The sequence below is a fragment of the Streptomyces sp. NPDC031445 genome (assembly GCF_055581365.1).
In genome coordinates this window covers 566,243-681,585 of the sequence record NZ_JBVIJO010000002.1, presented here as the reverse complement: position 1 = coordinate 681,585, position 115,343 = coordinate 566,243, and the positions used below count along the sequence as shown (strand labels likewise).

Here is a 115,343-nt window from a genome sequence, read left to right as displayed (position 1 = left end):
TGCGGATCTCGAAGTCCTTGTCCTGCTCGTCCTGGTGGAAGCCGAGGGTGTACGCGCCGTCCTGGTACGTCGCCGTGCGCAGCGTGGAGTTGGTGAGCAGCCGGGTGGGGACCGGGCGGTCGCCGCTCTCGACGTTCTTCTGGTACAGCAGGTCGAAGATCGCGTCGACGAGGTCCGAGTTGATGCCCTTGAACAGGCCCTTCTGCTGCTTCTCCAGCCGGTAGCGGGTCTCCTCGGGCAGCGCCCGGAAGTAGTCGACGTAGTCCGGGGAGGTCATCTCCAGGGTCAGCTTCGTGTACTCCAACGGGAAGAACCGCGGGGAGCGGGTGACCCAGTTGAGCCGGTAGCCGTGGACGTCGATCCCGGCGAGCAGCTCGTGGTAGATCTCCGCCGCGCTCTGGCCGCTGCCGACGATGGTGATGGACTCCTTCTCCAGCAGCTCCGCCTTGCGGTGCATGTACTGGGAGGTGTGCAGGAAGTCGCCGCCCAGCCCCTGGCACGCCTGCGGCACGAAGGGGACCGTGCCGGTGCCGAGGACCAGGTGGCGGGCCCGGTAGGTGTCCCCGGCGCCGGTGCGCACGACGTACCGCTCGTCCTCGTACGTCACCTCGGTGACCGTGGTGCCGAAGCGGACGCTGCTCAGCTTGTTCGCGGCCCAGCGGCAGTAGTCGTCGTACTCGACCCGCAGCGGGTAGAAGTTCTCGCGGATGTAGAACGAGTACAGTCTGCCCTTCTCCTTCAGGTAGTTCAGGAAGGAGTACGGCGAGGTCGGGTCGGCCAGGGTGACCAGGTCCGACATGAACGGGGTCTGGAGGTGGGCGCCGTCCAGGAACATGCCGGCGTGCCACTCGAAGCCGGGCTTGGACTCCAGGAAGACGCCGTCCAGTTCGGCGATCGGCTCGGTGAGGCAGGCGAGTCCGAGGTTGAAGGGGCCGAGCCCGATCCCCACGAAGTCGTAGGTCTTGCCGTGGGCTTCAGGACGCGCGGTCAAGGGACTCTCCCAGGTACTGCTCGGCGTGGCCGGCGATCAGATCGAGGACGGCGGCGATGTCGGCCGCCCGTGTCTCAGGGTTGAGCAGGGTGAACTTCAGGTAGTGGCGGCCGTCCACCTTGGTGCCCGCGACCACGGCGTCACCGGAGGCGAACAGGGCCTTGCGGGCGTGGAGGTTGGCGCGGTCGGCCTCGGCGGGGTCGGTGACGGCGGCCGGGACGTAGCGGAAGACGAGGGTGGACAGGCTGGGCTCGACGACGACGTCGTAGCGGGGGTCGGCCGCGAGCAGTTCCCAGCCCTCCCGGGCCAGGTCGCAGACCTCGTCGAAGAGCTGCCCGACGCCGTCGGCGCCCATCGTGCGCAGCGTCATCCACAGTTTGAGGGCGTCGAAGCGGCGGGTGGTCTGGAGGGACTTGTCGACCTGGTTGGGAATGCGTTCCTCCGCCATGCGGCGCGGGTTGAGGTACTCCGCGTGGTAGGTGGCGTGCCGCAGGGTGGCCGCGTCCCGGACCAGCACGGCGGACGAACTGACCGGCTGGAAGAACGACTTGTGGTAGTCGACGGTGACCGAGTCGGCGCGCTCGATGCCGTCGATCCGGTCCCGGTACTTCAGGGAGGCGAGCAGCCCGCAGCCGTAGGCCGCGTCGACGTGCATCCAGACGCCGTACTGGGCGCACAGCCCGGCGATCTCCGGGAGCGGGTCGATGGAGCCGAAGTCGGTGGTGCCGGCGGTGGCGACGACGGCCATGGGGACCAGGCCGTCCCGTGCGCAGCGCTCCAGCTCGCGGGCGAGGGCGACCGTCCGCATGCGCTTGTCGTGGTCGACGGGGACGGTGACGACGGCGTCCGGCCCGAGTCCGAGCAGTTTCGCGGACTTCCTGACGCTGAAGTGGCTCGCCTCGGAGGCGAAGACGCGCAGCCGGCCGAGCGAGTGGCTCTTCGCCTCCTCCCGGGCCAGCAGCAGCGCCTGGAGGTTGGACTGGGTGCCGCCGGAGGTGAAGACGCCGTCGGCGGCCGGCCCGAGGCCGATGCGGGCGGCCGTCCAGTCGATGAGCTTGCGCTCGATGAGGGTGCCGCCGGCCGACTGGTCCCAGGTGTCCAGCGAGGAGTTGACCGCGCAGAGCACGGCTTCGCCGAGCACCGCCGGGATGACGACCGGGCAGTTGAGGTGCGCGAGGTAGCGGGGGTGGTGGAAGTAGACCGCGTCCCGGAGGTAGACGTCCTCCAGTTCGTCCAGGACGGCGGCGGTGTCGCCCAGCGGACGGTCGAGGTCGATCGCGTCGACGGTGGGGGAGAGGGCGTCCACGGTGACGCCGGTGAACGGACGGTCGGTGGTGGCGAGTTTGGCCGCCACCCGCTCGACTCCTTCGGTCACGGAGCGGCGGTAGTGCTCCGCGGTGAGGCCATTGAGCAGGTGCGAGCGCATGTGGGGGTCCTCCGAGGGGACGGTCCGTGCGAGATCAACTTAGGTTAGCCTAACCTAACTTTTGAGTTCCGTGACATGCCGCGGCCCGTGACCGATGCCACGGCACGTCAGGTTTATTCCGCGGCCCGGAGCTGTTCCTCCGTCATCCCCTGCCGCCAGTAGCCGACGAACGTGACACGCCGCCGGTCCACCCCGCGCTCGGCGACGAAGTGCCGCCGCAGCGCCTTCACCTGGCCGGACTCGCCGGCGATCCACACGTACGCCCGCCCGGCGTCCGGCAGGGGAGCGGCTCGTACGGCGTCGACGGCCATGGGGGACCCGTCGCGCCGTACGAGCCACGTGATCTCCGCGTCCGCCCGCGTGCGCACGTCCTGGATGTCACCGGCGTGCGGCACCTCCAGCCAGGCCCGGACCCGGGTGTCGGCGGGCAGGGCTTCCAGGATCGCCGTCGCGGCGGGTACGGCGGTCTCGTCGCCGCACAGCACGACGGGACCGGTGTCACCGGGCGGGCGGAACCGGATCGCCCGGTTGTCCGCGACGGCCGGGCCGAGCAGCAGCACGCGGTCACCGGCGGCGGCGCGGGCGGCCCAGCGGGAGGCGGGACCGGCGGGCGTGGCCGCGCCCGGCTCCACGCCGTGCAGGGCGAAGTCGATGTCGATCTCGTCGGGGTCGCGGCGCAGGGCCCGGAGCGTGTACGAGCGCATCACCGCCCGTACGTCGTCCGGGAGTTCCCGCCACCCCTGCCACCAGCCCTCGCCCAGCTCCAGCGGGACGACGGGTTCGCTCTGCCCGGGATGCGGCAGGAAGAGCGACAGGGACTGGTCCCGCCCGTCGGAGTGGAAGGCGTGCAGATCGGCTCCGCCGAAGGTGACCCGGACCAGGGACGGACCGAGCCGCCTCGTCCGTACGACCTGGAGGGAGAAGAAACGGAACGGGGCGGCTACGGCCGTCGTCATGTGTGGCTCCTGAGAGTGGGGTCAGGGCTTTGTCAGGGGTGCTTACGGGTCAGCTGACCTTCTTGGCCTTCTCCAGGGCCTCCGCCAGGTTCGTCAGCAGCGGCACGCACTTGTCGTAGGAGAGGATCGGCTCGGGGGAGCGGGCGATGACCTGACCCGCCTTCACCGCGGGCAGCTTCTTCCAGGTGGCCTTGGTGATGTCGGCGGGCTGGATGGCCGAGGTGCGGTCGTCCATCATGATGATGTCGGCCTGGTACTTGTCGACGTTCTCCCAGCTCAGCGACTCGTACCAGCCACCGCCCTGCTTCTTGGCGCTCTCCGGCGGCTCCACGAAGTTCACCCCGAGGGCCTTGAAGTACTCCAGGTCGACGGAGAGGTTGGTGCCGGAGACGTAGAACAACTGGTCGCTGGCGCTGCCGGCCATCACCTTGATGCCGGGCTTGGCCTTGGCGGCGGCGCGCAGCCGGGCGGCGGCGTCCTCGAACCGCCTCTTGGCGTCGGTGACCTCGGCGGCCTTCATGTCCGCGCCGAGCGACGCGGCGAGGTCCCACATGCGCTGGAGCGGCTCGGTGAGCTGGCGGTCGTAGACGGAGATGCCGACGCTCGGGGCCAGCTGGGCGATCTTCTTCTTCGACTCCTCGGGGACGTACCAGAGGGTGCCGGCGCCGTCGAACAGCGTGGAGACGAGCACGTCCGGGGCGAGGGAGGCGTACTTCTCGACGCTGAACTGGCCCCAGGTGTTGCCGAGGACCGTCACCTTGCTGATGTCCATGTCGCCGGCCTGGACGTCGGGCTTGCCGGCGGCGGTCTTCGTCGGGCCGAAGACGCCCTTCACCTGGATGCCGTAGTCGTACAGCGCGGCGCCCACGCCGGTGAACGCGACGATGTTCGCGGGGACCTTGTCCAGCTTCACGGTCGTGCCGCGGTCGTCCTTGAAGGACCAGGGCCCGGACGTGCCGGCCTTCGCCTCCGTGCCGGAGCCGCCGTCTTTGCCCTTGTCGTCCCCGCAGGCGGCGAGCGCGGCACCGAGTCCGAGGGCGCCGCCGGCGGCGAGCAGGCCGCGGCGAGTGAGGTGGGTGGCACGGGCATGGGGCATGGGTATGACTGCTTTCGAACGGGGCGAAGCGCCCGCCGGACAAGTTCGAAGGTAGGTTAGCCTAACCTCATGTGATGTCCAGGGGGCGGGTACCTGCCCGTTCGGCCGGTGCGCGTCTGGCGGACAACCGCCGACGGGCCCGGAGTTGGCGGTACGGCGGACAGGCCGGGGTCCGCGCGGCTACGGTCGGCACCCCACGGCCGGCACAGCCGGCTGCGACGGGAACGGGTCCGACGTCCCCGGCTCGGCCACCCTCCGGCTCAGGCGGAACCCGAGCGTGGATCTGCGGATCACCCTGGCGATTCTCGGCGCGGCGGGCGTCGTGTCCGCGGCTCTGTCCGCCCTGAAGCGGCTGTTGGACCAGGTGCCCGAAGTGATCAGGTCCTGGCGGCGTGTCGTGGACGAAGCCCGGCGTTCGCGCACGGACGACGGCGGGGACAGCGCCCGATGACACGGGACCGGCAGCCGGTGCCGCCGGTCCCGTGCGGATGGGCCGGGCTCCGGGTCAGCTCACCAGGCCCAGCTCGCGGGCGATCAGCATGCGCTGCACCTCGCTCGTGCCCTCGCCGATCTCCAGGATCTTGGAGTCGCGCCACATGCGGGCCACCGGGTACTCGTTCATGAAGCCGTAGCCGCCGTGGATCTGGGTCGCCTCGCGGGCGTTGTCGACGGCGACCGTGGAGGAGTAGAGCTTGGCCAGGGCCGCCTCCTTCTTGAAGGGCTCGCCCGCCACCAGCCGGCTCGCGGCGTCGCGCCAGGCGAGCCGGGCGGTGTGGGCCTTCATCTCCATGTCGGCGATCTTGAACTGGATCGCCTGGTTGGCGCCGATGGGCTTGCCGAAGGCACGGCGTTCCCTGGCGTACTTCACCGACTCGTCCACGCAGCCCTGGGCCAGCCCCGTCGCCAGGGCCGCGATCGCGATGCGGCCCTCGTCCAGGATGCGCAGGAACTGGGCGTAGCCACGGCCCTGTTCGCCCAGGAGGTTGGCGGCGGGGACGCGGACGTCGGCGAACGACAGCTCACGGGTGTCCGACGCGTTCCAGCCGACCTTCGAGTAGGGCGCCGCCACCGTGAAGCCCGGCGTGCCCGACGGGACGATGATCGCCGAGATCTCCGGCCGGCCGTCCGGCTTGCGCCCGGTGACGGCGGTGACGGTCACCAGTTCCGTGATGTCCGTGCCCGAGTTCGTGATGAAGCACTTCGTGCCGTTGATCACCCACTCGTCCGTGTCCGGGTCGAGGCGGGCCGTCGTACGGGTCGCCCCCGCGTCGCTGCCGCCGTCCGGCTCGGTCAGGCCGAACGCGCCCAGGACCTCACCCGAGCACAGCCGGGGCAGCCACCGGCGCTTCTGCTCCTCCGTGCCGAACAGGTGCAGCGGCATCGCGCCCAGCGAGACCCCCGCCTCCAGGGTGATGGCCACCGAGGAGTCGACCCGGGCCAGCTCCTCCAGCGCGATGCCGAGCGCCAGGTAGTCGCCGCCCATACCGCCGTACTCCTCCGGGAACGGCAGCCCGAACAGGCCCATGCGGCCCATCTCCCGGACGATCTCGTACGGGAACTCGTGCCGCTCGTAGAAGTCGCCGATCTTCGGCGCCACGACATCGTGCGCGAACTCCTCCACCGTACGGCGGAGGTCCTCCAGCTCGGGGCTGAGACGGTGGTCCATGCTGATCACTGGTCCTTGTGGGAGAGAGCGCGGACGGTACGGGACGGGCTGGGCCGGCCCAGCTGTTCGGCCATCCACACGCTCGTGGCGGTCAGACGGCCGAGGTCGACCCCCGTCGCGATGCCGAGCCCGTGCAGCATCCAGACGAGGTCTTCGGTGGCGAGGTTGCCGGTGGCGGACTTGGCGTAGGGGCAGCCGCCGAGGCCGCCCGCGGAGGCGTCGACCGTGGTGACGCCGTGCTGGAGCGCCGCCAGCGTGTTGGCGAGCGCCTGGCCGTAGGTGTCGTGGAAGTGCACGCCGATCGCTTCCGTCGGCACGCCCCGGTCGTTGAGCAGCGCGAGCAGCTCGCGCACCTGACCGGCCGTGGCCACACCGATCGTGTCGCCGAGGCTCAGCTCGTCGCAGCCCATGTCCCGCAGGGCCGTGCACACCCGGGCCACCTGCCGCGCCGGCACCGCGCCCTCCCACGGGTCGCCGAAGCACATGGACACATAGCCGCGCACGTGCACGCCTCGGTCCTTGGCGTGCCGCACCACCGGCTCGAACACCGCCAGCGACTCGTCCAGCGTGCGGTTGAGGTTGGCCTTCGCGAAGGACTCGGTGGCGCTGGCGAACACGGCGACGCGCCCGGCGCCGAGTGCCAGCGCCCGGTCCAGGCCGCGCCGGTTCGGGACCAGCACCGGCAGGGCCACCCCGGGCAGGTCGCTCACCTGCGGGAACAGCTCCTCGGCGTCGGCCAGTTGGGGCACCCACTTGGGGTGCACGAAGCTCGTCGCCTCGATCGTGGTCAGGCCCGCGCCGGCCAGCCGCCGGATGAACTCCGCCTTCACCGCGGTCGGCACGGCCGTCTTCTCGTTCTGCAACCCGTCCCGCGCGCCGACCTCGTGGATCCGCACCCGCGCGGGCAGGCCCGGGGCCGGTACGACCATGGGCAGACCGTCGACGCTCATTCCGCCGCCTCCTTCGGGGCGATGACGGCCAGCACCTGGTCCATGGCGACCGTCGTACCCGGTGTCACGTCCAGCTCGGCGACCGTGCCGGCGTGCGGGGCGGAGATGACGTGCTCCATCTTCATCGCCTCCACCACCAGCAGGCTCTGCCCGGCGGTCACTTCGTCGCCGACGGCCACCTTGACCACCGTCACCGTGCCGGGCATGGGCGCGGTGAGCGAGTCGGCGCCCGCGTGGGCCGCGCGGTTCAGGGACGCGGCCACCGGGTCGTGGTCGCGCACCTGCCAGGCGTCCCCGTCCCGGCCGATCCAGTCACCGGCCCGGTGGAAGGTGTGCCGGACGCCGTCGAGGGTGACGGTCACGCGGTCACCGGTGACGGTGTGGGTGCCCCGGGGGGTGTACGTCACCGGCTCCTGCGCCCGCAGGTGGAAGGCCGGCGGCTTCGGGGTGCCGCCGAGCCGCCAGCCGCTCGGCACGGAGAAGGGGTCGGTCCAGCCCTCCGCGCGCGGCGTGAGCCGCTCCAGGCGTACGGCCGCCGCCGCCTCGTAGACCTCCTCGGGGACGTCCGTTTGGACCAGGTCGTCCACGACCCGCTCGACCAGGCCCGTGTCCAGCTCGCCCGAGACGACCGCCGGGTGCGCGAGCAGCCGGCGCAGGAACCCGGCGTTGGTCTGCACACCCAGCGTGACCGTCTCCGCGAGCGCCGATCGCAGCTTCCTGAGCGCCGTCGCGCGGTCCGGGCCGTACGCGATCACCTTGGACAGCATCGGGTCGTACAGGCTGCCCACCTCGGTGCCCTCGGTGAGCCCGGAGTCGGTGCGCACGCCGTCGCCCTGCGGTTCGCCCAGCAGCAGGACCGTGCCACCGGAGGGCAGGAACCCGCGCGCGGGGTCCTCCGCGCAGATCCGGGCCTCCACCGCGTGGCCGGTCAGCCGCAGGTCCTCCTGCGCGAAGCCCAGCGGCTCCCCGGCGGCCACCCGCAGCTGCCACTCCACCAGGTCCAGCCCGGTGACGAGTTCGGTGACCGGGTGCTCCACCTGGAGGCGGGTGTTCATCTCCATGAAGTAGTACTGCGAGGGATCGCCGCCCGGGACGATGAACTCCACCGTGCCCGCGCCCCGGTACCCGCACGAGCGCGCCGCCTGCACGGCCGCCTCGCCCATCGCGGCCCGGGTCCGCTCGTCGAGGAGCACGCTCGGCGCCTCCTCGATGATCTTCTGGTGGCGCCGCTGGAGGGAGCACTCGCGCTCGCCCAGGTGGACCACGTTGCCGTGGCCGTCGGCCAGCACCTGGATCTCGATGTGCCGGGGCCGGTCGACCCACCGCTCCACCAGCAGGGTGTCGTCGCCGAAGGAGGCGCGGGCCTCGCGGCGGGCGGCGGCGATCTCCTCCTCCAGCACGGTCATGTCCCGCACCAGCCGCATGCCCTTGCCGCCGCCGCCGGCGGACGGCTTGAGCAGCACGGGCGCGCCCAGCGCGCGGGCCGCCTCGGCCAGCTCCGGGTCCCGGCCGCCCGGCACCACCGGCACCCCGGCCGCCTGCACCGTCTCCTTGGCGCGGATCTTGTCGCCCATGAGCGCGATCGCGTCCGCCGGCGGGCCGATGAAGACCAGACCCGCCTCCTCGCAGGCGCGGGCGAAGCCCGCGTTCTCCGCGAGGAAGCCGTAGCCGGGGTGGACGGCCTGGGCGCCGGTGCGGGCGGCGGCCTGAAGCAGCCGCTCCACCGACAGATAGCTCTCGGCGGCCGGCGCCGGGCCGATCCGTACCGCCGTGTCGGCCTCCCGGACGTGCCGCGCGTCGGCGTCGGCGTCGGAGAAGACCGCCACCGAGCGCACGCCCAGCGAGCGGAGCGTACGGATGACGCGTACGGCGATCTCGCCCCGGTTGGCCACCAGCACTGTGTCGAACACGGTTCCCCTCCTCACATCCGGAAGACGCCGAACTGGGGGTCTCCCAGGGGCGCGTTGGCGCAGGCCGTCAGGGCGAGGCCCAGCACCTGACGGGTCTCCAGCGGGTCGATGACGCCGTCGTCCCAGAGCCGGGCGGTGGCGTAGTAGGCGTTGCCCTGGCGTTCGTACTGGGCGCGCACGGGCGCCTTGAACGCCTCCTCGTCCTCGGCGGGCCACTGCTCGCCGCGCGCCTCCAGCTGGTCCCGCTTGACGGTCGCCAGCACGGACGCGGCCTGCTCGCCGCCCATGACGGAGATCTTGGCGTTGGGCCACATCCACAGGAAGCGGGGGGAGTAGGCCCGGCCGCACATCGAGTAGTTGCCCGCGCCGTACGAGCCGCCGACGACGACCGTCAGCTTCGGCACGCGGGTGCAGGCGACCGCGGTCACCATCTTGGCGCCGTGCTTGGCGATGCCGCCCGCCTCGTAGTCCTTGCCGACCATGAAGCCGGAGATGTTCTGGAGGAACACCAGCGGGATGCCGCGCTGGTCGCACAGCTCGATGAAGTGGGCGCCCTTCTGGGCGGACTCGGAGAACAGGATGCCGTTGTTGGCGACGATCCCGACCGGGTGGCCGTGGATGCGCGCGAAGCCGGTGACCAGGGTCTGCCCGAACTCGCTCTTGAACTCGGCGAACCGGGAGCCGTCGACCACGCGCGCGATGATCTCGCGGACGTCGTAGGGGGTGCGGGAGTCGACGGGGACCGCGCCGTAGAGCCCGTAGGGATCGACCTTGGGCTCGGCGACGGGCACGACCTCCCAGGGCGGGGACTGCCGGGCCGGGAGCGTGGCGACGATGTTCCGGACGGTCCTCAGGGCGTGCGCGTCGTCCTCGGCGAGGTGGTCGGTGACCCCGGAGACGCGCGCGTGGACCTCGCCGCCGCCCAGCTCCTCCGCCGTGACGACCTCGCCGGTGGCCGCCTTCACCAGCGGCGGGCCGCCCAGGAAGATCGTGCCCTGGCCGCGGACGATCACGGCCTCGTCGCTCATCGCCGGGACGTACGCACCGCCGGCCGTGCAGGAGCCGAGCACGGCCGCGATCTGCGGGATGCCCGCGCCGGACATCCGGGCCTGGTTGTAGAAGATCCGCCCGAAGTGGTCCCGGTCCGGGAAGACCTCGTCCTGCATCGGCAGGAAGGCCCCGCCGGAGTCGACCAGGTAGACGCACGGCAGCCGGTTGTCCAGCGCCACCTCCTGCGCGCGCAGGTGCTTCTTCACCGTCATCGGGTAGTACGTGCCGCCCTTGACGGTGGCGTCGTTCGCGACGATCACGCACTCGCGCCCGCTGACCCGGCCGATCCCGGCGATCACCCCGGCGGCCGGGGCCTGCCCCTCGTACATCCCGTCGGCCGCGAGCGGGGCCAGCTCCAGGAAGGGCGAGCCCGGGTCGAGCAGCGTGTCCACCCTGTCCCTCGGCAGCAGCTTGCCGCGCGCGGTGTGCCGGGCGCGGGCCTTCTCGCCGCCGCCGAGGGCCGCCGCGGCCAGCTTGGCGCGCAGCTCCTCCACGAGGGCCAGATGCGCCTGTTCGTTGGCCCGCCAGGCCTCCGACGCGGGATCTGCCGCGCTGTGAAGCTCCGGTGCCTCCTGCATCCTGCGGTTCCCCTCACCGGTGATCGAACCTGTTAATGAGCGTTAACCATCACCATCAGGTTAACGACCGCTAACCTCGCTGTCTAGAATTGTCTGCATGGCCACCAGAACCGACGCCCCGACCCGCCGCGAGCAGATCCTGAAGGAGGCCGCCCGGCTGTTCGCCGAGCGCGGGTTCCACGGCGTCGGTGTCGACGAGATAGGCGCCGCGGTCGGCATCAGCGGCCCCGGCCTCTACCGGCATTTCCCGGGCAAGGACGCGATGCTCGCCGAGCTGCTGGTCGGCATCAGCGGGCAGCTGCTCACCGGTGCCAAGCGCCGGCTGGCCGAGGCCGACGGGATCCCCGCGACCCGCGTCCTCGACTCCCTGATCGAGGGCCACATCGACTTCGCCCTGGACGACCGCCCGCTGATCACCCTGCACGACCGCGAGCTGGACCGCCTGCGGGACAGCGACCGCAAGCTGGTGCGGCAGCTCCAGCGGCAGTACGTGGAGCTGTGGGTGGAGGTGGTCCGCGCGGTGTACCCGGGCCTGACCGAACCGGCCGCCCGCTCGGCCGTCCACTCGGTCTTCGGCCTGCTCAACTCCACCCCCCACCTGGGCCGCGCGGGGACCCTGCCGGGGCGCGGGGTGACGGCGGCGCTGCTGCACCGCATGGCGCGGGGCGCGTTCGAGGCGGCCGGCGAGGAGTAGCGGACCGGGCTGTTCCCGCAGGTCAGCGACGTGATCTGACGCTCCCCTGCACCGAGTGGAGGGGGAAGCCGTGGGAATCGGCACGGCTCGTGGGAAGAGGCGTACGAGAGCGCTGCGCGCGGTCGCCGCGCTCGTCGTCGCGGGGGCGCTGACGGCCGCGGCCGGGGGCGACCGGGCGCGGGACTACGCGCAGGGGCACGGCCTGGCCGGGACCGGGAACGCCATCGGCTTCCCGCATGCCCGGATCGGCACCGCGTACTGGATGAGCGTGCCCGTCCAGGAGAACGTCACCGGCCGGCCGCTCACGCTGCTGCGCACCGAGTGGCTGCACGTGCCGGCGGGCCTGCGGGTGCTGCGCTACGGCGTCGTCACGGTCGAGGAGACGGGCGGCCAGGGGCTGTTCGCCTCGGACGACGAGGACTTCGCGCAGGCCGTGCCCGGGGCGCGGGTGCACGCCGCCCGGCCGATCCGGGTGCCGCCGCACGGCCGGGCGGACGCCTACGTGCTCGCCCGGGTGGAGGTGACCGGCCCCGTCCACGAGAACCTGTCCGGCTATCGCGTCCGGTACCGCCAGGGCGCCGTGGAGTACCGGCAGGACCAGGACTGGCAGGTGGGCCTGCGGCTGCGGCCCGAGGGCGACCGGGCGTGACGAGCGTTACGGCGGGACCCCCCTGGACGGGGTTCCGTACTCGCCGGTACGGTTGGGTGAGCAAGCGCTTAGACATGCCGATGTCAGGTACGTGGAGGTGGACGGCGTGCGCCGTACGGTGTTCAACGAGGATCACGAGGCGTTCCGGGAGACCCTTCGCGCCTTCATCGAGGCCGAGGTCGTGCCGGTGTACGACGAGTGGTTCGCCGCCGGCCAGGCGCCGCGCGACTTCTACTACAAGCTCGGCGAGCTGGGCGTCTTCGGCATCAGCGTGCCCGAGGAGTTCGGCGGCGCGGGCCTGGACACCCACAAGTTCGAGGCCGTCCTCTACGAGGAGACCGCCCGCGCCGGCGTCCAGTTCGGCGGCTCCGGCGTGCACGTGCTGCTCGCCCTGCCCTACATCAAGATGCTCGCCACCGACGAGCAGAAGAAGCGCTACCTGCCGAAGTTCGTCACCGGCGAGGAGATGTGGGCCATCGCGATGACCGAGCCGGGCACCGGCTCCGACCTCGCGGGCATGAAGACCACCGCCAAGCTCTCCGAGGACGGCACGCACTACGTCCTCAACGGCGCCAAGACCTTCATCACCGGCGGTGTGCACGCCGACAAGGTGATCGTCTGCGCCCGCACCGCCGCGCCCACCGCCGAGGACCGCCGCCACGGCATCTCCCTGTTCGCCGTGGACACCAAGTCCGAGGGCTACTCCATCGGCCGCAAGCTGGACAAGCTGGGCCTGCGCACCTCCGACACCGCGGAGCTGGCCTTCGTCGACGTCAAGGTCCCGGTCGAGGACCTGCTCGGCGAGGAGAACAAGGGCTTCTCCTACCTCGGCCACAACCTGGCCTCCGAGCGCTGGGGCATCGCCTTCGGCGCCTACGCCCAGGCCAAGGCCGCCGTCCGGTTCGCCAAGAGTTACGTGCAGGAGCGCACCGTCTTCGGCAAGCCGGTCGCCCACTTCCAGAACACCAAGTTCGAGCTGGCCGCCTGCCAGGCCGAGGTGGACGCCGCCGAGGCGGTCGCCGACCGCGCCCTGGAGGCCCTGGACGCCGGTGAGCTGACCCCCGCCGAGGCCGCCTCCGCGAAGCTGTTCTGCACCGAGGTCGCGCACCGCGTCATCGACCGCTGCCTCCAGCTGCACGGCGGCTACGGCTACATGAACGAGTACCCGATCGCCCGCCTGTACGCGGACAACCGTGTCAACCGCATCTACGGCGGCACCAGCGAGATCATGAAGACGATCATCGCCAAGGACATGGGACTGTAAGGCCCCGGACACCGACACGCGATCACTGGCCGGTACACCAGGACACCATGAGCCAGGCACTCCAGGACCTCCTCGAACTGCTCGACCTGGAGCAGATCGAGGAGGACATCTTCCGCGGCCGCTCCCGCCCCGCCGTCGTCCCGCGCGTCTTCGGCGGGCAGGTGGCGGCGCAGGCGCTGGTCGCCGCCGGGCGGACGGTCCCCGCGGACCGGCCCGCCCACTCCCTGCACGCGTACTTCCTGCGCCCCGGCGACCCGGGCGCGCCCATCGTCTACACCGTGGACCGCATCCGCGACGGCCGGTCCTTCACCACCCGCCGGGTGGTCGCCGTCCAGCACGGCAAGCCGATCTTCCACCTGTCGGCGTCCTTCCAGGCGTACGAGGACGGGCTGGAGCACCAGGCGCCCATGCCCCCCGCGCCCGACCCGGTGACCCTGCCGACCTCCCAGGAGCGGCTGCGCGGCTACGGCCACCTCGCCCCCGACGTCGTGGAGCGGTTCCTCCAGGCGCGCGAGGCGATCGACCTCAGGTACGTGGACGAGCCGCCGTACGGGCGGTACGGCGAGCCGCGCGAGCCGCACTCCCAGGTGTGGTTCCGCACCAACGGCAAGCTCGGCGGCCCCGTCGACGAACCCCTGCTGCACGTCGTCCTCGCCACCTACGTCTCCGACATGACCCTGCTCGACTCGGTGCTGCTCGCGCACGGGCGCGGCGGCTGGGCCGTCGGGGACGTCGTCGGCGCGTCCCTGGACCACGCGATGTGGTTCCACCGCCCCTTCCGGGCCGACGAATGGCTGCTGTACGACCAGGAGTCACCGTCCGCGCACGGCGGCCGGGGCCTCGGCCAGGCCCGTATCTACACCCAGGACGGGCGGCTCGCCATCTCGGTCATCCAGGAGGGTGTCGTCCGAGTGCCGAGACGGCCGTGACCGGCGTGCTCTCCGAGATGACGCGTGACCCATGTGGGACTAGGCTCTCTGAGTGAAGGCCGCAGTGAACGGCATGCCCGGCAGACCCGAGTGTGAGGTGCCCGGCACCGTATCGGTTCCAACTGTCTGCGGTGACATCTGAAGACCGCGCCGCACTCTTCCCCTTTCGCAGCGGCGACGGCCATCCACCTCGCGCCTCCCCCAGGGAGCCGTGAGAGACGATGGAGATGGAAGGTATTCCTATGCGATCACAGCGCGTGAGGCGTCTTGTCGCGATTTCCGCCAGCGGCCTGCTGCTGGCCGGCGGAGCCGCGATCGGCACCGCCGGAACCGCCTCAGCCTCGACCCACAGCGACCGCGGTTCCTACAGCTGGAACTGGGGCGATGAAGACAACGGCTACGGCGGCTACGGCGGCTACGGCGGCGACCACGGCGGCGGCTATGGCGGCGACCACGGTGGCGGCTACGGCGGCGGTGACCACGGCGGTGGCGGCTACGGCGGTGGCGGCTACGGCGGTGGCGGTCACGGCGGTGGCGGCTACGGCGGTGGCGGTCACGGCGGTGGCGGCTACGGCGGTGGCGGTCACGGCGGTGGCGGCGGCGGTCACGGCGGCGGTGGCGGCGGTCACGGCGGCGGTGGCGGTGGCCACGGCGGCGGCGGTGGCGGCGGTCACGGCGGCGGAGGTGGCGGCGGCCGCTGAGCCGGCCACTGACTGACGACGTGCGGCCCCGTTCGCGGGGCCGCACCTCTTCTTTCCGCACCGGAGTGCGGGACCCCCGTCGCGACGCGGTGTCAGACCAGACCGGCCGCGGCGAGCAGGTACGCGGTCATCGGATCGTAGTGACGCGGGCTCACTACGTGGTCGTCCAGCGGGACGACGACCTGCACGGTGCCCTCGGACTCGGCCAGGAACAGCGCCGGGTCGTTGCAGTCGGCGTACCCGACGGAGTCGACACCGTGCTGCCCCGCGTACCCGGCCCAGCCGTGGTCGGCGACCACCAGGTCCGGCAGCGGACGCCCCTCCCGCTCAAGTCCCGTCAGAATGGCCCGCATCGGCTCACCGGAGTGCGTGTGCCACAGCGTCGCCCCGTGCTCCAGCACGGCCACGTCCGCGAACTGCATCACGTACCCCTCGTCCGTCTGGAGCCCGTCCGGGATGACGACGATCTCGCAGCCGGCGGCGCGCAGCGCGGCGGCCGTGGCCCGGTGGACGTCCAGGAGACCGCCCGGGTGCCCGGTCGCGAACAGCACCCGCTGCCGGTCCTCGGCCGCCTTGCGCAGCCGCGCCGCCATGCGGTCGAGGGCGTCCACCGTCAGCTCGGGGTCGATGGTGTCCTGCCCGTACCGGTACTCCGGGTCGTCGTTGACGCCCACCCGCTCGGCCATGACCGCGAGCACGTCCTGCTCGTCCGTCCAGCGGTCGCCCAGTTCCAGGCCGAGCCAGTAGTTGCGGACACCGTTGGCGAGCTGACGGTAGTGGGAGAGGTTGTTCTCGCGGGGCGTGGCGACGTCCCCCGCGATACGCGTGCGCACCAGGTGGTCGACGAGCTGGGCGCGGCTGGGTGTCCCGGATATCGGCATGCCTCCCATTGTGGGGCAGTGCCCGGCGCGCGTCCTCGGCGTACCGTCCGCTGGGACGGGGGTCACCCACGGTCGCCGTCAGTCCCGGCGCAGCGCGAACCACAGCTCCATGCGCACGTCCGGATCGTCCAGGTCGGCGGCCAACAGGGCGGCGCAGCGGGCGATCCGCTGCCGCACGGTGTTGCGGTGCACGCCGAGCGCCACCGCCGTACGGTCCCAACTGCCGTGCAGGGACAGCCAGGTGCGCAGGGTGTCGGCGAGCGCGGCCTGCCCCGCGAGGGGGCCGAGCAGCGCACGGGCGTGCGTCTCGGCGTCCGCCCGCGGCACCAGGTCCGCCAGCGCGGGGCGGGCCGCGTGCCGGACCAGCGGGGTGCGGGTGGCGCGGGCCCGGGCCAGGGCACGGGCGGCCTGGGTGTCGGCGGCCGGCCACTCCCGGGGCCCGGCCGCGGCACTCACCCCGAGCGTCCAGCCGGGCTGTGGCCCCGGTTCCCGGTCCGCCGGCACCAGTACCCGTACGACGTCGCGGGCGAGGTCGACCAGCGGCGAGCCCAGGGCGGCGCCCAGCGCGGAGGCGGCGACCGCGTCCGGGGCCTGGACCTCCGGCCGCGCGTGCACCACGAGCCACTGCCCGGTGCCGAGCAGGGGCGCCACCTCCTCGGGCGGGGCGCCGAGCAGCAGCCGGACGAGCGCGGAGGACCGGGCCGCCCCGGCACCGCTGTGGTGCTCCCCGGTCAGCAGGGCCAGCAGGACGGCGGCGACGGAGGCGATGGTGTGGTCACCCGGGTCACGCCGGGGCGCGGCCACCCCGAGCACGAACCCCTCCCCGGCGCCGAGGGCGTAGACGGCGAGGTGGGTGGCGCCGTGGGTGTCGGTGGCGGAGGCGGGGTGCGGGCGGGGGACCGGCGTGCCGGGTGTGCTCCGTGCGTGCCCTGTTCCGGCTGTGCCCGGGGTGCTCGGTGTGCCCGGCTTGCCCGGTGCGGAAGGGGCCGGGTGCGGCCGGCCGCGGGGCACGGCCGGTGGGGGAGCGGCCGGGTGCCTGACCACGCCCGCCAGCTCCGCCAGCGCCGTCCGCGCGCCCTCCGGTGCCCCCCTGCCCGCGCCCGCGATCTCCGTGCCGTCGGGCCCGTAGAGCACCGCCCGGCCGCCCACGCGCTGGGCCAGCTGGCGCAGCACCGAGGGGACCGGGTCCGGCCGGGAGGCGGCGGCCGCGAGACTCTGCTGCGCCTCGGTGACCCGGCGCAGCTCGGCCAGCCGGGCCTGCGCCATCAGCTGCCAGACCGCGCGGGCCACCCCGGAGAACGTGGTCTGCGGCGGCACCTCCAGCAGCGGCAGCCCGTACCGGTCGCAGGCGGCGACCAGGGCGCGCGGGACCGTGTCGTGCACGGGGGCCACCCCGAAGCCGAGGGCCGCGCCGCCCGCGGCCACGATCCGGGAGACGTAGTCGTCGAAGTAGGTGCCCGAGCCGGCCGCCTCGGGGATGTGCACCCCGGCCGTGAGCAGCAGCTCGCCGCCCAGCAGATAGGGGTAGGGGTCGGCCATCTCCGAGGTGTGCGCCCAGTGGATCACGATCCCCGGGTCCGCGGGCCCGGCGATCTGCCGCAGCGCGAGGTCGTCCCGGGCCAGCAGCGCCTGGAGTGTGACCGGCGGGGTCGGCGGGACCGCCGGGGCGATCGTCTCGGGCATGGTGTGCGTTCCCTCCATCCCGCCCCGTGCATATGGATGAAACGTACACTTCGCAGTCGCTTTCCGGCCACCTAGCCTCAAGGGGCACGGCAGCCGCGGGTACGGGCGGATGTCCCCGCGAGCCGCTGCCGGCGCATCTGCGAAGAACCTGCACGACACGCCACCGGACAGTGCGCGAAGGAGGGCCCCATGGCCGTCGACTACACAGTGATCGTCGTCTATCTCGCCGGCATGCTCGCCATGGGCTGGTGGGGCATGCGCCGCGCCAAGTCCAAGAGCGAGTTCCTGGTGGCCGGCCGCCGCCTCGGGCCCGCCATGTACTCCGGCACCATGGCGGCGATCGTCCTCGGCGGCGCCTCCACCATCGGCGGCGTGGGCCTCGGCTACCAGTACGGCCTCTCCGGCGCGTGGATGGTCTTCACCATCGGCCTCGGCCTGCTCGCCCTCTCCGTCTTCTTCTCGGCCCGCATCGCCCGTCTGAAGGTGTACACGGTCTCCGAGATGCTCGACCTGCGCTACGGCGGCCGGGCCGGCGTGATCTCGGGCGTGGTCATGTGGGCGTACACCCTCATGCTCGCGGTGACCTCCACCATCGCCTACGCCACGATCTTCGACGTGCTCTTCGACATCAACCGCACGGTCGCGATCATCCTCGGCGGCGCCATCGTCGTCGCCTACTCGACCCTCGGCGGCATGTGGTCCATCACCCTCACCGACATGGTCCAGTTCGTCGTCAAGACCATCGGCGTGCTGCTCCTGCTCCTGCCGATCGCGGTCGTCAAGGCCGGCGGCTTCGCCGAGATGAAGGCCAAGCTGCCGACCGGTTACTTCGACCCGCTGGGCATCGGCGGCGAGACGATCTTCACCTACGTCCTGATCTACACGTTCGGCATGCTGATCGGCCAGGACATCTGGCAGCGCGTCTTCACCGCCCGCAGCGACAGGACCGCCCGGTGGGGCGGCACCGTGGCCGGAACCTACTGCCTGGCCTACGCCCTGGCCGGCGCGGTGATCGGCACGGCCGCCAAGGTGATGTACCCCAAGCTGGGCAGCCCCGACGACGCCTTCGCCACCATCGTCAAGGACGAACTCCCCGTCGGCGTGCGCGGGCTGGTCCTGGCCGCGGCCCTCGCCGCCGTGATGTCGACGTCCTCCGGCGCCCTGATCGCCTGCGCCACGGTCGCCAACAACGACATCTGGTCCCGTCTGCGCGGGGTCGTGCGGCGGGACGGCGACGACCACGACGAGGTCACGGGCAACCGCGTGTTCATCCTGGTCATGGGCCTGGCCGTGATCGGCACGGCGATCGCCCTGAACAACGTGGTCGAGGCGCTCACCGTGGCGTACAACCTCCTCGTCGGCGGCCTGCTCGTGCCCATCCTGGGCGGCCTGCTGTGGAAGCGCGGCACGGTCCAGGGCGCGCTGGCCTCCGTGATCGTCGGCGGCCTCGCGGTCATCGGCCTGATGGCCGGCTACGGCATCCTCGCCAACGAGCCCGTCTACTACGGCCTGCTGGCCTCCCTCGCCGCCTACGTCGCCGTCTCCCTGGCCACGAGGCCCACCGACGAGACCGTCCTCGCCACCTGGCGCGAGCGCCTCGCCGGACGCACCCCCGAACTCCCGTCCGAACCGGTCCCGGCTCACCAGTAGAGTCGCAGAGAAAGCAGTACGTGCGCGAAGAAGCGCAAGGAAGAAGGCATTTCACCATGAGCAGCAACGAGACGCCCCGCGGCCCCGTCGACTCCTCCCGCGTCCCGCGGTACGCCGGTCCCGCGACCTTCGCCCGGCTGCCCCGCCTGGACGAGGTCGGCACCGCCGACGTCGCCGTCGTGGGCGTGCCGTTCGACTCCGGCGTCTCGTACCGGCCGGGCGCCCGCTTCGGCGGCAACGCCATCCGTGAGGCGTCCCGGCTCCTGCGCCCCTACAACCCGGCGCAGGACGCCTCCCCGTTCGCCCTCGCCCAGGTCGCGGACGGCGGCGACATCGCCGTGAACCCGTTCAACATCAACGAGGCCGTCGAGACCATCGAGGCCGCCGCCGACGACCTGCTCGGCACCGGCGCCCGGCTGATGACCCTCGGCGGCGACCACACCATCGCGCTGCCGCTGCTGCGCTCGGTGGCGAAGAAGCACGGCCCGGTCGCCCTGCTCCACTTCGACGCGCACCTGGACACCTGGGACACCTACTTCGGCGCCGAGTACACGCACGGCACCCCGTTCCGCCGCGCGGTCGAGGAGGGCATCCTCGACACCTCCGCCCTGTCCCACGTCGGCACCCGCGGCCCGCTGTACGGCAAGCAGGACCTGACGGACGACGAGAAGATGGGCTTCGGCATCGTCACCTCCGCCGACGTCTACCGCCGGGGCGCCGACGAGGTGGCCGACCAGCTGCGCCAGCGCATCGGCGACCGCCCGCTGTACATCTCCATCGACATCGACTGCCTCGACCCGGCGCACGCGCCCGGCACCGGCACCCCCGAGGCGGGCGGCATGACCTCCCGCGAGCTGCTGGAGATCCTGCGCGGCCTGGCGGGCTGCAACCTGGTGTCCGCGGACGTCGTCGAGGTCGCCCCGGCCTACGACCACGCCGAGATCACCTCCGTCGCCGCCTCCCACACGGCGTACGAACTGACCACGATCATGAGCCGCCAGATCGCGGCGGCCCGGAAGGACGCGGAAGCGAAGTGACCCACGACCACGACCTGGTACTCCGCCCGACGCCGGCGCAGATCACCGCCGCCCTGAACCCTCCCCCGGGGCGCACCGGCGGAGACTTGGTCGTGGAGACGCTGGCCGGGCTGGGCGCGACGACCGTCTTCGGTCTCCCCGGCCAGCACGCCCTCGGCATGTTCGACGCGCTCCGCCGCTCCTCGCTGCGGTACGTGGGCCTGCGGGTGGAGAACAACGCGGGCTTCGCGGCGGACGCGTACGGCAGGATCACCGGCGAGGCGGCGCCGCTGCTGCTCTCGACGGGGCCGGGCGCGCTGACGTCCCTGGCCGCGCTCCAGGAGGCGGCGGCGGCCAGCGCGCCGGTGCTCGCCATCAGCAGCCAGATCCCGACGGCGGGCCTGGGCGGCGGCCGGCACGGCTACCTCCACGAACTCCCGGACCAGGCGGCCTCGTTCCGGGGCGTGGTGAAGTCGGTGCACCCGGTCCGCACCCCCTCCCAGATCCCCTCCGCGATCGCGGCGGCCTGGAAGTCGGCCCTGACGGCCCCGCACGGCCCGGTGTGGGTGGAGATCCCGCAGGACGTGCTGCTGGCCGAGACCTCGCTGCCCGTGGTGACGGCGATGGACGCGACCCCCGAGGACCTGGTCCCGCGCCCCGAACTGACGGCGGTGGCGGCCGGCCTGCTGTCCCGCGCCGCCCGTCCGGCGATCATCGCGGGCGGCGGGGTCGTCCGCGCGGACGCGTCGGGCAAGCTGCTCCGGCTGGCCGAGAAGCTCCAGGCGCCGGTCGTGACGACCTTCGGCGGCAAGGGCGCGTTCCCGTGGCACCACCCGCTGTCGTTGCAGTCCTGGCTGGAGGACCGGCACACGACGGACTTCCTGGAGGACGCGGACGTCCTGCTGGTGGTCGGCTCCGGCCTCGGCGAACTGTCCTCCAACTACCACACGTTCCAGCCCCGGGGACGGGTCATCCAGATCGAGGCGGACCTCGGCAAGCTGGAGTCCAACCACCCGGCCCTCGGTATCCACGCGGACGCCCGCCCGGCCCTCCAGGCGCTGCTGGAGACGGTGGAGGAGCGCACGGACGACTCCGCTCCCGAGCGGGTGCGGGACCTCCTGGCCCGCGTGTCCGAGCGCATCGCCGCCCAGGAACTGACCCTGGAGCAGGACGTGCTGGCCTCGGTCCGCCGCGCCCTGCCCGCCGGCTCCCCGTCCTTCTGGGACATGACGATCCTGGCCTACTGGGCCTGGTCCGCGTTCGACGCGCAGGGCCCGAACACCATGCACTCGGCCCAGGGCGCGGGCGGCCTCGGCTACGGCTTCCCGGCGGCGCTGGGCGCGGCGGCGGCCGACCCGACGCGCCCGGTGCTGGCGGTGTCCGGCGACGGCGGCGCCCTGTACTCCATCGCCGAACTGGCCACGGCCCGCCAGTACGACCTGAACGTCACCTGGCTGATCGTCGACGACGGAGGCTACGGCATCCTGCGCGAGTACATGACGGACGCCTTCGGCCAGGCGACGGCGACGGAACTGACCCGCCCGCACTACGTGGCCCTCGCGGAGTCCTTCGGCGTACCGGGCGTGCGCACCACCCCGCGGACGCTGGAACAGGACCTGGCGAAGGCGCTCGGCACCCCGGGCCCGTCGGTGGTCGTGCTCCCGGCCGTGCTCAGGATGTTCGCGCCGACGCACCTGGGCGGCTGACGCGCCCCACCGGTTCCGGCGGGGTCAGCAGCCGCCCGGTCCCAACCCGTCCATCCGGCCGCCGAAGTCGCCGAGGTAGCGGGAGCGCCAGTCGCCGTTGAACACGTCCCGCTTCTCCACCGGGCCCCAGTTGACGAAGCAGGCGCGGGTCGAGGCGACGAAGGAGCCCACGTGGTCGTGCAGGCTCGGCGGCAGGTCGCGGTAGCCGCTGCGGGCCGTCCACTCCCAGTACGAGCCGCCGAAGCCCTCACCGCTCCAGAGACAGACGGAGCCGTCGGGGCAGGAGGGCTGGGCGGCGCGGGCCGTGGCGGTCCCGGCGGGCACGAGTACGGCGGTGACGGCGAGGGCGGCGGCCAGCGTCCAGGCGCGGAGCTGCTGCTTCATGTGGCTCTCCAGGAAGGGGAGTCGGGACGCCCGGCAGTGCGCCGGGCATCGCCAGGGTGGGGGCCGGCCGGCGGGACACGCCCGGCGGCGAGACCGCCTTCGCCGGTGTGAGGGAAGAAGTGGGACTAGTAGGACCGGGGGGACCCGCACTTCCCTGCGTGGCATGGCCCTGCCAATAGTGAGCAACTCCTCATCTCCGAACGCGCGTACAACTATCGACCACCCCGGCGAGTCCAGTGATGCAGCGCATGGGTGCGCTCAACGGCGTTCAGGGGGACGCCCGTACGACGTTCAAGGGGGAACTCTTCCATGACTCACCGGATATCCGGCCGGGCCGGCGTGCTCGCGGCCGCCGTCAGCGCCGCGCTGCTCGTGCCGGCGGTCACCGCCGCCGCCCCGGCCGCCGCGGCCACGCCCACCGTGACCTGTACGTCCGCCAAGGCGGGCCTGGCCGCCAAGCTGAAGAAGGACATCACGGCCGCCCTCACCAACCGCAAGGGCACGGTCGCCATCGGCCTGTACGACCGCAGCACCAAGACCACCTGCACCCTGCGGGCCACCAGCGCCTACGACTCGGCCAGCACGGTCAAGGTCACCGTCCTCGCCACGCTGCTGTGGGACGCGAAGAAGCACAACCGGTATCTGACCAGCACCGAGCAGTCGCTCGCCAAGGCCATGATCACCCAGTCCGACAACAACGCGACCAGCAAGCTCTGGAAGCAGCTCGGCCTGACGAAGATCAAGGGCTTCCTGGCCGCCGCCGGGATGACCAAGACCGTGCCGGGCGCGAACGGCTACTGGGGCCTGACCCAGGAGAACGTCAACGACGAGCAGAAGCTCCTCGGCCTCGTCACCGCCAAGAACAGCGTGCTGAGCGACAACTCCCGCGCCTACATCCTGAAGCTGATGGGCCAGGTCGTCTCCTCGCAGCGCTGGGGCACCCCGGCCGGCGCGCCGTCCTCCGTCTCCGTGCACGTGAAGAACGGCTGGCTGCAACGCTCCACGCACGGCTGGCGGGTGCACAGCCTGGGCACCTTCAACGGCGCCGGCCGCGACTACACGATCACCGTGCTGACGCAGGACAACAGCACCATGAGCTACGGCGTCACCACGATCCAGAACGTCGCCAAGGCGATCCACAAGGACCTGGTGCCGACCACCAGCGGCGTCACCCGGTACACCCCGACCAGCCGCCCGCGCGAGGCGTTCGTCGCCGTGCCGCCGCGGGGCTGACCCTCCACGAGGCGGTCTCGCGCACGTCACCGGCGGGTCCTACGGTGTGAGGCATGCGCCTGAGAACCTTACTCGCCACCCTCACCGCCGGCCTGGCGACGGCCACCTGTCCGGCCGCCGCCGGGCCCGCCGCCGCCGCGCCCGGCGCCCCAGCGCGCCACGCCTGCTCGGCCACCGTGTCGATCGACCGCTTCTCCGACGCGCTCGACAAGACCACGTACGAGGGCACCTTCGTCGGCAACCTCTCCGCCCTCGCCGTCGACCGGGACGGCTCGCTCGCGGCCCTGGCCGACCGCTCCTCGCTGTTCCGCCTGGACGCCCGTACGCTCCAGCCGCGGGCGGTCGTCCGCCTCGCCGACGAGAAGGGCGCCGACCTCGACTCCGAGGGCCTCGTCATCGACCGGGACGGCACCCGGCTGATCTCCTCCGAGACCGAGCCGTCCGTCCGCCGCTACTCCCGCGACGGCACGCTCCTCGAGCGCCTCCCGGTCCCGCCCGCCCTCCAGGTCGCCCCGGCCGGCCGCGCCACCGCCAACCAGACCTTCGAGGGCCTGACCCTGCTGCCCGGCGGCCACACCCTGCTGGCGTCCATGGAGTACGCGCTCGCGGGCGACTCGGCCGGCGTCGTCCGCTTCCAGACGTGGACCCGCCACCACGGCCGCTTCACGCCCGGCGCCCAGTACGCCTACCGCACCGACACCGGCCTCGGCGTCCCCGAGGTCCAGGCGACCCCCGACGGCCGCCTCCTGGTCCTGGAGCGCGGCTTCACCGCCGGCGTCGGCAACACGGTCCGCCTCTACCTGGCCGACCCCCGCCACGCCACGGACACGAGCGGCATCGAGAACCTCACCGGTCAGCCGGGGGTCCGCCTGGCCAGGAAGACGCTCCTGGCCGACATCGCCGCCTGCCCCTCCCTCGGCGCCACGGCGAAGCAGCCCCAGCCCAACCCGCTCCTGGACAACATCGAGGGGATGACGATCACGGGCCGCGACCGCACCGGCCGCCTGAAGGTGCTCCTCGTGAGCGACGACAACCAGAACGCGGCCCAGACGACCAGGTTCTATTACCTGCGGGTACGCGTCTGACCGCGGCCCGCGGTTTGTTGCGGAGGGATGAAATCCGCATCGTCCGGCGTTGACGCCTTCCGGTAGAGCATGGCCGCAACCAGGAGGCACCGGCGTGGCAGCGCAACGGGGATGGACACGACGTCTGGCCGGGTACGCCTGGCGGTATCCGAAGGACGTCGTCCTCGCCCTCGCCTCCTCGCTCGCCGGCATGGCCGTCCTGGCCGTCGTCCCGCTGATCACCAAGGTGATCATCGACGACGTGATCGGCGCCCACACCCGTGCCATGGCCCCCTGGGCCGGCGCGCTCGTGGGCGCCGCCGTCCTCGTCTACGCCCTCACCTACATCCGCCGCTTCTACGGCGGCCGGCTCGCCCTCGACGTCCAGTACGACCTGCGGACCGAGATGTACGGCACGATCACCCGGCTGGACGGCCGCCGCCAGGACGAGCTGTCCACCGGGCAGGTCGTCGGCCGTGCCACCAGCGACCTCCAGCTGATCCAGGGCCTGCTCTTCATGCTCCCGATGACCATCGGGAACGTCGTGCTCTTCCTGCTCTCCCTGGTGATCATGGCGTGGCTGTCGCTGCCGCTGACCCTGGTCGCCCTGGCCGTCGCGCCCGCCCTCGGCTGGATCGCCAGACGCAGCCGCAGCAGGCTGCACCCGGCCACCTGGTACGCGCAGGCCCAGGCCGCCGCCGTGGCCGGCGTGGTGGACGGCGCGGTGAGCGGCGTCCGCGTGGTCAAGGGGTTCGGGCAGGAGGACCAGGAGACGGGCAAGCTGCGCGAGGTCGGCCGCCGGCTGTTCGCGGGCCGCCTGCGCACGATCCGCCTGAACAGCAGGTACACCCCGGCCCTCCAGGCCGTGCCCGCGCTCGGCCAGGTCGCCATGCTGGCCCTCGGCGGCTGGCTCGCCGTACACGGCCACATCACGCTCGGCACCTTCGTGGCCTTCTCCACCTACCTGGCCCAGCTGGTCGGCCCGGTCCGCATGCTCGCGATGTTCCTCACCGTCGCCCAGCAGGCCCGCGCCGGCACCGAGCGCGTCCTGGAGCTGATCGACACCGAGCCGGCCCTCAGGGACGGCACCAAGACCCTCCCGCCCGACGCGCCCGCGACCGTCGAGTTCGACGACGTGTCCTTCGGCTACGACCCCGAGCGTCCCGTGCTGGAAGGGCTGAGCTTCGCAATCCGCCCCGGCGAGACCCTCGCCGTCGTCGGCTCCTCAGGCTCCGGCAAGTCCACCCTCTCCCTGCTCCTGCCGCGCTTCTACGACGTCACCCACGGCGCCGTCCTGATCGGCGGCCACGACGTCCGCGAGCTGACCCTGGACTCGCTGCGGGCCGCGATCGGACTGGTCCCGGAGGACTCGTTCCTCTTCTCCGACACCGTCCGCGACAACATCGCCTACGGCCGCCCGGACGCGACCCAGGAGGAGATCGAGGCCGCCGCACGCGCCGCGCAGGCGGACCGTTTCATCAGGGAGCTGCCCGACGGCTACGCCACCAAGGTCGGCGAGCAGGGCCTCACCCTCTCCGGCGGCCAGCGCCAGCGCGTCGCCCTCGCCCGCGCCCTGCTCACCGACCCGCGCCTGCTCGTCCTGGACGACGCCACCTCGGCCGTGGACGCCCGCGTCGAGCACGAGATCCACGAGGCGCTCAAGCACGTGATGGAGGGCCGCACGACCCTGCTCATCGCCCACCGCCGCTCCACCCTCAACCTCGCCGACCGCATCGCCGTGCTCGACGGCGGCCGGCTCGCCGACGTCGGCACCCACGAGGAACTCCAGGAGCGCTCCGGCCTGTACCGCCGTCTGCTCACCGACCCGGACGAGCTCGGCGGGGTCTCCCCGGGCCGCGCCCTGCCCGCCGAGCGCCGGGAGGACACCTCCGTCCGCGACGAGCTGGAGGCCGAGTTCGACGCCGAGCGCGGCGTCACCCCGCGGCTGTGGACGGGCGACCGTGAGCCCAAGAACGCCGAGGACACGGCGCTGGCCGGCACCCCGGCCACCCCCGAACTGCTCACCCAGGTCGAGGCGCTGCCCCCGGCCACCGACACCCCGGACATCGACGAGGCCCGCGCCGTCCTGCCCGAGGACTCCTACGGCCTGCGCCACCTGCTGCGCGGCTTCCGCCTGCCCCTGCTCGCCAGCCTGCTGCTGGTCGCCGTCGACGCCGGCGCCGGCCTGCTGCTGCCGGTGCTGATCCGGCACGGCATCGACTCGGGCGTCACCAGGATGGCGATCGGCGCGGTCTGGTCGGCGGCGCTGCTCGGTCTGCTGACCGTGCTCGTCCAGTGGGTCGCGCAGACCGGCGAGACCCGGTTGACCGGCCGTACCGGCGAACGCGTGCTGTACACGCTGCGGCTGAAGATCTTCGCCCAGCTCCAGCGGCTCGGACTGGACTACTACGAGCGCGAGCTGACCGGCCGGATCATGACCCGGATGACCACGGACGTCGACGCGCTCTCCAGCTTCCTGCAGACCGGACTGGTCACCGCGTTCGTCTCGGTCGTCACCTTCTTCGGGATCATGGTCGCGCTGCTGGTGCTCGACCTCCGGCTCGCGCTCGTCGTCTTCGCCACCCTGCCCCCGCTGTTCGTGGCCACCTTCTTCTTCCGCCGGGCGAGCGTGAAGGCGTACGAACTCGCCCGCGAGCGGGTGTCGACGGTGAACGCCGACCTCCAGGAGACCGTGGCCGGGCTGCGCATCGTGCAGGCCTTCCGGCGGGAACGGGACGGCGGCCGGCGGTTCGCCGAGCGCAGCGACGCCTACCGCAGCGCCCGCGTCCGCGGCCAGCGGCTGATCTCCGTGTACTTCCCGTTCGTGCAGCTGCTGTCCTCGGTGGCCGCGGCGGCCGTGCTGATCGCGGGCGCGGGCCGGGTGGAGGCGGCCACGCTGACCACCGGCGCCCTGGTGGCGTACCTGCTCTACATCGACCTGTTCTTCGCGCCCGTCCAGCAGCTCTCCCAGGTCTTCGACGGTTACCAGCAGGCCACGGTGTCGCTCGGCCGCATCCAGGAGCTGCTGCGCGAGCCGACGTCCACGCGGACCGCCGACGAACCCCTCGACGTGCCGTCCCTGCGCGGAGACATCGCCTTCGAGGGCGTGCGCTTCGCGTACGGCGACGAGGAGGAGGCGCTGTCCGGCATCGACCTGACGATCCCGGCCGGGCAGACGGTCGCGTTCGTCGGCGAGACGGGCGCGGGCAAGTCGACGCTGGTGAAGCTGGTGGCCCGGTTCTACGACCCGACACAGGGCCGGGTGACGGTCGACGGCACGGACCTGCGGGCCCTGGACCTCACGGCGTACCGCCACCGGCTCGGGGTCGTCCCGCAGGAGGCGTACCTCTTCCCGGGCACCGTCCGCGACGCCATCGCCTACGGCCGTCCCGACGCCACCGACGCCGAGGTGGAGGCCGCGGCCCGCGCGGTCGGCGCGCACGAGATGATCGCCACGCTGGAGGGCGGCTACCTGCACGAGGTCGCCGAACGCGGCAGGAACCTCTCGGCGGGCCAGCGCCAGCTGATCGCCCTGGCCCGCGCGGAACTGGTCGACCCGGACATCCTGCTCCTGGACGAGGCCACGGCGGCCCTGGACCTGGCCACCGAGGCGCAGGTCAACCAGGCCACCGACCGGCTGGCGGGCCGTCGTACGACCCTGGTGGTCGCCCACCGGCTGACCACCGCCGCCCGCGCGGACCGGGTGGTGGTGATGGACCACGGCCGGGTCGCGGAGGACGGCACCCACGACGAACTGCTGGCCCGCGGCGGCCTGTACGCCGAGCTGTGGCGGACCTTCGTCGGCGAGCCCGAGCCGGAGGAGCCGGTCGGCGCCTCCCGCTGAGGGCCCGGCCGGGCCGCCGCCCCGGGCCCTGCCGCGAGGGCGTCGCGCTGACGGTCGTGCAACCATCCGGCACACCCGTGCGTCCGTACATCAGTACGGACACGCGGTGTGTGACCGGGACGGGGAGGACGACAGTGGACAGTGGTGCGATACGCCGGCGGCTGGCGCTCGCTGCGGCCCTGCTGGCCGCGTCCGGCGTGCTCGGGCTGACGGCGACGGGGACCGCGCGGGCCGAGTCGGCGAGCGGCTGCGCCGGGCGCGAGGTGCGGACGCTCCCGTTCGCGACCGGGATCACCCACGTCTACAAGCGCGACGGCTACGTCTGCGCCGTCACCGTCGCCAGACAGCCCGGCCCCAGCCGGACCATGTCGGTCAGCGTGCAGGCCCGCGGCAACCGGCCGGTCGTCGACAAGGGCCGCTACCGCCACCACGCCGGCCCGGTGACCGTGCACGCCGGCCACCGCTGCGTGTGGATCAGGGGCTCGGTGGGCAAGTACTCCGTCAGCTCGGGCTGGATCCTGTGCTGACCGCGGCCCCCGTCCCGGCCGGCACTGACACGCGCGCGGCCGGGAGGGAGCCGTAGGGAGCGGACGCCGGACGGGTGCCGCTAGTAGGTCAGCCCGTGGCCGATCGGGTACAGCACCCGCGTGGGGTCGTCCGCCCGCTGCACCGGCACCGGCAGCTTCCCGCGCGGTCTCACCCGGCCCGCGATCACCCGGGCGGCGGCGCGCAGTTCGACGTCCGTCCAGCAGTACGTGGCCAGGCAGGCGCGGACGGACGGGAGCTGTGCGACGTCGTACGGGTTGCGGACGGCCAGCGCGACCACCGGCGTGCCCGTGGCCAGCAGGCGGTCGACCAGCGTGCGCTGGCTGCTGGACGCCGTCACGTTGTACGTGGCCACGATCACCGCGTCCGCGTCCCGCGCGGCGGTGACCGCCTGGTCGATGACCGCGGCGGAGGGCGCGGTGCCGGTGGACAGGGCCGTGGCGGTGAAGCCGAGTTCGGTGAGGGCGGCGGCCAGGACACCGGTGGGCGGGCCCGTGGTGCCGGACGGGGAGGCGGGGTCGGCGCCGACGACCAGGAGCCTGCGCCGCGTGCGGCGGTCCAGGGGCAGGGTGGCGTCCTCGTTGACCAGCAGGGTGGTGGTGCGTTCGGCGATGCGGTCGGCCGTGGCCAGGTGGGCCTTGGCGCCCACCGTGCGGTCGACGTCCGCCCGGTCGGCCCAGGGCCGGTCGAAGAGTCCGCGCCGGGCCTTCAGGCGCAGGATGCGCAGGATCGATTCGTCCAGGCGGGCCTCGGTCAGCTCGCCCTCCCGCACGGCCTTCAGCACCGCGTTCCAGGCCACGTCCAGCGACGGCGGGTTGAGCAGCTGGTCCACGCCGGCCTTGAGCGCGAGCACCGGCACCCGGTCGTCGCCGTACTTGGTGCGCACGCCCTGCATGCCGAGCGAGTCGGTGATCACGACACCGTCGTAGCCGAGTTCCCCGCGCAGGATGCCGGTCAGGATCGGGTGGGAGAGGGTCGCCGGGTCGCCGGAGTCGTCCAGCGCCGGGAACTGGATGTGCGCGGTCATGATCGAGTCGATGCCCGCCCGGATCGCGGCCCGGAACGGCACCGCGTCCAGCTCCTCCCACAGTGCGCGGCTGTGGGTGATGACCGGGAAGCCGTAGTGGCTGTCGACGGCGGTGTCCCCGTGGCCCGGGAAGTGCTTGGCGGTCGCGGCGACCCCCGCGGCCTGGTAGCCCTTCACCTCGGCGGCCACCAGGGCGGCCACGGCCTCGGGGTCGGCGCCGAAGGAGCGGACGCCGATGACCGGGTTGGCCGGGTTGACGTTCACGTCGGCGTCGGGGGAGTAGTCCTGGTTGACGCCCATCGCGCGCAGCTCGGCACCGGAGATCCGGCCGAGGGCACGGGCGTCGGAGCGGGAGCCGCCCGCGCCGATCGCCATGGCGCCGGGGAAGAGGGTGGCGGGCTTGCCGATCCGGCACACCGCGCCGTGCTCCTGGTCGGTGGCGATGAGCACCGGCAGCCCGCGCGGCTGGTCCAGGGAGGCGCGCTGGATGCCGTTGGAGAGGTCGGCGATCTGGTGCGGGTCCCGGGTGTTGTGCGCCCAGGCGAAGTAGATGATGCCGCCGACCCGGTACTTGGCGATCAGCTCGGCGGCGGTGCGGACGCCGATCTCCTGGAGGTTGGCGTCGACGTCCGCCTGGTCGGGGGCGGTGGCGGAGTGGCCGTAGACCCGCATCACGAAGAGCTGGCCGACCTTCTCCTCCAGCGTCATGCGGGAGATCAGGGCGCGCAGCCGGCGGTCGTCGGGGGTGGCGGCGTGGGCGGTCGCCGGTACGGTCAGCGCGGCGGTGAGGCCTGCGGTCGCGGCGAGGACGGCGCGTCTGGACGGCCGTGCGGTGCGTCCGCCGGCACGCGCGGAGTCCTCCGCGCCGCTTTCCGTGCCGGTGCCGCTTCCCGTGCTGGTGTGGTGCACGTGCGCTCCTTCCCGAGGAGAACCGCTGAAGGAAACTTCCGAGGAGTCACCAATATCCGGGAAGTTTCTTTCCGTCAAGGGAATGCACAGTAACCACCGAGGGCCGGCCGGCCGCGCACCCGCGGCGCGCGTCCGGGCGTTCCGCCGGCTCCCGGGGGGCTCGCTGGACCGGTGGACACCCGCCGTGGAGGATCACCGGCATGACCACACGCGCGTACCTGATCCTGCACGGCTGGCAGAACCACCGCCCGCCGGAGCACTGGCAGCACTGGCTCGCCGACCGGCTCACCGCCCTCGGCCACCGGGTCGGCTACCCGCAGCTGCCCGACGCCGACGACCCCGACCTGGACGTCTGGCTCGGCGAACTCGCCCGCCACCTGGAGGAGCTGAACGGACCTCAGGAGCGGGTCGTGGTGGCCCACAGCCTGTCCGCCGTGCTCTGGCTGCACGCCGCCGCCCGGGGCATGAAGCAGCAGCGGTACGCGGACCGGGTGCTGCTCGTCTCCCCGCCGTCCGGTCCCGTCCTCGCCCGGTACCCGGAGGTGGCCGCCTTCGCCCCGCCCGCGCCCGGCTTCACCCTGCCCGGGCCGACCCGGCTGGTCGCGGGCGACGACGACCCCTACTGCCCCGGGGGCGCGGACACGGTCTTCGCCGAGCCGCTCGGCATCCCCGCCGACATCCTGCCCGGCGCCGCCCACCTCGACCTGGACGCCGGGTACGGCCCCTGGCCCGCGGTCCTGGACTGGTGCGCCGACGGCACCGTGCCGCTCACGGCACGTCCGGCACCGCGCTAGCCCCGTCCCGCAGTTCGGGTGTCGTCGTCGCGACCGCCGCCACCGCCAGCACGCACAGCAGGCCGCCGCTGATCAGGGCGGTCGTGCCCGACGTCCAGCCGGCGAGCAGACCGCCGCGCGCGTTGCCGAGGCTGGGGCCCGCCTGCCCGACGATCTGCTCGGCCGCCGTGACCCTGCCGAGCAGCGCGTCCGGGGTACGGGTCTGCACGATCGTGGAACGCGAGACCACGGCCGTGGCGTCCGCCGCGCCGGCCAGCGCGAGCAGGACCAGGCCCAGCCAGGGGTCGCCGGCCAGGCCGAACAGCACCAGGGCCGCGCCCCAGGTGGCGGACGCGCACAGCATCACCGGGCCCGGCCGGGCGAGCCGGGTCAGCGGACCGGACAGCGCGGTCGCGGCGACCCCGCCCACCGCCAGCGCCGACAGGAACAGGCCGAGGGTGCGCGGGTCGTCCCCGAACCGCTCGGCGTTCACCAGCGGGAACAGGCTCACCGGGAACGACAGCACGGTCGCGGCGAGGTCGGTGACCAGCGCGCCCCGCACCACCCGGTGCCCGGCCAGGAACCGCAGCCCGTCCAGCACCCCGTGCAGCCCGGCCCGCGACGGCTCGCCCTGCGGCGGCAGCGCGGGCAGCCCGCGGGCGCCGTAGAAGGCGAGGCCGAAGCTGAGGGCGTCCAGCAGATAGCAGACGCCGATGCCGAACCAGCCCAGCAGCAGCCCGGCCAGGGCGGGGCCGATCAGCATCATCGACTGACCGCTCACCTGCTGGAGCGCCAGCCCGGCGGCCACCTGCTCCTTGGGCAGCAGCCGTGGTACGAACACCCCGGCGGCCGGGGCGCCCAGCGCGCCGAAGCCCGACTGCACGGCGACGAGCAGCAGGACGGCCGCCGGCGGCACGTGCCCGGTGAAGCCCTGCACGGCGAGGAGCAGCGAGCAGACCGCCTGGCCGACGGTCGCCGCGAGGAAGACGCGGCGCCGGTCGGCCCGGTCCACCCACGCCCCGGCGAACAGCCCGAACACCACCAGCGGCAGCGCCTGGGCCAGCCCGACGGCTCCGGTCCACGCGGTGCTGCCGGTCTGGTCCCAGACCTGGTACATGACCGTCACCATGGTCATGAACCCGCCGAGCACGGACACGGTCCGGCCGATCAGCAGCCGCCGGAAGACGGGTGAGGTGCGCAGGGGGCGTACGTCGACGAGCGAGCGGGTGAGGCTCATGAGCGGAGGCGGGCGCACGGCCCCGGTGGCTGGATCACCGGGGGAGGGTAACCGTACGCCGACGCCCCGGCCAGCGAATTCGGCGCGGGAAGCGGCTGTCCGCGGAGGGGGCGGCGGAGTCTAGGCGGCTTCGCCCAGCAACCTCAGCAGGTGCTCGCGACCGGCGTCGAGCAGATCCGCGAGCGGCGCGGCCTCCTCGTACCAGCGCTTCTCGTACTCCCAGCACAGCCAGCCGTCCCAGTGGTGCCGGGACAGCACGTCCACGCACTCGCTGAGCGGCAGCACCCCGGCGCCGAGCGGCAGCGGGGCGGTGTCCTCGGCCGAGGCGATGTCCTTGACCTGGACGTAGCCCAGGTGCGGGGCGAGGGCCGCGTAGGTGTCCGAAGGCTGCTCACCGCCCAGCCAGGTGTGCATCACGTCCCACAGCGCCCCCACCTGCCGGTGCCCGACCGGGCCGAGGACCCGGATCGCGTCGGCGCCGGTGCGGTGGGAGTCGTGGGTCTCCAGCAGGATCCGGACGCCCAGGGCGGCGGCGTCCTCGGCGGCGGTGCCGAGCCGCCGGGCGGCGATCGCGTCCGACTCCTCGCGGGGCCGGTCCGGGTCGGCGCCGGGGAGGACCCGGACGAACGGCGCGCCGAGGTCGTGGGCCAGCCGCAGGAGGTCCCGGACCTCTTCCAGCACGGGCGCGTCGTCGCCCGGGGCCGCGACGCGCGCGTACCCGGCGAGGCCCAGCACCTCGACCCCGGAATCCCGGAACAGGGCCGCGGTCTCGGCTCGCCGGGCGGGACTCAGGCCGGGGTGCACCGGTTCCTCGGGGTGGGCGCGCAGTTCGACACCGTGGTAGCCGTGCGCGGTCGCGAGCGCGAGGACCTCCGGGAGGGGCAGGCCGGGGACACCGAGAGTGGAGAACGCCAGCTTCATGGGCAGGGACCCTACCCGCCCCACCCGCCACACGATACGACCCCCCGCGCCGGGCGGACCGGGGGCCGGGGCGCGGTGTGCGGTGGCCGGGGGCGGGTACCGGGTTCGGTTGGCCGGGGGCTGGGCCGTGGCCGGGGGAGGCAGTGGCGGGGGCGGGGATGCCCTCGGCCAGGACCAGACACGCGCACGGCCTTCCCCCGCCAGCCATACCAAGCACCCCTCACCCGGGGTCGCCGGTCACCCGGCCGTGGCCGGCGGGAACCGTCGCCCGCGGCGGAGGCGACGCCGTCACTCGCCCGGTCCGCGCAGCGGCAGTCGCCAGTCCTGGCCGACCAGGTCCTTGCCGAAGGAGCGGTGGGGCCGCTCGGCGACCAGGACGAACCCGTGCCGCTGGTAGAGGCGGCGGGCGCTGCCGAGCACGTCGTTGGTCCACAGCACCAGCTCCCGGTAGCCGGCCCCGCGGGCGAAGTCGGTCACGGTCCGCACCAGCCGGTCGCCGACGCCGTGCCCGCGCGCCCCGGGCTCCACGAGCAGCAGCCGCAGCCGCGCGGTGCCGGGCGCGTCGTCCCGTACGCACATCACACAGCCCACGGGCCGCCCGGCCAGCTCCGCGATCCACACCCGCTCCAGATCCGGATCGTGATCCTCCGCGTAGTCGGCGACGATCCGGGCGACAAGCCCCTCGTACTCGGTGTTCCACCCGAACTCGGCCGCGTACAGCGCGCCGTTGCGCTGCACGATCCATCCCAGCTCCCCGGCCCGCGGCTCCCGCACCACCACGTCCAGGGCCTGCTTGGACCCGCCCAGGATCTCCCGGATGGTCCGCATGGCCTCGGCCAGCCGGTCCCGGTCCGCCGGGGCGACGCCGTCGAGCAGCGCCCGCACGGACTGCCGGGCCCGCTCGTCCAGCAGCGCGGCCGTCTCACGCCCGTGCGAGGTCAGCGTGATCCGGCGCCGCCGCGGGTCGTCCCGCGACGGCTCCCGCCGGACGAGCCCGTCCTCCTCGAAACGGTTCAGGATCCGGCTCAGGTACCCGGCGTCGAGCCCCAGCCCACCGCGCAGGTCGGCCGCGTCGAGGTACGGCGCGTGCGCGAGTTCGTACAGCACGCGGGCCTCGGTCAGGGTGTACGGGGCGTACAGGTGCCGCTCGTAGTCGAGGGCGCCGATCACACCCGTGTAGAACCGGTTGAAAGCGCGGACGTCCTGGACGGTCACGATCGCCCCCGGATGCTTGACCCAGTCAGAGATCCTGCTCCCCCGAGCCTAGGACGCCCCCGCGCCCCCGTCCACGCCTACGACCGCCCGGCCGGCCGGCCGGTACACGTTCACCTGCGCCCCGGTCTTCGCGGTGGCCGACGACACCAGCTCCCAGCTGCGCAGCCCCCCGTCGGCCGGGAAGGCCGACTTCCCGCCGCCGAGCAGCACGGGCATGACCACCAGCCGCAACTCGTCCACGAGCCCCGCCGAGATCAGCGCCCGCACCAGCGTGGGGCTGCCCATCATCGCCAGGTCCCCGCCCTCGGCGGCCCGCAGCTCCCGCACCGTCTCCAGGGCCCGCGCTCCCGGGATCCGCACGGTGTTCTCCCAGCTCAGCTCGGACTCGCCGAGCGTGTCGGTCACGACGTACTTCTTCATGGAGTTCAGCCGGTCGGCGAACGGGTCCCCCGCCCGCTCCGGCCACGCGGCGGCCATCGTCAGGTACGTCCGCCGCCCGTACAGCAGCGCCTCGGCCTGCTCCAGCCCCGCGGCGAAGGCCCCGCCCACCACCTCCGGATCGAAGAAGGGGTGCGACCACCCACCGTGCGCGAACCCCCCGTCGGTGTCCTCCTCGGGCCCGCCCGGGGCCTGTACGACTCCGTCAAGGCTGATGAACTCGGTGACGACGACCCGCATGGTCCCGCTCCTCGGCATGTGTCCGTTGCTTACGACGGTGAAGACGTCCGGCACCTCGAAAACTCATCGGTGCCGGCCAGGAAGGCGGCGGCCCGGCCAACCTCGGGGGCGGATGTGCGGCCCCGCCGCGCATTCCGCATCCTTACTCCCGCGGAACCCCGGAGGACCCCCGCACCATCAGCTCCCCCCGCACCGAGGCGATCCCCCCGGGCGGCGGCTCCTCCCGGCCCATCGCGATGCGGCCCGCCCGCGCCCCCGCCTCCGCCAGCGGCAACCGGACCGTCGTGAGGGACGGCACCGCGTCGATGCTGAAGGGCAGGTCGTCGAAGCCGGCCACCGAGACGTCGTCGGGGATGCGCAGCCCGGACTCCCGCAGCGCGGCGCAGGCACCGAGGGCGACGGAGTCGTTCGCGGCCACGATCGCCGTCAACGAGGGGTCGCGGCGCAGCAGTTCCAGCGTGGCCTCGTGACCGGACCGGCGGTCGTAGCGGCCGTGGACCGTCCAGCGCGGGTCCTCCTCGACGCCCGCCGCCGCGAGCGCCGCGCGGTGGCCCTCCAGGCGGTGCCGGGTGGTCGTGCGTTCCTCGGGGCCGGCGATGTAGCCGAGCCGGCGGTGGCCGAGGCCGATGAGGTGGTCGGTCAGCGCGCGGGCGCCGCCCCGGTTGTCGAAGGTCAGCGCGACGGCCCCGGTGTCCGGCGCCGGCGGGCGCCCGCACAGCACCACCCGGGTGCCGGCGTCCGCCAGCTTGCGCAGCTTGGCCGCGGCGGCGGCAGCGTGCGGCGCGTCCTCCACGGCCCCGCCGGTCAGCACGACGGCGGCGGCCCGCTGCCGCTGGAGCAGGGTCAGGTAGGTCAGCTCGCGCTCGGGGGAGCCGCCCGTGTTGCAGACGACCGCGAGGCGTTCGCCGCCCGCGCGCCCGCCCGGCCCGCCGATCTCCGCCTGGATCGCGCTCGCCATGATCCCGAAGAACGGGTCGGCGATGTCGTTGACGAGGATGCCGACCAGGTCGGAGGTGGCCGCGGCGAGGGCGCTCGCGGGGCCGTTGAGGACGTAGTCCAGCTCGTCCACCGCGCGCAGGACCCGTTCGCGGGTGGACGCGGCGACCGGGTAGTTGCCGTTCAGCACGCGCGACACCGTCGCGGGCGAGACCTGGGCGCGGGCCGCCACGTCCGCCAGGGTCACCGTCATCTCGTCGTCCTCCGGTCACGCGTCGTCTGGTACGCCCTCGTAGACAGCGGGGCGTCCGTCCTGGTTCCGAGCAGACCCTAAGGCCACGACGCGTGGTTGTTCGCATCCTCGAACAACTCGCAGCGGACGCGGTCTTGTCCAGACCACTTCCAGAGGCTAGCTTCTCCTCGTGTAGAAAGCGCTTGCTGTCCGACGGCTGAACTGCTTGCTCCACCGGCCCACGAAGGGGATTCACGTGACACGCAAGACGGTGCGTATCGCCATGAACGGCGTGACCGGGCGCATGGGCTACCGCCAGCACCTCGTCCGGTCGATCCTCGCCCTGCGCGACCAGGGCGGCCTCGACCTCGGCGACGGCACCGTGCTCTGGCCCGAACCGGTCCTGCTCGGCCGCCGCGAGCACGCCCTGCGGGAGATCGCCGAGCGGCACGGCCTGGACCAGGTCTCCACCGACGTGGACGCCGTCCTCGCCGACCCGTCCGTCGACATCTACTTCGACTCCCAGGTCACCTCCGCCCGCGAGGAGGCCCTCACGAAGGCGATCGCGGCCGGAAAGCACGTCTACACCGAGAAGCCCACCGCCACCGGCCTCGAAGGCGCCCTCGCCCTCGCCCGTCTCGCCCACGACAAGGGCGTCAAGCACGGCGTCGTCCAGGACAAGATCTTCCTGCCGGGCCTGCTGAAGCTGAAGCGCCTCGTCGACGGCGGCTTCTTCGGCCGGATCCTCTCCGTGCGCGGCGAGTTCGGCTACTGGGTCTTCGAGGGCGACTGGCAGCCCGCCCAGCGCCCCTCCTGGAACTACCGCGCCGAGGACGGCGGCGGCATCGTCATCGACATGTTCCCGCACTGGGAATACGTCCTGCACGAGCTGTTCGGCCGGGTCACCTCCGTACAGGCCCTCGCCGCCACCCACATCCCCCAGCGCTGGGACGAGAACGGCAAGCCCTACGCCGCCACCGCCGACGACGCCGCCTACGGCGTCTTCGAGCTGGAGGGCGGCGCCGTCGCCCAGATCAACTCCTCCTGGGCGGTCCGCGTCCACCGCGACGAACTGGTCGAGTTCCAGGTCGACGGCACCGAGGGATCGGCCGTCGCCGGCCTGCGCGGATGCCGCGTCCAGCACCGCGGCGCCACCCCCAAGCCGGTGTGGAACCCGGACGTCCCCGCCACCGACGTCTTCCGCGACCAGTGGCAGGAGGTGCCCGACAACGCCGAGTTCGACAACGGCTTCAAGGCCCAGTGGGAGCTGTTCCTCAAGCACGTCTGCGCCGACGCTCCCTACCACTGGGACCTGCTGGCCGGCGCCCGGGGCGTCCAGCTCGCCGAACTGGGCCTGAAGTCCTCCGCCGAGGGCCGCCGCATCGACGTGCCGGAGATCTCCCTGTGACCCTCCGACTCCCCGCCGCCGACGGCACCCTGCGCCCGTACGAGCCGCGCACCACGCCCCTCTCCCTCACCCCCGGCACCCCCTTCACCTCCCGCACGGTCTTCTCGGCGGCCCACGTCGTCGCCGACCCGCTCGCCGACGCCCCGCCCGGCGCGCCCGCCGCCGTCGACTGGGACGCCACCCTCGCCTTCCGCCGCCACCTGTGGTCCCACGGGCTCGGTGTCGCCGAGGCCATGGACACCGCCCAGCGCGGGATGGGCCTGGACTGGGCGGGCGCCGCCGAACTGATCCGGCGCAGCGCCGCCGAGGCGCGCGCGGCCGGCGGCCGTATCGCCTGCGGTGCCGGCACGGACCAGCTCGCCGGGGGCACCCTCGCGCAGATCCGGGCCGCGTACGAGGAGCAGCTCGCGGTCGTGGAGGAGGCGGGCGCCCAGGCCGTCCTCATGGCCTCCCGGGCGCTGGCCGCGACGGCGAAGGGCCCCGAGGACTACCTGGAGGTCTACGGCCACCTCCTGCGCCAGTCCGCCGAGCCGGTGATCCTGCACTGGCTCGGTCCGATGTTCGACCCGGCCCTGGAGGGCTACTGGGGCTCGTCCGACCTGGACGCGGCCACCGGCACCTTCCTGGAGCTGATCGCCGCCCACCCCGACAAGGTCGACGGCGTCAAGATCTCCCTGCTGGACGCCCGGCGCGAGGCCGGCCTCAGACGGCGGCTGCCGCAGGGCGTGCGCTGCTACACCGGCGACGACTTCCACTACCCGGAGCTGATCGCGGGCGACGACCACGGCTTCAGCCACGCCCTGCTCGGCGTCTTCGACCCGCTGGGCCCGCTCGCGGCCGCGGCGGTACGGGTCCTGGACACGGGCGACGTCCAGGGCTTCCGCGAACTCCTCGACCCCACGGTGGAGTTGTCCCGGCACCTGTTCCAGCCGCCCACCCGCTTCTACAAGACGGGGGTGGTGTTCCTCGCCTGGCTCGCCGGCCACCAGAGCCACTTCGCCATGGTCGGCGGCCTCCAGTCGGCCCGCTCCCTGCCCCACTTCGCCCGCGCCTACGAACTCGCCGACGGCCTCGGCCTGTTCCCGGACCCCAGGCTCGCCGAGGAACGGATGAAGACCCTTCTGTCGCTGTACGGGGTGGACCGGTGAACACGGCGGAACTCGCGCGCTTCTCCGTCAACCAGATGACGGTCAGGCAGCTGTCCCTGCCCGGACTGGCCGACGCCTGTGCCGCGCTGGGCGTGCCCGGTGTGGGCCTGTGGCGGGAGCCGGTGCGGCGGTACGGCGTGCAGGCCGCGGCCAAGCTGGTGCGGGACGCGGGCCTGACGGTGACGACCCTGTGCCGCGGCGGCTTCCTCACCGCGACCGACCCCGTCGGGCGGGCCGAGGCGCTGGGCGACAACCACGCGGCGATCGACGAGGCCGCCACCCTCGGCACCGACACCCTGGTCCTGGTCTCCGGCGGACTCCCCGCCGGCAGCAAGGACCTGCGCGGCGCCCGCGAGCGCGTCGCCGACGCGCTGGCCGTCCTCGCCCCCTACGCGGCCGAACGCGGCGTACGTCTCGCCATCGAGCCGCTGCACCCGATGTACGCGTCCGACCGCTGTGTGGTCTCCACCCTCGCCCAGGCCCTGGACCTCGCCGAACGCTTCCCCGCGCACCAGGTCGGGGTGGCCGTGGACACCTACCACGTCTGGTGGGACGACCAGGCGCCCGCGCAGATCGCCCGCGCGGGAGCGGCGGGCCGCATCCACACCTTCCAGCTCGCCGACTGGACCACCCCCCTGCCCGAGGGCGTCCTCAACGGGCGCGGCCAGCTCGGCGACGGGGTGATCGACATGCGGGAGTGGAAGGGCCGGGTGGAGGCCGCCGGGTACACCGGCCCCATCGAGGTCGAGCTGTTCAACGAGCGGCTGTGGGCGCGGGACGGGCGGGAGGTGCTGGCGGAGACGGCGGAGCGGTTCGTGGAGCACGTGATCCGGCCTGGTCCGGGCGAAAGACCCTAGCTCACCCGCGCGGAGGAATTCCGGAAGCGGGTGCAACCATTCCGTCGCCCGCCGTGTCGTACCTGTCGCCGGAACCACGGGGCCCCGGGGGTGGTGGGTTCCGGCAGGGAGGGGAAACGCCGAGGGGGCGTCCCGGGCCTGCGGGCCGGGGAGGCCCCCTCGCAACGTGCCGGCCGTCCGCGTCCTAGAAGAACACCCCGCAGCGCAGCAGGACGTTCGCGTACGGCCGGGCCTCACCGGTGCGGACGATCAGCCGGGCCCCGGCCGACAGCTCCTTCAGCCGCTCGTGCGGGACGAGGGCCAGCTGCGGGAAACGGGCCCGCAGCAGCCCGGCCGCCGCCGGATTGGCCGCCTCCACCTCCTCCGCCGCCGTGGCGCCCTCCACCACCAGCTCGGCCAGCAGGCCGTCCAGCACCTCGGCGAAGGACGGCACACCGGCACGGAAGGCCAGGTCCGCCACCCGGGGCCCGTCGGGTATCGGCATGCCCGCGTCGCAGACCAGCACCCCGTGCCCGTGGCCCAGCTCGGCCAGGGCGCCGGAGAGATGACGGTTGAGGATCCCCGCCTTCTTCACAGGGCCTCGACCTCCTCCGCCGTCGGGTAGGACTCCTGCGCGCCCCGCCTGGTCACGGCCGCCGCACCGACCCGGGCCGCGTAGGCCGCCGCGTCCGCCAGGTCCGCGCCGGAGCCGAGCCTCCAGGCCAGGGCCGCGGTGAACGCGTCCCCGGCACCCGTGGTGTCCACCGCGTCCACCGTCACCGACGGCACCCGGGCGACCCCCGAACCGTCGGCCACCAGCGCCCCCTCCGCGCCCAGCGTCACCACCACCGAGCGGGGACCCCGGGCCAGCAGCAGCCGGGCCCAGTCCTCGGGGTCGTCGCTCGCGCAGGCGTCCCCGAGGACCACCCGTGCCTCGTGCTCGTTCAGGATCAGCGGGTCGCACGCCGCCAGCACCTCCGCGGGCAGCTCACGCGGCGGGGACGGGTTCAGCACGAAGCGGCTGCCCGGCGCCAGGTTCCGCACGACCTCCACGACCGTCTCCAGCGGGATCTCCAGCTGCGCCGACACCACCCGGGAGGCGCGCAGCACGCCCGCCGCCGCCCGGACGTCCGCCGGCAGCAGCCGGGAGTTGGCGCCCGGTGACACCACGATGCTGTTGTCGCCGGACGGGTCGACGGTGATCAGCGCGACCCCCGTCGGCGCCCCGCCCACCAGCACGCCCACCGTGCCGACCCCGGCCGCGCGCAGGGAGTCGAGCAGCAGCCGGCCGTGTCCGTCGTCGCCGACCCGCGCCAGCAGGGCCGTCGCGGCGCCGAGCCGGGCCGCGGCGACCGCCTGGTTGGCGCCCTTGCCGCCCGGGTGCACGGCCAGATCGCCGCCGAGCACCGTCTCGCCGGCGGCGGGCCGCCGCTCGACGCCGATCACCAGGTCGGCATTGGCCGATCCCACGACCAGAAGGTCGTAGTCGTACATCAGTTGACTCCCCTGAGAGATGACGCCGGGCGGGCGGCCCCGGAAGTGCCCGGGGCCGCCCGCCCGAGCCGCCTGTTGTCAGCCGGTGAAGCCGGCCACGTTGTCCTTCGTGACGACCTTCACCGGCACCTTCACCGTCGGGTCCACCTTGTCGCCCTTGACCGCCTTGAGGGCGTTGTCCACGGCGATCTTCCCCAGCTGCGAGGGCTGCTGGGCGACGGACGCGTACAGCGTGCCGTTCTTGACCGCGGTCAGGCCGTCCGGGGTGCCGTCGAAGCCGACCACCTGCACGGACTTGCCGGCCTTGGAGCCGAGCGCCTTGATCGCGCCCAGCGCCATCTCGTCGTTGGCGGCGATGACGCCCTGCACGTCCGGGTGGGCCTGGAGCAGGTTCGACATCACGTCGAGGCCCTTGGTGCGGTCGAAGTCCGCGGGCTGCTGCGCGAGCACCTGGATGCCCGGGTAGGCCCTGAGGCCCTGGGCGAACCCGGCCGCCCGCTCCCGGGCCGCCGACGTGCCGGCCTGGCCCTGGAGGATGACGATCTTGCCCTTGCCGCCCAGCTTCTCGGCGATGGTCTTCGCGGCCAGCTCGCCGCCGGCGACGTTGTCCGAGGCCACCAGCGTGTCCACGGACGCGTGGTTGACACCCCGGTCCACGGCGATCACCGGGATGTCCGCCTTGTCGGCGGCCTTCACGGAGTTGCTCGCCGCGTCCGAGTCCACCGGGTTGACGATGATCGCGCCGAGGTTCGAACTGGTGAAGTTCTGGAGCTGGTTGGCCTGCTGCGAGGCGTCGTTCTGCGCGTCGGTGACGGTCAGGTCCACGCCCAGCTTCTTCGCCTCGGCCTGGGCACCCGACCGGATCTGCACGAAGAAGGGGTTGTTGAGCGTCGACAGGGACAGACCCATCTTCGGGGTCGTGGACGACGAGGAGCCGCCGTGCAGGAAGGAGGTCGCGCCGACGATGGCGACGGTCACCACGGCGGCGAGCGCGTACGTCGCCGCCTGCTTGCCCTTCGGCCCGCCCGTGCCGGCGGCCACCGGGGTCGCGCCGGCCTTGCGGCGCACCGTGTCCAGCAGCACCGCCAGCGCGATCACGACACCGATCACGACCTGCTGCCAGAACGCGGACACCGAGAGCAGGTTGAGGCCGTTGCGGAGCACCGCCAGGATCAGTGCGCCGATCAGCGTGCCGGACGCCTTGCCGGTGCCGCCCGCCAGCGAGGCGCCGCCGATGACGACCGCCGCGATGGCGTCCAGCTCGTAACCGTCGGCGGCCTGCGGCTGCGCCGAGGACAGCCGGGACGCGAGCACGATGCCCGCCGCCGCGGCGAACAGCCCGGACAGGGCGTAGATCGCGAGCTTCTGCCGCTTCACCCGGAGACCGGACAGCCGCGCGGCCTCCTCGTTGCCGCCGATCGCGTACATGGAGCGGCCGATGTACGTGCGTCCCAGCACGAACGCGGCGATCAGCCCCATCACCACCATGACCAGCACCGGCACCGGCAGCCAGCCGCCGAGGGTGTCCCCGAGGTGGGAGACCGACTCCGGGAAGGCGATGGGCGAGCCCTGCGAGATCACCAGGGCCAGACCGCGGCCCACCGACAGCATGGCCAGCGTCGCGATGAACGGCGGCAGCTTGCCGTAGGCGATGAGGAAACCGTTCACCAGACCGGCGACGATGCCGGTGGCGACCGCCATCAGCACCGCCAGCACGACCGGCACCCCGTGGGAGGTGGCGCTCCAGGCCAGCACGGTCGCCGACAGCGCGGCCACCGAGCCGACCGACAGGTCGATGCCCGCCGAGACGATCACGAAGGTCACACCGAAGGCGAGGATCGCCGTCACGGCCGCCTGGACGCCGATGTTCAGCAGGTTGTCCGTCGTCAGGAAGTCGCCGGACAGCGCCGACAGGGCGATGACCAGGACGATCAGCGCGGTGAGCGCGCCGTTGTCCAGGAGCAGCCGGCGCAGGCCGCCCGGGGCGCCACTCGCGCCCGCCGGCCTCTTGAGCGTGTCAGTGGCCACGGGGGGCCTCCTTGTCGGTGAGGGGGGTGGAGCCGGCGGCGGAGTCCGGGCCGGCGGTCGGGGAGGAGACGGCGAGCGCCATGACGGCGTCCTGGGTGGCCTCGTCGGCCGGGAGTTCACCGGCGATCCGGCCCTGGGCCATCACCAGCACCCGGTCGCTCATGCCGAGCACCTCCGGCAGATCGCTGGAGATCATCAGCACGGCGGCACCGGCGGCCGTCAGCTCGTTGATCAGCTGGTAGATCTCGACCTTGGCGCCGACGTCGATACCCCGCGTCGGCTCGTCCAGGATCAGCACCTTGGTGTCGGCCAGCAGCCACTTGCCGATGACGACCTTCTGCTGGTTGCCGCCGGACAGGGTCCGCACGTGCTGCCCGAGGCCCGCCATGCGCACGCCCAGCTGCCCGGCGATCCGCTCGGCGGCCGAGTACTGGGCCTTGCGGTCCACCAGCCCGGCCCGGGTGGCCGACCGGAGGGTCACCAGCCCCAGGTTCTCCGCGACGGAGGCGTCCAGCACCAGCCCCTGGCCCTTGCGGTCCTCCGGCACCAGCCCGATGCCGGCCGCCATCGCCGCGTTCACGTCGTGCCGCTTGAGTTCGGCACCGGAGACCCGCACGACCCCGTGGTCGTACGGATCCGCGCCGAACACCGCCCGGACGACCTCCGTACGGCCGGCCCCGACGAGCCCCGCGATACCGACGACCTCGCCGGCGTGCACCTCGAAGCTCACGTCGTGGAACACGCCGTCACGGCCCAGCCCCTCGACGGACAGCAGCGCGGCACCCTTCTCCGGCCGCTGACGCGGGTACTGCTGCTCGATGGAGCGCCCCACCATCAGCCGGACCAGCTCGTCCTCGGTCGTCGAGGCGGGCACCTGCCCGACGCTCCGCCCGTCCCGGATGACCGTCACCCGGTCCCCCAGGGCGGCGATCTCCTCCAGGTGGTGGGTGATGAAGACGATCCCCACGCCGTCCTCGCGCAGCGACCGCACGATGGCGAAGAGCTTCTCCACCTCCTCCGAGGTGAGCACGGCGGTCGGCTCGTCCATGATGAGCACGCGCGCGTCCAGGCTGAGCGCCTTGGCGATCTCGACCATCTGCAGCCGCGCGATGCCGAGTTCCCGCACCCGCGCGCGGGGCGAGACGTCGACCCCGACACGCTCCAGCAGCGTCGCGGCCTCGGCCTCCATCCGCTTCCGGTCGATCATCCCCAGCCGGCGCGGCTGCCGCCCCAGGAAGATGTTCTCGGCGACGGTCAGATCGGGAACCAGGTTGAACTCCTGGTAGATGGTGGCGATCCCGAGGCGCTCGGAGTCCTGCGCACCGTGGATGCGCACCTCCTCACCGCCTACGAGGATCCGGCCGGCATCGGGGGTATAGGCACCGGAGAGCATCTTGATGAGGGTGCTCTTGCCGGCGCCGTTCTCACCGAGCAGTACATGGACCTCGCCCCGGCGCAGGTCGAAGTCGACGCCGTCGAGCGCGACCACGCCGGGGAAGGTCTTGCGTATGCCCTCGATGCGCAGCAACTCGTCCGGGTTGCTCACGACGTGCTCCTTTGCACTGGGGAGGGGGACTGCGTGGGGGGTGCGGGGGTCTGGGAGGGCACGTGCGCCTCTCCGCAGGAGCGGCGTACGACGAGCCGCGCGGGCAGGGTGACGGAGCGCGGGGTGCGCCCCTCGATCCGGTCCACCAGGGCCCGTACGGCGGCCCGCCCCAGCTCACCGGTCGGCTGGGCGATGGCGGTGACCGGCGGATCGGTGTGCACGAACCACGGGATGTCGTCGAACGCGGCCAGCGCGATGTCGTCGGGCACGCGCAGCCCGCGCGCGCGTACGGCGTCCAGCGCGCCGAGCGCCATCAGGTTGTCGGCGGCGAAGACGACCTCGGGCGGCTGCGGCAGATCGAGGAACCCCTCGGTGACCCGCCGCCCGCTCTCGGCCTGGAAGTCGCCCTGCCCGATGTAGGCGTCCGGGAGCGGGAGCCCGTACGCGGCGAGCGCCGCCCGGAACGCCTCCACGCGCTCACTGCCGGTGGTGGTGGCGGCGGGCCCGGCGATGATGGCGAGCCGCCGGTGTCCGAGCCGGTGGAGGTGGGCGACGAGATCCCGTACGGCCGCCTGTCCGTCGGCCCGCACGACCGGCACGTCCACGCCGGGGATCCACCGGTCGACGAACACCATGGGCGTCCCCGTCCGGGCGGCGTCGAGCATCAGGGGCGAACCGCCGTCGGTGGGGGAGACGAGCAGCCCGTCGATCCGCCGGTCGAGCAGGTTCCGTACGTGGTGGTCCTGGAGGTCGGGCCGCTCGTCGGCGTTCCCGATGATCACGCTGTAGCCGAGCGCGCGGGCCTCTTCCTCGACGGAACGGGCCAGCTCGGTGAAGTAGGGGTTCAGCACGTCGCTGATGACCAGTCCGAGCGTATGGGTCTGGTCCGTCCGCAGGGACCGGGCGACGGCGTTGGGCCGGTACCCCAGGGCGTCCACGGCCGCCATCACCCGCGCCCGCGCGTCGGCACTGACGGACGGATGCCCGTTCAGCGCGCGCGACACGGTGGCCACGGACACGCCCGCCGCAGCGGCCACGTCCTTGATGCTCGCCATCGCCGGCCCCACCTCCTCGTGGACTCGTGGAATCGATTACATCGATGCCGTAGGGAGGATTGGAATCGATTACACGGGCCGGGGGCAAGGGGCGGCGGGCGGCCGAGACCCAATCGTGACCGGGAGCGGACCGGCGGACCCGCCGCCGGGGTCGGACGGGCCGCCCGCAGCGGGACGGACGATCAGACCGGGAGGGTTCTCAGAATACAAACCACTCGACTCACAAACTGGCCGCTGAAAAGCGAATGACACAAATGAAAAAACGCACTTCCAACGTTTCCCCTGCGCCATGTTCACTCATTTGCCGCGCATCTGGAGGAGAGGGGGCGGCGTTAGCTCGAATATGACGACAGCAAGGTTCCATGGCTTGCCTCACCGCGACGCGAGGAAAGACAGTCTGTCTGCGAGTCGTGTGGCGACGGTGGCAAAGTATATTTACACACCTGGTGTTGCACGCTCGCTGCGGGCGCGTGGCACCTTGCGCGGGGACGGCGTACGCGTCGAACCCCAGGCCACCGAATCGCTGCTCCGCGAGTTCCTCACGCTATTGGAAGCGGTGCAGGAGGAACTTAATCAACGGTGGACCGACCAGGCAAACTCTGACTGTCGCGCGGATCGCGTGTGACGGGGGCGGATCTTCATGAATCACGACTATGCGGGTTCCTCCTTCGCCCGGCGTGAACGGTATGCGGACACACCCCCTTACACGGTGGGCACCGTCTGGCACGGCAGCCCCGTCGACGCCCTCGACGCAGAGGCGCTCCTGGTGCCCCCCGACTCGGGCTGGGACCCGGCCGAAGAGCTCGCCTACCTCTTGCAGGAGGCCATCCCGGCCGAACAGCCGGCCGTGGTCCCGCCCCCGCGCCACGAGCCGTCACCCCCTGCCGACTACGCCGACTACGCCGACCCGATGGAGAGCCTGGCCCGGATCACCGCGCAACTGCCGCCCGTCCGACGCCCCTCCGCCGGGGCCGGACACCGCAAGAGCCGGGTCCGTAAAATCCACATCAAATGGATGCAGACCAGTAGCTTCGTGATCGCCGCATTCGTTTCCGTGATCGTGGCGATGGTCAGCGTATTCGGCGGTATGGCGGCCTACGGGCCACTGCGCAACATCACGTCGGGCACGAACGGCGAGATGATCGCCTGGTGGCCCATTCTCGTGTACGGCCCCTGGATGGTGGCCTCCCTCTCCATCCTGCGCAGCGCCTTGCACCAGCGCCGAGCCCTGCATTCGTGGTTCATCGTCCTGCTGTTCTCGTCCGTGGCGATGATGCTGTGCGTGGCCCAGGCCGACCGAACGATCACGGGAATCGCCGGCGCGGCCCTCCCCGCGTGCGCGTCCCTGGCCTGCTTCCAGCAACTGGTCCGCCAAATCACGCTGACGCTCCCCCCACGCCAGGACAAGCCCCGCCACCGCCGCTGAGCAAAGGCGCCGCCACTCTCGCCTCGCCTCGGCGGCAGGCAAATCCGTTCCACCTGAGAACCCCCCCCACCTGGGCCTTCCCCCCACACCCCCGGCCCGCATCCGCCAATCCCCCCGCCGCCCCCGCCCCCGCCCGCAGGCCGCCGCCCCCACCCGGCACGCGGGCGAGACGGCTCCGCGGCCCCCACCGGCCGTCAGCCGCCAGACCGACCCGGCATGCGAGCAAGACGCGCCCGCGCGGCCCCACCCGCCGACCGATAGCCGCCGGACCGGCCCCGCGCCCAGGCGGGGCGCGACCGCGCCCCTCCCAACCAGCGTTCGCCGCCAAGCCCACCCGGCATGCTGGCGAGGAGCGACGGCGCACCCCTCACCGGCGGTCAGCCGCCGGACCGGCCCGGCGTCCAGGCGAGGGGCGACGGGGCCGCGCTACCGGCCGTCAGCCGCCAGGCCGGCCCGGCATGCGGGCGAGGTGGGGCCGCGCACCACCCGCCCGACGGCGACGCCTAGCCCACCCGGTGTGCAAGCAAGACGCGATGGCGGACCCGCATCGGCCGCCAGCCGCCAGCCGCCAGCCGCCAGCCGCCAGGCCTCCCGGCGAGTTGACGAGACGCGACCGCGCCCCTGCCACCCAGCGGTCGCCGATTAGCCCACCCCACTTGCTGGCGAGGGGCCACGGCGCACCCCTCACCGGCGCGATCAGCCGTCGAACCGGCCTGCTGGCGGGGTGCGACCGCGCCCCACTCACTGCCCGCCGCCGGTCCGGCCCGGTGTCCAGGCGAGGGGCGACGGGGCCGCGCTACCGGCCGTCAGCCGCCAAGCCTCCCGGCGTGCTGGCGAGACGTGACCGCGTGCCTCCCGCCCAGCGGTCGCGGATTCGCCCACCCGGCGTGCACGCAAGGCGCGGCGGCGTACCTCCACCGGCCGTCAGCCGCCGGGACGGCCCGGCGTGCAGGCGATGCGTGGCGGCGCACCCCACTACCCACCGGCCACATGCTGCTGAACCCATCCGGCGAGCGGGCAAGACGTGGCCGCGCCCCTCCCACCCAGCGTTCGCCGCCAAGCCCACCCGGCGTGCAGGCAAGGCGCGTCGGCGCACCCCTCACCGGCCGCCAGCCGCCGACGCCACCCGGCGCGCAGGCAAGGCGCGTCGGCGCACCCCTCACCGGCCGTCAGCCGCCAGGACGGCCCGGCGTGCAGGCGAGGCGCGGCGGCGCACCCCACTACCCACCGGCCACATGCCGCTGAACCCACCCGGCGAGCGGGCAAGACGTGGCCGCGCCCCTCCCACCCAGCGTTCGCCGCCAAGCCCACCCGGCGCGCAGGCAAGGCGCGTCGGCGCACCCCTCACCGGCCGCCAGCCGCCAAGCCCACCCCGCGTGCAGGCGAGGCGCGGCGGCGCACCCCTCACCGGCCGTCAGTCGCCGACGCTACCCCGCGTGCAGGCAAGGCGCGTCGACCGGCCGCCAGCCGCCGATCCCACCCGGCGTGCGGGCAAGGCGCGACGGCGAACCCCTCACCGGCCGTCAGCCGCCAAGCCCACCCCGCGTGCCGGCGAGACGTGACCGCGTGCCCAAGCCGACGGCTTGCCCCAGTCGACCCGAGGGCCCGGTACCGGCGGGGGCCACCGCTGTTCCGGGCCGCTCGCTCGCTTTTGACGTGGGCCGGAGCGGGCCGGGTCAAGGGTGGGCCGGAGGCCCATCGGCAGCGCGGAGCGCCCTCGACGCGGACAGCGGAAACCCGACACCGACCCAGAAGCGAGTGGCCCAACGGCTGCCTGCTCACCCCCGGTGAACAGCTCCGTGGCCTTCACCGCGCGCACGGCTCGCTGCCCCCAGGCATCCAACCGGTCGAAGCCACACAGACGTTCACCCGTCCGCTCACGGCGTCGGGCGCGGAGACGCCCCGCAAGCGCCCCCCACCCGCCCCACCTCCACTCCCCAGCACCAAAACCCCTTCGCACCCGCTCGCCCCGCCCGGTACGGTCTCGGGCGTGTTCCCACCGCGTGGAGGCCACCCGCTCCGCGCGGCCCTAACGGCCGACCCACGCTGAGAGCAGGTTCCGCGCATGGCATGTCGTATCGGTGAACTCGTGCTCGGTTGCCGCGAACCCGAGGTGCTGGCACGGTTCTGGTGCGAGGTCCTGGACTTCGTGGTGCTCGGACGCGAAGAGGACGGCAGCATCGAGATCGGCCCACGGGAAGGCTTCGGCGGCGCGCAGCCGACGCTCTTCCTCAGCCGCAGGGACGAGCCGGAGCCGGGGAAGTCGCGGCTGCACATCGACGTCAACGCCACGGACCGCGATCAGGACGCCGAGCTGGAACGCCTCTTGGAGCTCGGGGCGCGCCCGGTGGACATCGGCCAGACCGGCGACGAGTCCTGGCACGTTCTCGCCGACCCCGAGGGCAACGAGTTCTGCCTGCTCAAGGCCCGCCTCAACCCCCTCTGACCGCGGTGAAGACCCGCGATCAGCCCCCGTCGGGACGGAGCGGCCCCCGCGGGGATGGAGGACGCGGAAGCCCACGTCACCCTTCACGCTCGCGGGCCGCATCTCCCGCCGGCCCGGCACCCGGCCCTGCACCCGGCCCGCGCCACGCTCCCGGCAACGGTCGGGTCGAAGCCCCCATGGCACACCGCATCCGCCGGGCACACTGCCTCCGGCGCTCGCTCCCCACCACGGGAGCAGCTATAGGCCATTGGGCCGCTGTCAGACCCCAGCGGTACCGTCGGATCATGGCTCAACAGGCGGGGACCCAGACCGGTGAACGGCGTCTTGCCGTGGTCGAAGGCGTGCTGGAGCGGATCACGTACGCCAACGAGGAGAACGGGTACACGGTCGCCCGGGTCGACACGGGCAGAGGTGCCGGGGACCTCCTCACCGTGGTCGGCGCGCTCCTCGGTGCCCAGGTCGGTGAGTCGCTGCGGATGGAGGGCCGCTGGGGGTCGCACCCGCAGTACGGCAAGCAGTTCCATGTCGAGAACTACACGACCGTACTGCCGGCCACCGTCCAGGGCATCCGGCGCTATCTGGGGTCCGGGCTGGTCAAGGGCATCGGGCCGGTCTTCGCCGACCGCATCACCCAGCACTTCGGCGTCGACACGCTCAGGATCATCGAGGAGGAGCCCAAGCGCCTCGTCGAGGTCCCCGGCCTCGGCCCCAAACGCACCAAGAAGATCGCCGACGCTTGGGAGGAACAGAAGGCGATCAAGGAGGTCATGCTGTTCCTCCAGACCGTCGAGGTGTCCACCTCCATCGCCGTGCGGATCTACAAGAAGTACGGCGACGAGTCGATCTCCGTCGTCAGGGAACGCCCCTACCAGCTCGCCGCCGACGTCTGGGGCATCGGCTTCCTCACCGCCGACAAGATCGCCCAGTCGGTCGGGATCCCGCACGACAGTCCCGAGCGCGTGAAGGCCGGCCTGCAGTACGCCCTGTCGCAGTCCGCCGACCAGGGGCACTGCTTCCTGCCGGAGGAGCGGCTGATCGCCGATGCCGTGAAGCTGCTCCAGGTGGACACCGGGCTGGTCATCGAGTGCCTGGGCGAGCTGGGCCGGGTACCGGAGGACGGAGGCGACCCGGGGGTCGTCCGGGAGAAGGTGCCCGGACCCGACGGAGGCGGCGACGAGCCCGTCAGCGCCGTGTACCTCGTCCCCTTCCACCGCGCCGAACTCTCCCTCTCCGCCCAGCTGCTGCGGCTCCTGCGCACGGACGAGGACCGGATGCCCGGGTTCCGGGACGTCGACTGGGGCAAGGCGCTCGGATGGCTGGGATCCCGCACCGGCGCCGACCTCGCGCCCGAGCAGGAGGCGGCCGTGAAGCTCGCGCTGACCGAGAAGGTCGCCGTCCTCACCGGCGGCCCCGGCTGCGGCAAGTCGTTCACCGTGCGCTCGATCGTGGAGCTGGCCCGGGCCCGGCGTGCCAAGGTGCTGCTCGCCGCCCCGACCGGCCGGGCCGCCAAGCGGCTGGCCGAGCTGACCGGAGCCGAGGCCTCCACCGTGCACCGGCTGCTGGAGCTGAAGCCCGGAGGGGACGCCGCCTACGACCGGGACCGGCCCCTCGACGCCGACCTGGTGGTCGTGGACGAGGCCTCCATGCTGGACCTGCTGCTCGCCAACAAGCTCGTGAAGGCCGTACCGCCGGGGGCCCATCTGCTCTTCGTGGGGGACGTGGACCAGCTGCCCAGCGTGGGCGCGGGGGAGGTCCTGCGCGATCTGCTGGCCGACGGCAGCCCCGTCCCGGCCGTCCGGCTCACCCGGGTCTTCCGGCAGGCCCAGCAGTCAGGTGTCGTCACCAACGCCCACCGCATCAACGCCGGGCAGCATCCGCTCACCGACGGGCTGAAGGACTTCTTCCTGTTCGTGGAGGACGACACGGAGGCCGCCGGCCGGCTCACCGTGGACGTGGCCGCGCGGCGGATCCCGGCCAAGTTCGGGCTGGACCCGCGCCGGGACGTGCAGGTGCTCGCGCCGATGCACCGGGGGCCGGCCGGCGCGGGCACGCTCAACGGGCTGCTCCAGCAGGCCATCACCCCGGGGCGGCCCGATCTGCAGGAGAAGCGGTTCGGTGGCCGGGTCTTCCGTGTCGGCGACAAGGTCACCCAGATTCGTAACAATTACGAGAAAGGGAAAAACGGCGTATTCAACGGCACCGTGGGTGTCGTCACCTCACTCGACCCGGTCGACCAACGCCTGACCGTGCTGACGGACGAGGATGAGGAGGTTCCGTACGAATTCGACGAACTGGACGAACTGGCCCACGCCTACGCGGTGACCATCCACCGCTCGCAGGGCAGTGAATATCCCGCCGTCGTGATTCCCGTCACCACGGGAGCATGGATGATGCTCCAGCGGAACCTGCTCTACACGGCGGTCACCCGGGCCCGTCAGCTGGTCGTTCTCGTCGGTTCGCGCAAGGCGATCGGGCAGGCGGTGCGCACGGTGTCGGCCGGGCGGCGCTGCACGGCCCTGGACTTCAGACTGGGGTCCCGGCGCCTCGGCAGCGGGTCCTGAAGTCACGGGCGGTGGCCCCGAAGTCACGGTGGCGGCACGGAATCCGGCCCCGCGGCGAAAATGATCGATCAAACGAGTCGTGAAGGTCACAGAGCACTTCCGGTAACCCCTCCGAGGGGGCAGGATGAGCAGGTTGACGGCACTGAGTGCCGCCAATAGGCCCAATGGTCGACCCCGAGTGCACTCTCCTGAGCCAAATGGGGGATGGTAGAGACAGTCAGGGCACCTCGAAGATGAGGCACTACGTCGGTGAGGGAAGACGTGAGCGACAACTCTGTAGTACTGCGGTACGGCGACGGCGAGTACACCTACCCGGTGGTCGACAGCACCGTCGGTGACAAGGGCTTCGACATCGGGAAGCTCCGCGCCCAGACCGGTCTGGTGACTCTGGACAGCGGCTACGGCAACACCGCCGCCTACAAATCCGCGATCACCTACCTCGACGGCGAGGCGGGCATCCTCCGCTACCGCGGCTACCCCATCGAGCAGCTGGCCGAGCGCTCCACCTTCCTTGAGGTGGCGTACCTGCTGATCAACGGCGAGCTGCCCACCGTCGACCAGCTGACGGCGTTCCAGAACGACATCACGCGGCACACGCTGCTGCACGAGGACGTCAAGAACTTCTACAGGGGCTTCCCGCGCGACGCGCACCCGATGGCCATGCTGTCCTCGGTCGTCTCGGCGCTGTCCACGTTCTACCAGGACAGCCACAACCCGTTCGACGAGAAGCAGCGCGACCTCTCCACGATCCGGCTGCTCGCCAAGCTCCCGACGATCGCGGCCTACGCGTACAAGAAGTCGATCGGCCACCCGTTCGTCTACCCGCGCAACGACCTCGGTTACGTCGAGAACTTCCTGCGCATGACCTTCTCGGTGCCGGCGCAGGAGTTCGAGCTGGACCCGGTCGTCGTCGCCGCGCTGGACAAGCTGCTGATCCTGCACGCCGACCACGAGCAGAACTGTTCGACCTCCACGGTCCGTCTGGTCGGCTCCTCGCAGGCCAACATGTTCGCGTCGATCTCGGCCGGCATCAGCGCCCTGTGGGGCCCGCTGCACGGCGGTGCCAACCAGTCCGTGCTGGAGATGCTGGAGGGCATCCGCGACTCGGGCTCCGATGTCGACACCTTCATCCGCAAGGTGAAGAACAAGGAGGACGGCGTCCGCCTGATGGGCTTCGGCCACCGGGTCTACAAGAACTTCGACCCGCGCGCCAAGATCATCAAGGCCGCCGCGCACGACGTGCTCTCCGCGCTGGGCAAGGAGGACGAGCTCCTCGACATCGCCCTCAAGCTGGAGGAGCACGCGCTGTCCGACGACTACTTCGTCGAGCGCAAGCTGTACCCGAACGTGGACTTCTACACCGGTCTGATCTACCGCGCCATGGGCTTCCCGACCGAGATGTTCACGGTCCTGTTCGCCCTCGGCCGGCTGCCGGGCTGGATCGCCCAGTGGACCGAGATGATCAAGGAGCCGGGCTCCCGCATCGGCCGCCCGCGCCAGATCTACACGGGCGTGGTGGAGCGCGACTTCGTTCCGGTCGAGGAGCGCTGACACCTTCCGGTGAGGGGGCCGCGTTCGCCGGGGCCCCACACCGGAGCAGTGTTCTTGGCCGGTGTGCGCCCGACAGCGTGCCGCTGAAGGGCGTGGGCGACTGCGGGCCGGTCGGCGGGCCGGCAGCGCGGTTGCCCGCGCCTCTCCGGCCGCGCTCGCCGAGAGGCCGTCGGCGTGAAGTCGCAACAACGCGAAAGCGGAAGGCGCCCTGAGACGCCGGTCCCCCCACGGGCCGACGACCAGGGCGCCTTCCCATGTCCCGGTGCGGATTCCCCCCACGGGATCCGGCCGGGCGCTTGGAGAGGACAGCGCCTGAATCGCTGTCGGTGAGCAGAACGAGCAAAACTCGGCCTGCTCCAGTGATGCGGTGCGATCTGCCGGGACAACGCACGCCGGAAGGGCCGCTCAAAGCTTCCCGGTGTACGTGCCCCGGCAACGCATCTCTGAGGAAGTCCCCCAAGACATCCCCAGATGCCAGTCAGCGCCCCCCAAGACGCTGGTCTGACACCGCCAACTTAGACCCTCGAACCCCTTCGAGGGTTACGTTCGCATCACTGTGATCTGCGTCTCTTGCATATGTCCTTTAGGTGCGCAAGAGCCCCGATACGGCGATCGGGACTCAAGCGTAAGGATGATGCGCGAGCCTTGTGAAGAGCTTATGTGAGGCTCGCGCCGGACTCCAGGGGGACCGGGACATCCGCCCCGGCAATTGCCGCCGCCCTACCGGAAGGCCCGCAGCCGCAGGCTGTTGGTCACCACGAACACCGAGGAGAAGGCCATCGCCGCCCCCGCGATCATCGGGTTGAGCAGCCCCGCGGCGGCCAGCGGCAGCGCGGCGACGTTGTAGCCGAAGGCCCACACCAGGTTCCCCTTGATGGTGGCCAGCGTCCGCCTCGACAGCCGGATCGCGTCCGCCGCCACCCGCAGGTCCCCGCGCACCAGCGTCAGGTCGCCGGCCTCGATCGCCGCGTCCGTGCCGGTGCCCATGGCCAGGCCCAGGTCCGCCGTGGCGAGCGCGGCCGCGTCGTTCACGCCGTCGCCCACCATGGCCACGGCCCGCCCCTCGCGCTGGAGCCGTCGCACGACGTCCACCTTGTCCTCGGGCAGCACCTCGGCGTGGACGTGCGCGGGGTCGATGCCGACCGTGCGCGCGACCGCCTCGGCGACGGTGCGGTTGTCCCCGGTGAGCAGCACCGGCGTCAGCCCCAGCGCCCGCAGCTCGCGGATCGCCTCGGCGCTGGTCTCCTTGACCGCGTCGGCGACGGCAAGGACCCCGCGGGCCCGCCCGTCCCAGCCCGCCACGACGGCCGTACGACCCTCCTGCTCGGCTTCCCGCGCCGCGCGGGCCAAGTCCCGCGGGAGGTCGTCGTAGAGGCGCCCCACGGCCACCTCACGGCCGTCCACGCGCCCGCGCACGCCCCGGCCGGGCACGTTCTCGAAGTGGTCGACCGGCGGCAGTGCTCCCGCGCGTTCCTCGGCGCCCGCGGCGACGGCACGGGCCACGGGGTGCTCGGAGGCGTGCTCCAGGGCGCCCGCGAGCCGCAGCAGCTCCTTCTCGTCCTCGCCCTCGGCGACGTACACCGCCTGGAGGCTCATCCGGCCGGTGGTGACCGTGCCGGTCTTGTCCAGGACGACCGTGTCCACGCGGCGGGTGGACTCCAGCACCTCGGGACCCTTGATGAGGATGCCGAGCTGGGCCCCGCGCCCGGTGCCGACCATCAGCGCGGTCGGGGTGGCCAGGCCGAGGGCGCAGGGGCAGGCGATGATCAGCACGGCGACGGCGGCGGTGAACGCGGCCACGGTGTCGCCGGTGACGCCCAGCCAGGCGCCGAAGGTGCCGAGCGCGATGAGGATGACCACGGGCACGAAGACGGCGGAGATCCGGTCGGCGAGCCGCTGGACCTCGGCCTTGCCGTTCTGCGCGTCCTCGACCAGTTTCGCCATCCGGGCGAGCTGGGTGTCCGCGCCGATCCGGGTGGCCTGCACGACCAGCCGGCCGCCCGCGTTGACCGTGGCGCCGGTGACCCGGTCGCCGGGGCCGACGTCCACCGGCACCGACTCGCCGGTCAGCATCGAGGCGTCCACCGCGGAGACGCCCTCCACGACCGTGCCGTCGGTGGCGATCTTCTCGCCGGGGCGGACGACGAACCGGTCGCCGACGGCCAGGGACGACACCGGTATCCGGACCTCGCGGCCCTCGCGCAGCACGGCCACGTCCTTGGCGCCCAGCTCCATCAGGGCCTTCAGGGCGGCGCCGGCGCGGCGCTTGGAGCGGGCCTCCAGATAGCGGCCGAGCAGGATCAGCGCGACGACTCCGGCGGCCACCTCCAGGTAGATCGTGGAGGCGCCGTCCATGCGGGAGACGGTGAGGCGGAACTCGTCGTGCATGCCGGGCATGCCGGCGTCGCCGAGGAACAGCGCCCACAGCGACCAGCCGAACGCGGCCAGCGTGCCGACCGAGACGAGAGTGTCCATGGTCGCGGCGCCGTGCCGGAGGTTGGTCCAGGCGGCCCGGTGGAAGGGGGCGCCGCCCCAGACGACGACCGGCGCGGCGAGGGTGAGCGAGAGCCACTGCCAGTTGTCGAACTGGAGCGCCGGGACCATGGAGAGCAGGACCACGGGGGCGGCGAGCAGCGCGGAGACGAGCAGACGGTGGCGCAGGGCGCCCAGTTCCGCGTCAGGTGCGGGAGCTTCCGGTTCCGTCGCGGGCGCGGGCCGGGGCGGCGGCGGCTCCTCGGCGGTGTAGCCGGTCTTCTCCACGGTGGCGATCAGGTCGGCGACCTGGACGCCGCCGGAGAAGGCGACCTTGGCCTTCTCGGTGGCGAAGTTGACGGTGGCGCTGACGCCGTCCATCCGGTTGAGCTTCTTCTCCACCCGGGCGGCGCAGGAGGCGCAGGTCATACCGCCGATGAGCAGCTCGACCTCGGAGGCGTCACCCGTGGCCGCGGCTGTCCGAGCGGTTTCTGCGGTGGTGCTGGTCATGTCCGGACTCCAGACATCGGACCGGGCCGTACGGATCCAGTATCAGCTGGTCGGCACGGCCCGGGTCGGGGAAAGGGAGGGTTTTCCTCAGGCCTGGCCGGCCAGCTCGAAACCGGCTTCGTCCACGGCGGCGCGCACGGCCTCCTCGTCCAGCGGGGCCTCGGAGACGACGGTCACCTCGCCGGTCGACGCGACGGCCTTCACCGAGCTGACGCCCGGGAGCTGGGAGATCTCGCCGGACACGGAGCCCTCGCAGTGGCCGCAGCTCATGCCGGTCACCTTGTAGACGGTGGTGACGGAGCCCGTGGTGTCGGTCTGAGCGGTCATGTCGTTACTCCTCGTCGAGGCGTGTGGGGCCAATGGGGTCCGCGGCGGCCGGGGAGGCCCGCGGGAGCCCCATCTCTTCTCAGACTATACCCCTAGGGGGTATGACTCCAGCGACTCCCGCGCCCGGGTTCCCGGTGTTCCGGATCACGTGCGGCCGAGTCGGTCGCCCACCAGGGGTTCCAGGTAGCGGATCAGGACGTCCTTGGTCTCCCGGACGTACGCGGCGCGCTCGGCGCCCTCGTGGGCCAGGACCAGTTCCAGGCCGGTCTTGTAGACGCCGAGGCAGACGCGGGCCGTGCGGGTGACGTCGGCCGGGGCGGCGCCGGGCATGAGCGAGCCGAGCAGCGCCTCGATCCGGCCGATCACCGTCGTGTGCAGCTGGTCGTGCGCCTCGGCCATCCGGCCCGGGATGTCGGGCCCGTGCATCAGCGCGAAGAAGACCGGATGGTCGGTGTTGAACGCCATGAACCGGTCCACGGCCGAGCCGATCGCCTCCTCCAGTGGTGTGGCGGGGTCGACGGGGGCCAGTGCCTCGCCGTACGCCTCCCGCATCTCGTGCATCAGCCGGTCGCCCAGCTCGACCGCGATCGCTTCCTTGTTCGGGAAGAACTGGTAGAGCGTGCCGGGCGAGACGCCCGCCGCGCGGGCGATGGCGTTGGTGCTGGCGGCGGTGTAGCCGGTGGTGCAGAAGACCTGGGCGGCGGCTTCGAGCAGCTGGGCGATGCGGCGTTCGCCGCGGGCCTGTCGGCGGCGCGGCGCCTGCTCCTTGTCCGGGGCGCCGTCCCCCGGGGCGCCGCCCTTCCGCGCGGCCTGCGAGGCGCCGTCCTTCGGTGTGGTGTCGGGCACGCGTTATCCCCAGCTCTCCGAACGCGATTGACAAACGCGAGTGGTCGCTCGCATTCTGATGAAACGCGAGCGATCTCTCGTGTTTGCCAGTCTAGGCAATGGCTGGACCATGCTGCCGTGCTCGCACGCGTCAGCGCTGGTCACGGTGAAGGGGACACCGCACGATGACCGATGTCAACAAGGCGCCGCGGTCCGCGGTCCAGCCACCGCGGACCGGTGGCTGGACCCGATTCGTCACCGCCCGGCCGCGCCTGTCGCTCCTGGTCGCCCTGGTGCTCACCGCGCTCGCCGTGCTGGCCGGCGGCGGGGTCGCGGACCGCCTCGGCAGCGGCGGCTGGGAGGACCCGGCCGCCGAGTCGACCTACGCGACCAAGGCGCTGGAACGCGCGTTCCCCGCCGCCGAGCCGAACCTGCTGCTCCTGGTCGACGCGGGCCGCGCCTCGGTGGACGACCCGGCGGTGGCCGCCGAGGCCCGCGCCCTGACCGCGCGGCTCGCCAGGGAGCCGGGTGTCACCGGCGTCGGCTCCTACTGGCAGGCCCCGCCCGCGCAGGCCCCGGCCCTGCGCGCCGAGGACGGCCACGAGGCGCTGATCGCCGCCCGCGTCACCGGCGACGAGAGCGCGATGGGCCGCACCCTGGACCGCATCGCCCCGCACTACCGGGGCACGCACGGTCCGTTCGAGGTGAGGATCGGCGGCATCGTCGCGGTGCGGCACGAGATGCAGACGGTCATCAAGGAGGACCTCACCCGCGCCGAGCTGATCGCCCTGCCGATCACACTGGTGCTGCTGGTCATGGTCTTCGGCAGCGCGGTCGCGGCCCTGCTCCCGCTGGGCATCGGCATCGTCGCCATCCTCGGGACGAACGCGGTGCTGCGCGGCCTGACCGCCTTCACCGACGTCTCCGTCTTCGCGCTGAACCTCACCACGGCCCTCGGCCTCGGCCTCGCCATCGACTACGCCCTGTTCATCGTCCGCCGCTACCGCGAGGAACTGTCCGGCGGCGCCGACCCGCTGACCGCCGTGGGCACGGCCCTGCGCACGGCCGGCCGCACCGTGCTCTTCTCCGCCCTGACGGTCGCGGTCTCGCTGGCCGCCATGATGGTCTTCCCGCAGTACTTCCTGCGGTCCTTCGCCTACGCCGGCATCGCGGTGGTGCTCCTCGCGGCGGCCGCCGCCCTGATCCTGCTCCCGGCCGCGCTCGTCCTGCTCGGCCACCGGGTCAACTCCCTGGACCTGCGCCGTCTCTTCCGCCGTGGCCGCGCGCCGGAGCGGGCCGAGGGCGGCACCGCCTGGGCGCGCACGGCCGGCCTGGTGATGCGCCGCGCCCCCCTCTTCGCCCTCGGCACCACCGCCCTGCTCGTCCTGCTCGGACTGCCGTTCCTGGGGGTCAGGTTCGGTACGGCCGACGACCGGCAACTGCCCTCGACCGCTGAGTCCCACGTGGTGCAGCAGCACCTGCGCGAGCACTTCCCCGGCAGCCCCGGCGGTGGCCTGGAAGTCCTCGCCGAAGGCCGGGCCACCGACGCTCAGTACGCCGCCTACAAGCAGCGCGTGGCCGCCCTGCCCGAGGTGATGCGCGTCGACGGCCCCCTGGTCAGGGGCGACACCGCCTCCTTCACGGTGCAGCCCGCGGGCGAGGCCGTGGACGGTGCGGCCCAGCGGCTGGTCGGCGACCTGCGCGCGCTGGACGCCCCCTTCACCACCAAGGTGACCGGCACCGCCGCCGTCCTGGTGGACACCAAGCACGCGATAGCGGAGCGCCTGCCCTGGGCGGCCGTGTTCATCGCCGTCGTCACGCTCCTGCTGGTCTTCCTCCTCACCGGCAGCGTGCTGATACCCCTCCAGGCCGTGGTGCTCAACGCGCTCAGCCTGACGGCGATGTTCGGTGCGGTCGTCTGGGTCTTCCAGGACGGCCACCTGTCCGGCCCGCTCGGCTTCACCAGCCCCGGCTCCATCGAGACCACCCTGCCCGTGCTGATGTTCTGCGTGGCCTTCGGCCTCTCCATGGACTACGGCGTGTTCCTGCTCTCGCGCATCAAGGAGGAGTACGACCGCACGGGCGACCACGAGCGAGCGGTCCGCCTCGGCCTCCAGCGCACGGGTGGCCTGATCACGGCGGCGGCGGTCATCCTGGCCGTGGTGATGGTGGCGATCGGCACCTCCCGGGTGACCAACACCAAGATGCTCGGCCTCGGCATCGCGCTCGCGGTCCTGATGGACGCGATGGTGGTCCGCAGCCTCCTGGTCCCGGCCATCATGCGGCTGACGGGCAGGGCGACCTGGTGGGCGCCGGGGTGGCTGCGGCGCTTCCACGACCGGTTCGGCGTGAGCGAGGGCGAGCGGGAGGCACCCCCGAGGAGCGCGGGGAGCGGCGCCACCGGCCACGGCGAACCGGAACTGGTGACCCACTCCGGCGGGCTCGAGAACTAGGGTCTTCCGTCTGGATCGGGCGAGCCCGGCGTGATCCAGACGGGGAGGTCCTAGCCTTCGCGCAGGTTCCCGGAAGGAGCATGCATGCGAGCCGTGGTGTTCGAGGAGTACGGAAAGCCGGCCGAGGTGCGGGACGTACCCGACCCGGAGCCCGCGGAGCACGGGGTGGTCGTCCGTGTCGAGGCCACCGGCCTCTGCCGCAGCGACTGGCACGGCTGGATGGGGCACGACCCGGACATCGCGCTGCCGCACGTGCCGGGGCACGAACTCGCCGGCGTGGTCGAGGCGGTGGGCGCCCGGGTGAGCGGCTGGCGGCCCGGCGACCGGGTCACCGTGCCGTTCGTCTGCGCCTGCGGGGGCTGCCCGTCCTGCGCGGCGGGCGACCAGCAGGTGTGCGAGCGGCAGACCCAGCCCGGGTTCAGCCACTGGGGCTCCTTCGCCGAGTACGTCGCGCTCGACCACGCCGACGTCAATCTCGTGGCGCTGCCGGACGACATGGGGTACGCCACCGCCGCCGCCCTCGGCTGCCGCTTCGCCACCGCGTTCCGGGCCGTGGTGCAGCAGGGCCGGGTGGCGGCGGGGGAGTGGGTCGCGGTGCACGGCTGCGGCGGGGTCGGCCTGTCGGCGGTGATGATCGCGGCGGCCTCGGGGGCCCGGGTGGTCGCGGTCGACGTGTCTGCCCGGGCGCTGGAGCTGGCGCGGACGTTCGGCGCCGCCGAGTGCCTGGACGCGACCGGCGTGTCCGACCCGGCCGCCGCCGTCCGGGAGCTGACCGGCGGCGGCGCCCACCTCTCCCTCGACGCGCTCGGCTCGCCGGCCACCTGCGCCGCCTCCGTGAACGGCCTGCGCCGCCGCGGCCGGCACGTCCAGGTCGGCCTGCTGCCCTCGCCCGACGGCACCACCCCGGTCCCGCTGGCCCGCGCGACAGCCCTGGAGCTGGAGCTCCTCGGCAGCCACGGCATGGCCGCCCACGCCTATCCCGGCATGCTGCACCTGGTCCGCGCCGGCGTTCTGCGCCCGGACCTCCTGGTGACCCGGACGATCACCCTCGACGCGGCTCCGGCGGCGCTCGCGGCGATGGACACGGCGCCGGGCGCGGGCGTCACGGTCATCGAGCCCTGGAGCTGAGAGCCCGGCGCCCCCACCGCTCCCCGGCTTCCCCGCTGCCCGGCACCGTGTCCGCGAGAGCGCGTCAGTCCTCTCTGCGGCCGCGGTTGCCGGGACGGGAGGCGACCCAGGCGCGCACGGTGTCGGCGTACCAGTAGGGCTTGCCGCCCTCGACGTGGTCGGGCGGGGGCAGCAGCCCGTGCTTGCGGTAGGACCGTACGGTGTCCGGCTGCACCCGGATGTGCGCCGCGATCTCCTTGTAGGACCAGAGCCTTCGGTCGGCCATGCGTTGCACCTCCCCGCGCGCACCACGGCGGCGACCGGGAAGGGCCACCGGGGGGACCGGGCGCTGCGCTGATCACAAACCTGCGCCTGGTGAACGACGCTGCGTGACCGACGGGGCCTCCCTGTCGTCCGGGTGTGACCGAGAACCCGCGTGCACGTGACATGTGTGACACGAGGGCGGTCTTTGTGACACGGCCGCCACACAAGACACCCCTGTGACGCCGACTCCGGACGGAGACTAGTCCGAATGTCTGGACAAAACATTGACATGGCTCGGCATGCGGGACTAGAAAGCCGGGGAGAGCCATGACGAAGGGAAGCCGATGGCCTACGACCTGATCACCATGGGGCGGATCGGGGTGGACCTCTACCCGCTGCAGACCGGTGTCCCGCTCGCCCAGGTGTCGTCCTTCGGCAAGTTCCTCGGCGGGTCGGCGACGAACGTGGCGGTCGCCGCGGCCCGCCTCGGCCGGCGCACCGCCGTGATCACCCGTACCGGCGACGACCCGTTCGGCACGTACCTCCACGAGGCGCTGCGCGGCTTCGGCGTCGACGACCGCTGGGTCACCCCCGTCCCCGGCCTGCCGACTCCGGTCACCTTCTGCGAGGTCTTCCCGCCGGACGACTTCCCGCTCTACTTCTACCGGCAGCCCAAGGCCCCCGACCTGGAGATCGACGCCCACGAGCTGGACCTGGACGCCATCGGTGAGGCCCGGATCTTCTGGGTCACCGGCACCGGCCTGAGCGAGGAGCCGAGCCGTACGGCGACCCTGGCGGCCCTCGCCCACCGCGCCAAGGCGGGCAGCACCGTCTTCGACCTCGACTGGCGCCCCATGTTCTGGTCGGACCCCGGCGCCGCCCGCCCCTTCTACGCCGAGGCCCTGCGCCACGCCACCGTCGCCGTCGGCAACCTGGACGAGGTGGAGGTCGCGACCGGAGTGCGCGAGCCGCACGCCGCCGCCCGCGCCCTGCTGGACGCCGGGGTCGAGCTGGCCGTCGTCAAACAGGGCCCCAAGGGGGTCCTCGCCGTCAACCGGAAGGGTGAGTCGGCCGAGGTCCCGCCCCTGCCCGTCACCGTTCTGAACGGACTCGGCGCCGGGGACGCCTTCGGCGGCTCCCTCTGCCACGGCCTGCTGGCCGGCTGGGACCTGGAGACGATCATGCGGCACGCCAACGCGGCCGGGGCCATCGTCGCCTCCCGCCTGGAGTGCTCCTCCGCGATGCCGACCCCCGACGAGGTGGCCGCCGCGCTCGACGCCGGAGCGGTGCTGTGAGGGCCGGCCGCGTCACCGGCACGCACCCCGAGGACGGCTCCGGCACCGGGCCCGACACCCCGGCGGACGCTCCCCGCGAAGGCGCCGCACCCCCTCGTCCCGACGCCTTCGCGCGCCCTCCCCGCCACGGCGCCGCAGGCACCCCGCGCCGGGGCGTCGACGTGGGCGAACTCGTCCGGATCCGCACCCGGCACCCCGAGGCGATCGCGGAGGCCGCCGCCCGGCGGGTCCGCAGGCCCCTGCTGAACGAGAACGGGCGGCTGATGATCGTCGCCGCCGACCACCCGGCCCGTGGCGCGCTCGGCGTCGGCGACCGCAAGCTCGCCATGGCCAACCGCGCCGACCTGCTCGAACGCCTCTGCCTCGCGCTGTCCCGGCCCGGCGTCGACGGCGTCCTCGCCACCGCCGACATCCTGGACGACCTGCTCCTCCTCGGCGCCCTGGACCGCAAGGTCGTCATGGGCTCCATGAACCGCGGCGGTCTGCAAGGGGCCAGCTTCGAGCTGGACGACCGGTTCACCGGCCACCGCCCGCAGGACATCGAGCGCCTCGGCTTCGACGCGGGCAAGCTGCTGCTGCGCGTCGACTACAGCGACCCCGGCTCCCTGAGCACCCTGGAGTCCACCGCCCGCGCCATCGACGCGATGGCCGAGCGCCGGCTGCCGGTGTTCGTGGAGCCGTTCATCAGCCGCCGCACCCCCGAAGGGAAGGTGAGGAACGACCTGTCCGCCGAAGCGGTCACCCGGTCCATCGCCATCGCCTCCGGTCTCGGCGGCTCCTCCGCCTACACCTGGCTGAAGGTGCCGGTCACCGAGAACCCCGACGACATGGCGCGGGTCATGGAGACCTCCACCCTGCCCGCCGTGCTGCTCGGCGGGGACATCGGCGACTCGCCCGAGGACCAGGTCGCCACGTACGAGAAGTGGCGCGGCGCGCTCCGACTCCCCACCGTGCGCGGCCTGGTGGTAGGCCGCTCGCTGCTGTACCCGGCGGACGGCGATGTGGCCGCCGCCGTGGACACCGCCGTAGGACTGCTGTGAGGGCCGCATGACCAGCACCGACCTGCATCTTCCCCGGGGCGCCGCCGCGCAGGGCGACTACGCCGTCGACATCGGCCCCACGTCGGCCGGCTGGACGCACAGCAGCCTGCGTGTCGTGGAGCTGGGGCCCGGTGGCAGCCATACGTTCAGCACCGGGGACAGTGAGTGGATCGTGCTTCCGCTGGAAGGCGGATGTACCGTACATATGGAGCACAACGAGTTCCAACTCCTGGGCCGGGAAAGCGTGTTCGCGGATGTCTCCGACTTCGCGTACGTGCCCCGGGACGCCCAGGTCCTGATCGCCTCCGGCGCGGGAGGCCGCTTCGCCCTGGCAGGAGCGAAGTGCGAGCGACGACTCCCCGCCCGCTACGGCCCCGCGCCGGAGGTCCCCGTCGAGGAGCGCGGCAGCGGCACCTGCGCCCGCCGGGTGCGCAACTTCGCCTCCGCCGACTCCTTCGCATGCGACAAGCTGATCGCCGTGGAGGTGATCACGCCGGGCGGCCACTGGTCCTCGTACCCGCCGCACAAGCACGACGAGCACCGGCCGGGCGAGGAGTCCGAGCTGGAGGAGATCTACTACTTCGAGATCGACGGCCCGCACGGACTCGGCTACCAGCGGGTGTTCCCCTCGCGGGAGGGCGGTTCGGACGTCCTCGCCGAGGTGCGCTCCGGCGACGCCGTCCTCGTCCCCGACGGCTGGCACGGCCCGTCCATCGCCCAGCCCGGGCACGACATGTACTACCTGAACGTCATGGCGGGCCCGGGGGAGACCCGGGAATGGCGGATCTGTTTCCACCCCGACCACGTAGACAGCACAGGGGGCTACCGATGACGATCCGGCTGACCGTCGCCCAGGCACTCGTCCGCTTCCTCGCCGCCCAGTACACCGAGCGGGACGGCCGGCGGCAGCGGCTGATCGGCGCCACGTGGGGCATCTTCGGGCACGGCAACGTCGCCGGCATCGGCCAGGCCCTGGTCGAGTACGCGGACGTGATGCCGTATCACCAGGGCCGCAACGAGCAGTCCATGGTGCACGCGGCGGTCGGCTACGCCCGCCAGTCGAACCGCCTGTCCACGCACGCGGTCACGACGTCGATCGGCCCCGGCGCCACGAACCTCGTCACCGGCGCCGCCCTCGCGACCGTCAACCACCTCCCGGTGCTGCTCCTGCCCGGTGACGTCTTCGCCGCCCGCCCCGCCGACCCGGTCCTCCAGCAGCTGGAGCTGCCGTACGCGGGCGACGTCTCGGTCAACGACACCCTGCGCCCGGTGTCGAAGTACTTCGACCGCGTCACCCGCCCGGAGGCCCTGATCCCCAGCGCCCTCCAGGCCGTGCGGGTCCTCACCGACCCCGTGGAGACCGGCGCCGTCACGCTCGCCCTGCCGCAGGACGTGCAGGCGGAGGCCTTCGACTGGCCGGAGGAGTTCTTCTCGACGCGGGTGTGGACGGTACGGCGGCCGGGCGCGGACCCGACCGAGCTGGCGGAGGCGGTCCGGGCGATCCGCTCCGCCGCACGGCCCCTCGTCATCGCCGGCGGCGGGGTCCACCACAGCCGCGCCGAGGAGGCCCTCGCCGAGTTCGCGGCGGCGACGCGCATCCCGGTCGCCTCCACCCAGGCCGGGAAGGGCTCACTGCGGTACGACCATCCGCAGGACGTCGGCGGGGTCGGCCACACCGGCACCGCGACCGCCGACGAGCTGGCCCGCACCGCCGACCTCGTCATCGGCGTCGGCACCCGGTACACCGACTTCACCACGGCGTCCGGCACCCTGTTCGAGAATCCGGCCGTCCGCTTCCTTAACCTCAACATCGCGCCGTTCGACGGTCACAAGCTGGCCGGGCTGCCGCTGGTCGCCGACGCCCGCAGCGGTCTGGGCGAGCTGACCGAGGCACTGGCCATGCACGGCCACGGCGTCGCCGACTCCTACGTCCGCGAGTACACCGAGGGCAAGGAGCGCTGGGAGCAGCGCGTCGACGCCTGCTTCGAGGCCGGGGAGACGGACGTACGGCCGAGCCAGACCCAGGTCATCGGCGCCCTGGACGCGCTGGTGGACGAGTCGGACGTCATCATCAACGCGGCCGGCTCGCTCCCGGGCGACCTGCACAAGCTGTGGCGGGCGCGGTCGTACGACCAGTACCACCTGGAGTACGGCTACTCCTGCATGGGCTACGAGATCCCGGCCGCCCTCGGGGTGAAGCTCGCCGCGCCCGAGCGGAACGTGTGGGCACTGGTCGGCGACGGCACCTACCTGATGATGCCGACGGAGATCGTGACCGCGGTGCAGGAGGGCATCGCGATCAAGATCCTGCTGGTGCAGAACCACGGGTACGCCTCGATCGGCGGGCTCTCCGACTCGGTGGGCGGCGAGCGGTTCGGCACGGCCTACCGCTACACCGCCGAGGACGGCACCTTCACCGGCGCCCCGCTCCCCGTCGACCTCGCCGCCAACGCGGCCAGCCTCGGCATGCGGGTGCTGCGCGCGAAGACCGTACGGGACCTGCGCGCGGCGCTCGCGGAGGCGCGCGCGGCCGACACACCCACATGTGTCTACGTGGAGACGGAAACGTCCGACACTGTGTCGGGGGCGCCCCCGGCGCAGGCCTGGTGGGATGTTCCTGTGGCCGAGACCGCGACCCGACCTTCCGCGGTCAAGGCACGTGAGCTGTACGAACGGCACGTCTCGACCCGACGCCGCCATCTGTGAGAAGGAGTCCCCGGACATGACGAAGATCGTCAACCACTGGATCGGCGGGAAGACCGTCGAAGACGCGTCGGGTGAGTTCGGGCCGGTCACCGACCCGGCGACCGGCGCGGTCACCACGAAGGTCGCGTTCGCGTCGGTGGAGGAGGTGGACGCGGCCGTCGCGGCGGCCAAGGACGCCTACCTGACCTGGGGCCAGTCCTCGCTGGCGCAGCGCACGTCCATCCTGTTCAGGTTCCGGGCGCTGCTCGACGCGCACCGGGACGAGATCGCCGAGCTGATCACCGCCGAGCACGGCAAGGTGCACTCGGACGCGCTCGGCGAGGTCGCGCGCGGCCTGGAGATCGTGGACCTGGCCTGCGGGATCAACGTCCAGCTGAAGGGCGAGCTGTCCACGCAGGTCGCGAGCCGGGTGGACGTGGCCGCGATCCGCCAGCCGCTCGGTGTCGTCGCCGGCATCACGCCGTTCAACTTCCCGGCGATGGTCCCGCTGTGGATGTTCCCGATCGCCATCGCGTGCGGCAACACGTTCGTGCTGAAGCCGAGCGAGAAGGACCCGTCGGCGTCGGTCCGCCTCGCCGAGCTGCTGGCCGAGGCCGGACTGCCCGACGGTGTCTTCAACGTGGTGCACGGCGACAAGGTGGCCGTGGACCGCCTGCTGGAGCACCCGGACGTGAAGGCCGTCTCCTTCGTCGGCTCGACCCCGATCGCCCGCTACATCCACACCACCGCCTCCGCCAACGGCAAGCGCGTGCAGGCCCTCGGCGGCGCCAAGAACCACATGCTGGTGCTGCCGGACGCCGACCTGGACGCGGCGGCCGACGCTGCGGTCAGCGCCGCCTACGGCTCCGCGGGCGAGCGCTGCATGGCCATCTCGGCGGTCGTGGCGGTGGGCGCCATCGGCGACACGCTGGTGGAGAAGATCCGCGAGCGCGCCGAGAAGATCAAGATCGGTCCGGGCGACGACCCGACGTCCGAGATGGGCCCGCTGATCACCAAGGCGCACCGCGACAAGGTGGCCTCGTACGTGGAGGGCGCCGCCGCCGAGGGCGCCGAGGTGGTGCTCGACGGCACCGGCTACACCGTCGAGGGCTTCGAGGACGGCCACTGGATCGGCATCTCTCTGCTGGACAAGGTGCCGACCAGCGCGAAGGCGTACCAGGACGAGATCTTCGGCCCGGTGCTGTGCGTGCTGCGCGCCGAGACCTACGAGGAGGGCGTGGCGCTCATCAACGCCTCGCCGTTCGGCAACGGCACCGCGATCTTCACCCGGGACGGCGGCGCCGCCCGCCGCTTCCAGCTGGAGATCGAGGCCGGCATGGTCGGCGTGAACGTGCCGATCCCGGTGCCGGTGGGTTACCACTCCTTCGGTGGCTGGAAGGACTCGCTCTTCGGCGACCACCACGTCTACGGCAACGACGGCACGCACTTCTACACCCGCGGCAAGGTCGTCACCACGCGCTGGCCCGACCCGGCCGACGCCCCGGCGGGCGTGGACCTGGGCTTCCCGCGCAACCACTGAGCCGGTCGGCACGGCGCCCCGTCTCCCCCGTGCGGGAGGGCGGGGCACCGGTGCGTTCCGTCCTGCCGGCCGCGCTGTTGACATGCACGCGACTGGATCAACCGTCCGGATGTCGGAAGGCTGACATTTTTTTGAAACCTTGGCTGCGGTTCCCGTTCAGCCCGGACGAAACGGGTGGCGAAGGGGTTGCCGCTGGATGACCTTCAAAAGCAAGGTCACATCGGCTATGGGCTTGATGGATGCGCCCATAGGGTGTTACAGCCTGGGAAAGTGATGCGGCGCACAGTCGTCCGGAGGTGCGGATTCCGAAGGTAAACGGCCATTGACGTGGTGGTTTTCGTCGGGGTTCGCTATGCAGCGCCGGGAGCGGACGAGACGAACGTACGACGATCCGCCGGAGGCGATAGCGCTCCCGACCCCCACCCAGCCGCTCACGTCGAACGGAACCGCCGTATGACCGACACGCTCCAGAAGTCCGTGGTAGACACCGCGACGGCCCCCGCACCCGGGCTGAAGCGTTCCATCGGTGTCGTCGGCGGCACGCTGCTGACGCTGTCGTGCGTCACGCCCGCCTCCACGCTCTTCGTCGTCGTTCCCGACCTGTTCGGTTCCCTCGGCACCGCCACCGCCCTGACGATCGCCATCGGCTCGCTCCTCTGTATCGCCGTGGCGTTCTGCTACTCCGAACTGGGCACCCTGATCCCCAGCGCGGGCGGCGAGTACGCCATGGTCTCCACGATGGCCGGACGGCTCGCGGGCTGGCTGGTCTTCGTGCTCTCCCTGCTGGTCGTCATGATCGTGCCCCCGGTGATCGCGATGGGCACCGCTGACTACCTCACCCCCATCGTCCACCTGGACCCGTCCATGACGGGCGCCGGAGTGATGCTGCTGGCGACCCTCGCCGGCCTGCTGGACCTGCGCGCCAACGCCTGGATCACCGGCATCTTCCTCGTCCTGGAGGTCATCGCCGCCGGGGTCGTCGCCCTGCTGGGCTTCTCGCACGGCCACCGCGGCGTGGGCAGCCTGGTCTCCATGCAGGTGGCCGGCGCGAACGGCCACACCGACACCGTGACGGCCATGCTGGTGGTCTCCGGCCTCGCCATCGCCCTCTTCGTCACCCAGGGCTTCTCCACCGCCGTCTACCTGTCGGAGGAACTGGAGAACCCGCGCCGCAACGTCGCCCGGACGGTCCTCGCCACCCTCGCCATCTCCACCGTGGTCATCCTGGTGCCGGTCGCCGCCATCACCATGGGCGCCTCCGACCTCAAGGAACTGACCGGCGGCGACATCAGCTCCATGGTCACCGCCTGGTCCAACTCCGCGGTCGGCACCTTCGTCAGCCTCTGCGTGGCCCTCGCGATCATCAACGCGGGCATCGTCATGGTCATCCAGAACTCCCGCGTCCTGTTCGCCTCGGCCCGCGACAAGGCCTGGCCCGGCCCGGTCAACACCGTCTTCTCCAAGCTCGGCCGCTTCGGCTCCCCCTGGGTCGCCACCCTCGCGGTCGGCGTCCCCGGCGCGGTGCTCTGCTTCGTCAACCTGGACACCCTGTACGGCGTCACCGGCGTCTCGGTGACCGGCATGTACCTGCTCGTCGCGATCGCCGCCCTGCTCGCCCGCCGCGGCTCCCACAAGCACACCCCCGCCTGGCGGATGCCGCTGTGGCCCGCGATGCCGGTCCTGCTCATCGCCGTCCTGGCCTACATCCTGACCCAGCAGGAGACGACCTACCTGCTGTGGACCGGCGGCATCACCGCGGTGGCGACCCTCTACTGGGCCCTGTACCTGCGCCCGCGCCGCGACACCCACTGGCTGGTGTCGATCCCGGAGGACGCGCAGGCCTGAGTCCCCGCGGGGCCGCGGGGCCGTAGCACCCCGCGGCTGCGCCGCGCGGTCGCCGCCCGTACCGCGGTCGCGGTAGGAGACGGCGGACCCGTACTCCCGAGGGAGGGTCCGCCGTTCCACCCCAGGTCGGCGGCGATTGTCAGCACCGCCCCGTACCGTTGACGCATGGATCTTCGACTGCCCGCCCTGCCCGCCCTGCGCGGCCTGCTGCGGAGGCCCCGCCGGCTGCTGGCCGCCGGGGCCGCCGTCGTGGTGCTCGCCGGCGCCGGGACGTGGACGGCGGCCGTCGCCTCCGACGACCCGCGGGCCGTGCGCCGCAGCGACCAGGTCATGGCGGTCGACGGGGTGCGCCTGGACACCTCGTACTTCACCCCGGCCGGCTCCGGCCGGCACCCCGCCGTCCTGCTCGCGCACGGCTTCGGCGGCAGCAAGGACGACATGCGTCGGCAGGCCGAGGACCTCGCCCGGGACGGGTACGCGGTCCTGACCTGGTCCGCGCGCGGGTTCGGCGGCTCGACCGGGAAGATCGGCCTCAACGACCCCGAGGGCGAGGTCGCCGACGTCTCCCGGCTCATCGACTGGCTGGCCCGGCAGCCCCAGGTGCGGCTCGACAAGCCGGGCGACCCGCGCGTCGGCGTGGCCGGCGGCTCCTACGGCGGCGCGATCTCCCTGCTCGCCGCCGGGTACGACCACCGGGTCGACGCCATCGCCCCGGCCATCACCTACTGGAACCTCGCGGACGCCCTGTTCCCGGACGGCGTCTTCAAGAAGCTGTGGACCGGCGTCTTCGTCAACACCGGCGGGGGCTGCGCGAAGTTCCAGCCCGCGCTGTGCCGGATGTACGAGCGGGTCGCCGAGTCCGGCACCCCGGACCCCGCCGCCCGGAAGCTGCTGGAGGAACGCTCACCGTCCGCGGTCGGCGACCGGATCAAGGTGCCCACGCTGCTGGTGCAGGGGCAGACGGACTCCCTGTTCCCGCTCGGCCAGGCCGACGCCGCCGCGAAGGCGATCCGCGCGAACGGCGCCCCGGTCGACGTCGACTGGATCGCCGGCGGGCACGACGGCGGCGACATGGAGACGAGCCGGGTCGAGGCACGCGTGCGTACGTGGTTCGACCGCTACCTGAAGGGCGACAAGGGCACCGACACCGGCCCGGCCTTCCGCGTCACCCGCACCGGCGGCGTCGACTCCACCGACGGCACCGCCCAGCTGCGCGGCGCGAGCGCCGCCGCCTATCCCGGCCTGCGCGACCATCCGCGCCCCATCGCCCTCACCGGCGGCACCCAGCGCGTCGCCAACCCGGCCGGGGCCAGCCCGCCCGGTGTCTCCGCGCTGCCCGGCCTCGGCGGTTCCGGCGGCCTCGCGCAGCTCTCCGCGCTCGGCGTCGGCGTCTCCCTGGACTTCCCCGGCCAGTACGCCCGGTTCGACTCCGCGCCCCTCACCCGCGACCTGCGCATCACCGGCACCCCGACCGCCACCGTGCGCATCACCTCCACCCGCGACGACGCCGTCCTGTTCGGCAAGGTCTACGACGTCGGCCCCGACGGAAAGCGGCAGGTGCTGCCCGCCCAGCTCGTCGCCCCCTTCCGGGTGACCGGCGCCAAGGCGGGCAAGGACGTCACCGTCACGCTCCCGGCGATCGACCACGAGGTGCAAAGGGGCCACCGGCTCCGCCTGGTCCTCGCCTCCACCGACCTCGGCTACGCATCCCCGGCCGCCCCGGCCACCTACACCGTCTCCCTGAAGGGGGCACTGAGCGTGCCGACGGCCCCCGCCGTCACCACCGCCGCCGCGTCCCTGCCGGCCTGGGTCTGGTGGCTGCCCGCGGCCGGCGCGGCCGCCGCCCTCGCCCTGCTGCTCACCACCCGCCGCCGGACGTCCGCCCCCGCGCCCGACCCCGGGCTGGCCGAGGTCCCGCTGGTGATCACCGGCCTGAGCAAGCGGTACGCCGGGTCCACCGACCGGTACGCCGTCCGGGACCTCTCCTTCCGCGTGGAGAAGGGCCAGGTCCTCGGCCTGCTCGGACCGAACGGCGCGGGCAAGACCACCACCCTGCGCATGCTGATGGGCCTCATCCGGCCGGACGCCGGCGAGATCCGCGTCTTCGGCCACACCATCCGGCCCGGCGCGTCCGTGCTCTCCCGTGTCGGCGCGTTCGTCGAGGGCGCCGGTTTCCTGCCCCACCTGTCCGGCCGGGAGAACCTGGAGCTGTACTGGCGGGCCACCGGCCGCCCGCCCGAGGACGCCCACCTGGACGAGGCCCTGGAGATCGCCGGGCTCGGCGACGCGCTCGCCCGCGCGGTCCGCACGTACTCGCAGGGCATGCGGCAGCGCCTCGCCATCGCCCAGGCCATGCTGGGCCTGCCCGACCTGCTCATCCTCGACGAGCCCACCAACGGCCTGGACCCGCCCCAGATCCGCGAGATGCGCGAGGTGATGATCCGCTACGCGGCCGGCGGCCGTACGGTGATCGTCTCCAGCCATCTCCTCGCCGAGGTGGAGCAGTCCTGCACCCACCTGGTGGTGATGGACCGCGGCCGGCTGGTGCAGGCGGGCCCGGTCCGGGAGATCGTCGGCTCCGGCGACACCCTGCTGGTCGGCACCGCCGTACCCGTGCAGGAGCCGGTGGTGGAGAAGGTGGGCGCGCTGGACGGCGTCGCCTCCGCCGTGCGCACCGACGACGGGCTGCTGATCCGGCTGGAACCCGGCGGCACCGCCGAGCGGCTGGTCGTGGAGCTGGTGCGGCTGGAGGTGCCGGTCGCCTCCGTCGGCCCGCACCGGCGCCTCGAAGACGCCTTCCTCACCCTGATCGGAGGTTCCGCATGAGCATGCTCACCGAGGTCGCCTCCGGCTATCAGGCGGGGCGCACCCTGCCGCTGCGGGTCGAGCTGGTCCGCCAGCTCAAGCGGCGCCGGACGCTGGTCATGGGCGCCGTCCTGGCCGTACTGCCGTTCGTGCTGCTGATCGCCTTCGCGATCGGCGGCGACCCGGGCGGCCGGAACAACCAGGTCACCCTGATGGACACGGCCACCGCCTCCGGCGCCAACTTCGCCGCCGTGAACCTGTTCGTCTCGGCGGGCTTCCTGCTGGTGATCCCCGTCGCCCTCTTCTGCGGGGACACGGTCGCCTCGGAGGCCGGCTGGTCCTCGTTGCGCTATCTGCTCGCCGCGCCGGTGCCGCGGGCCCGGCTGCTGTGGTCCAAGCTCGTGGTCGCGCTCGGCATGAGCCTCGCCGCGATGGTGCTGCTGCCGGTCGTGGCGCTCGCCGCCGGCACGGCCGCCTACGGCTGGGGGCCGCTTCAGATACCGACCGGCGGCGCGCTGGAGATGGGTACGGCGGCCCAGCGGCTCCTGGTGGCCGTGGCGTACATCTTCGTGTCCCAGCTGGTCACCGCCGGGCTGGCGTTCTGGCTGTCCACCAGGACGGACGCCCCGCTCGGCGCGGTCGGCGGCGCGGTCGGCCTGACCATCGTGGGCAACGTCCTGGACGCCGTCACGGCCCTCGGCCACTGGCGTGACTTCCTGCCCGCGCACTGGCAGTTCGCGTGGGCCGACGCCGTCCAGCCCCGCCCCGAGTGGTCCGGCATGATCCAGGGCACCGCGCTCTCCATAACGTACGCCCTGGTGCTGTTCGCCCTGGCCTTCCGGGGTTTCGCCCGCAAGGACGTCGTCTCCTAGGTCGCCGGCGCGTCACCCACCGGTCACGACGGGCCGCCGCCGTGGCCGGTTCGCAATCCATCCGCAACTCCCCGGGACGCACGTTCCGGACCGTCGCCCCGTCACAGTCGGCAGCGGACGCACACGTCCGGTGGCGACAGGCCGAGGGGGAGGACGCGATGGACCGGTACGGGGACCGACGGACACGGCGGGCGCGGCGGGCACTGCTCGCGCTCACGGCCGCCGGCGGACTGCTGCTGACGGCGTGCAGCGCGGGCGGCGCCGCGCGGCCGGCCGAGGGCAAGGCCCGCGACGGCGGGCCCGGCCTGGTCCGGCAGGACGCCGGCGGCCGGCTGTCCACCTTCGCGCTCGACGTCGACACCGCCTCCTACGCCTACGCCCGCCGCAGCCTCGCCGAGGGCCGCAGGCCCGATCCGCGGGCCGTGCGGCCCGAGGAGTTCGTCAACAGCTTCCGCCAGGACTACCGGCGGCCCGACGGCAACGGCTTCACGGTCACCGTCGACGGCGCCCGCACCGGCGAGCCGGACTGGTCCCTCGTCCGCGTCGGCCTCGCCACCCGGCCCGCCGCACCGGACGCGCACCGCCCGCCCGCCGCGCTCACCTTCGTCGTCGACACCTCCGGCTCCATGGGTGAACCCGGCCGCCTGGACCTCGCCCAGCACGCCCTGGCCACCCTGGCGGACCGGCTGCGCGACGACGACTCCGTCGCCCTCGTCACCTTCAGCGGGGACGCCGAGACCGTGCTGCCGATGACCCGGCTCGGCGGCCACCGCGGCACGGTCCGCGACGCCATAGACAGCCTGGAGCCGCAGAACTCCACCAACCTCGGCGCGGGCGTCGAGGAGGGCTACGCCACCGCCGTGGAGGGCGCCCGCAAGGGGGCCACCAACCGGGTGGTGCTCGTCTCCGACGCCCTCGCCAACACCGGCGAGACCAGCGCGGACGCGATCCTCCGCCGGATCGACGACGCCCGCCGCGAACACGGCGTCACCCTCTTCGGGGTCGGCGTCGGCAGCACTTACGGCGACTCGCTCATGGAACGCCTCGCCGACCGGGGCGACGGCCACACCGTGTACGTCTCCGATCCCGGCGAGGCCGACAAGGTCTTCGCCGGTGAGCTCCCGAGGAACATCGAGCTGACCGCCCGGGACGCCAAGGCCCAGGTCGCCTTCGACCCGCACACCGTCACCGCCTTCCGCCTCATCGGCTACGACGACCGCAGGATCGCCGACCGGGACTTCCGCGACGACCGGGTCGACGGCGGCGAGGTCGGCCCCGGGCACACCGTCACCGCCCTGTACGCCGTCCACACCCGGCACGGCGCCCGCGGCCACCTCGCCACCGCCACCGTCCGCTGGCTCGACCCGGTGACCCGCGACCCGCACGAGGCGTCGGGCGGCGTGGAGACCGGGGCCCTGGCCGGCTCGGTCTGGCGGGCGAGCCCCCGCTTCCAGGTCACCGCGGTCGCGGCGTACTTCGCCGACGCCCTGCGCATCCGCTCGGCGGACCGCCCGGCCCTCCCCGGCGCCCCCGGCCTGACCGGCCTCGCCCGCAGGGCCGCCGGGCTGGCCGCCACCACCGAGGACGCCGACGTGCGCGGCCTCGCCGACGCCATCCGCCAGGCCAGCGGCACCGAGCCCGCGGAGTGAACGCCGAGCGATCCCCGCGGGCCCCATTGACCTTTCCTTACCAACGAGTAAGTTGACTCTTCGGTAAGGACCTTGGGCAGGCCACGCACCGCCACCGGGAGCCGTCATGGGCGTACGCAGGGATCTGAAACGGGCACGGCGGCGCGCCGATCTCGCGGACCGCGCCGCGGTGGAGGTGGTCCGGGACGCCACGGGCGCGGTCCGCGAGGTGCGCGCCGCACCCCTGGCGCCCCCGCTCACCACCGGCTCCCTGGCCGACCTGCCGTTCACGCACGCGGCCGGGACCCCCGACGCCGTCCTGCTGCGCCGCCGCGACCGCGACGGCGCCTGGCACCCGGTCACCGCGTCCGCCTTCGCCGCCGAGGTCGCCGCCGTCGCCAAGGGGCTCGTCGCCGCCGGGCTCGAACCCGGCGGCCGGGTCGCGGTGATGTCCCGCACCCGCTACGAGTGGACCGTCCTGGACTTCGCGATCTGGGCGGCCGGCGGCCAGTCCGTGCCGGTCTACCCGACCTCCTCCGCCGAGCAGGTCGAGTGGATCGTCCGCGACTCCGGGGCCCGGTTCGTCGTCACCGAGACCATGGCGAACGCCGCCACCGTCACCACCGGCACGGCCGGCCACCCGCACCCCCCGCGCCTGTGGCAGCTCGACGCCGACGCCCTCGGCGACCTCGCCGTCCTCGGCCGGGACCTTGCCGACGACGAACTCGCCAAGCGGCGCGGGGCGCTCGGTCCCGACACCATCGCGACCCTCTGCTACACCTCCGGCACCACCGGCCGCCCCAAGGGCTGCGTCCTCACCCACGCCAACCTGCACGCCGAGGCGGCCAACACCGTCGAGCTGCTGCACCCCGTCTTCCAGGCGGTCACCGGTCAGGCCGCTTGCACGCTGCTCTTCCTGCCGCTCGCCCACATCCTCGGCCGCACCCTCCAGCTCGCCTGCCTGCTGGCCCGCATCGAGACCGGCCACTTCCCGAGCGTGCGCCCCGACGAACTGCGGCCCGCGCTCAAGGAGTTCCGGCCCACCTTCCTGGTCGGGGTGCCGTACCTCTTCGAGAAGATCCACGACACCGGGCGGGCCACCGCGGAGAAACTCGGCCGGGCCGCCTCCTTCGACCGCGCCGAACGCGTCGCCGTCCGCTTCGGCGAGGCCCACCTGCGGAAGTTCCTCGGCACCGGCAAGGGCCCGGGACCCGGCCTGTACGCCGCCTGGGCGCTGTACGACCTGCTGGTCTACCGCCGCATCCGCAAGGAGCTGGGCGGCCGGACGCGGTACGCCATCAGCGGCGGCTCCCCACTGGACCGCGACCTCAACCTGTTCTTCCTCGCGGCCGGCATCGCCGTCTACGAGGGCTACGGCCTCACCGAGACCAGCGCCGCCGCCACGATCGTGCCCCCGCTCACGCCCCGCCCCGGCACGGTCGGCCGGCCGGTGCCGGGCGTCCGCGTGCGCCTCGCCGACGACGGGGAGGTGCTGATCAGGGGCGGGGTGGTCTTCACGTCGTACTGGAACGACCCGGCCGCCACGGACGCCGTACTGCACGGCGGCTGGTTCGCGACCGGTGACCTCGGCGCGCTCGACGACGACGGATACCTCACCATCACCGGCCGCAAGAAGGACATCCTCGTCACCTCCGGCGGCAAGAACGTCTCGCCGTCCGTCCTGGAGGACCGGCTGCGCAGCCGCCCACCCGTCGGCCAGTGCCTGGTCGTCGGCGACAACCGGCCCTTCGTCGCCGCGCTGATCACCCTCGACCCGGAAGCGGTCGCCCACTGGCTGTCCGTGCGGAAGCTGCCACCGGACACCCCGCTGTCCACGCTGGTGCGCGACGAGCGGCTGCGCGCGGAGGTGCGGAAGGCGGTCGACCACGCCAACGAGGCGGTCTCCCGCGCCGAGTCGATCCGCGCGTTCGCGCTGGTCGACGGAGAGTTCACCGAGGAGAACGGGCTGCTGACCCCGTCGCTGAAGGTCAAGCGGCACGCGGTGACGGCCGCGTACGCGGAGCAGATCGAGGAACTGTACAGGCGCTGACCGGCCGAGCGGGCCGCGGACACGCGGAAGCGGGCCGCCGAGGACTCGGCGACCCGCTTCGCGGACCGGGTTCAGTGACCGGATTCGGAGTTCTGGGACAGGATCGACACGTCCTCCAGCAGGTGCGCCAGCGCGCCGTCGCGCTTGACGTTCGAGGAGTTCTCGGTGCACTGCTGCTGCATGTGGTCCGACAGGATCGGGATGTCCTGGACGTTGACACCGATGAGGGCGCCGACGCCGACCGGAATGTCGTTCAGGGCGATGCACGGCTTGTTGAAGGAGCCCTGGATCAGGGCGATCTGCGGGCTCATGTTCCCGTACGTGGCCGAGTTGCCGTAGCTCTGCCAAGCGCCGTTGCCGTTGGCGGCGGTCGGGCCGCTGTCGTTGCCGATCGCCAGCGCCTGCGGTGCCGCGGCGGCGGAGGCGCCCATGGCGGAAGCGGCGACGGCCGCAGTGGCAACAATCTTCTTGATCACTGGCCAGTCCTTTCTGAGGAAACCCCGTCCACCGGAGCGAACTGGTCAACTCCGCCGACCCTCCCTGGTTTCTCCCGTTCACCCTCTCGGCCGATGCGGTGGGCTGGTGGTGTGCTTTTCGGATTGGTGACTTCTCGTCACCTCCAGGGCTGTTGCGCTCCAACCGAGTGAATCAGCGGAACCATTCCCGACGCGCCGGGTTGATGAGGCCGTAGGGCATGCGTCGCTACGAGGAAAGGAACGCGAAGTGCTCAAGAAGGCAATGGTCGCCGCCGCGACCGCCGCTTCTGTCGTGGGAATGGCGGTGGCGGCCGCGCCGCAGGCGCTTGCCATCGGCAACGACGACGGACCGACCGTCGCGAATGGCAACGGCGCCGCGTCGTCGTGGGGCAACTCGGCGACCAAGGGCGACATGAGCCCGCAGCTCTCGCTGGTGCAGGGTTCGCTCAACAAGCCGTGTGTCGGCGTCCAGGACGTCGACGTCGCGGTCGACGCCCTCATCGGCGTCACCGCGCAGGACATCCCGATCCTGTCGGACCACCTGCAGCAGCAGTGCAACGACAACTCCACCAACGCCAAGCGCGACGGCGCGGTCTCGCACGTCCTGGAGGACCTGTCGGTCCTCTCGGCCAACGGCGAGAGCTGAGCCGAACCGGCAGGGCCCGGGTCGTCCGCTGCGTTGTCCGCGGACTTCCCGGGCCTTTTTCCGCTTATTCCGGCGAGGGAAAAAGCGTGAGGGAGCGGTGCGATCGAGTGATTGTCGTGCGGTCCGCGTTCCGCGGTGTTCCGTTCTGTCAATCTCTCGTTCCGTGCCGCGACCGTTCGCGTCGTGCTCACACGGTTCTGGCCGTCAATGGGGCTCGGCCCCAGAGAAGGGAACATTCATGAAGAAGACCGTTGCTGCCGTTGCGGGCGCCCTCCTGGCCCTGAGCCTGGCCGGACCCGCCCTCGCCGACTCCGACACCAACGGCGTCGCCGCGCACTCCCCGGGCGTCCTGTCCGGAAACGTCGTCCAGGTCCCGATCCACATTCCGATCAACGTCTGCGGCAACACGATCAGCGTCATCGGTCTGCTGAACCCGGCGGCCGGCAACACCTGCATCAACGGCGACATCCACAAGCACGGCGACAACGACAAGCACTGACGACGCGCACAACGCCCCAGCCCCCGGCTGCGCACTGGCCGGCCCCGGACCGCCGATCCGTCGATTCCGCGCTCCGGGGCCGGCCGTCCCACTTCTTCGAGCAGGAAAGACCACGAGATTGCGCCAGACACTCAGCAAGGGCATGGCCGTGGCCGCCGCTGCGACGGGCGTGCTGTCCCTGTACAGCGGCTCCGCACTCGCCGACTCCCACGCGCACGGTGCCGCGCAGGGTTCCCCCGGGGTGCTGTCCGGGAACAACATCCAGGCACCCGTGAACATCCCGGTCAACGTCTGCGGCAACTCCGTCGACGTGGCAGCCGCGCTGAACCCGGCATTCGCCAACTCCTGCGCCGCCGTGTCCACCCACGGCCGGCCGGGTCACGACACCGACGAGGAGCACGCCGACTCCGGGTACGGCGGTGCGGAGAACCCGGGCCACGGCGGTTCGTCGTACGGCGACTCGGACGACTCCGGGTACGGCAGCCCGGCCCCCGGCGGCCACCACTCCACGCCTCCCTCGGGAAGCGGCCACTCCACGCCTCCATACGGCGGCGGCAAGGCGACTCCGCCTCCTTACGGTGGTGAGGAGACGACTCCGCCTCCCTACGGCGGTGGCAAGGCGACTCCGCCTGCGTACGGTGGTGAGGAGACGACTCCGCCTCCGTACGGCGGTGGTAAGACGACTCCGCCTCCCTATGGCGGTGAGGAGACGACTCCGCCTCCCTATGGCGGTGAGGAGACGACCCCGCCCCCGTACGGCGGTGAGGAGACGACCCCGCCTCCCTATGGCGGCGACGAGAGCACGCCTCCCGGTGGCGGGCACGCCACGCCGCCGGGCGAGGAGCACCCGGAGCAGCCGCCCGTGCTCGCGCACACCGGCGGTGACGGCCCGGCCATGATCGCGACCTCGGCCGCGAGCGCCGCCCTGATCGCGGCCGGGGCCGTCCTGTACCGGCGAGGCCGCTCCGCCTCTCGTCGCTAGGGCCTCTCGTTCGAATCACGCCGGGCTGATCCGGCCCGATCCGAACGGAAGACCCTGGCCCACCGGGTGCCGGACCGAGGGCCGGCACCCGGCCGCACCCGCCCCACCCCCCGCACCTCCGGTCGGCCGGCCGTACGGACATGACCGGGCGTCAGCGGCCGGACGGCGCGGGGCGGGACTTCGAAGGGGACTGGGGAAAGGAGCGGGCATGGCTCCGCGACAGCGCAGGGCCCGGTCCACGCGGCCGGCCGCCGTCCTCGCGGCGGCGGTCGTCGCGTCGGTCACCCTCGCGGCCGGCCCCGGGCTCGACACCGGGCCCGGAACGGCGCGTGCCGCGGTCCCGCCCACCCCGGCGGCCTCCTCCAGCCCGCCCGTTCCTCCGGCCCCCGCACCGGTGACACCGCCCGTCCCCCTCCCCGCCACCCCCTCGCAGAGCCCCGTGCCCCCCGCTTCCGGCCGGCCCGTCCCGGACTTCGGGCTGTTCCTCGACTCCGGGCCGCGCGGTGTCGCGCGCATGGCCGAGGTGAGCCAGTGGCTCGGCGGGACCGAGGTGAAGGTCGCCCACACCTACCTGCCCGGCGACCGCTGGCAGGACATCGAGGGAGCGCCCGGCTTCCTGGACGCCTGGGCGCGGTGGCGGCGCGAGAAGGCGGACCGGACGCTCGTCCTCAACGTGCCGATGCAGGAACGCAACGAGGAGAACCTCTCGGACGTCCAGGTGCGGTGGCTGCTGCGGCAGGCCGCGGACGGCGCGTTCGACCACCACTTCAGGGCCCTCGCCGAGCGGCTGGTGGAGCTGAAGGTGCCGGACACGGTGATCGTGCCCGGCTGGGAGATGAACGGCACCACCTACACCCACCGCTGCGGACCGGACCCCGCGGCATGGAAGACGTACTGGAACAGGATCGTCACCACCATGCGCTCGGTGCCGGGGCAGAGGTTCCGGTTCGACTTCACGCCGAGCCGCGGCCGGGACGCCGTACCGTGGACGGAGTGCTACCCCGGCGACGCCACGGTCGACATCATCGGCATGGACGCCTACGACCAGCCCAGCGGGCTGTCCTTCGACGACCAGGTCGCCGAGCCTTACGGCCTCCAGCAGCACGTGGACTTCGCGAAGGCCCACGGCAAGCCCCTGTCCTATCCGGAATGGGGGCTCTTCCAGAACGGTGACGACGCCGAGTACATGCGGCGCATGCTCGACTGGATCGACGAGCACAGGCCGCTGTACAACACGCTGACCGACTACTGCCCGCACGGCGTGTGGCAGTGCGCGGCCAATCCCCGCTCGTCTCGGATCTACCGGGCCGCCCTGTACGGCCGCACCGAGCGGCCCGGCCCGGTGCCCCCGCCGCCCCCGGCCCCCACGCCGGCCCCCACCACCGGGCCCCCGGCCGACTGCTCGCCGCTGGGCCCGGGCGACTGGGGGCACTGGCTCGGCGGAAACCTCTGCCTCCTCGACTGGTGGTCGCGGAACCGCTAACCCCGCCCCCGTTCCCGCCACCGCCGCACCGCCTCCCGGCCCCGCTGCCGGACGGCCGCGTCGCACAGCGCGGCCGCCAGCAGCGGGGCGGTGCGCCGCCGGGCCATGAGCAGCCGCCGGTTGACGACCCGCTCGGGCCGCCAGTGGTGCTTGTACGGCTCGTCGCCGCGCAGCAGGCTCAGCGTGCCGCGCCGGCCGTCGCCGGCGTGCTCGGCGCAGGCGTCCAGCAGCATCACCGCCACGTCCGCCTTCCGCTGCCGCAGTCCCGGATGCGCGCCGTAGAGATAGCCGCCGGCCAGGCCGCCCGAGAGCAGGGTCAGGTCCACGGCCACCACCTCGTCGCCCAGCCGGAACTCGGTGACCACCGCGTTCCCCGCGCGCACCATCGGGCCCACCGCGCGGACCAGGTGCTCGCGGAACCGGGACCGCAGGTGCTCGCTCGTCACCCTCCGCCCCTGCCACTGCATCCGGTGCAGCTCCAGCAGCCGTTCGAGCGCCGCGTCGACCTCGTCGGGGCCCACCGTCCGCCGCCGCACGCCCAGCGCGGTCAGCCGGCGCAGCTTGGCCCGCACCCGCTGCCCCGACTTCCTCGACGGCAGCCGGGCGATCAGCTCCTCCATGGACACGGCGGGCAGTTCCAGGCACGGCGAGTCGCACAGCGTCCGGCGCGGCCCGCGCCAGCGGTCGTAGACCCGTTCCACCGCGCCGCCCGGGCGGACCTCGCCGAAGTCGACCAGCGCCGTGCGGGCCGCGTCCCTGAGCGCCTCGGTGAGCGCGCCGGCCGCCCGTCCGTCGTCGCCGTCGTCCAGCAGCACGTCCGTGTAGTCGGAGATCGTCCCGCCGAGCGGCACCAGCGCGGGCAGCGGCCGGCGCACCAGCATCAGCGGCGCGACGGCCACCAGCTCCCGGCCCGCCCGCACCACCAGCAGCCGGAGCCGCCCGTGCCGTCCGTACGACAGCCACCAGGAGTGCAGCCAGGCGTGGCTCTGGAACGGGGTCGCGGCGGCGCACCGCGCGTGGAGCCGCGCCCAGGCCGGGCCCAGCGCCGCGAAGGCGTCGGCGTCGGTGACGAGTTCGGTGACGAGTTCCGTGGGGCGGGCGGGACGCGCGAGGCCCTGCGGGTAGGTCGCGGTCACAGCTGGCCGTGCGCGTCGGCGGCCAGGGCCGGACCGGGCACCGAGGCGGGGCGGAGCGCCTCCTCCCGCGGCCGGCGCCGGGGGCGGACCAGCAGCGCGAGGGCGCCGAGCAGCCCGCCCGCGCTCGCCCCGACGAGTCCGGTCACCCCGGCGGACGCCGAGGTGGGCGCGCCGGGCGTCACCGCGCGGGAGAACTGCACGAGGTGGACGTGCGTGTCGGCCTCGGCGGCGCCGGCGTGCCGGGTGAGCGCGCGGGCGACCGCGTTGGCCATGTCGGCGGCCCGCGCCGGGCGGTCGGAGGTGGCGGAGACGGCGACCATCGGGGCGTCCGGCGAGGTCGCGGCGCGCACGCTGTCGCGCAGGGTGGCCGCCGGCACCCCGGCCCACGCCTGGGCGTCGCCGAGCACCGCGATCTGGGTGGCGACCCGGCCGTAGGCCTGCGCGAAGCCCAGCGCGGTAGCGGTGTCGGACCGCTCGGTGGGGACGGCGATGACGTAGCTGGTCGCCGTGTACTCCGGGGCCCTGAGCACGCCGTACCCGCCGCCCAGCAGCCCGCCCGCGAGGGCCCCGGCCGCCACCAGCGACCAGGGCGGGAGCGCACGCAGACGGGAGGGGCGCAAGGGGCGGCGGTGGACGCGGTTGTCGGTCATGACGGGATGACTCCCTCAGGGGATCGGGACGGGGGGACCGTGCGGGCGAGCGCCGCCGCGTAGACGTCCATGAGCCGGGCGGCGCTGCGGGTGATGCAGTAGTGGCGGGCCGCCTCGGGGGCGGTGCGCGGACCGGGCCCGGCGGCGCGGACCCCGGCGAGCGCGCGGGCGTAGGCGTCGGCGTCGCACGGGACCCGCACCGCGTCCGGGGCGGCCCCGGGCGGCAGGTCCTCCAGGGCGGGGCAGGAGGTGTAGCGCACCGGCAGGCCGGCCGCCAGCGCCTCCACGACCGCGAGGCCGAACGCCTCCTCGGGGGAGGGCGCGGCGAGCACGTCCATCGCCGACGCCAGCGCGGGCAGGCCGGGTCCGGCCGAGCCGTCCGGCAGGTACGGCCGCTCCCCGGTGAACAGCACCCGTCCGGCGACCCCCGCCTCCCGCGCGGCCTGCCGCAGCGCGGGCTCCTGCGGGCCGCCGCCGACCAGCAGCAGCCGGCAGCCGGCGGGCAGCCGGGCGAGGGCGTGGATCAGCACGTCGAAGCGCTTGCCGGGGACGAGCCGGCCGATGCCGCCGATGACGAACGCGTCGGCGGGCAGCCCGAGCCGGTCGCGGGTGCACCGGCGGGCGTCCGGGTCGAAGGCGAACCGCGCCAGGTCGACGCCGTTGGGCACGACCTCGACGCGCGGCTCGGGCACTCCCCAGCGGGCGAGCCGGGCGGCGACCGTGGGGGAGACGGCGACGGTGGAGCGGCCCAGCCGCTCGCCCAGCAGGTACAGCGCGCGCACCCCGGCGGTCAGCGGCCGGCCCTCCATCTGCGAGTCGCCGAGGGAGTGTTCGCTGGCGACGACCGCGCGGACGCCGGCCAGCCGGGCGGCGATCCGGCCGTACAGGCAGGCCCGGTAGAGATGGGTGTGCACGAGGTCGTACCGGCCGCGCCGGATGTGCCCGGCCAGCCGGGGCAGCGCGGCCAGGTCGCGGTTCCCGGTCATGCCGAGGTGGGTCACCGGGACCCCGTCGGCCGCCAGGCCGTCGGCCACCGGCCCGGGGTTGGTCAGGGTCACCACCTCGCACTCCACCGGCAGGTGCCGCAGCAGCAGCCGCAGTTGCTGCTCGGCGCCGCCCACGCCGAGCCCGGTGATGATGTGCAGGGCCTTCACCGCAGCCCCTCGACGGGCCGCCGGCGCAGCCGGTGCAGCCGGTACTTCAGGAACAGGCGTACGGCGGTGTCGTTCTGCCCGACGTACACGCGCGGCAGGACGTGCGGGCCGGTCAGCTCACCGGGGTCGATGGCGCAGGCGTAGGCGTAACCGGCCTCCCGCACGGCCTCCACGACACGCCCGTCGACGGTGCCGTACGGGTAGCAGAACCCGGTGACCGGGGCGCCGGTCAGCTCCTCCAGGACCGTCCGGCTCCCGGCGGTCTCGGCCCTCAGCAGGCCGTCGCCGGCCCGTGTGAGGTCGACGTGGGTGAGGCCGTGCGAGCCGATCTCCATGCCCGCGGCGGCGGCCCGCCGGATGCCGTCGGCGGTCAGCAGCGGCTTGCGCGGGCCGAGGGGGTCCCAGGCGTTGTCGCCGCCGAGCCGGCCGGGCAGCACGAACAGGGTCGCCGTGCATCCCCAACGGGTCAGCGACGGCAGGGCGTTGCCGAGGAAGTCGGCGTACCCGTCGTCGAAGGTGAGCGCCACCAGGTCCCGTCCCCCGCCCCGGGCCCGGGCGGCGAGGAGTTCGGTGACCGACACCCCGCGCAGTCCCCGCCGGCGCAGCCAGCGCAGCTGCCGCTCCAGCCGGTCCGGGCTGACCGTGAGGTGGTACGGGTCGTCGGAGCAGTCGCCGACCGAGTGGTACATGGCGATCCACGGGACCGGGCCGGGGGTGAGGTGCCGGGCGGGGGCCGGGGACTCAACGGAGGACGGCATGGGCGAGCTTTCGGGTGAGGGTGCGTACGGAACGGAGTGCGGGGGCGAAGCCCTGGGCGCCCAGCGCCCAGCAGAGCAGGACGAACACGACGGTCACCGTGGTGCCGCCGGCGGCCAGCCCGGCGAGCGGGCCCGCCGGTATGCTCCCCGCGAACCCGCCGGCCACGGTGGCCACCACCGCCGCCCGCAGCGGCCGGCTCAGCTCGCGCAGCACCGGCCCGGTCCGGACGGGTACGCTCCCGCGCCGCATCCCGGCGAGGAGCAGCACGGCGGTGAGGGTGATGCCCGTGGCGTTCGCGGCGGCGATCCCGGTGACCCCCCAGGTCCCCAGCGTCCAGGCACCGGTCCAGGAGGTCACGACGATGCCCGCGGCCATCGCGGCCACCGGGTACCAGGCGGCGCGGCCCGCCGAGAAGTAGGAACGGACCAGGACGCCGGTCAGGGTCTGGCCGAGCAGGCCGAGCGCGTAGACCCGCATCACACCGGCGGTCGCCGCGGTGTCCTGGGCGGTGAACGCGCCGCGCTGGAACAGCAGTCCGATCAGTTGCGGCGCGCAGGCCACGACCGCGGCCGTGCCGAGCAGCACCAGACAGCCGGCCAGCGCCAGGTCCCGCTCCACCCGGTCCCGGGCCCGCTCCGTGTCGCCGTCGGCCAGCGCCCGGGCCACCACCGGGAAGGTGACCGTGCACAGCATCATCGACAGCGTCATCGGGATCTGCGCGACCTTCTGCGCGTAGTTCAGGTGCGAGATGGCCCCGGCGGGCAGTTCGGAGGCGAGGAACCGTTCGATCAGCACCTGCGACTGCCGGCACAGCGCGAACAGCAGCACGGTGGCCAGCAGCGGCACGGCCAGCGGCTGCGCGGCCGGGGCGGCCCCGGCCTCCGTCCGGCCGGCCCGGCGGCGGTGCAACTGCCGTACCAGGGAAGGGAGCTGGACCAGCACCATCAGACAGCCGCCCGCCGTCACCCCGAACGCGGCCGACCGCACCCCCCACCGGCCGCCGAGCGCGTACATCGCCGTGATGATGCCGACGTTGTACGCGAGGTAGATCGCGGCCGGCGCCAGGAAGCGGCGGTGGGCCCTGAGCGCCGCGCTGGAGTACCCGGCGAGGCCGAAGCTCAGCACGCAGGTCGCGGTGAGCCGGGTGCAGTCCACGGCGAGGGCGGGGTCGGGCAGGCCCGGCGCGAGGACGGTGACGAACTGCGGCGCGGCCACCGCGAGCAGTGCCCCGACCGCCGTGAAACCCAGGGCCAGCCGGGGCAGCGTGCCGGCCACCAGCGCCCGCACCGGATCGCCCGGGGCGCCCTGCGCGCGGCGGGCCAGGGCCATGCTGAACGCCGGGACCAGCGCGAAGGCCAGCCCGTCCTCGATCAGCAGCGTCGCCGCGAACTCCGGCACCGTCCACGCGACCAGGAAGGCGTCCGTGTCCCGCCCGGCCCCGAACAGCCGGGCCAGCGACTGGTCCCGCACCAGCCCGAGCAGCGCCGCCGCCATGGAGAGCGACGCGGTGACGAGGGTGGCCTGGGCGAGGAAACGCCGTGTCGGCGGCGAGTGCCGGGCGGGAGGGGACACCGGTGGCACCGGGGGACGGAGCGGACCGAGCGGACCCGCCCCCGTGACCGCCTCGGCCGGCCGGGCTCCGGGCAGACGCACCCCACCGGTCCCGCCTGCCGGCTCGGCGTCCGGCGCCGGCCGGGGCGGGCCGGACAGTGGGTGCCCGCCGGGTGCCGGCCAGGAGGTGCCGGGTTCCGGGTGAGGGTCGCCTGCCGGCCGGGGCGCGCCGGGTTCCGGTTCCGTGCCGAGCGCCGGCGGGCAGGACGCGGCGGTGTCCCGTGCCGGCCCGAGCGCCGGACGGCAGGCACCCGGTCCTGGTGCGGCGCCGGGTTCCGGGGCCGGCGTCCCCTCGGTCCTGGGCGGGGTCATCTCGGCCGCCTCCCGGTGCGCGGTCCGGCGCGGAACGCGTCGGACGCGGGGCGCGCACAGGGCGCCGGGACCTTCATCGCGGTACCGCCTGCCCCGGCCGCCTGTCCCGCCCGGCCGGTACGGCGGTGTGCTCGCCGGAGCCCGCCTGGTCGCCGCCGATCAGCGCCCACCAGGCGACCAGGCCGAAGCACACCGCCGTCAGCACGGTCGACGGGCCGCCGATGTCTGCGTACGCGAAGTCCACGAGCTGCCACACCAGCAGCCCGCAGGCGACCAGCGCGCAGTCCAGGCCCCGGCCGCCGGGCGCACGGGCCCGCCACAGGCCGCGCAGCGCGCACGCCAGCAGGGCCAGCCAGCCGCCCGCGAGGCACAGCAGCCCGATGAGGCCCTGCTCGCTCAGCACCAGCAGGTACATGTTGTGCGGGGACAGCAGCGGTTGCCGGCGGAACGCCGCGCCCGCGCCCTCGGTGTCGCTGCCCGAGGACAGCGCGAGCGAGGCGTACCCGTCGCGGTACTCGGGGAAGCCCTTCAGACCGACGCCGGTCAGCGGGCGGTCGCGCCACATGCCGGTGGCCGCGGCCCACATCGTGTACCGGTCGGTGACCGACTGGTCGGGCGCGTCGGTGACCCGCGTGATGCTGTCGATCCGCTCCTGGAGCATCGCCGTACCCACGCCCAGCCCGCCCACCAGCACCACGCACGCGGCCACCGCCGCCGCGCCCACCCTCAGCGCCCGGCGCGGTCCGGACAGCACCAGCTGCACGGTGACCGTGACCACCGTCGCGATCCAGGCGCCCCGGCTGAAGGACAGGGCGAGCGGAACCGACAGGGCCAGCGCGCAGCAGACGGCGAGCGTCCGCTCCCTCGGCGACGTCCGGCCGAGCGCCAGACCCACCGCGCACACCAGCCCGAACGACACCACCGTGGCCATGCCCATCACGTCCGACACACCGAACGTGCCGACCGCGCGGACGTCCTGGCCCTGGTAGGAGGCGCCGGTGCCGGTGACGTACTGGTGCGCGCCGACCGCCCCCTGCCAGCCGCCGAGCGCCACGAACGCCCAGGCCAGCAGCCGCAGGTCGGCCCGGTCACGGACGAGGAGCACGACGGCGGCCGGGACGAGCACGAAGACCTGGAGGTAACGGCCGAGGCCGGTGAGCCCTGCGCCCGGCGAGACCGCGTGCAGCGCGGCCAGCGCGAGACCGGGCACCGGCAGACCGAGGAGCAGCGCGGCGGTCCGGCCGAGCGGACGGCGGCGCGCGCGCAGCAGCCGTACCGCGCAGAAGACGACGACCAGCGCGGACACCGCGTCGGCGGGCCCCGCGCCGCCCTCGTCGCCGGGGGCGACCGGCAGCGCGAGCAGCGCGACGACGGCCACCACCGGCAGGACCGGGGACAGCCGCGCGGGGTGCCGGAGCGGCAGGGAGAGGGCCATCGGTCAGCTCCCCGTGGACCGCACCAGCGCGGCGGCGGTCCGCAGCAGGATGCAGACGTCCTGCCACAGCGACCAGTTGTCGATGTAGGCGTTGTCGAAACGGGCCCGGTCCTCGATCGAGGTGTCGCCGCGCAGCCCGTTGATCTGGGCGAGCCCGGTGATGCCGGTCCGCATGCGGTGGCGTGCCGCGTACCCCGGGTAGGTCTGGCTGAACCGGGCGACGAAGTACGGCCGTTCGGGGCGCGGGCCGACCAGGCTCATGTCGCCCCGGAAGACGTTCCACAGCTGGAGCAGCTCGTCCAGCGAGGCCTGCCGCAGGAACCGGCAGAACGGGTTCATCCTCCGCTCGTCGGCCACGCTCCACCGGGTGGCCGCCTCGTGCTCGTCGGCCGGGCGGTGGGTGCGGAACTTCAGCAGCGTGAAGGGACGGCCGTCCTTGCCGATGCGCTCCTGCCGGAACACCACCCCGGGCCCGCCGGTGAGCCGCAGCACCGCCGCGCACACCAGCAGCAGCGGGCTGGCCAGCACCAGCAGCGCTCCGGACACCGCGACGTCCAGCAGCCGCTTGGCCACGCTCGTCCGCCGCCGCGCGCCCAGGTCCAGCCGGCGCACGGCGAACCCGGCGAGCTGGTCGCGCACCTCGTACGCCGGGCTGTCCGCGTCCACCTCCCACAGCGCGCAGCCGGACTCGGCGAGCGCCCGCAACAGCGGCCCCCTCTCCGTGCGCACGGCCGGGTGGACGGAGAGGACGACCTGGACCCCGTTCTGGATCAGCGCCCGTTCCACCTCCTCGCCGGTGGTGAGCACCGGCAGTCCGCCGGCGCCGTCCGGGTCCTCCGCGACCACGCCCACCGGGCGCACCCCGCAGCCCGGCCGGCGGAGCAGTGCCGCGGCCACCCGCTGCGCGGTCGCCGCGGGCCCGATCACCAGGGCGGGCCGCGGGTGGCGGCGCAGCACGACCCGGCGCCGCCAGTACACCGCGCCCCGGCCCACGCCGGCCGCCGCCGCGTGCAGCGCCCAGCCCAGCAGCAGGGTCCCGGCGGTGAGGGCGCGCCCGGGGGCGTGCGCGGCGAGCAGCGCGGCGAGGCCCAGCCAGGCCACCGCGATCCGCCCGCACACCACGGGGAGTTCTTCGAGCACACCGGGCACCGGCCGCGCGGAGTACGGGCGCAGCAGCAGCGCGCCGGACACCAGCGCGGCGACGAGCACCGGCCGGCGGGCGGCCTCGTCCAGCGCGACCGCGCCCGCCAGCGCGGCGAACAGATCGGCGGCGAGCAGCGGCAGCGGGGAGGCGGGGCGCGCGGGTGGGCGCCGCACCGGGAACCGGAAGCCGCCGGCGGCGCGGGCCGGCAACACCGAGACGGGCGAGAATCCGTGGTCCCAAGGCTGCGAGCCGGGGGAGGGAACGGTGCTTTCCGCAGTCACGAGGGGATGGACTCCCTGCACTCGGGGGACACGGGCTGGGCGCTTCCACCGGCCCCGGACGGGCTGACGGGGCGGGGAGCGGCGTCGCCGGGGGCGGTGCGGGCGGGGCCGGGCCCGGGGGTGAGGGTGCCGGGGGCGGTGTCGGCGGGGCAGCCGGGAGCTGGGGCGGCGGTGTGGGGGTCCGCGTCGGCGGTGTTGGCGCCGGTGCCCGTGTCGGCGATGTCGGAGCCGGTGTCGGCCGTGCCGGAGTCGGCGTCGGTGGTGCCGAGGCTCGTGCCGGCGGCACCGGCGCCCGTGTCGGTGGCGCCGAGGAGTTCGCCGTAGAGGGCCCCGATCCGTTCGGCGGTGTGCCGTACGTCGTGCGTCGACAGGACGTGCCGGCGGCCCTGGTCGCCGAGTGCCGCGCGCAGCGGTGGGTCGGACAGCAGCGCGGTGATCGCACCGGCCAGCGCCGCGGGGTCCTCCGGGGGCACCAGGCAGTGCGCGGCGAGCGCCGGCGGCAGGCTCTCGCGGGCGCCGCCGACGTCGGTGACGACGACGGGGGCGCCGCACCCCAGCGCCTCCAGCGGGGCGAGCGCCATGCCCTCCCAGCGCGAGGGCAGCACCACCAGGTCGGCGGACCGGTACCAGGGCACGGGGTCGGCGACGGCACCGGCCAGCTCCACGGACGGGGGCGCCTGTCGGCGTAAGCCCTCCCGGTCCGGGCCGTCGCCGACCAGCACCAGTCTCGCCCGGGGCAGCGCGCCCAGGACGTCCCGCCAGGCGCGCAGCAGGACGTCCTGGCCCTTTTGCCGGCAGAGGCGGCCCACGCAGACGACGAGGGGGCGGTCTTCGGCTTCGGCGTCGAAGGGGTGGTCCGCGGTGCCGGAGGCGTGAACCGTGCCGTCCAGCGCGGGGACCGCGGAGGTGCCGGTGGCCGGAGCCGGTGCGAAGCGGGTCGTGTCGATGCCGTTCGGGATGACCGCGTACGCCGCGCGTACCCCGGCGCGCAGACCTGTCGCACGCTCCGCCTCGCTGACGCACACCACCCGGTCCGCCCAGCGCGCCCCCCACCGCTCCCAGCGCAGGGCGAGGGCCGCGGTGAGGCCGCCGACCGCCTCGAAGGACCAGGCGTGCGGCTGGAACACGGTCGGGATCCGCCCGCGGACGGCGAGCCGCCCGGCCAGGCCGGCCTTCGCGCTGTGCGCGTGCACCAGTGCGGGCCGTACCTCGTCGACCAGGCGTGCGAGTCGCCGTACCTCGCCCGGCAGGCCGGGACCCGGGGACCGGCCCGCGCGCCAGTCCCGGACGTCGGCGCCCAGCTCGCGCAGGCCGGCGGCGAGTGCGCCGTCCGGGCAGGCCACCGCGACCCGAAGGCCCGCGGCGAGCTGGGCGCGGGCCAGGTCGAGCACGACCCGGGCGACACCGCCGTCGACGGGTTGCGCGAGGTGCAGGACCCGGGGCCGAAGGTCGGGTGCTCGATGGTGCATTCGCGGGTTACCTCGCTCACGGGGGCGCTCTCGGGACTGCGGTCGTGAACGCGTGCGCTACCTCGGGCCGTTGGCGGCGGCGCAGAGCACGCCGGCCCGTGCCGCGTCCGCGTGGGAAACGAGCCGGGAGCCCGGCTGGTCACCGCCCCGTCGCAGAGCCCGGCCGAGATCGCACACGCCGGGGTCGTCGCCGAGCGTGTCGGCGTAGGCCGGAATCCGCCGGGCGGGTACGTCACCCGATGCGCTGATCGTGGGGCCGGGTACGTCGTCCGGGGGAGGGACGGGGTCGCGCCGCGCGACGGGCGTACGCCGGAGAGCGGGGGACGGTGTGCGCGTCGCGCGGGTGGAGAGGGTGGCGGAGGCGCCCGCCGTCGTACGCGGCGGCGGACCCGGGAACGTGCGCATGACGGCGAGCCCTTTCGCATGTGCTGGGAAGGGCCGCAACCCTAGCGGCTGACCGGACCAACCATCAGAAACCGCTCACCTGTGTCCGAGTTGTGAAGGCGTGTCGCCCGCCTGTCACTCCATTGGCGGCACAACCCCCGGGAGCGCCACGCGTTGACACAACGCCGGGCATCCCGCCCGGATGTTCGTGTCGATCCCAAGGAGCACCTCTCCATGTCGCGTATCGCGAAGGGCCTGGTCCTGACCTCCGCCGCCGTCGCGGCCGTCGCCGGCGGTGCCGGCGTGGCCTCCGCCGACGCCGGTGCGGGCGCCGTCGCCGCCGGCTCGCCCGGCGTGCTGTCCGGCAACGCCATTCAGGTTCCGATCCACGTGCCGATCAACGTGTGCGGTAACACGGTGGACGTCATCGCGCTGCTGAACCCGGCGTTCGGCAACACCTGCGTCAGCGACTGACGTCGGGGCGCCACCCTTCGGTGCCGGCCGTCCGTCCCGCTCGTTCGTCGCGGGGTGGGCGGCCGGTTTCGTGCTCCTCCAGACGGGTCACAGCGAGTAGATGAGCGGTTGCGGTGAGCGATCGGTGAATCGACGGTGGGGTCAGGTCCCAGCGTCCACCGAGAGGAACACCCATGCGTGATGTGCCGGCCCGGCGTCTTGCGTCCACCGTTCTCTGCGCGTCCGTCCTGGTCGGGATCACCGGCCCGATCGCGGTCGCCGCCGACGCGGCCCGGGAACACGACCGTGCCGCCTCCCGGGCGTCCGTTCCGGCAGCGGCCAAGGAGAAGCTGCTCGCCCAGGTCAGAGCCCTGGGCCAGGCGGACTCCGCGCTCGATCCGGTCGTCGATCTGGTCAACCGGTCGCTGGAGCGGGGCAAGCTCCCCGCCGACGAGGCCAGAAGGCTCGGGGAGGCGGCGAAGGCGGCCGTCGCCAAGGCCGCCACCGACCCAAAGCCGGCCGCCCCGGCGACGGCGGCCGTCCAGCCAGCGGCGGCGCCCACGACGCCCGCCAAGCCCGCGGCCCAGACGACGCCCACGACCGCGGCGAAGCCGGCGACCGACACGGCGACGACGCCTGCGGCGGCCACGCCCCCGACCGCGGCGAAGCCGGCGACACCCACGGCTCCGGCGGCGTCCGCGGCTCCGGCGAAACCGGCGGCGTCCGCGAAGCCCACGGCGTCCGCGTCACCGGCGGCCTCCGCGAAGCCCGGGGCTCCCACGGCCACCGCCGCGCCGACCGCGCCCGCATCGTCGTCGACGTCCGCCAAGCCGGCGGCGGCCACCACTCCGGCGGCCTCCACCGCCCCCACCGCCCCCGCGTCCCCGGCGAACTCGGCCAAGCCCGCCGCGCCCACCGCCCCGGCTTCCTCGACGACCTCCGCCAAGCCCGCCGCCGTACCGAGCACCCCGGCCAAACCCGCGGCCCCCGCCGCACCGGCGTCGCCGGTCGCGCACGCAGCCTCCGCCGCCCCGGTGGCCCTGGCCGCGCGGGCGGCCACACGGCGCGGCGGCATCGCCGAGCTGCCCTCGTCCCGCGACCTCGCCAGTGACGCGCTCTCCGCCCTGCAGACCGCGATCGACAACCTGGTGAAGGCGGTCACCGACCAGCTCGACCAGCTCCTCTCGTCCGCCACCGACGTGGTGTCCGGCCTGGTCGACCTGCTCGGGACGACCCTCCTCGGCAAGGACGCGTCCACCCCCACCGTCGAATCCCTGCCGTCCCTGGCGCCCCTGCCGTCCTTGCCCTCCCTCGCCCCGCTGCCCAGCCTCCCCGCGGTGTCGGGCCGGCCGACGACCAGCTGACGTGGGCGATTCACCGGACCGTACGGCAATTTCATATGTCTTCTCGGTGCGGGGTTTCCGCCCCGGCCGGACATCGTTAGGCAGGGCGTCAGAATTCCCCGGGTGACGTGAGTTGCCGAAGAAAGGAACACGATGAAGTCCCTGAAGGCCGCCGCCGTTGTCGCCGGTTCCGTGGCCCTTGCCGGCGTCGCCGCACCCGCGTTCGCCTACGACGCACGGCACCTGCCGCCGATGAGCCTCAACGGCGCGCTCGCCGAGCTGGCCGAGAAGCCGCCCGCCGTGCGGGACCTGATGCCGTTGCAGCACCAGTCGGACGCGCTGAACACGGAGAACAAGGACTCCGTGCTCAGCAGCGTGAAGGGGGTCACCACCACCCTCAACCAGCGGGGGCTGCTCGGCGGCCTGCCCCTGCAGCACTGACGCCCGTTCCCGCCGGGGCCGGTACCGCATCCACGCGGACCGGCCCCGGCGCGTGCCCGGGGCCCCGTCCCTCGATCGTGTGGAGCGGCCCCGGGGGTTGCTCCGGAAGGGTGAGAAGCCGCCGGGTCACGCCACGGCCCGTCGATATGGTCGCGCGGTGACCTCTGTATCCAGCGAAATCCGCCCCTTCCGCGCCGCCGACCTCGGCACGCTCGCCCTGCTCGCCTGGATGGCCAGGAACGAGGAGGGCGACGGCAGGACGCCGTGTCTCCTCGCCTGCTCGCTGGGAGACGGCCCGGACGGCCCGGAGGGCGCGTCCGCCGCCGTGGCGCGGCTCCTCGACGAGATGGGCCTGCCCGTGGGCGGCGACCCGGTCGACGGCACCACCCGGCCCAGCCTGAAGGTCGGCATGCTGGTCGTCGCGGGCCAGATCGTCCTGCAGATGCCGCACGTCACCACGCAGGTCACCCCGCCGGCGGAGTGGCTGAGGGCGGTCGAGAAACTCGGTTACACCTACTTCATGTTCACCACGCGCGTCTGTCCCTCGACCGGTCCCCGCCGGCCGGCCGACGGCGCGGAGCTGGCCGCGTTCGCAGGAGCCCCGGAGACGACGAACGCCGCCGCGCACGTCTATCTGCCCGCCCGCGGCCTGCGGGTCTGATCCCCCGGGACACCGGCGCCGGCCGCGGTCCCGCCCTGCCGCCCGTCGTCAGCGGTGCGGCCGGGCCGCCGGCCGCCCGGGCCGCCACCGTGCACGTCTTCGAGCCGCCGGAGAACCCGGGCTCCGTCCCCGGGGCAGCCGAATCCGGTGCTGACCGACGAGCTGACTATTACGGCACCCGGGCGAATTCCGAAATGAAGGCGTTTTCCGCTCGTTACGCGGTACGGACGCCGGCCCCCGCATTCCGGCGGACGTCGAACACCCCGCCTCCTGAAAGGGACCGTACCTGACATGAAGCCGACCACCCGAGGAACCCTCGCCGCCGTCGTCACGGGCATCGCGGTCACCGCGGGGGCCGCCGCCCCGGCCGCGGCGGCCGGCACGGTCCCCGTTCCGGTGCCCCTGGGCGGCGCCTCCACGTCGCTCGGCATGGAGGTGCCGAGGCTCGGCGCCGAGCTGCCGCTGCCGAAGCCGGGCGCCCCCGACGGACCCCGGTACGTCACGGGCCGGCTCCTGCCCGACCGCACCCTGCCCCAGCTGCCGGTGACCAGTGGGCTGCCCGGCCTGGGCGCCAGGGCTCCGCTGCCGCATCTCCTCGGCGACGGCTTCGACCACCTCGACGTCGACGCGCCCGCGGGCGATCTGCGGGCCCTCGCCCCCGGCCTGTCCCTCGACGCCCCCCTGACCGCGCCCGACGGAGGCAACTTCGGCCTTCCCGGCGCCAAGCTGCCCCAGGCCGGCGTGCTCGCCCCGGTCCTGCGGACCGTCGCCGACGGCAACCTGGGCACGGGCCCGGGACTCTAGTGCCTCTCGTTCGGATCATGCCGGGCGCGCGGGGTCTGGTCCCGGGTCCGGCCTGATCCGAACGGAAGACCCCAGCCGGGTGGCCGTACCCGCCGTACGGCTTCGCTTCAGTGACCCCACGCGCCCTCGGCCGGTTAGCCGGTACGGAACCTGATCCCGGACAAGGAGCGAGCATGGTCGTCGGTGTCGGCGAAGTGGCGGTCGGTGCGGAGGAGCGGGCCGGAGCGGGGGCGGCGAGACCGTCCCGGAGGGAGGTGGCGCGGAGGCTGCTGGCCTCCACGGCGGCGCTGGGGCTGGCCCCGGTCGTCGCCGCCTCCCGGCCCGCGCCGTCGGCCGGGAGTTCCGGCGGCAGCTCCTTCGACGAGACTTATCGGGGCCGCCGCATCCAGGGCGTCCTGGTGCCGGCCGCGGGGCGTCGGGCGGACGGGGGCGAGTGGCGGATCACCGTCGACGGCCGCCCGCTGCACCTGATGCGCCGGGCCGACGGCACCTGGCTCAGCATGGTCGACCACTACACGTCGTACCGGACACCGCTGGAGGCGACCCGGGCGGCCGTGGACGAGATCGGGCCGGGCCGGGAGCTGCGCGACCTCGCGCCGGGCCGGCTCACCGGCGGGAGCCCGGGAGAGCACGCGCACATGGGGGGACAGCATGGCGTACGTGCGTAAGAACGTCAGCACGCTCACCGCGGACGAGCGGCGACGGTTCGTGAACGCGCTGCTCACGCTCAAACGACGCGGCCAGTACGACGAGTTCGTGCGCCTGCACATCGACTTCTACACCACCGACGGCGAGGACGGTCTGCGCACCGCCCACATGGCGCCGTCCTTCCTGCCCTGGCACCGCAGGTTCCTGCTGGAACTGGAACGGGCGCTGCGCCGGATCGACTCGTCGGTGACGGTGCCGTACTGGGACTGGACCCGGGACCGTACGACGACCTCCGTGCCGTGGACCAAGGACCTGCTCGGCGGGAACGGGCGCCGCTCCGACCGGCAGGTGACGACCGGCCCGTTCGCCTACGCGGCGGGCCACTGGCCCCTGAGGGAGGGCGTCACCGACGGCAAGTTCCTCACCCGGGACCTCGGCCGCTCGGCCGCCCCGCTCCAGCTTCCCACCCGCAGCGAGCTGAACTGGGCGCTGGACGACCCCGTCTACGACGCCCGGCCCTGGGACTCCACCGCCCGCAAGGGCTTCCGCAACAAGCTGGAGGGCTGGGGGCCCGGCAGCGGCAGCGGCTCCTGGAAGAACCACAACCGGGTGCACCGCTGGGTCGGCGGCGCCATGCTCGGCGGCGCGTCCGTCAACGACCCCGTGTTCTGGCTGCACCACGCCTTCCTCGACCTGCAGTGGTACCGCTGGCAGCGGGCGCACCGCAGCCACCGCTACCTCCCGGCCGAACCGCCAGGCGTCGCCGACGAGCAGCACCGGCGGGTCGTCGCCCGGCACGAGAAGCTGCCGCCGTGGGACGAGACACCGGACCAGCTGGAGGACGTGAGCCGGATCTACCGGTACGCGTGAGCGGCACGTGCCCGCACGCGGGAAGGGCCCCGCAGCTCGGAGTGCCGGGGCCCTTCCCTGTCGTGCGTGGTGCGCTGTGCTGTCGTGCCCGTCGCGCCGGTCGGCTCAGTTGCCGTAGCCGTCGTGACCCGGACCGGGCTTGCCCTTGTCGCTGTGGTTGACGCAGGCGTTGCCGAAGGCCGGGTTGAGCAGTCCGACGACGTCGATGGTGTTCCCGCACACGTTGACCGGGATGTTCACCGGAACCTGGACCACGTTGCCGGACACCACGCCGGGCGAACCGAGGGCGGCGCCATGAGCGCCCGCGTCGGCCAGAGCCAGCCCGGCCCCGCCGACCACCACGGCACCGGTACCGAGAGCGACAGCGGCTGCCTTCGCGATGCGAGACATCACGTTCTCCTTTTGTAGCTCGGAAAGCGCGGCGGCAGGCCCGCCGCCGCACTTCCCGTTCAACGGCCCCGCACGGAGCTGGTCACGGTGATCAGCGGCGGATCACTCTTTCAACGGCACGGCGGCGCCGCTTCGACGGAGGGGTGGCCCGCTTCGACGGAGGGGGTGGCCCGCTTCGACGGAAGGGGCGGCTGCGCGGGGCCGGAGTTTATTCACGGGCGTCGGCCGGGGCCCGCCCCTACCCTCCCGGTATGGACACGGACAACGTTCCCGACAGCGCTCCCGGTGACGTTCCCGACGCGGGTGAGCGGTCGCGGCAGCTGATCGGCCTGCTCGCCGAGGAGAACAGGTTGCGGGCCTTCGCGGCGGTGGCGCTGGGCGCGCGCAGCACCCGGCAGGTCGCCGAGACGGCGGGCCTCCCGCTCAAGGACACGACCCTCGCCCTGCTCAGACTGCGCGAGCACGGCGTCGTGACCGACGGACCGGAGGACGGCCTGGCCGTCGCCCACGACCTCCTGCGCGCGCTGGCCCGCCCGCGGGGAGCGGAGCGTTCCGCGCGACCCGCCGCGGGCGATGCGGTGGCCACCTTCGTCCGGGGCGGGCGCCTGCTCCGGCTGCCGGCCCAGTGGACCCGCAAGCAGCAGGTGCTGCGGCACATCGCGGAGCGGACCTTCGAGCCGGGGGTCGCCTACCCGGAGCGGGTCGTGAACGAGCGCCTGCGGGCCTGGTGCGAGGGTTCCGACGACATCGACCATGTGACGCTCCGGCGGTACCTCGTGGACCTGCGCGAACTGCGCCGGAGCGAGGGCGTCTACGAACGCGTGCGTCCCGAGGCCGCCTGACGGGCCCGCCGTACCGCGCCGCCCGCCCGGCTCCGCCTCTCAGGGCAGCCGGCGTACGGGGGAGCCCGCCAGATAGGCCTGGATGTCCTCCACGGCCTGGCCGAAGTACGTCGTGTAGTTGGCGTGGGAGACGTAGCCGAGGTGGGGCGTGGCGAGGAGGCGCGGCGCCGTGCGCATCGGATGACCGTCCGGCAGCGGCTCGATGTCGAAGACGTCCACGCCGGCGCCGGCGATACGGCCCTCGTGCAGCGCGGCCAGCAGCGCGTCCTGGTCGACGATCGCGGCGCGGGAGGTGTTGACGAGGTAGGCGGTCGGCTTCATCAGGGCGAGCTCGGCGGCGCCGACGAGACCGCGGGTACGGTCGCCGAGGGCGAGGTGCACGGACACGAAGTCGCTGTCGCGTAGCAACTCCTCCTTCGACCCGGCGAGTTCGACGCCCACCTCCTCGGCGCGCTCCTCGGTGAGGTTCTGACTCCACGCGCCGACGCGCATGCCGAAGGCGAGGCCGACCTGGGCGACACGGCCGCCGATCTTCCCCAGCCCGAGCAGGCCCAGCCGGCGCCCGTGCAGATCGGCGCCGACGGTCGACTGCCAGGGCCCGCCACCGCGCAGCGCGTTGCTCTCCTGGACGATCCCACGGGCCAGACCGAGCAGCAGCGCCCAGGTCAGCTCGACCGGCGGGGTGCTGGAACTCGCCGTACCGCACACGGTGACGCCGTGCGCCTCGGCGGCGGCGTAGTCGATGACGCTGTTGCGCATCCCGGAGGCGATGAGCAGCTTCAGCCGGGGGAGGCGGGCGATCAGCGAGCCGGGTAAAGGGACGCGTTCGCGCAGGGTCACCACGATGTCGTACTCGGCGAGCGCCGCGGCGAGGGCGTCCTCTCCCGCGAGGTGCTCGCGCAGCGCGACGACCTCCACCCGGTCCTCGATCACCGACCAGTCGGCCGACCGGGTCGCCACACCCTGGAAGTCGTCCAGCACCACACAGCGAAGTCGCACGAGAACTCCCTCCCGTCCGGCGACTCTAGCGCGCCCCTGAACACCCCTCCCATCCGGTCCGCCACCACGCCTGCCCTGCCAGGCCACACACCCCCAGCGCATGAGCCCGCCCACGCCGAGGCGTGCCCCTGCCCGGGACCCCGCTCCTGCTTTGACGTAGAGGCGAGCACACGTCCTGCCATAACGAGGAGGGGTCTGCGCAACCGGTCGGCATGCTCCGCTGATCCGATCAGCGAGAAGCCCTCCCAGGCGGGAGGGCTGGACCGGCATCGCGGCGGGACCCGAAGCTGCGGCCAAGCGCCTGGAAGACGCGAGCGGACGTCGACGGTGTGCGCCGCCGGCACCTCGCCGGCGCCGCGCTGGAGCGCCGGGTGCCGCCGCCGCCCGCCGTCGTTGCCGTCAGCGCTGCCGTCCCTGCCCCCGGCCGCAGCTTATGGGCACTGCTCAGATCCGCCCGCCGGTGAGCCGGGTGAGGGGACCGTGCGTGCGGCGCACCGCGCGACGACCCGCCAGATAGGACGTGGCACCCAGCGCCGACAAGCCCGCGCCCACACCGGCGGCGAGGGCCTTTCGGTGGGTGATCACCGTCCATGCCGTCTTGGCGAAGGCCGCGGCCTGTCCCGAGGCGGCGACGACGGCCTGGCGTCCGGCTTGGACACGTTCGGCCGCGCTGTGCACGACCGCCGTGCCGGCCGAGGCAACGGGTTCGGCCTTCTCGGCCGCCTTGTCCGCCGCCTGTGACGCGGGAGCAGTCGCCTTCGCCGTGGCCTGCCGCGCCTTGGCGGACGCACCCCGCTTGGATACGGAACTTCCATTCGTGCCGCTGTTCGACTGACTCATAGACTCCGCCTTGCCGCTCGCGTCGGCGGCAAACTCCCTCGGATCCGGACCGGACGATGCCGGCCGTGGCGGTTACTCCGAAGCCCGCGGCGGACGTTGGAAAGGGAGGCGGCTGTCGCAGCCGGTGCACCTCGCCGCTGTACGGCCCGGGCGGCACGGCGAGCATGCGCGAGGTGGTCGTGGCTGTGCAACCTATCGGGGTGGGTCTGACCCAGCACCCGCTCACACGGAGTCAGGGTGGACTCGAACAGTGGGCCCGGCCCGGCCCGGCCCGGATCCCCGGCCGACGCGTAGGCGAAGGCGAGGTTGTTGCGGCATTGCAGGGTGTCGAGGTGGGTACGGTGAGGTCGTACGGCTCCCAACCGGGCAGTTCACCGGCGTTCATGGGCGGCCGGTTGAGGTGACGGCTACTGGCTTCGGTCTTGTCTGCATGTCTGCGAACGGCGCTGAATGAGACGGAAACTGAGACGGAAGAGGGCTGAACCTCGCTCCTGACGCCGTGGCTGTCCCGCGTGCCATCATCTGCACGTGCTCAAGATCCCCGGATACGAAGGCGGGCCCTTGGTCCAAGGGGACGCCTACTTGGACGACCCGTTGTTCTGGCCCGTGCACCTCGGCTCCTGCCTGCGTGGGCAGGACGCACAACGAGCCGCGTTCGGTGCCGACTGGGATGCAGCCATGGAGCTCTATCGCACACTGTCCGCCGAGCATGAGTGGCCGGTGTTCACCGTGCCGCTGCACTCCGGTCACACCATCTACGTCGTCTACCGCAACTTCGTGGACGAACGGGGTGTGGACTATCTGATACATCAGCCGGCTTGGCTCGAAGCGGAAACCCTTGCCGTGGACGACGGTCACTTCATGGGTCCCGGCATGGCCTGGCCGGAACTGTTGTCCACTGCTCGACAGTCGGCGCCAGAAGGCATTGACGATGCCGACGCCCGTCTCCTGCTGCTCTTCCCCACCCTCGGCGACGTGCTGCTTCCCGACGATGCAACCGCGGCCCTCACCACAGCGCTCGCCGCTCTCACCCTGATCGAGGAGCCCGCCGAGGTCGCAAGGATGCTTCTTGAGAACCAGGGCCAATGGGCTCCCGCTCGGTGGAGGTCGGCAGGCGGTGCCTGGATCAACGACGGCGGGCACTCCTACCGCAACCCAAGCAACGCCTTCGCCCTGCCCGAGGGGCGCCTTCTGGAGATCAGTAGCGCACTGCGCGGTGAGAACTGAGCACCGCTTCAGGAGCGAGGTGGGGTAATTGCTGTTCTGACCCGCGAAGCGCCTAAGCCGGCGGAGGTGGGATCAGCCAGCCGTCGGCCACTGTCGTTCCCCATGACTCCCCGCTGGATCCGGCACGCTTGCGGCATGAGCCGTGGCCATGACACGGGAGTTGCTGGGGAGGGGACACAGCCGCGGTCGTGCCGTGATGATGGTCGGGTGAAAGAAGGGCCGCTCGTACCGTCGCCGGTAATCCTTGGCATAGACGATCTCCGGTCGCTGCCTTGGACCACGCGGATCGCGCGCAGCAGCGGCGAAGGTGTCAAGCTCCTGCAAGAGCACCGCGACAGCTTCATCGATGAACTCTGGCTCGACCACGACCTCGGCGGCGACGACAGCATCTTGCCCGTGGTGACCCTCCTGGAAGAAGCAGCTTTCAACGGGCGGCCCTTCCGAATCGGCACGGTCTTCGTGCACAGCGCCAACCCCATTGGCGCCGAGACCGTCGTCCGGTCGCTCACACGCTGGAACTACCAGGTCCGGCGGGCGACGTTCTAGGAATCTGCTGTGAGGTCTGGCTTGATCTTCATCAGGTCGATCACGGTGTCAGACTTCAGTGGCTCACTTGACGGTCGCCTTGGCCGGGGAGTAGGGGCACTGCTCGCACTGCTCAATTTGCGTCGCCAGCATGACGAGCCTTGGCGAACGCTCCAGCCCGGAGCTGAAGCACCGCACCGAGTACGACGAACCCCAGGGCAATGGTGGAAACAACCATCCCCGCTCCGGGAGAGAAGCCGAGAAGTTCAGCCCCGCCGTCCAGGACGAAGCCGCCACCCATCGCCATCCGCCCCCAACCAGCCCCAGGCGACCGCGCGTACGCTGCGATTCCCCGGCTGCCGGTCAAGGTCAACACACCCAGGACTACGACAAAGCAGCCGGAACCGAAAACGATCCACGCGGACATGGCACCCCTCCGTGCGGAGGCTACTGCACGAGTGTGTCTTGCGGCCTCGAGGTGCCGTAAAACATCCGCCAAGGCGCACCCGCTTGCCTCCTCGAACGGCGCTCCCGCCGGCAGCTGTTCCGACCGTGGCCGCTTCTCTACGGTGATCGACTCATGTCCCGGCCCTATACATGTGGGCGCGCGTCGGCGCAGCGCGGGCGGAGCGGGCCGAAGGCAGGAGCGGAGCGCGGAGCGGAGCCGGGGCTTGATGAAGTAGGAAGGAAGCCGCCGAACACGCAGACGTGACCCTGCCGGAACCCGACGCTGACCACCAGTGGTGCGAGCTGCTGATCCACACGGCGACGCCGGAGATCGGGAAGCAGTGGACCGACACGCGCATCCTGCGGCAGCACATCGAGGACGAACAGCTCCAGCCGGGTGATCTGCTTCCAGGGTGAGTCCGGCGGGATTCTTGCCGGCTCCGTCACCCACTGGACGGCGCGTTTACGACAACCGCAACACGCGCCTGACGAAGTGGCTCAACCACGGCATTCCGTCCGCCCAGGTAGCCGAGTGGGCCAGGAACAGCGTTGCCGTGCTGCTGGCGACGTACGCCCGGTGCATCGACGGGCAGCTACCTGATCTGAAGCGGCGGCTGGAAGCCGCGGGTGACCTCCCGGAGGCGGAGGTGCCGGGCGCTGGCTGGCAGCCCCAGATCCCGCCCTTGATCATCGAGGAAGCGCCCGGGGCTTCGTCGTACCCGTTGACAGCCGCTCTGACCAGCGAAAAGCCCTCCCGAGCGGGAGGGCGGAACTGGCGCCCCCGGCAGGACTCGAACCTGCGGCCAAGCGCTTAGAAGGCGCCTGCTCTATCCACTGAGCTACGGGGGCCGGTGGGGTGGCCTCGTGCTTGGTGCCCTGGTGGGGGCTGACCCGTGACGTTGCCGGGGTCAAGGATAGGGCTCCCGGTTCCTCGACCCTGTCGCTTCGCCTCCGTGGCTCGATGTGGAGGTTCGGTGAAGCGGTCCTGATAATCGCAGGCAGGTACGAATCGTGCACCGCTTTTGGCGCCTGACGCACCGGGTGTTGTGCACTCGTTATGCCTGGACTGTGCGCGTGTCCCGGTCATCCCTTCCGTCCGTTCTGTTCCGTCGGCGCGCAGACATGTCTATATGCTTCAGAATTCCCCTAAAATTGGGCATTCTTCGCATGTGGTGACCTTGGACGTACGGCCTCAGCTGCTCGACACACTCTCCGCTCTGCGCGACCGTGTCGCCGCCGCACGCTTTCCGCTGCCCCTCGCGGGGGCGCCACGCGCGCGTGCCAACCGCGACGAACTCCTCGCGCAACTCGACGACTATCTGGTACCCCGCCTACGGCAGCCCGAGGCGCCGCTGCTGGCCGTCATCGGCGGCTCCACCGGCGCGGGCAAGTCCACGCTCGTGAACTCCCTGGTCGGCCGGCGGGTCAGCGAGGCCGGTGTGCTGCGGCCGACCACCCGGACTCCGGTCCTTGTCTGCCATCCGGAGGATCATCACTGGTTCAGCGGGATGCGTGTGCTGCCCCACCTCACCCGCGTGTGGGTGCCCCACCAGGACCCCGCCGACGAGCTTCTGCTCACCGACGAGGACCCCGCGCGCGTCCTGCGCGTCGAGACCGCCGACACCCTCCCGCGCGGGCTCGCCCTCCTCGACGCCCCGGACGTCGACTCGCTGATCGCCGAGAACCGCGTTCTCGCCGCCGAGCTGATCTGCGCCGCCGACATCTGGATCATGGTCACGACAGCCGCCCGCTACGCCGACGCCGTCCCCTGGCACCTGCTGCGCACCGCCAAGGAGTACGACGCGACCCTCGTCACCGTCCTGGACCGGGTGCCCCACCAGGTCGTCTCCGAGGTCTCCCGGCAGTACGCGGCCCTGCTCACCAAGGCCGGCCTCGGTGACGTACCCCGCTTCACCGTGCCCGAACTGCCCGAATCCGCCTGGGGCGCCGGGCTGCTGCCCACCACCGCCGTCGCGCCCCTGAAGAGCTGGCTCGTCCACCACGCCCAAGACCCGGCGGCCCGCCACCACGTCGTGGCCCGTACGGCCTACGGCGTCCTCGACTCGCTCAAGTCCCGCCTGCCCGAGCTGGCCGGCGCCGCCGCCGCCCAGTACGCGGCGGCCTGCCGGCTCACCTCCGCCGTCGAGACCGCGTACGACAAGGAGCACGCGCGCGTGCGGGCCCGACTCCAGTCCGGCGCCGTACTCGCCGGGGACGCCCTCAAACGCTGGCGCGCCTTCCCCCTGGACTGCACCGCCGGGGAACTCCTGGATGCCCTCGTGGACAGCCTGGCCGCCCTGCTGCTGTGCGCCGTGACCGCCGCCGACGAGCGTGTCGACGACGCCTGGCGGCGCGAGCCCGCCGCCGACGCCCCGAGGCTCGCCGAGCGGAAGGCCTCCCTGGAGAGCGCCGAGCACCGCATCGGGCTCGCGGCCCGGCGCTGGCGGCGCGAGCTGGAGGAGTACGCCGAGGACGAGGTACGCGTGCTGGAGCGGACCGGCGCACCCGACCCGGAGGTCGTCTCCGCCCTCGTCGCCACGGCCGTGCTCGGCGGGCGCCGGGCGCGCACCGCCGGCGAGGGGCTCGCCGAGCGGCTCGGGGCCCACGGCGTGCTGCGGCTGCGCGACCGGGCCGGCCGGCTGCTCGTCGAACACGTGGACCGCGTCATGCAGCGCGAACGCGAGCGGCGCCTCGCCCCGCTCGACGCCCTGGACGTCCATCCCGAGCCCCAGGCCGAACTCATCGCCGCGCTGTCCGTACTGCAGAAGGAGAGGTGACCGGTGACCGCCGTCACTGACCACGACCACACCGATCACACCGAGCACATCAGGCGCATCGACCACGGCAGCGACAGCGGTGACGCGGAGCCCGGGGAGCACGGTGGTCACCCCGGCTCGGGCCCCGGGGGCGGTGCCGAGCGCGGGCCCGAGGGCGGCGCCGAGCGGGCGGGTGGCCTACCGGAAGCCCGGCTGGACCTCGCCGAAGGCAAGCGCGGTGACGACGGCCCCGGCACCGATCACCGTGCGGACGCCCCACGACCAGCCGCCGTCGCCCCTTCCGGGGACAAGGGCGAGGGGGACGGGGAGGACGGCGGCACAGGCGAGGACGGCAGCCCGGAAAGGGGCCACGGCAAGGGTTCGGAAGGGGGCCGCGCCAAGGGCCTGGGTGGAGGCATGGTCAAGGGTCTGGAACGGGGGCGCGGCAGGAGCCCGGACGCCGGCGGCGGGGCCCCCGCGCGCGTGAAGGACGAGAACGCCGGCCGCGAGGAACGCGACCGTGACGGTGCAGACGGTGGACACGGCGCGCAAGGCGCACGCGACCGCACCCCTGACCGTGACCGCCGCGCGCGCGGGCACAGCGCCGAGGACGGCGGCGTCTCCGTGCCCCGGGCACAGCCCCACTCGCCGAAGCCCCGCCCCGCACCCGACAGCACGCCTCCCAAGACCACCGCCACGACCGACTCCGCCACCGCGAACGGCACCGGTACGGCGAACGGCACCAGCACCACGAAAGGCGCCGACACCACCAAAGGCACCGACACCGGTGCCGACGGCAAGGCCGACTCCGCCGGCGCCTGGGACGACGGTCTCATCGCGCGGCGCGTCACCGACGCCAGCGCCGCCGCCCTCGCCGCCGAGCGCGCCTCCGCCGAGCGCGCCTCCGCCGCGGAACCCGCGCACCGCGGGCCGGGCAGCCACACCCCCGCCCCGCTGGCGTACGACGGCCCGCTGCGCTCCCGCCTGGACGCCCTGCGCGAACTCGTCGGGCTCTCCCGCACCCGACTGGACAGCAGCACCCTCGCCGAGGCCGGGCGCGTCCTGGACGAGGCCGCCGCGCGCCGCAAGCTCTCCGGGCGGCACACCGTCGTCGCCCTCGCCGGAGCGACCGGCAGCGGCAAGTCCCAGCTGTTCAACGCGCTCGCCGGAGTGCCCATCTCGGAGACCGGCGTACGACGCCCGACCACGGCCGCACCCATCGCGTGCAGCTGGAGCGACGGCGCGGCGGGTCTCATCGACCGGCTGGGCATCCCGGGCCGGCTGCGCCGCCGCCCGCTGCACGGCCCCGACACCGAGGGGCAGCTTCGCGGACTGGTCCTGGTGGACCTGCCCGACCACGACTCCGCCGCCGTGCAGCACCGCGAACAGGTGGACCGGATCCTGAAACTGGTCGACGCGGTCATCTGGGTCGTGGACCCGGAGAAGTACGCCGACGCGGTCCTGCACGAGCGGTACCTGCGGCCGATGGCCGGCCACGCCGAGATCATGTTCATCGTCCTCAACCAGGTGGACCGGCTGCCCGGGGACGCCGCCGACCAGGTCCTGGACGACCTGCGGCGACTGCTGGACGAGGACGGCATCGCGCTCGGCGAGCACGGCGAACCCGGCGCCACCGTGCTCGCGCTGTCCGCGCTCACCGGGGAGGGCGTCGGCGATCTGCGCGAGGCGCTCGGCCAGTTCGTGGCGGAGCGCGGCGCGGCGGCCCGCCGGGTGGCGGCCGACGTCGACACCGCCGCCGCCGAGCTGCGGCCCGTCTACGCCACCGGACGACGGGCCGGCCTCAGCGAGGAGGCGCGCGAGGACTTCGCCGCGCGGCTCGCGGACGCGGTCGGCGCCACCGCGGCGGGCGAGGCCGCCGAGCGCGCCTGGCTGCGCAACGCCAACCGCGCCTGCGGCACGCCCTGGCTGCGGCTGTGGCGCTGGTACCAGGGCCGCGCCGATTCCACGACGGGCCGCCACGCGGTGCGGGGCCAGGCCGACGAGGAGGCGACGGCCCGGCAGAGCGTCGAGCAGGCGGTGCGTACGGTGTCCGACCGTGCCTCGGCCGGGCTGCCCGCTCCCTGGGCCCAGGCGGTGCGGGAGGCGGCCGTCCGCGGTTCCCACGGGCTGTCCGAGGCGCTGGACGACCTGGCGGCCCGGGCCGGACTGCCGCCTGGCCGCCCGCCCCGGCCGGGCTGGTGGCCGGTGGCCGTACTGGTCCAGGCGGCGATGACCCTGCTGCAGATCGCGGGCGGTGCGTGGCTCGTGGGCCAGATCGCCGGGGTGATGGCGCCCAACCTGGGTGTTCCGGTGCTGCTGATGGTGTGCGGGATCATCGGCGGCCCGCTGGTGGAGTGGGCCTGCCGGATGGCGGCCCGGGGGCCCGCGCGGCGCTACGGCCAGGAAGCGGAACGCCGGCTACGGGAGGCGGCGGCGAGCTGCGGCAGGGCCCGGGTGCTCGATCCGGTGGCGGCGGAACTGCTGCGGTACCGGGAGGTGCGTGAACAGTACGGGAGGGTCGTGCGGACCGGGAGCGGGGTGAGGTGAGGTGAGAAAGCCTGGTCAGCGCGGGGAGGCGGTGACCAGGCGGGAGCGCTGGGGGTGGGTGTCGGGAGCGCTCGTGGTGGGTGACCCCGGTTGCCGGCTGGTGGTCACCCCTGCGGGTGGCGAAGTTTTCCACAGGGGAGCGGTCCTCCACAGCGCTCAGCGGGCTCGGCCCGGCGGAGGCAGTCTGAGGGCACGGCGATCGCACGGCGGGTCCGGCCAGGAGAAGGCGGCGGGCGGTGCGGGCGGTCGTCGGGTGGTGCCGGCGTGTACGGCAGAGGTACGCGCCGGCACGGCAGACGCAGCCGTACGGGACGGGCCCGTACGCGTGCCCGTCCGGCCGGAAGGGGCAGGGCGGGGGAGGGGAGCGATCGAAGTGAACGAGACCACTGTCTGTGTCGTGGGGAACGTGGCGACCCGGCCGGCCTACCGAGAGCTGGCGACGGGACCGTCGGCCCGGTTCCGGCTCGCGGTGACCGCGCGCTACTGGGACCGGGAGAAGAACGCCTGGACGGACGGGCACACCAACTTCTTCACCGTGTGGGCCAACCGGCAGCTCGCGGTCAACGTGGCCGCGTGCGTGGAGGTGGGCCAGCCGGTCGTCGTCCAGGGCCGGCTCAAGGTGCGCACGGAGGTGCAGGGACAGCAGCAGTGGGCCTCCGCCGACATCGACGCCGTGGCGATCGGCCACGACCTGTCGCGCGGTATGGCGTTCTTCCAGCGCGCGGTCAAACCGGAGGCGCCGCCGACGGCGGCCAGCCCGGAGCCGAACTGGGAGACGCCGCGGCCGACGGAACCGCAGGACGGACAGCCGGGGCAGCACGGCCAGGAACAGCAGGAAGGAGGCGCGGAAGAAGGGGGAGTCGAGGCACAGGAACAGCAAGCGGCGGTGATGACATAACGTCAGCTCCGGGCGAATCCAGGCGCGTTGTCGCTGGTCCGCCCCCGCAGTCCCCGCGTATGGCCCGAACGCCCCGTGCGAATCGGTGGATTTGTCGATACGGCCAGCTCGCGGACGGTCTCGGCGATAACGATTACGGATCGGATCGGCCATCGGATGATCCGACCGCCGGGTGAGGCTCCGCCTGATCCATAGGATGCCGGGCGTGCCCCTTGGGGCTGCCGATTCTGCTGGTGGGACCGTCCCCCACGTCCAACGGGTCCTGCTCGAAGGGGAATTCTGTGCTTGCTGCGCTCTCTGGGTTCTGCCGGTCCACGGGAACGGCCCGCATGGCCGCCGCCGCCACGGTGACCGGCCTGGTGGCGGCCGGCGTGCTCTCCGGCGCCGGTACGGCCGTGGCCGTGGACACACCGCAGACCCAGGGCGGCGCGACGGCGACGATCAACGGTCTGAAGACGTACGGCGAGGCCGTGATCCACGAGGACGGCGGCGACCAGCGGGTGTCCGCGGGGCTTTTCGAGATGTCCGTGGACGGTGGCGGCACCCTGCAGACGTACTGCGTGGACCTCCACAACCCGACCCAGCGGGACGCCAGATACCAGGAGACGCCCTGGAGCGGCACCTCGCTGGGCGCCAACAAGGACGCGGGCCGGATCCGGTGGATCCTGCAGAACTCCTACCCCCAGGTCAACGATCTCGCCGCACTCGCGCGGCGCGCGGGAACGAGCGGGCTGACCGAGCAGGACGCGGCGGCCGGCACCCAGGTGGCCATCTGGCGCTACTCCGACGGCGCGAAGGTCGACGCCGTGGACCCGCGGGCCGAGAAGCTCGCCGACTATCTGGAGAAGAGCGCCCGGAACGTCGCCGAGCCGCAGGCCTCGCTCACCCTGGACCCGCCCGCGGTCTCCGGCCGGCCGGGCGACCTGCTCGGGCCGGTGACCGTGCACACCAACGCGGGCGCCGTCACGGTGAGCCCGCCGGCGGACGCGGCCACCAGCGGGGTGCGGATCATCGACAAGACCGGCAAGGTGATCACCTCGGCCGGGAACGGCAGCCAGCTGTTCTTCGACATTCCCGAGGACGCGGCGGACGGAACGGCCCAGCTGAGCGTGCAGGCGTCGACGACCGTGCCGGTGGGTCGGGCCTTCGCCTCCGAGAGCCGCAGCCAGACCCAGATCCTGGCCGGCTCCAGCGAGTCCACGGTCTCCGCGACCGCGACGGCGGGCTGGGCGGAGAAGGGCTCCATACCGGCGGTGTCGGCCCGCACGAACTGCGCCAAGGGCGGCGTGGACATCACGACGGCCAACACGGGCGACGAGCCGTTCACCTTCCGCCTGATGGGCACCGAGCACACGATCCCCGCGCATGCGTCCCGCACAGTGACCGTACCGCTCCAGGAGGACCAGGCGTACGACTTCACGATCACCGGCCCCCACGGCTTCAGCCACCGCTTCACCGGCGTCCTTGACTGCAAGACGCAGGGCACGATCACGACGGAGACGGCCCAGCTCCACACCGAGCCCAGCCCGGTCACGGTGGGCGGGAACACCGCGGACACCACCAACCTGGCCGCCACCGGTGGCTCGATGATCACTCCCATGATCGCGGGCGTGGCCATCGGGCTGGTGGTGATCGGCGGCGTGGTCCTGATCGTGCTGCGCAAGAGGGAGTCGACCCACGGAGGATGACCCGTGGGCCCGGCCTGCTGGATGACGGTCCACTCGCCGCGGTCGGGTACGGCTTCGACGCAGCACAACCCGCCCCCTCGGCGGCATAACGGAAGCGCTGCCGCGGGTCGACGGCCCTGTCGAGTGTTCCGGCATCCCCGAACCGGGCGGCGCTTCCAGTGGTGGTGCCGAGGTACAGCGGTGGAGTGCGGCGCTTCCGGGTGAATGGAGCCGTTCGGTGCGCGGCGACCGGCGTGGAAGCGGGTAGGGCATGGTGCTGTCGGACAAGAAGCGGACAGGGAGCAGTCCTATGCCGAAGTTCCTCATCCAGGCCACTTACACGCCAGAGGGTACGAAGGGGCTGCTCAAGGAAGGCGCCAGCGGCCGCCGCGACGCCGTCGACCGAGTCGTCGCCGACCTCGGCGGGACGGTGGAGGCCATGTACTTCGCCTTCGGCGAGGACGACCTCGTGTTGATCATCGACCTCCCCGACCCGGTGTCGATGGCCGCCGTCAGCCTCACGGTCAAGGCGAGCGGTGCCCTGCACACCCGGGCCACTCCCCTCCTCACACTGGAGGAGGTCGACGAGGCCGCCGGCCGACAGGTCGCCTTCCGCGCTCCCGGCGCGTGAGCCGGGGAGGGTCTGGCGGGCGGTCGTACCAGACCGTGTGAGCAGCCACGGGGAACGTGTACCTCGGCACCCTCTGCTCACGGGCGCGGCGCTGATCGTGCTGTCCCTGACGGCGGCCGCGCTGAGCTGCCTGGCGTTCACGGTGTGGGTGCCGGGACAGCAGGAGCGTTACGAGCGGTACCGGGCGGCCGAACCGTGCCCCGCGCAGGCGTCCCCGCGGGCGGCGGCTGCGGCGGACTGCCTCGTGACCGGGCAGTTCACCGTCACGTAGACCGAGTCCACGTTCACGGGAGAGGTCACGGTCTACGCGGCGACCCTCAGGGGCCAGGGTGACGCCTCGCGGCGGACGATCGTGCGGTTCAGCGACTCCGGGCCCCTCTTCGACACGCTGCACCGGGGCGACGAGGTCACCGCCACCGGCTGGCGCGGCGACATCGTCGCCCTCGGCAAGGACGGCGTCCGCCAGAGCACCTCCGACGCACCCCGCGACGAGCACTCGGGAAACGCCGCCCTGGGCGTCCTCCTCGCACTCCTCGCGGCCCAGTCGCTGGTGTTCGGCGCGGTCCGCCTGACCGGGCCGGCCGCCTACGCGCCCCTCGTCCGGGAGCCGTACGGCAGGTGGCTGGCCTTCACCAACATCGGCGTCGGCGTCAGGGTGGGGGCCGTCTCGGTGTGGCTCGACCTCCCGTGGTGGACCGTGCTCGTGACCGTACCGGTCCTGGTGGGCACGGTGATGGCACGACTTCTGAGCGGGCGGCGGCGCGCGGCGGCGTCCTCGGCGAAGACGGGGCGGCACCAGGACGCTGGAGTGAGTTCGCGATGGTTCGCAAGCTGCCCCGGGCGCGTACGACCGCGCTGCACGGTCGTGAGTCAGAGGCCGTCGCGCTCGGTGGGTGGACGCCGGCCCCGAGATCCGAGCCCGTGCGCTCCTCGATCTCCCAGCCGGGGTGGAGCCGCCGCATCGGGGCGGTCGTCCGGGCGCGGTCCGCCGCGCCCGCCTGCCGCAGCAACCGCGGCACGGCCCCGTCGGCGTACAGCAGCAGCCCCGGCTTGGCTCCCGAAGCCCCTCTCAGAGCGTGGCGCACGCACCACAGCCGCACGTACTGACAGCAGAGGCTCACCCGGGCGTGGGCCGTGCCAGAGCCCCGGGGCCGGTCGTCGACGGCCGGCGGTGGCAGGTGGGGCAGCCGCGCGGGACCGGGAAACGGCAGGTCAAGGCCCTCGGGCCCGACGAGTTTCCCCCCAGGGGTAGCCGTCAGGCAAGATGGGGTGTATCTGCCCACTGCCAGATTTCAAGCTGCCGGACGGTTTCTCTTGGCTGAGTTCATTTACACCATGCGCAAGGCGCGCAAGGCGCACGGCGACAAGGTGATCCTCGATGACGTCACCCTGAACTTCCTCCCCGGGGCGAAGATCGGCGTCGTCGGCCCGAACGGTGCCGGTAAGTCGACCGTGCTGAAGATCATGGCGGGGCTGGAGCAGCCGTCCAACGGTGACGCCTTCCTCTCGCCCGGCTACAGCGTCGGCATCCTGCTCCAGGAGCCCCCGTTGAACGAGGAGAAGACCGTCCTGGAGAACGTCCAGGAGGGTGTCGCCGAGATCAAGGGCAAGCTCGACCGGTTCAACGAGATCGCCGAGCTGATGGCGACCGACTACTCCGACGCGCTGCTCGACGAGATGGGCAAGCTCCAGGAGGACCTGGACCACGCGAACGCGTGGGACCTCGACGCCCAGCTCGAGCAGGCCATGGACGCGCTGGGCTGCCCGCCGGGCGACTGGCCGGTGACCAACCTCTCCGGTGGTGAGAAGCGCCGCGTCGCGCTCTGCAAGCTGCTGCTGGAACAGCCCGACCTGCTGCTCCTGGACGAGCCCACCAACCACCTCGACGCCGAGTCGGTGAACTGGCTGGAGCAGCACCTGGCCAAGTACCCGGGCACCGTCGTGGCGATCACCCACGACCGGTACTTCCTGGACAACGTGGCCGAGTGGATCCTGGAGCTCGACCGCGGGCGCGCCTACCCGTACCAGGGCAACTACTCCACCTACCTGGAGACCAAGGCCGCCCGCCTCAAGGTCGAGGGCCAGAAGGACGCCAAGCGCCAGAAGCGGCTCAAGGAAGAGCTGGAGTGGGTGCGGTCGAACGCCAAGGGGCGCCAGGCCAAGTCCAAGGCACGTCTCGCGCGGTACGAGGAGATGGCCGCCGAGGCCGACAAGATGCGGAAGCTGGACTTCGAGGAGATCCAGATCCCGCCGGGCCCGCGCCTGGGCAACGTCGTCGTCGAGGTCAACGACCTGCACAAGGGCTTCGGCGAGAAGATCCTCGTGGACGGGCTGTCCTTCACGCTGCCGCGCAACGGCATCGTGGGGGTGATCGGTCCGAACGGCGCCGGCAAGACCACCCTCTTCAAGATGATCCAGGGCCTGGAGACGCCGGACTCGGGTGACATCAAGGTCGGCGACACCGTCAAGATCTCCTACGTCGACCAGAGCCGCGAGAACATCGACCCGAAGAAGACGCTGTGGGAGGTCGTGTCCGACGGGCTCGACTACATCAACGTCGGCCAGGTCGAGATGCCGAGCCGGGCGTACGTGTCGGCCTTCGGGTTCAAGGGCCCGGACCAGCAGAAGCCGGCCGGGGTCCTCTCCGGCGGTGAGCGCAACCGGCTCAACCTGGCGCTGACCCTGAAGCAGGGCGGCAACCTGCTGCTCCTCGACGAGCCCACCAACGACCTCGACGTGGAGACGCTCTCCAGCCTGGAGAACGCCCTGCTGGACTTCCCCGGCTGCGCCGTCGTCGTCTCCCACGACCGGTGGTTCCTCGACCGCGTGGCGACGCACATCCTCGCCTACGAGGGCGAGTCGAAGTGGTTCTGGTTCGAGGGCAACTTCGAGTCGTACGAGAAGAACAAGATCGAGCGGCTCGGGGCGGACGCCGCGCGTCCGCACCGCGCCACCTACAAGAAGCTGACCCGGGGCTGATCGGTCTTGCGCCACATCTACCGCTGCCCGTTGCGCTGGGCGGACATGGACGCGTACGGCCACGTCAACAACGTGGTGTTCCTCCGCTACCTGGAGGAAGCCCGGATCGACTTCCTGTTCCGCCCGGACAAGGACTTCAAGCAGGGGTCCGTGGTGGCGCGCCACGAGATCGACTACAAGCGGCAGCTCGTCCACCGGCACGAGCCGGTGGACGTCGAGCTGTGGGTCACCGAGATCAAGGCCGCGTCCTTCACGCTCACCTACGAGGTGAAGGACGGGGACCTCGTGTACGTGCGGGCGTCGACGGTCATCGTCCCGTTCGACTTCGACGCCCAGCGCCCGCGGCGGATCACCGCGGAGGAGCGTGAGTTCCTCCGCGAGTACATGGACACCGCCGAGGGCCCCGCGGACGCCGAGCCCGATCCCGAAGGGGAGGCCGTCGCGGCATGACCGTGCTGCACCTGGCCGACGAGACGGAGGCGGCGGACCTCGCCGCCTTCCTCTCCCGGCTGCTCCACTTCGACCGTGGGGCCGCGGTGCGGCTGCAGGCGGCCGGCACCGCACTCGCCGTCTTCGGCCGGCCACCGTCCTTCGAGGTGCTGGCCGTCCGCGCGGTGCGGCTGGCCAAGCCGTACGAGGACGGGCTCGACGTCACCCTCGACGTGACCGTCTCCGCCGGTGAGTTCCTGGAGTCCGTGGACGAGCGCGCGGCCACCGCCGCCGTCCCCGGCGCGGTCACCGGACCGCCGTGGGCCGGGGTGCTGCCGCCGCGCGCCGGCTGGCGGCCCGAGCCGGGACTGCCGGCGCCCGACGCGCTGCGTGCCACGGTCGCCGCCGCGGTGGCCGAATTCCGCTCGCGCACCGAGGAGCTGGGGCCGCACGGGCGTACCCGCGCGGAGCTGGACCGGATCGGGCAGGACATCTGGTCCCGGCAGATCGCGG

The 115,343-nt window shown here is 73.0% G+C and carries 97 protein-coding genes and 1 tRNA gene (2 of these 98 running past the window's edge); 57 read left to right on the top strand and 41 right to left on the bottom strand.

The window, feature by feature from the left end:
- From ACZ5DC_RS09235 to ACZ5DC_RS09220, 4 genes are all read right to left on the bottom strand, one after another.
- On the bottom strand, nt 1-991 hold the 5' portion of the coding sequence (locus ACZ5DC_RS09235; RefSeq protein ID WP_468650924.1) for a lysine N(6)-hydroxylase/L-ornithine N(5)-oxygenase family protein. 296 nt of this gene lie to the left of the window's left edge; the window shows 991 of its 1,287 coding nt (coding positions 1-991); the start codon lies at nt 989-991; its stop codon lies off the left edge, out of view.
- The gene (gene desA / locus ACZ5DC_RS09230) at nt 975-2,417 is read right to left on the bottom strand and encodes a lysine decarboxylase DesA (protein ID WP_468650922.1); all 1,443 of its coding nucleotides are present in this window, start codon (nt 2,415-2,417) and stop codon (nt 975-977) included. The genes ACZ5DC_RS09235 and desA overlap by 17 nt, the downstream gene beginning before the upstream one ends.
- Before the next feature lie 113 nt (nt 2,418-2,530).
- A complete protein-coding gene (locus ACZ5DC_RS09225) occupies nt 2,531-3,373 on the bottom strand; it encodes a siderophore-interacting protein (protein WP_468650920.1) in 843 nt (280 codons plus the stop codon).
- A 49-nt stretch (nt 3,374-3,422) separates the two neighbouring features.
- Entirely contained in the window at nt 3,423-4,469 is a 1,047-nt protein-coding gene (locus ACZ5DC_RS09220) for an ABC transporter substrate-binding protein (RefSeq protein ID WP_468650918.1), read from the bottom strand.
- Between the two features lie 277 nt (nt 4,470-4,746).
- Here ACZ5DC_RS09220 and ACZ5DC_RS09215 point away from each other — a divergent pair, with 277 nt between their 5' ends.
- The gene (locus ACZ5DC_RS09215) at nt 4,747-4,920 is read left to right on the top strand and encodes a hypothetical protein (protein WP_468650916.1); all 174 of its coding nucleotides are present in this window, start codon (nt 4,747-4,749) and stop codon (nt 4,918-4,920) included.
- Nucleotides 4,921-4,974: 54 nt separating this feature from the next.
- Here the strand turns inward: ACZ5DC_RS09215 and ACZ5DC_RS09210 are convergent, their stop codons facing one another.
- The 4 genes from ACZ5DC_RS09210 to ACZ5DC_RS09195 are packed head-to-tail and all read right to left on the bottom strand — an operon-like array spanning nt 4,975 to nt 10,623.
- Nucleotides 4,975-6,135 (bottom strand): acyl-CoA dehydrogenase family protein, encoded by a 1,161-nt coding sequence (locus ACZ5DC_RS09210; protein WP_366750426.1) that lies wholly within the window; start codon nt 6,133-6,135, stop codon nt 4,975-4,977.
- Nucleotides 6,136-6,140: 5 nt separating this feature from the next.
- On the bottom strand, nt 6,141-7,085 hold the full coding sequence (locus ACZ5DC_RS09205; protein WP_468650913.1) for a hydroxymethylglutaryl-CoA lyase: 945 nt from the start codon (nt 7,083-7,085) through the stop codon (nt 6,141-6,143).
- Nucleotides 7,082-8,995, bottom strand: a complete 1,914-nt coding sequence (locus ACZ5DC_RS09200) for an acetyl/propionyl/methylcrotonyl-CoA carboxylase subunit alpha (protein WP_468650911.1) — start codon at nt 8,993-8,995, stop codon at nt 7,082-7,084. Before ACZ5DC_RS09200 ends, ACZ5DC_RS09205 begins: the two co-directional genes overlap by 4 nt.
- Before the next feature lie 11 nt (nt 8,996-9,006).
- Nucleotides 9,007-10,623, bottom strand: a complete 1,617-nt coding sequence (locus ACZ5DC_RS09195) for a carboxyl transferase domain-containing protein (RefSeq protein WP_468650909.1) — start codon at nt 10,621-10,623, stop codon at nt 9,007-9,009.
- A gap of 97 nt (nt 10,624-10,720) precedes the next feature.
- On the opposite strand from ACZ5DC_RS09195, the gene ACZ5DC_RS09190 reads away from it, so the two are divergent.
- The 5 genes from ACZ5DC_RS09190 to ACZ5DC_RS09170 all read left to right on the top strand — a co-directional run bounded on the left by ACZ5DC_RS09190 (nt 10,721) and on the right by ACZ5DC_RS09170 (nt 14,860).
- Nucleotides 10,721-11,317 (top strand): SACE_7040 family transcriptional regulator, encoded by a 597-nt coding sequence (locus ACZ5DC_RS09190; protein ID WP_468650907.1) that lies wholly within the window; start codon nt 10,721-10,723, stop codon nt 11,315-11,317.
- A gap of 70 nt (nt 11,318-11,387) precedes the next feature.
- Nucleotides 11,388-11,966: a hypothetical protein gene (locus ACZ5DC_RS09185; protein WP_468650905.1), complete on the top strand. Its 579-nt coding sequence runs from the start codon at nt 11,388-11,390 to the stop codon at nt 11,964-11,966.
- Between the two features lie 106 nt (nt 11,967-12,072).
- On the top strand, nt 12,073-13,230 hold the full coding sequence (locus tag ACZ5DC_RS09180; RefSeq protein WP_468650903.1) for an acyl-CoA dehydrogenase family protein: 1,158 nt from the start codon (nt 12,073-12,075) through the stop codon (nt 13,228-13,230).
- A 47-nt stretch (nt 13,231-13,277) separates the two neighbouring features.
- Nucleotides 13,278-14,159, top strand: coding sequence for an acyl-CoA thioesterase (locus ACZ5DC_RS09175; protein ID WP_468650901.1), 882 nt, complete (start codon nt 13,278-13,280; stop codon nt 14,157-14,159).
- A 257-nt stretch (nt 14,160-14,416) separates the two neighbouring features.
- Nucleotides 14,417-14,860: a hypothetical protein gene (locus ACZ5DC_RS09170; RefSeq protein WP_468650899.1), complete on the top strand. Its 444-nt coding sequence runs from the start codon at nt 14,417-14,419 to the stop codon at nt 14,858-14,860.
- Nucleotides 14,861-14,952: 92 nt separating this feature from the next.
- On the opposite strand, the gene ACZ5DC_RS09165 is transcribed toward ACZ5DC_RS09170, so the two are convergent.
- Both ACZ5DC_RS09165 and ACZ5DC_RS09160 read right to left on the bottom strand, forming a co-directional pair.
- A complete protein-coding gene (locus tag ACZ5DC_RS09165) occupies nt 14,953-15,741 on the bottom strand; it encodes a phosphatase (RefSeq protein ID WP_382582468.1) in 789 nt (262 codons plus the stop codon).
- A 78-nt stretch (nt 15,742-15,819) separates the two neighbouring features.
- Entirely contained in the window at nt 15,820-17,442 is a 1,623-nt protein-coding gene (locus ACZ5DC_RS09160) for a PucR family transcriptional regulator ligand-binding domain-containing protein (protein WP_468650897.1), read from the bottom strand.
- Between the two features lie 171 nt (nt 17,443-17,613).
- Here ACZ5DC_RS09160 and ACZ5DC_RS09155 point away from each other — a divergent pair, with 171 nt between their 5' ends.
- The 3 genes from ACZ5DC_RS09155 to ACZ5DC_RS09145 are packed head-to-tail and all read left to right on the top strand — an operon-like array spanning nt 17,614 to nt 21,796.
- Nucleotides 17,614-19,074 carry a sodium:solute symporter family protein gene (locus ACZ5DC_RS09155; RefSeq protein WP_468650895.1) on the top strand — a complete coding sequence of 487 codons (1,461 nt, stop codon included), beginning with the start codon at nt 17,614-17,616 and terminating at the stop codon, nt 19,072-19,074.
- A gap of 56 nt (nt 19,075-19,130) precedes the next feature.
- Nucleotides 19,131-20,111 (top strand): agmatinase, encoded by a 981-nt coding sequence (gene speB / locus ACZ5DC_RS09150; protein WP_132786127.1) that lies wholly within the window; start codon nt 19,131-19,133, stop codon nt 20,109-20,111.
- Nucleotides 20,108-21,796 carry a thiamine pyrophosphate-binding protein gene (locus ACZ5DC_RS09145; protein WP_468650892.1) on the top strand — a complete coding sequence of 563 codons (1,689 nt, stop codon included), beginning with the start codon at nt 20,108-20,110 and terminating at the stop codon, nt 21,794-21,796. The genes speB and ACZ5DC_RS09145 overlap by 4 nt, the downstream gene beginning before the upstream one ends.
- Before the next feature lie 24 nt (nt 21,797-21,820).
- Here the strand turns inward: ACZ5DC_RS09145 and ACZ5DC_RS09140 are convergent, their stop codons facing one another.
- Nucleotides 21,821-22,180: a peptidase inhibitor family I36 protein gene (locus ACZ5DC_RS09140; protein ID WP_468650890.1), complete on the bottom strand. Its 360-nt coding sequence runs from the start codon at nt 22,178-22,180 to the stop codon at nt 21,821-21,823.
- A gap of 309 nt (nt 22,181-22,489) precedes the next feature.
- Here ACZ5DC_RS09140 and ACZ5DC_RS09135 point away from each other — a divergent pair, with 309 nt between their 5' ends.
- The 4 genes from ACZ5DC_RS09135 (at nt 22,490) to ACZ5DC_RS09120 (ending at nt 28,848) form a co-directional block, all read left to right on the top strand.
- On the top strand, nt 22,490-23,413 hold the full coding sequence (locus ACZ5DC_RS09135; protein WP_468650888.1) for a serine hydrolase: 924 nt from the start codon (nt 22,490-22,492) through the stop codon (nt 23,411-23,413).
- Nucleotides 23,414-23,466: 53 nt separating this feature from the next.
- Entirely contained in the window at nt 23,467-24,498 is a 1,032-nt protein-coding gene (locus ACZ5DC_RS09130) for an esterase-like activity of phytase family protein (RefSeq protein WP_468650886.1), read from the top strand.
- 94 nt (nt 24,499-24,592) lie between these two features.
- Nucleotides 24,593-28,321: an ABC transporter ATP-binding protein gene (locus tag ACZ5DC_RS09125; RefSeq protein WP_468650884.1), complete on the top strand. Its 3,729-nt coding sequence runs from the start codon at nt 24,593-24,595 to the stop codon at nt 28,319-28,321.
- A 134-nt stretch (nt 28,322-28,455) separates the two neighbouring features.
- Complete coding sequence (locus ACZ5DC_RS09120) at nt 28,456-28,848, top strand: hypothetical protein (protein WP_468650882.1); 393 nt, start codon at nt 28,456-28,458, stop codon at nt 28,846-28,848.
- An 80-nt stretch (nt 28,849-28,928) separates the two neighbouring features.
- Here ACZ5DC_RS09120 and ACZ5DC_RS09115 read toward each other — a convergent pair whose 3' ends face one another.
- Nucleotides 28,929-30,803, bottom strand: a complete 1,875-nt coding sequence (locus ACZ5DC_RS09115) for a glycoside hydrolase family 3 protein (RefSeq protein ID WP_468650880.1) — start codon at nt 30,801-30,803, stop codon at nt 28,929-28,931.
- A 200-nt stretch (nt 30,804-31,003) separates the two neighbouring features.
- Between ACZ5DC_RS09115 and ACZ5DC_RS09110 the strand changes: the two genes are divergently transcribed.
- Entirely contained in the window at nt 31,004-31,597 is a 594-nt protein-coding gene (locus tag ACZ5DC_RS09110) for an RBBP9/YdeN family alpha/beta hydrolase (protein WP_468650878.1), read from the top strand.
- Here ACZ5DC_RS09110 and ACZ5DC_RS09105 read toward each other — a convergent pair.
- The 5 genes from ACZ5DC_RS09105 to ACZ5DC_RS09085 all read right to left on the bottom strand — a co-directional run bounded on the left by ACZ5DC_RS09105 (nt 31,572) and on the right by ACZ5DC_RS09085 (nt 36,816).
- On the bottom strand, nt 31,572-32,813 hold the full coding sequence (locus tag ACZ5DC_RS09105) for an MFS transporter (RefSeq protein WP_468650876.1): 1,242 nt from the start codon (nt 32,811-32,813) through the stop codon (nt 31,572-31,574). The two genes, ACZ5DC_RS09110 and ACZ5DC_RS09105, sit on opposite strands and share 26 nt — an antisense overlap.
- Before the next feature lie 120 nt (nt 32,814-32,933).
- Entirely contained in the window at nt 32,934-33,734 is an 801-nt protein-coding gene (locus ACZ5DC_RS09100; RefSeq protein ID WP_468650874.1) for a sugar phosphate isomerase/epimerase family protein, read from the bottom strand.
- Between the two features lie 288 nt (nt 33,735-34,022).
- Complete coding sequence (locus ACZ5DC_RS09095; protein WP_468650872.1) at nt 34,023-34,949, bottom strand: bifunctional helix-turn-helix transcriptional regulator/GNAT family N-acetyltransferase; 927 nt, start codon at nt 34,947-34,949, stop codon at nt 34,023-34,025.
- Between the two features lie 48 nt (nt 34,950-34,997).
- Nucleotides 34,998-35,627: a dihydrofolate reductase family protein gene (locus ACZ5DC_RS09090; RefSeq protein WP_468650870.1), complete on the bottom strand. Its 630-nt coding sequence runs from the start codon at nt 35,625-35,627 to the stop codon at nt 34,998-35,000.
- Between the two features lie 142 nt (nt 35,628-35,769).
- The gene (locus ACZ5DC_RS09085) at nt 35,770-36,816 is read right to left on the bottom strand and encodes a LacI family DNA-binding transcriptional regulator (RefSeq protein WP_468650868.1); all 1,047 of its coding nucleotides are present in this window, start codon (nt 36,814-36,816) and stop codon (nt 35,770-35,772) included.
- A gap of 235 nt (nt 36,817-37,051) precedes the next feature.
- Here ACZ5DC_RS09085 and ACZ5DC_RS09080 point away from each other — a divergent pair, with 235 nt between their 5' ends.
- From ACZ5DC_RS09080 to ACZ5DC_RS09070, 3 genes are read left to right on the top strand one after another with little or no spacing between them, the layout of a single operon-like run.
- Nucleotides 37,052-38,203, top strand: coding sequence for a Gfo/Idh/MocA family protein (locus tag ACZ5DC_RS09080; protein WP_468650866.1), 1,152 nt, complete (start codon nt 37,052-37,054; stop codon nt 38,201-38,203).
- The gene (locus tag ACZ5DC_RS09075; protein WP_468650864.1) at nt 38,200-39,351 is read left to right on the top strand and encodes a dihydrodipicolinate synthase family protein; all 1,152 of its coding nucleotides are present in this window, start codon (nt 38,200-38,202) and stop codon (nt 39,349-39,351) included. Before ACZ5DC_RS09080 ends, ACZ5DC_RS09075 begins: the two co-directional genes overlap by 4 nt.
- 35 nt (nt 39,352-39,386) lie before the next feature.
- A complete protein-coding gene (locus ACZ5DC_RS09070; protein WP_468651289.1) occupies nt 39,387-40,208 on the top strand; it encodes a sugar phosphate isomerase/epimerase family protein in 822 nt (273 codons plus the stop codon).
- A gap of 184 nt (nt 40,209-40,392) precedes the next feature.
- Here ACZ5DC_RS09070 and rbsD read toward each other — a convergent pair whose 3' ends face one another.
- The 5 genes from rbsD to ACZ5DC_RS09045 all read right to left on the bottom strand — a co-directional run bounded on the left by rbsD (nt 40,393) and on the right by ACZ5DC_RS09045 (nt 46,310).
- Nucleotides 40,393-40,782, bottom strand: coding sequence for a D-ribose pyranase (rbsD, locus tag ACZ5DC_RS09065; RefSeq protein ID WP_468650862.1), 390 nt, complete (start codon nt 40,780-40,782; stop codon nt 40,393-40,395).
- The gene (locus tag ACZ5DC_RS09060; RefSeq protein WP_468650860.1) at nt 40,779-41,681 is read right to left on the bottom strand and encodes a ribokinase; all 903 of its coding nucleotides are present in this window, start codon (nt 41,679-41,681) and stop codon (nt 40,779-40,781) included. Before ACZ5DC_RS09060 ends, rbsD begins: the two co-directional genes overlap by 4 nt.
- Before the next feature lie 78 nt (nt 41,682-41,759).
- Nucleotides 41,760-43,709 (bottom strand): ABC transporter permease/substrate-binding protein, encoded by a 1,950-nt coding sequence (locus ACZ5DC_RS09055; RefSeq protein ID WP_468650858.1) that lies wholly within the window; start codon nt 43,707-43,709, stop codon nt 41,760-41,762.
- The gene (locus tag ACZ5DC_RS09050) at nt 43,699-45,255 is read right to left on the bottom strand and encodes a sugar ABC transporter ATP-binding protein (protein WP_468650856.1); all 1,557 of its coding nucleotides are present in this window, start codon (nt 45,253-45,255) and stop codon (nt 43,699-43,701) included. Before ACZ5DC_RS09050 ends, ACZ5DC_RS09055 begins: the two co-directional genes overlap by 11 nt.
- Nucleotides 45,252-46,310: a LacI family DNA-binding transcriptional regulator gene (locus ACZ5DC_RS09045; RefSeq protein ID WP_468650854.1), complete on the bottom strand. Its 1,059-nt coding sequence runs from the start codon at nt 46,308-46,310 to the stop codon at nt 45,252-45,254. Before ACZ5DC_RS09045 ends, ACZ5DC_RS09050 begins: the two co-directional genes overlap by 4 nt.
- A 709-nt stretch (nt 46,311-47,019) precedes the next feature.
- On the opposite strand from ACZ5DC_RS09045, the gene ACZ5DC_RS09040 reads away from it, so the two are divergent.
- The 4 genes from ACZ5DC_RS09040 to ACZ5DC_RS09025 all read left to right on the top strand — a co-directional run bounded on the left by ACZ5DC_RS09040 (nt 47,020) and on the right by ACZ5DC_RS09025 (nt 54,294).
- Entirely contained in the window at nt 47,020-47,736 is a 717-nt protein-coding gene (locus ACZ5DC_RS09040; RefSeq protein WP_468650852.1) for a DUF2637 domain-containing protein, read from the top strand.
- Nucleotides 47,737-49,801: 2,065 nt separating this feature from the next.
- The gene (locus tag ACZ5DC_RS09035) at nt 49,802-50,182 is read left to right on the top strand and encodes a VOC family protein (RefSeq protein ID WP_468650850.1); all 381 of its coding nucleotides are present in this window, start codon (nt 49,802-49,804) and stop codon (nt 50,180-50,182) included.
- Nucleotides 50,183-50,466: 284 nt separating this feature from the next.
- Nucleotides 50,467-52,743 (top strand): SF1B family DNA helicase RecD2, encoded by a 2,277-nt coding sequence (gene recD2, locus ACZ5DC_RS09030; protein ID WP_468650848.1) that lies wholly within the window; start codon nt 50,467-50,469, stop codon nt 52,741-52,743.
- 261 nt (nt 52,744-53,004) lie between these two features.
- Nucleotides 53,005-54,294, top strand: a complete 1,290-nt coding sequence (locus ACZ5DC_RS09025) for a citrate synthase (protein ID WP_041665198.1) — start codon at nt 53,005-53,007, stop codon at nt 54,292-54,294.
- 720 nt (nt 54,295-55,014) lie between these two features.
- Here the strand turns inward: ACZ5DC_RS09025 and ACZ5DC_RS09020 are convergent.
- The 3 genes from ACZ5DC_RS09020 to ACZ5DC_RS09010 all read right to left on the bottom strand — a co-directional run bounded on the left by ACZ5DC_RS09020 (nt 55,015) and on the right by ACZ5DC_RS09010 (nt 58,326).
- Nucleotides 55,015-57,276 (bottom strand): heavy metal translocating P-type ATPase, encoded by a 2,262-nt coding sequence (locus ACZ5DC_RS09020; RefSeq protein WP_468650846.1) that lies wholly within the window; start codon nt 57,274-57,276, stop codon nt 55,015-55,017.
- A gap of 87 nt (nt 57,277-57,363) precedes the next feature.
- Nucleotides 57,364-57,603, bottom strand: coding sequence for a heavy-metal-associated domain-containing protein (locus ACZ5DC_RS09015; RefSeq protein WP_468650844.1), 240 nt, complete (start codon nt 57,601-57,603; stop codon nt 57,364-57,366).
- 144 nt (nt 57,604-57,747) lie between these two features.
- A complete protein-coding gene (locus ACZ5DC_RS09010) occupies nt 57,748-58,326 on the bottom strand; it encodes a TetR/AcrR family transcriptional regulator (protein WP_468651287.1) in 579 nt (192 codons plus the stop codon).
- Between the two features lie 287 nt (nt 58,327-58,613).
- On the opposite strand from ACZ5DC_RS09010, the gene ACZ5DC_RS09005 reads away from it, so the two are divergent.
- Together ACZ5DC_RS09005 and ACZ5DC_RS09000 are read left to right on the top strand one after the other, a co-directional pair.
- Complete coding sequence (locus tag ACZ5DC_RS09005) at nt 58,614-60,881, top strand: MMPL family transporter (RefSeq protein ID WP_468650842.1); 2,268 nt, start codon at nt 58,614-58,616, stop codon at nt 60,879-60,881.
- 84 nt (nt 60,882-60,965) lie between these two features.
- Nucleotides 60,966-62,009 carry a zinc-dependent alcohol dehydrogenase family protein gene (locus tag ACZ5DC_RS09000; protein WP_468650840.1) on the top strand — a complete coding sequence of 348 codons (1,044 nt, stop codon included), beginning with the start codon at nt 60,966-60,968 and terminating at the stop codon, nt 62,007-62,009.
- 64 nt (nt 62,010-62,073) lie between these two features.
- Here the strand turns inward: ACZ5DC_RS09000 and ACZ5DC_RS08995 are convergent, their stop codons facing one another.
- Nucleotides 62,074-62,274, bottom strand: coding sequence for a helix-turn-helix transcriptional regulator (locus ACZ5DC_RS08995; RefSeq protein ID WP_103810279.1), 201 nt, complete (start codon nt 62,272-62,274; stop codon nt 62,074-62,076).
- A gap of 322 nt (nt 62,275-62,596) precedes the next feature.
- Here ACZ5DC_RS08995 and iolC point away from each other — a divergent pair, with 322 nt between their 5' ends.
- From iolC to ACZ5DC_RS08945, 10 genes are all read left to right on the top strand, one after another.
- Nucleotides 62,597-63,547, top strand: a complete 951-nt coding sequence (iolC, locus tag ACZ5DC_RS08990; RefSeq protein ID WP_468650838.1) for a 5-dehydro-2-deoxygluconokinase — start codon at nt 62,597-62,599, stop codon at nt 63,545-63,547.
- 161 nt (nt 63,548-63,708) lie between these two features.
- Nucleotides 63,709-64,587 (top strand): Cgl0159 family (beta/alpha)8-fold protein, encoded by an 879-nt coding sequence (locus ACZ5DC_RS08985; protein ID WP_468651286.1) that lies wholly within the window; start codon nt 63,709-63,711, stop codon nt 64,585-64,587.
- Nucleotides 64,588-64,594: 7 nt separating this feature from the next.
- Entirely contained in the window at nt 64,595-65,419 is an 825-nt protein-coding gene (gene iolB, locus ACZ5DC_RS08980; protein WP_468650836.1) for a 5-deoxy-glucuronate isomerase, read from the top strand.
- Entirely contained in the window at nt 65,416-67,293 is a 1,878-nt protein-coding gene (gene iolD / locus ACZ5DC_RS08975) for a 3D-(3,5/4)-trihydroxycyclohexane-1,2-dione acylhydrolase (decyclizing) (protein WP_468650834.1), read from the top strand. Before iolB ends, iolD begins: the two co-directional genes overlap by 4 nt.
- 16 nt (nt 67,294-67,309) lie before the next feature.
- Complete coding sequence (gene mmsA, locus ACZ5DC_RS08970; RefSeq protein WP_468650832.1) at nt 67,310-68,812, top strand: CoA-acylating methylmalonate-semialdehyde dehydrogenase; 1,503 nt, start codon at nt 67,310-67,312, stop codon at nt 68,810-68,812.
- A 453-nt stretch (nt 68,813-69,265) separates the two neighbouring features.
- Nucleotides 69,266-70,657: an APC family permease gene (locus ACZ5DC_RS08965; RefSeq protein ID WP_468650830.1), complete on the top strand. Its 1,392-nt coding sequence runs from the start codon at nt 69,266-69,268 to the stop codon at nt 70,655-70,657.
- 165 nt (nt 70,658-70,822) lie between these two features.
- The gene (locus ACZ5DC_RS08960; protein ID WP_468650828.1) at nt 70,823-73,483 is read left to right on the top strand and encodes a CocE/NonD family hydrolase; all 2,661 of its coding nucleotides are present in this window, start codon (nt 70,823-70,825) and stop codon (nt 73,481-73,483) included.
- A complete protein-coding gene (locus ACZ5DC_RS08955; RefSeq protein WP_468650826.1) occupies nt 73,480-74,334 on the top strand; it encodes an ABC transporter permease in 855 nt (284 codons plus the stop codon). Before ACZ5DC_RS08960 ends, ACZ5DC_RS08955 begins: the two co-directional genes overlap by 4 nt.
- Before the next feature lie 158 nt (nt 74,335-74,492).
- A complete protein-coding gene (locus ACZ5DC_RS08950; RefSeq protein WP_468650824.1) occupies nt 74,493-75,983 on the top strand; it encodes a vWA domain-containing protein in 1,491 nt (496 codons plus the stop codon).
- Nucleotides 75,984-76,089: 106 nt separating this feature from the next.
- Nucleotides 76,090-78,012 (top strand): AMP-dependent synthetase/ligase, encoded by a 1,923-nt coding sequence (locus ACZ5DC_RS08945; RefSeq protein WP_468650822.1) that lies wholly within the window; start codon nt 76,090-76,092, stop codon nt 78,010-78,012.
- Between the two features lie 71 nt (nt 78,013-78,083).
- On the opposite strand, the gene ACZ5DC_RS08940 is transcribed toward ACZ5DC_RS08945, so the two are convergent.
- On the bottom strand, nt 78,084-78,488 hold the full coding sequence (locus ACZ5DC_RS08940; protein ID WP_366750473.1) for a rodlin: 405 nt from the start codon (nt 78,486-78,488) through the stop codon (nt 78,084-78,086).
- A 247-nt stretch (nt 78,489-78,735) separates the two neighbouring features.
- Here ACZ5DC_RS08940 and ACZ5DC_RS08935 point away from each other — a divergent pair, with 247 nt between their 5' ends.
- From ACZ5DC_RS08935 to ACZ5DC_RS08920, 4 genes are all read left to right on the top strand, one after another.
- Nucleotides 78,736-79,134 (top strand): rodlin, encoded by a 399-nt coding sequence (locus ACZ5DC_RS08935; protein ID WP_189885485.1) that lies wholly within the window; start codon nt 78,736-78,738, stop codon nt 79,132-79,134.
- Between the two features lie 238 nt (nt 79,135-79,372).
- Complete coding sequence (locus ACZ5DC_RS08930; protein WP_468650819.1) at nt 79,373-79,633, top strand: chaplin; 261 nt, start codon at nt 79,373-79,375, stop codon at nt 79,631-79,633.
- A gap of 118 nt (nt 79,634-79,751) precedes the next feature.
- Nucleotides 79,752-80,615, top strand: coding sequence for a chaplin (locus ACZ5DC_RS08925; protein WP_468650817.1), 864 nt, complete (start codon nt 79,752-79,754; stop codon nt 80,613-80,615).
- Between the two features lie 208 nt (nt 80,616-80,823).
- Nucleotides 80,824-82,098: a glycoside hydrolase family 26 protein gene (locus ACZ5DC_RS08920; protein ID WP_468650815.1), complete on the top strand. Its 1,275-nt coding sequence runs from the start codon at nt 80,824-80,826 to the stop codon at nt 82,096-82,098.
- Here ACZ5DC_RS08920 and ACZ5DC_RS08915 read toward each other — a convergent pair.
- From ACZ5DC_RS08915 to ACZ5DC_RS08875, 9 genes are all read right to left on the bottom strand, one after another.
- Nucleotides 82,095-83,234: a GNAT family N-acetyltransferase gene (locus ACZ5DC_RS08915; RefSeq protein WP_468650813.1), complete on the bottom strand. Its 1,140-nt coding sequence runs from the start codon at nt 83,232-83,234 to the stop codon at nt 82,095-82,097. The genes ACZ5DC_RS08920 and ACZ5DC_RS08915 overlap by 4 nt on opposite strands.
- Nucleotides 83,231-83,884 (bottom strand): YveK family protein, encoded by a 654-nt coding sequence (locus tag ACZ5DC_RS08910; protein WP_468650811.1) that lies wholly within the window; start codon nt 83,882-83,884, stop codon nt 83,231-83,233. The genes ACZ5DC_RS08915 and ACZ5DC_RS08910 overlap by 4 nt, the downstream gene beginning before the upstream one ends.
- Nucleotides 83,881-85,038, bottom strand: a complete 1,158-nt coding sequence (locus ACZ5DC_RS08905) for a glycosyltransferase (RefSeq protein ID WP_468650809.1) — start codon at nt 85,036-85,038, stop codon at nt 83,881-83,883. Before ACZ5DC_RS08905 ends, ACZ5DC_RS08910 begins: the two co-directional genes overlap by 4 nt.
- Nucleotides 85,035-85,796 (bottom strand): polysaccharide deacetylase family protein, encoded by a 762-nt coding sequence (locus ACZ5DC_RS08900; RefSeq protein WP_468650807.1) that lies wholly within the window; start codon nt 85,794-85,796, stop codon nt 85,035-85,037. The genes ACZ5DC_RS08905 and ACZ5DC_RS08900 overlap by 4 nt, the downstream gene beginning before the upstream one ends.
- Nucleotides 85,780-87,450, bottom strand: coding sequence for a murein biosynthesis integral membrane protein MurJ (gene murJ / locus ACZ5DC_RS08895; RefSeq protein WP_468650805.1), 1,671 nt, complete (start codon nt 87,448-87,450; stop codon nt 85,780-85,782). Before murJ ends, ACZ5DC_RS08900 begins: the two co-directional genes overlap by 17 nt.
- A gap of 343 nt (nt 87,451-87,793) precedes the next feature.
- On the bottom strand, nt 87,794-89,155 hold the full coding sequence (locus ACZ5DC_RS08890) for an O-antigen ligase family protein (RefSeq protein ID WP_468650803.1): 1,362 nt from the start codon (nt 89,153-89,155) through the stop codon (nt 87,794-87,796).
- 3 nt (nt 89,156-89,158) lie between these two features.
- The gene (locus ACZ5DC_RS08885) at nt 89,159-90,580 is read right to left on the bottom strand and encodes an exopolysaccharide biosynthesis polyprenyl glycosylphosphotransferase (RefSeq protein WP_468650801.1); all 1,422 of its coding nucleotides are present in this window, start codon (nt 90,578-90,580) and stop codon (nt 89,159-89,161) included.
- The gene (locus ACZ5DC_RS08880; protein ID WP_468650799.1) at nt 90,577-92,049 is read right to left on the bottom strand and encodes a glycosyltransferase; all 1,473 of its coding nucleotides are present in this window, start codon (nt 92,047-92,049) and stop codon (nt 90,577-90,579) included. The genes ACZ5DC_RS08885 and ACZ5DC_RS08880 overlap by 4 nt, the downstream gene beginning before the upstream one ends.
- Nucleotides 92,050-92,106: 57 nt before the next feature.
- Nucleotides 92,107-92,454, bottom strand: coding sequence for a hypothetical protein (locus ACZ5DC_RS08875; protein ID WP_468650797.1), 348 nt, complete (start codon nt 92,452-92,454; stop codon nt 92,107-92,109).
- A 213-nt stretch (nt 92,455-92,667) separates the two neighbouring features.
- Here ACZ5DC_RS08875 and ACZ5DC_RS08870 point away from each other — a divergent pair, with 213 nt between their 5' ends.
- The 7 genes from ACZ5DC_RS08870 to ACZ5DC_RS08840 all read left to right on the top strand — a co-directional run bounded on the left by ACZ5DC_RS08870 (nt 92,668) and on the right by ACZ5DC_RS08840 (nt 97,653).
- Nucleotides 92,668-92,907: a chaplin gene (locus ACZ5DC_RS08870; protein WP_468650795.1), complete on the top strand. Its 240-nt coding sequence runs from the start codon at nt 92,668-92,670 to the stop codon at nt 92,905-92,907.
- A gap of 173 nt (nt 92,908-93,080) precedes the next feature.
- The gene (locus tag ACZ5DC_RS08865; RefSeq protein ID WP_468650793.1) at nt 93,081-94,250 is read left to right on the top strand and encodes a hypothetical protein; all 1,170 of its coding nucleotides are present in this window, start codon (nt 93,081-93,083) and stop codon (nt 94,248-94,250) included.
- Between the two features lie 132 nt (nt 94,251-94,382).
- Nucleotides 94,383-94,670 carry a hypothetical protein gene (locus ACZ5DC_RS08860; protein WP_366750487.1) on the top strand — a complete coding sequence of 96 codons (288 nt, stop codon included), beginning with the start codon at nt 94,383-94,385 and terminating at the stop codon, nt 94,668-94,670.
- A 157-nt stretch (nt 94,671-94,827) separates the two neighbouring features.
- Nucleotides 94,828-95,331, top strand: a complete 504-nt coding sequence (locus ACZ5DC_RS08855; RefSeq protein ID WP_468650791.1) for a DUF5949 family protein — start codon at nt 94,828-94,830, stop codon at nt 95,329-95,331.
- Between the two features lie 291 nt (nt 95,332-95,622).
- Nucleotides 95,623-96,135 (top strand): hypothetical protein, encoded by a 513-nt coding sequence (locus ACZ5DC_RS08850; protein ID WP_468650789.1) that lies wholly within the window; start codon nt 95,623-95,625, stop codon nt 96,133-96,135.
- 173 nt (nt 96,136-96,308) lie between these two features.
- Nucleotides 96,309-96,803 (top strand): tyrosinase family oxidase copper chaperone, encoded by a 495-nt coding sequence (locus ACZ5DC_RS08845; RefSeq protein ID WP_468650787.1) that lies wholly within the window; start codon nt 96,309-96,311, stop codon nt 96,801-96,803.
- Nucleotides 96,787-97,653 (top strand): tyrosinase family protein, encoded by an 867-nt coding sequence (locus ACZ5DC_RS08840; RefSeq protein ID WP_468650785.1) that lies wholly within the window; start codon nt 96,787-96,789, stop codon nt 97,651-97,653. Before ACZ5DC_RS08845 ends, ACZ5DC_RS08840 begins: the two co-directional genes overlap by 17 nt.
- A gap of 105 nt (nt 97,654-97,758) precedes the next feature.
- On the opposite strand, the gene ACZ5DC_RS08835 is transcribed toward ACZ5DC_RS08840, so the two are convergent.
- Nucleotides 97,759-98,043, bottom strand: coding sequence for a chaplin (locus tag ACZ5DC_RS08835; protein WP_468650783.1), 285 nt, complete (start codon nt 98,041-98,043; stop codon nt 97,759-97,761).
- Between the two features lie 251 nt (nt 98,044-98,294).
- Between ACZ5DC_RS08835 and ACZ5DC_RS08830 the strand changes: the two genes are divergently transcribed.
- Nucleotides 98,295-98,885, top strand: coding sequence for a DUF2087 domain-containing protein (locus ACZ5DC_RS08830; RefSeq protein ID WP_468650781.1), 591 nt, complete (start codon nt 98,295-98,297; stop codon nt 98,883-98,885).
- Between the two features lie 39 nt (nt 98,886-98,924).
- On the opposite strand, the gene ACZ5DC_RS08825 is transcribed toward ACZ5DC_RS08830, so the two are convergent.
- Nucleotides 98,925-99,884 (bottom strand): D-2-hydroxyacid dehydrogenase family protein, encoded by a 960-nt coding sequence (locus ACZ5DC_RS08825; protein WP_468650779.1) that lies wholly within the window; start codon nt 99,882-99,884, stop codon nt 98,925-98,927.
- Nucleotides 99,885-100,328: 444 nt separating this feature from the next.
- Nucleotides 100,329-100,724 carry a hypothetical protein gene (locus ACZ5DC_RS08820; RefSeq protein ID WP_468650777.1) on the bottom strand — a complete coding sequence of 132 codons (396 nt, stop codon included), beginning with the start codon at nt 100,722-100,724 and terminating at the stop codon, nt 100,329-100,331.
- Nucleotides 100,725-101,252: 528 nt separating this feature from the next.
- Here ACZ5DC_RS08820 and ACZ5DC_RS08815 point away from each other — a divergent pair.
- The 3 genes from ACZ5DC_RS08815 to ACZ5DC_RS08805 all read left to right on the top strand — a co-directional run bounded on the left by ACZ5DC_RS08815 (nt 101,253) and on the right by ACZ5DC_RS08805 (nt 103,340).
- The gene (locus tag ACZ5DC_RS08815) at nt 101,253-101,951 is read left to right on the top strand and encodes a hypothetical protein (RefSeq protein ID WP_468650775.1); all 699 of its coding nucleotides are present in this window, start codon (nt 101,253-101,255) and stop codon (nt 101,949-101,951) included.
- Between the two features lie 207 nt (nt 101,952-102,158).
- Nucleotides 102,159-102,497 carry a cyclic-phosphate processing receiver domain-containing protein gene (locus tag ACZ5DC_RS08810; protein ID WP_468650773.1) on the top strand — a complete coding sequence of 113 codons (339 nt, stop codon included), beginning with the start codon at nt 102,159-102,161 and terminating at the stop codon, nt 102,495-102,497.
- A 687-nt stretch (nt 102,498-103,184) separates the two neighbouring features.
- Nucleotides 103,185-103,340 (top strand): hypothetical protein, encoded by a 156-nt coding sequence (locus tag ACZ5DC_RS08805; protein ID WP_468650771.1) that lies wholly within the window; start codon nt 103,185-103,187, stop codon nt 103,338-103,340.
- A gap of 356 nt (nt 103,341-103,696) precedes the next feature.
- Here the strand turns inward: ACZ5DC_RS08805 and ACZ5DC_RS08800 are convergent.
- Nucleotides 103,697-103,772, bottom strand: a tRNA-Arg gene (locus ACZ5DC_RS08800).
- 320 nt (nt 103,773-104,092) lie between these two features.
- Here ACZ5DC_RS08800 and ACZ5DC_RS08795 point away from each other — a divergent pair.
- From ACZ5DC_RS08795 to ACZ5DC_RS08770, 6 genes are all read left to right on the top strand, one after another.
- Entirely contained in the window at nt 104,093-105,700 is a 1,608-nt protein-coding gene (locus tag ACZ5DC_RS08795) for a dynamin family protein (protein WP_366750519.1), read from the top strand.
- A gap of 3 nt (nt 105,701-105,703) precedes the next feature.
- Complete coding sequence (locus tag ACZ5DC_RS08790; RefSeq protein WP_468650769.1) at nt 105,704-108,226, top strand: YfjP family GTPase; 2,523 nt, start codon at nt 105,704-105,706, stop codon at nt 108,224-108,226.
- Between the two features lie 373 nt (nt 108,227-108,599).
- Nucleotides 108,600-109,124 (top strand): single-stranded DNA-binding protein, encoded by a 525-nt coding sequence (locus tag ACZ5DC_RS08785; protein ID WP_468650767.1) that lies wholly within the window; start codon nt 108,600-108,602, stop codon nt 109,122-109,124.
- A gap of 329 nt (nt 109,125-109,453) precedes the next feature.
- Nucleotides 109,454-110,812: a Cys-Gln thioester bond-forming surface protein gene (locus tag ACZ5DC_RS08780; RefSeq protein ID WP_468650765.1), complete on the top strand. Its 1,359-nt coding sequence runs from the start codon at nt 109,454-109,456 to the stop codon at nt 110,810-110,812.
- A gap of 289 nt (nt 110,813-111,101) precedes the next feature.
- Nucleotides 111,102-111,422 (top strand): GYD domain-containing protein, encoded by a 321-nt coding sequence (locus ACZ5DC_RS08775; RefSeq protein WP_468650763.1) that lies wholly within the window; start codon nt 111,102-111,104, stop codon nt 111,420-111,422.
- A gap of 37 nt (nt 111,423-111,459) precedes the next feature.
- On the top strand, nt 111,460-111,693 hold the full coding sequence (locus ACZ5DC_RS08770; RefSeq protein WP_468650761.1) for a hypothetical protein: 234 nt from the start codon (nt 111,460-111,462) through the stop codon (nt 111,691-111,693).
- Nucleotides 111,694-112,072: 379 nt separating this feature from the next.
- Here the strand turns inward: ACZ5DC_RS08770 and ACZ5DC_RS08765 are convergent, their stop codons facing one another.
- A complete protein-coding gene (locus ACZ5DC_RS08765) occupies nt 112,073-112,507 on the bottom strand; it encodes a DUF6928 family protein (protein WP_468650759.1) in 435 nt (144 codons plus the stop codon).
- Nucleotides 112,508-112,736: 229 nt separating this feature from the next.
- Here ACZ5DC_RS08765 and ettA point away from each other — a divergent pair, with 229 nt between their 5' ends.
- The 3 genes in view from ettA to ACZ5DC_RS08750 are tightly spaced (at most 6 nt apart) and all read left to right on the top strand, a layout consistent with a single transcriptional unit that may run on beyond the window.
- Nucleotides 112,737-114,401, top strand: coding sequence for an energy-dependent translational throttle protein EttA (gene ettA / locus ACZ5DC_RS08760; protein WP_468650757.1), 1,665 nt, complete (start codon nt 112,737-112,739; stop codon nt 114,399-114,401).
- A 6-nt stretch (nt 114,402-114,407) separates the two neighbouring features.
- On the top strand, nt 114,408-114,851 hold the full coding sequence (locus ACZ5DC_RS08755) for an acyl-CoA thioesterase (protein ID WP_366750525.1): 444 nt from the start codon (nt 114,408-114,410) through the stop codon (nt 114,849-114,851).
- A protein-coding gene (locus tag ACZ5DC_RS08750; protein WP_468650755.1) for a DUF8185 domain-containing protein crosses the window boundary here: on the top strand, nt 114,848-115,343 show its 5' portion. Its footprint extends 185 nt past the window's final position; 496 of the gene's 681 nt are visible here — the first part of the coding sequence; its start codon is at nt 114,848-114,850; the stop codon falls past the right edge of the window. Before ACZ5DC_RS08755 ends, ACZ5DC_RS08750 begins: the two co-directional genes overlap by 4 nt.

Coding starts and splice junctions, on each gene's coding strand:
- desA (WP_468650922.1), bottom strand. CDS start 2,417: ATGCGCTCGCACCTGCTCAATGGCCTCACCGCGGAGCACTACCGCCGC.
- ACZ5DC_RS09225 (WP_468650920.1), bottom strand. CDS start 3,373: ATGACGACGGCCGTAGCCGCCCCGTTCCGTTTCTTCTCCCTCCAGGTC.
- ACZ5DC_RS09220 (WP_468650918.1), bottom strand. CDS start 4,469: ATGCCCCATGCCCGTGCCACCCACCTCACTCGCCGCGGCCTGCTCGCC.
- ACZ5DC_RS09210 (WP_366750426.1), bottom strand. CDS start 6,135: ATGGACCACCGTCTCAGCCCCGAGCTGGAGGACCTCCGCCGTACGGTG.
- ACZ5DC_RS09205 (WP_468650913.1), bottom strand. CDS start 7,085: ATGAGCGTCGACGGTCTGCCCATGGTCGTACCGGCCCCGGGCCTGCCC.
- ACZ5DC_RS09195 (WP_468650909.1), bottom strand. CDS start 10,623: ATGCAGGAGGCACCGGAGCTTCACAGCGCGGCAGATCCCGCGTCGGAG.
- ACZ5DC_RS09190 (WP_468650907.1), top strand. CDS start 10,721: ATGGCCACCAGAACCGACGCCCCGACCCGCCGCGAGCAGATCCTGAAG.
- ACZ5DC_RS09175 (WP_468650901.1), top strand. CDS start 13,278: ATGAGCCAGGCACTCCAGGACCTCCTCGAACTGCTCGACCTGGAGCAG.
- ACZ5DC_RS09165 (WP_382582468.1), bottom strand. CDS start 15,741: ATGCCGATATCCGGGACACCCAGCCGCGCCCAGCTCGTCGACCACCTG.
- ACZ5DC_RS09160 (WP_468650897.1), bottom strand. CDS start 17,442: ATGGAGGGAACGCACACCATGCCCGAGACGATCGCCCCGGCGGTCCCG.
- ACZ5DC_RS09155 (WP_468650895.1), top strand. CDS start 17,614: ATGGCCGTCGACTACACAGTGATCGTCGTCTATCTCGCCGGCATGCTC.
- speB (WP_132786127.1), top strand. CDS start 19,131: ATGAGCAGCAACGAGACGCCCCGCGGCCCCGTCGACTCCTCCCGCGTC.
- ACZ5DC_RS09140 (WP_468650890.1), bottom strand. CDS start 22,180: ATGAAGCAGCAGCTCCGCGCCTGGACGCTGGCCGCCGCCCTCGCCGTC.
- ACZ5DC_RS09135 (WP_468650888.1), top strand. CDS start 22,490: ATGACTCACCGGATATCCGGCCGGGCCGGCGTGCTCGCGGCCGCCGTC.
- ACZ5DC_RS09130 (WP_468650886.1), top strand. CDS start 23,467: ATGCGCCTGAGAACCTTACTCGCCACCCTCACCGCCGGCCTGGCGACG.
- ACZ5DC_RS09110 (WP_468650878.1), top strand. CDS start 31,004: ATGACCACACGCGCGTACCTGATCCTGCACGGCTGGCAGAACCACCGC.
- ACZ5DC_RS09105 (WP_468650876.1), bottom strand. CDS start 32,813: ATGAGCCTCACCCGCTCGCTCGTCGACGTACGCCCCCTGCGCACCTCA.
- ACZ5DC_RS09100 (WP_468650874.1), bottom strand. CDS start 33,734: ATGAAGCTGGCGTTCTCCACTCTCGGTGTCCCCGGCCTGCCCCTCCCG.
- ACZ5DC_RS09090 (WP_468650870.1), bottom strand. CDS start 35,627: ATGCGGGTCGTCGTCACCGAGTTCATCAGCCTTGACGGAGTCGTACAG.
- ACZ5DC_RS09085 (WP_468650868.1), bottom strand. CDS start 36,816: ATGACGGTGACCCTGGCGGACGTGGCGGCCCGCGCCCAGGTCTCGCCC.
- ACZ5DC_RS09070 (WP_468651289.1), top strand. CDS start 39,387: ATGACGGTCAGGCAGCTGTCCCTGCCCGGACTGGCCGACGCCTGTGCC.
- ACZ5DC_RS09060 (WP_468650860.1), bottom strand. CDS start 41,681: ATGTACGACTACGACCTTCTGGTCGTGGGATCGGCCAATGCCGACCTG.
- ACZ5DC_RS09045 (WP_468650854.1), bottom strand. CDS start 46,310: ATGGCGAGCATCAAGGACGTGGCCGCTGCGGCGGGCGTGTCCGTGGCC.
- ACZ5DC_RS09035 (WP_468650850.1), top strand. CDS start 49,802: ATGGCATGTCGTATCGGTGAACTCGTGCTCGGTTGCCGCGAACCCGAG.
- recD2 (WP_468650848.1), top strand. CDS start 50,467: ATGGCTCAACAGGCGGGGACCCAGACCGGTGAACGGCGTCTTGCCGTG.
- ACZ5DC_RS09020 (WP_468650846.1), bottom strand. CDS start 57,276: ATGACCAGCACCACCGCAGAAACCGCTCGGACAGCCGCGGCCACGGGT.
- ACZ5DC_RS09015 (WP_468650844.1), bottom strand. CDS start 57,603: ATGACCGCTCAGACCGACACCACGGGCTCCGTCACCACCGTCTACAAG.
- ACZ5DC_RS09005 (WP_468650842.1), top strand. CDS start 58,614: ATGACCGATGTCAACAAGGCGCCGCGGTCCGCGGTCCAGCCACCGCGG.
- ACZ5DC_RS09000 (WP_468650840.1), top strand. CDS start 60,966: ATGCGAGCCGTGGTGTTCGAGGAGTACGGAAAGCCGGCCGAGGTGCGG.
- ACZ5DC_RS08995 (WP_103810279.1), bottom strand. CDS start 62,274: ATGGCCGACCGAAGGCTCTGGTCCTACAAGGAGATCGCGGCGCACATC.
- iolC (WP_468650838.1), top strand. CDS start 62,597: ATGGCCTACGACCTGATCACCATGGGGCGGATCGGGGTGGACCTCTAC.
- iolB (WP_468650836.1), top strand. CDS start 64,595: ATGACCAGCACCGACCTGCATCTTCCCCGGGGCGCCGCCGCGCAGGGC.
- iolD (WP_468650834.1), top strand. CDS start 65,416: ATGACGATCCGGCTGACCGTCGCCCAGGCACTCGTCCGCTTCCTCGCC.
- mmsA (WP_468650832.1), top strand. CDS start 67,310: ATGACGAAGATCGTCAACCACTGGATCGGCGGGAAGACCGTCGAAGAC.
- ACZ5DC_RS08965 (WP_468650830.1), top strand. CDS start 69,266: ATGACCGACACGCTCCAGAAGTCCGTGGTAGACACCGCGACGGCCCCC.
- ACZ5DC_RS08960 (WP_468650828.1), top strand. CDS start 70,823: ATGGATCTTCGACTGCCCGCCCTGCCCGCCCTGCGCGGCCTGCTGCGG.
- ACZ5DC_RS08955 (WP_468650826.1), top strand. CDS start 73,480: ATGAGCATGCTCACCGAGGTCGCCTCCGGCTATCAGGCGGGGCGCACC.
- ACZ5DC_RS08950 (WP_468650824.1), top strand. CDS start 74,493: ATGGACCGGTACGGGGACCGACGGACACGGCGGGCGCGGCGGGCACTG.
- ACZ5DC_RS08945 (WP_468650822.1), top strand. CDS start 76,090: ATGGGCGTACGCAGGGATCTGAAACGGGCACGGCGGCGCGCCGATCTC.
- ACZ5DC_RS08930 (WP_468650819.1), top strand. CDS start 79,373: ATGAAGAAGACCGTTGCTGCCGTTGCGGGCGCCCTCCTGGCCCTGAGC.
- ACZ5DC_RS08920 (WP_468650815.1), top strand. CDS start 80,824: ATGGCTCCGCGACAGCGCAGGGCCCGGTCCACGCGGCCGGCCGCCGTC.
- ACZ5DC_RS08910 (WP_468650811.1), bottom strand. CDS start 83,884: ATGACCGACAACCGCGTCCACCGCCGCCCCTTGCGCCCCTCCCGTCTG.
- ACZ5DC_RS08900 (WP_468650807.1), bottom strand. CDS start 85,796: ATGCCGTCCTCCGTTGAGTCCCCGGCCCCCGCCCGGCACCTCACCCCC.
- ACZ5DC_RS08890 (WP_468650803.1), bottom strand. CDS start 89,155: ATGGCCCTCTCCCTGCCGCTCCGGCACCCCGCGCGGCTGTCCCCGGTC.
- ACZ5DC_RS08880 (WP_468650799.1), bottom strand. CDS start 92,049: ATGCACCATCGAGCACCCGACCTTCGGCCCCGGGTCCTGCACCTCGCG.
- ACZ5DC_RS08875 (WP_468650797.1), bottom strand. CDS start 92,454: ATGCGCACGTTCCCGGGTCCGCCGCCGCGTACGACGGCGGGCGCCTCC.
- ACZ5DC_RS08870 (WP_468650795.1), top strand. CDS start 92,668: ATGTCGCGTATCGCGAAGGGCCTGGTCCTGACCTCCGCCGCCGTCGCG.
- ACZ5DC_RS08865 (WP_468650793.1), top strand. CDS start 93,081: ATGCGTGATGTGCCGGCCCGGCGTCTTGCGTCCACCGTTCTCTGCGCG.
- ACZ5DC_RS08860 (WP_366750487.1), top strand. CDS start 94,383: ATGAAGTCCCTGAAGGCCGCCGCCGTTGTCGCCGGTTCCGTGGCCCTT.
- ACZ5DC_RS08850 (WP_468650789.1), top strand. CDS start 95,623: ATGAAGCCGACCACCCGAGGAACCCTCGCCGCCGTCGTCACGGGCATC.
- ACZ5DC_RS08845 (WP_468650787.1), top strand. CDS start 96,309: ATGGTCGTCGGTGTCGGCGAAGTGGCGGTCGGTGCGGAGGAGCGGGCC.
- ACZ5DC_RS08840 (WP_468650785.1), top strand. CDS start 96,787: ATGGCGTACGTGCGTAAGAACGTCAGCACGCTCACCGCGGACGAGCGG.
- ACZ5DC_RS08835 (WP_468650783.1), bottom strand. CDS start 98,043: ATGTCTCGCATCGCGAAGGCAGCCGCTGTCGCTCTCGGTACCGGTGCC.
- ACZ5DC_RS08830 (WP_468650781.1), top strand. CDS start 98,295: ATGGACACGGACAACGTTCCCGACAGCGCTCCCGGTGACGTTCCCGAC.
- ACZ5DC_RS08820 (WP_468650777.1), bottom strand. CDS start 100,724: ATGAGTCAGTCGAACAGCGGCACGAATGGAAGTTCCGTATCCAAGCGG.
- ACZ5DC_RS08780 (WP_468650765.1), top strand. CDS start 109,454: ATGGCCGCCGCCGCCACGGTGACCGGCCTGGTGGCGGCCGGCGTGCTC.
- ACZ5DC_RS08775 (WP_468650763.1), top strand. CDS start 111,102: ATGCCGAAGTTCCTCATCCAGGCCACTTACACGCCAGAGGGTACGAAG.